This window comes from Pseudomonas sp. FeS53a, from assembly GCF_000931385.1.
Taxonomy (GTDB): Bacteria; Pseudomonadota; Gammaproteobacteria; order Pseudomonadales; family Pseudomonadaceae; genus Metapseudomonas; species Metapseudomonas otitidis.
Genome location: NZ_JYFT01000011.1, coordinates 1 through 113,713, shown reverse-complemented (window position 1 = coordinate 113,713; position 113,713 = coordinate 1). Strand labels below are relative to the sequence as shown.

Sequence of the window (113,713 nt, the reverse complement as noted above, 5' to 3'; positions counted from 1 at the left end):
ACGGTTGAGGTTATGCTGCAGCGCCTTGACCAAACCCGGCCACAGCGACGAACGCATGGCAGCCATGTCGTTCGAGATGGGGTTGGCCAGCATGAGCGGCTTGGCGCCAGGATTGAACAGCTCGAACCACTTGGGATCGATGAAGCTGTAGGTGATCGCTTCCTGATAGCCCCGGGCAACCAGCAGGCGACGCAAGGCCGGCAGCTCAACTGCAGATTCGGCACGAGCGCGAGGCGCAAGGCGCGCTTGCGGGTAGCGAACCGGCAGGCGGTTGTAGCCGTAGAGACGACCAAGCTCTTCGATCAGATCCACTTCCAGACTGATGTCGAAGCGGTGACTGGGCACTGCAACCTTCCACTGCCCCGGCGCAATAGAGGTGACGCCCAGACCCAGCGCGGTAAGCAAGCGCTCGACCTCGGCGGCGTCCATCTCCATGCCCAGCATCTGGGCAATACGCTCGGCACGCAGGATGACTGGGGCAACGCTCGGCAGATCCGCCTCACTTACAGCCTCGATGATCGGGCCAGCTTCCCCCCCCACGATCTCCAGCAGCAACGCAGTGGCGCGCTCCATGGCCTGGCGGGCAAGCTGCCAGTCCACGCCACGCTCGAAGCGATGCGAAGAGTCGGTGTGCAGGCCATAGGAGCGGGCCTTACCAGCAACGGCGATGGTGTCGAAGAAAGCTGCCTCGAGGAACAGGTCGCGGGTCTTGTCGCTGACGCCGCTGTGCTCGCCCCCCATTACCCCTGCGATAGCCAGGGCACGGCTGTGGTCGGCGATGACGAGGGTGTCTCCACGCAGGCTGACCTCCTGGCCATCGAGCAGGACGAGCTTCTCCCCCTCCTCCGCCATGCGCACGCGGATGCCGCCATTGATTTCGGCAAGGTCAAACGCGTGCATCGGTTGGCCGAGCTCAAGCATCACGTAGTTGGTGATATCGACGGCTGCATCAATGCTGCGCACGTCCGCCCGGCGAAGGCGCTCGACCATCCACAACGGAGTGGGCTTGGAGAGGTCGACATTACGCACCACCCGACCGAGATAGCGCGGGCAAGCCTTCGGTGCCAGCACGTCCACCGGGCGAACTTCGTCGTGAGTCGGTGCGACCGGGCTGATCACTACAGGGGTGACGGGTGCCGCATACAGGGCACCCACTTCACGGGCCAGGCCAGACATGTTGAGGCAATCGCCACGGTTGGGCGTGAGGCCCAGTTCGATGACGACGTCATCCAGGCCGAGGTAGGCCCGGATGTCCTGTCCGACTGGCGCATCGGCAGCCAGTTCCATCAGTCCGGCGTTCTCGTCGCTGATCTGCAGCTCACTGGCAGAGCAGAGCATGCCGAAGGACTCGACGCCGCGAAGCTTGGCTTTCTTGATCTTGAAGTCGCCGGGCAGCTCGGCACCGATCATGGCGAAGGGGATCTTCAGGCCGGGGCGCACGTTGGGCGCACCGCACACCACCTGGAAGGTCTCACTGCCATTGCTGACCTGGCATACACGCAGCTTGTCGGCATCGGGGTGCTGCTCGGTGCTGAGCACTTCGCCCACCACAACGCCACTGAACGCGCCGGCGACAGGCGTGACGCTGTCCACTTCCAGGCCGGCCATCGACAGACGAGCCACCAGCTCGTCGCGGGAAACCTGCGGGCTTACCCAGCTCCGCAGCCACTGTTCACTGAATTTCATCCTGCTCTCCTGAGGAATTCGTTACGTGGACTACGACCTAGCGGAATTGCGCGAGGAAGCGCAGGTCGTTGTCGAAGAACAGGCGCAAATCGTTGACGCCATAACGCAGCATGGCCAAACGCTCGACGCCCATGCCGAAGGCAAAGCCCTGGTACTTCTCGGGATCGATGCCGGACATGCGCAGAACATTGGGGTGGACCATGCCGCAACCCATCACTTCCAGCCAGCCGGTCTGCTTACAGACGCGGCAGCCCTTGCCGGAACACATGACGCACTGCATGTCGACTTCGGCGGACGGTTCGGTGAAGGGGAAGAACGAGGGGCGGAAACGCACGCCCAGATCCTTCTCGAAGAAGACGCGGAGGAACTCCTCGATGGTGCCTTTCAGGTCGGCGAAGCTGATGCCTTCGTCGACCAGCAGGCCTTCGACCTGGTGGAACATCGGCGAGTGTGTGATATCCGAGTCACAGCGATAAACACGGCCGGGGCAGACGATGCGGATCGGCGGCTGCTGGGACTCCATGGTGCGCACCTGGACCGGGGAGGTATGGGTGCGCAGCAACATGTTGGCGTTGAAATAGAAGGTATCGTGCATCGCACGGGCCGGGTGGTGGCCGGGGATGTTGAGCGCTTCGAAGTTGTGATAATCGTCTTCGACCTCCGGGCCTTCGGCGATGCCGTAGCCGATGCGGGTGAAGAACTGCTCGACGCGCTCGAGAGTACGGGTAACCGGATGCAGACCGCCAGATACCTGGCCGCGTCCCGGAAGGGTGACATCGATCCGCTCGGCCGCGAGCTTGGCTGCCAATGCAGCTTGCTCAAGCGAGTCCTTACGGGCGTTGAGGGCGTCCTGGACGCGCTCTTTGGCGGCATTGATCAGCGCACCGACCTTGGGCCGCTCGTCTGCAGGCAGGTCACCCAGGGTCTTCATCACCTGGGTCAGCTCGCCTTTCTTGCCGAGGTACTGAACGCGAATCTGTTCGAGAGCATTCACGTCTTCGGTTTGTTGCACGGCCTCAAGCGCTTGAGAGACCAGCGCATCCAGATTTTCCATTTACTGACTCCAGATACGAAATAGGGGAAGAGCCAAGGCCCTTCCCCTATTGGTGACGTTCAGCACCGGGATGGCCCGGTGATTGTCGGGGACTTAAGCCAGGACGGCCTTAGCTTTCTCGACAATCGCAGCAAACGCCGCTTTTTCGTTCACTGCCAGATCGGCCAGAACCTTGCGGTCGATCTCGATGGCCGCTTTTTTCAGGCCAGCGATCAGGCGGCTGTAGGACAGACCGTTCTGACGAGCACCAGCGTTGATACGAGCGATCCACAGAGCGCGGAACTGACGCTTGCGCTGACGGCGGTCACGGTAGGCGTATTGGCCTGCCTTGATTACCGCTTGCTTGGCAACGCGGAACACGCGAGAGCGAGCACCGTAGTAGCCTTTGGCGAGTTTCAGAATTTTTTTGTGACGAGCACGAGCGATAACGCCACGCTTAACACGAGCCATGAGTGTATTCCTCTAGTCTTGACCGATTAACGAACGCGCAGCATGCGCTCGACTTTTGCTTTGTCCGACGGATGCATCAGTTCGCTACCGCGAAGTTGACGCTTACGCTTGGTGGACATCTTGGTCAGGATGTGGCTCTTGAAAGCGTGCTTGTGCTTGTAGCCGGAAGCGGTCTTGAGGAAACGCTTGGCTGCACCGCTCTTGGTTTTCATCTTTGGCATGTTCGGATACTCCGCATTGAGTGATTACGCATAACCGCAAGGCCTGCCAGTGCCCTGGTGGTTACTTTTTCTTTTTGGGAGCGATGACCATCATCAGCTGGCGTCCTTCCAGCTTGGGATGCTGTTCGACGGTTCCGATTTCGGCGAGGTCGGTTTCGACCCGCTTCAGCAGTTCCATACCCAGCTCCTGGTGAGCCATCTCACGGCCGCGGAATCGAAGCGATACCTTGGCCTTGTCCCCATCATTAAGGAAACGTACCAGGTTGCGTAGTTTTACCTGGTAATCCCCTTCTTCCGTCCCTGGACGAAACTTGATCTCTTTGATCTGTTGCTGGTGCTGATTCTTCTTGGCTGCAGCAGCCTGCTTCTTCTTCTCGAAGAGGTGCTTGCCGTAGTCCATGATCCGGCAGACAGGCGGTACCGCGTCTGCCGAGATCTCTACGAGGTCCAGCTTTGCTTCATCAGCAGCGCGAAGCGCTTCATCGATCGAGACGACGCCAATTTGCTGGCCGTCTGCACCAATAAGTCGCACCTCTCGAGCCGTGATGTTCTCGTTGATCGGGGCCTTGGGTGCAGCTCGTTTATCTTGTCTCATTTCACGCTTAATAGTGATTACTCCGATTCTTGGCGACCACGCCGGGAAACCGTCTGCGCGAGCGTGGTGACGAATTGCTCGAGGGGCATGGAGCCCAGATCGACGCCTTCACGGGTGCGCACAGCAACGGATCGTGTCTCAACTTCCCTGTCTCCGATAACCAGGAGATAGGGAACCTTGAGCAAAGTATACTCGCGGATTTTAAAGCCGATTTTTTCGTTTCTCAAGTCGGACTTGGCACGGAACCCGCTTTGGTTGAGAGTCTTTTCGACCTCAAGGGCAAAATCCGCCTGTTTGTCGGTGATATTCATGATCACCGCCTGGGTCGGCGCCAGCCATGCCGGGAACGACCCTGCATAGTGCTCGATGAGCATGCCGATGAAGCGCTCGAAGGAACCGAGGATCGCACGGTGAAGCATGACCGGGCGCTTGCGGTTGTTATCTTCGGCGATGTAGCTGGCATCGAGCCGATCAGGCAGGTTCGGATCGTACTGCAGGGTACCGCACTGCCAGTTACGACCCAGGCAATCCTTGAGGGTGAATTCGATCTTCGGGCCGTAGAAAGCCCCCTCACCCGGCTGGTATTCCCAGGCCAGGCCCGATTCGTTCAGCGCGTCAGCCAGAGCCCCTTCAGCCCGATCCCACAACTCCTCGGACCCCACGCGCTTGGCCGGGCGAGTCGAGAGCTTCATGGAAATATCACTGAAGCCGAAGTCGGAATAGACCTGCAAGGTGAGCTTGATGAAGTCCGCAGCCTCCTTCTTCACCTGCTCTTCGGTGCAAAATATGTGGGCGTCGTCCTGGGTAAAGCCGCGCACGCGCATGATGCCATGCAGCGCGCCCGACGGCTCATTGCGATGGCAGGCACCGAACTCAGCCAGGCGCAGCGGGAGATCGCGGTAGGACTTCAACCCCTGGTTGAAGATCTGCACGTGGCACGGGCAGTTCATCGGCTTCACGGCATAGTCGCGACTCTCGGACGCGGTGGTGAACATGTTCTCGGCGTAGTTGGACCAGTGGCCGGAGCGCTCCCACAGGATGCGATCGACCACCTGGGGCGTCCGCACCTCGACATAGCCATGCTCACGCTGAACCTGACGCATGTACTGCTCGAGCACCTGATAGACGGTCCAGCCATTGGGGTGCCAGAACACCATGCCCGGCGCTTCTTCCTGGAGATGGAAGAGGTCCAGCTGCTTGCCGATACGGCGGTGATCCCGCTTCTCGGCCTCTTCGATGCGCTGGACATAGGCAGCCAGCTGCTTCTTGTCAGCCCAGGCAGTGCCATAGACACGCTGCAGCTGCTCGTTCTTGGAGTCGCCGCGCCAGTAGGCACCCGAAATCTTTGTGAGTTTGAAAGCCTTGAGGAAACGCGTGTTCGGCACGTGCGGGCCACGACACATGTCCACGTACTCCTCATGGAAGTACAGGCCCATGGCCTTCTCGTCCGGCATGTCGTCGACCAGGCGCAGCTTGTACTCCTCGCCTCGCGCCTTGAAGGTCTCGATCACCTCTGCACGCGGCGTCACCTTCTTGATGACGTCGTAATCCTTGTCGATCAGCTCGGCCATGCGCTTCTCGATGGCCGCCATGTCGTCCGGCGTGAAGGGACGCTCGAACGCGATGTCGTAATAGAAGCCCTCGTCAATCACCGGTCCAATGACCATCTTGGCACTGGGATAGAGCTGCTTGACCGCATGCCCGACTAGGTGGGCACAGGAGTGACGGATGATCTCCAGCCCCTCCTCGTCCTTCGGCGTGATGATTTGCAGGGTGGCGTCGGCTTCGATCAGGTCACAAGCATCGACCAATTTGCCGTTGACCCGACCCGCCAGCGTGGCCCTGGCCAGACCAGCACCGATGGACTGAGCCACCTCGAGCACGGAAACGGGTTTATCGAACGAACGCTGACTGCCGTCGGGAAGAGTAATGATGGGCATGGCGCCTCCTCTCCTAGTGGTGACCTCTACCAAAGGCCACATGGGTTGGGATGAGCCAGTAAATGATCCGGCGGTATACCTGCCACACGATGGCAGAGCCCTTTCAGGCCAACCTGACCGAACCAGGGTCACTGGAGGTATTTCGGGAAACGCGAATGCTTTCAGAAAGACAACGCAGTGACAAGCAGGAATTGGGCCTCACAGAGCATTTAGCCAGCGGCACCTCACCACCCCACCGCGCGCCCATAACTCACGCCGAAACGAGACACGTATCACACAAACCCAGCACCGCAACCTGACAGATCGCTCGCGCACCTATGCTCAAACGGGTAACCCGCCACCCTCGGGAGGGCGCGCAATGAAAGAGCAACGGAGATACCTCGCACTGCGTGCGCACATTGATGAACTGATCCAGAGCGGCGGCCGAATTCTCAGCCGAGAACCACTCACTATCAGGGCAAACGGCAGCCTCTACACGATTGCTCATGGCATGCTGATCGGCCATATCGCAGCCGCCTGAAGCGTGACCACGAAGCCAAAAACAAAAAGGGCGATCCTTTCGGATCGCCCTTTCTGCTAAGCCTTTCGGCTTGATTTGGTAGGCACAATTGGACTCGAACCAACGACCCCCACCATGTCAAGGTGGTGCTCTAACCAACTGAGCTATGTGCCTTCGATGGGTGCGCATTCTACGGGGTTAAATTTTGGTGTCAACAACTTTTTTCGCTAACTGACTGAAAAAGTGGAGCTTTTACTGTTCAGCCCCTCGTCAATTATCTTGCACGGAGGCTAGCCGGCTATTTTCAACTCGGGTAGCATCTCGCCATCCGTAAAAAATAAAAAACAGAGATTCAAGATGACGCACACTCCCTACCCTCAATCCTATTACGCCGCCTCCGCCAACCCGGTTCCGGCCCGTCCGGAACTGGAAGGCGAGACGCAGACCGACGTCTGCATCATCGGCGCGGGCTATACCGGCCTTTCCACCGCCCTCTTCCTGCTGGAGAACGGCTTCAAGGTCACCGTCGTGGAAGCGGCCAAGGTCGGCTTCGGCGCATCGGGACGCAACGGCGGCCAGATCGTCAACAGCTACAGCCGTGACATCGATGTCATCGAACGCACCGTCGGCCCCAAGCAGGCCCAACTGCTCGGCCAGATGGCGTTTGAAGGCGGACGCATCATCCGCGAGCGCATCGCCAAGTACGACATCAAGTGCGACCTGAAGGACGGTGGCGTATTCGCCGCCTTTACCTCCAAACAGATGGGCCACCTGGAATCCCAGAAGAAGCTCTGGGAGCGCTACGGCCACACCCAGCTGGAACTGCTGGATGGCAAGCGCATCCGCGAAGTGGTGGCGAGCGAGAACTACATTGGCGGCATGCTCGACATGAGCGGCGGCCACATCCACCCGCTGAACCTGGCCCTCGGCGAGGCGGCGGCAGTGGAGTCCTTGGGCGGCGTGATCCACGAGCAAAGCCCGGCCATCCGCGTCGAGCGTGGCGATAACCCGGTGGTCTACACCCCCAAAGGGTCGGTAAAGGCCAAGTTCGTCGTCGTCGCCGGCAACGCCTACCTGGGCAACCTGCTGCCGGAACTGATGGCCAAGTCGATGCCGTGCGGCACCCAGGTGATCACCACCGAGCCGCTGTCGGACGAGATGGCCCGCAGCCTGCTGCCGCAGGACTACTGCGTGGAAGACTGCAACTACCTGCTGGACTACTTCCGCCTGTCTGGCGACAACCGCCTGATCTACGGCGGTGGCGTGGTCTACGGTGCACGCGATCCGTCGAACATCGAGGCCATCATCCGCCCGAAGATGCTCAAGACCTTCCCGCAGCTGAAGAACGTGAAGATCGACTTCGCCTGGACCGGCAACTTCCTGCTGACCCTGTCCCGCCTGCCCCAGGTGGGTCGTCTTGGCGACAACATCTACTACTCCCAGGGCTGCAGCGGCCACGGTGTCACCTACACCCACCTCGCCGGCAAGGTGCTGGCAGAGGCACTGCGCGGCCAGGCCGAGCGTTTCGACGCCTTCGCCAGCCTGCCGCACTACCCGTTCCCGGGCGGCCACCTGTTCCAGGTACCGTTCAGCGCCCTCGGCGCCTGGTACTACAGCCTGCGCGACAAGCTGGGCTTCTGATGCTCCATCCTTGAATGAAAACGGCGCCACAGGGCGCCGTTTTCATTGGGACGATGCACATTCAGCGCACCTGCTTCCTCGCCATGTCCGCCGCATCCACCTGGCCCGCAGCCGCCAGCGCATCCGCCGCCGCCCGCCAGCGAGCCATATCGGCCGCCACCGGTAGCACATTGGGCGCCTGAAGCAGCACGGCCCACTGCCCAGCGGCGGCCCAGTCTGCCGCGAACTCGGCAAACCCGACCTGGGCCCGACGATCACCGGCCAACCGCAACAGCACCACCTCACGCTCCCGGTCGAATCCGACCAGCACCGCATAACGCCACGACGGCAGCCAGCCATAGCCCTGGCGCAGATGCACCAGTACCGGGTTGCCGGCCGCCACCTGGACCAGCAGGTCCTCCAGATGCTTATCGAGCGGGTACACCAACAGACCATGCTGGTGGGCGACGACAGGAATCCGCTGGGCAAGTGACGCCTCGGCCTCTGGCAACTGCAACGCCTTCTCCACCATTCCCGGCGTCACCGTTTCTCCCTGGAAGCCAAACAGCGCAGCCAGGGAAGCCGGCGCACTCTGATAAGTCTGCTGGGGGAAGAACGGCACGCTGCTCAGCTCCACCACCATCGGCAGTGCCCGCACGCGCGGATCATCGGCGGGATCGTGCCCCGCGCAGGCCACCAGCAGGAATGGAACGAGGCAGGCCGTCACGACCTGGCGGGAACAGGCAACAAATCGGGAACGGCGCAAGGAAACCACCTTGTAAGCAACCGGGAAGAGGCCCGCATGATAGCGCTCGGCCCCAACCGGAACCCCATGTTTTATGGGACCTCACCCCAGCGGCAGATGACAGAAATGCGACCTGTGCACACTCCACCATTCATCCTGGCGACAAATTGTTTCCAAAGCGCGACTCGCTGTGACTTATAGCGGGGAATCAGCCATCCATATCCACGACACCGCCCAGCCACATTGGCGGCGGCCAAGTCAACCCTTGGGCACAATATGGAGAGAATCCCCCAATGAACGCTCCGCTCCGCGTCAACGAAGCCTTGATCATCGCCGGCCGCGCCTTCCAACCCTACCAGTGCGTCGCCTGGGCTCCCCAGGATGGCAGCGGTGAACTCAGCATCAGCGTGATCGACCGCACCAGCACCCGCCTGCTGGGCCGCTCGAAACTCACCACCAGCACCTACACCGACCCGGCCCAACTGGCCAGCGTCCTCAAGCAGTCCCGCGAGGAGCTGTCGCGCCAGGGCTACCGCCTCGACCCGTGGAAGATGCCCGAGTAACCCTCTTCCGCGCTGTGCCCACTGCGCCGGCGAGCCGTCCACACGGCTCGCCGCTGACCTGATCCCCCTCCACCTCCTCCCCTCTTTCCCAAGCAGCGGATTGGCAAGATCCGTGGGCTTGTTGTCGTTGTCGCCAAGACCTCCGACCTCCACACTGATGGCGTCCCCCTTGAAGCGAACGCCATGGACACCCCACTGACCATCGCCTGCCTGGCTTTCCCCGATGTGATGAGCCTCGACGTGACCGGCCCTCTGCAGGTCTTCGCGTCCGCCAATGTCGAGCGAGAGCGCCAGGGCCTGCCCGCGCCCTACCGCATCCTCCTGCTCGGCCTGGAGGCTGGGCCGGTGCGCACCTCAGCCGGCTTTGCCCTGCTGGCGGAGCAGGCCTGCGGCAACTGCCCGGCGGAAACCCTCGACACCCTGCTCATCCCGGGCGGTTTCGGCGTTGAACCGCTGCGCAGCCATGCGCCCCTCCTTGGCTGGCTGCGTGATGCCGAACCCAAGGTCCGCCGCCTCGGCTCGATCTGCTCCGGCGCCCTCATTCTTGCGGCCGCCGGCCTGCTGGACGGCCGGACCGCCACCACCCACTGGTCCGACGTCGACACACTGCGCTGCCATGCCGCCGTGGACGTCCAGGGCGACCGCCTGCACACCTACGATGCCTGTGGCCGCGACGGCGATCCCCATGTCTTCACCTCGGCCGGGGTCACCGCCGGCATCGACCTGGCCCTCGCCCTGGTGGAGGCCGACCTCGGCCGCTCCATCGCACTGGCAGTCGCCCGGCGCCTGGTGCTCTTCCTGCGGCGCCCCGGCGGCCAGGCGCAGTTCAGCCCGCTGCTGGCGCCGGACCCGCACCGCACATCACGCCTCGCCGCCCTGCTGGAATGGATCCCCCTCCACCTAGGCGAAGACCTCAGCCTCGACACCCTCGCCAGCCAGGCGAACCTGTCGCCGCGCACCCTCTCCCGACTCTTCAGCCAGGAGCTGGGCATGGGGCCCGGCCAGTACGTCGAGCGGGTGCGCCTGGAGGCCGCGCGCAACCTGTTGCAGGACGCCCAGGCCTCCATCTCGACCGTCTCCCGCCTCACCGGCTTCGGTCACCCCGAGAACCTGCGCCGCACCTTCCACAAGCACCTGTCCATCAGTCCCCAGGAATACGCCGAGCGCTTCGGCCGCCCCTGACCCGGAGAACCGCGATGCTCGAACTGCGCCCCAACTGCGAGTGCTGCGACAAGGACCTGCCGCCAGCCGCCACCGACGCCATGATCTGCTCCTTCGAATGCACCTTCTGCCGTGACTGCGCCGAAGACCACCTGGACCGGCGCTGCCCCAACTGCGCCGGCACACTGGTGAGCCGCCCCATACGGCCCGACGCGAAGCTGGCGGCCAACCCACCGTCCACCCAACGCATCCACCACCCCAATGGCTGCCTGAAGCGCGCCTAAGCTGGAGTCACCATGCTCGAATTCGCCAAGAAGCTCCGGGGCGACGCCGCCGCCCTGCCCCCTCGTCCCGCTTCGCGCCAGGTGATCCTCGCCTGGTTCGGCGGCGTGCTGGCCATTGCCGGCATCGCCGGCCTGGGCGACGCACTCACCCTCAGCCTGCTGCTGGGCTCCTTCGGTGCCTCCTGCGTGCTGGTCTTCGGCTTCCCCGACGTCCCCTTCTCGCAGCCACGCAACGTGGTGCTCGGCCACGTCCTCAGCAGCCTGGTAGGCCTGGTATTCCTGGCCCTCTGCGGGCCCCACTGGTGGGCCATTGCCCTTGCCGTCGGCAGCGCCATCGCCCTGATGATGGTGACCCGCACCGTGCACCCACCGGCCGGCTCCAACCCGGTGATCATCTTTCTGCTGCAGCCCGGCTGGGACTTCCTGCTCTACCCCACCCTCAGCGGTGCGCTGCTCCTGGTCTTCGTCGCCCTGCTCTACAACAACGCGAGCCGCGAGGCCCGCTACCCCAAGTACTGGTAGGCCATCGCATGCCCCTTCTGCTGAGCAACCCCGGAATCCGCCTGCTGTTCGCCTGCCAAGCGCTGTACTGGAGCTGCTCGCTGATCGGCATCACCCTCACCGCGCTGATCGGCCTCCAACTCGCGCCGGCCAACGCCCTCGCCACGCTGCCGCTGGCACTGCTGGTGCTGGGCAACCTGCTCGCCGTGCAGCCGCTGTCGGTGTTCATGCAACGCCACGGCCGCCGCCCGGGCCTGATGCTCGGAGCGGCCGGGGGCATCCTCGGCGGCCTGACCAGCGCCCTGGGCGTCTGGCTCGGCGACTTCAGCCTGCTGTGCCTGGGCGCCCTGCCCATCGGGGCCTACCAGGCCTCGGCGATGTACTACCGCTTCGCCGCCCAGGAGGCGGTCCCGCCGGAGCAGAAGGGCCGTGCCACCGCCTACGTGATCGGCGGCGGCATCTGCGCCGCCCTGCTGGCACCCAGCCTGGCGCTGTGGTCGCGCAACGCCCTGCCGACACCCTTCGTCGGCGCCTACCTCGCCATCGCGGCACTGGCCGCGCTCGCCCTGCTGCTGCTTCATCGCCTGCGTGAAGGCGATGCACCCCCAGCCCCACGAACCGGCTGGGCCTCGACACGCGCACTGCTGGCCCGCCCCCTCGTGCGCGCAGCCATCGCCACCACCGCCATCGGGCACGGCTTGATGATCCTGGTGATGAACGCCACGCCCCTGGCCATGAGCCTGTGCGGGCTGTCGATCGAAGAAGGCTCGGAAGTGATCCGCTGGCACGTCCTGGGCATGTTCCTCCCGGCGTTCGCCGCCGGCCCGCTGGTGGACCGCTTCGGCAGCCGCCAGGTGGCACGGCTCGGCATCCTGCTGCTGGCCATCAGCGCGGCCACCGCCCTCGCAGGCCTGGCGCGCAGCCATTTCCTGGTCAGCTCGATGTGCCTCGGCCTGGGGTGGAACCTCATGCTGGTCGCCGGCACGACCCTGCTTGCGGAAGGCCACGACAGCGCCGAGCGAGGCCAGGCCCAGGCCCTGATGGAGCTGAGCAACAGCCTGGTGGCAGCCTGCGCGTCCTTCGCCTCCGGCGCCCTCATCACCGGCCTGGGCTGGGCCGCCGTGAACCTCGGCATGCTGCCGCTGCTGGTCATCGCCTTGCTGGCAGCCAGCGTTCGCCCACACAAGGCGCACTGAGCACCGCCGCCTTGCTCGCCGGCCGCCCTGCCAACGGCTAGAGTTGCCCACTACCGGCCCAACCCAACCACAAGGCCCAGCACAATGTCGAAGCCGATACCCGACCCGCACGATGCCTCCACCGCCGCAGAAGCATCGGCGCACGAACCCCCACTCCCGGGAATCGACCTGTCCAGCCCAACCTCGGGCCAGCCGGTCTGGGGGACGATCAACACGCCGGTCGCGATGCCATCGCCTGACGTCAAAGGCAGCGACACAAGCCGCAAGTACGGCGTCGAATACAACATAGACGTACACGCCCGCCAGACACTGATGCCCGAAGGCCTGCAGCGTGTCCTGGACATCATCGACCAGGCCATCGCCCCGCACCCCGTCTCACCCGCTGGCGACAACCACGCCGGGCCCGACGAGCCAGCAGCCTCGACGCCAACCGCCCCCACTTCCGAAAACGAAAAAGGCAGCCCGTAGGCTGCCTCTCTCTGCTTCGCGCAACGCCTCAGTAGTAGGCGTTCTCGCGGTTGCTGTGGTCGGTGACGTCACGCACGCCCTTGAGCTCGGGGATGCGCTCCATCAGGGTCTTCTCGACACCGTCCTTCAGCGTCATGTCGACCATGCCGCAGCCCTGGCAGCCGCCGCCGAAACGCAGCACGGCGATGCCTTCCTCGACCACATCCACCAGGCTCACCTGGCCGCCGTGGCTGGCCAGGCCGGGGTTGATCTCGGTCTGCAGGTAGTAGTCGATGCGCTCGTTGAGCGGGCTGTCCTCGTTGACCATCGGCACCTTGGCATTCGGCGCCTTGATGGTCAGCTGGCCGCCCATGCGGTCGGTCGCGTAGTCCACCACCGCGTCTTCGAGGAAGGGCTCACTGACGGCATCGATCCACGCCGTGAAGGACGCCAGAGCCAGGGGCGTGTCCTCGGGCTTCTGCTCGCTGGGCTTGCAGTAGGCGATGCACGTCTCGGCGTACTGGGTGCCGGGCTGGGTGATGAAGATGCGGATACCGATGCCGGGGGTGTTCTGCTTCGACAGCAGGTCAGCCAGGTAATCCTGGGCTGCCTGGGTAATGGTGATGGCGCTCATGGCAACTCCTCGCGAACATGGCGCGCAGTGTACGCCAATCCGGTCCGACGGATAAAGTCCCAGTAATTTAGTAGGAATTATTCCCGATTAGCTCAGCCCGGGCTCCAGACAGCGCTCTTCCCGGTGGAAAGAGCGCTGCAGCGCGCCTCAGAGGTTCTGGTAGCGGTTCATGTCCAGCACGCCCGCCTCCACCGGCTCGGTCTCGCGGATGTAGGCCGACAGGTCGTGGAAGTAGAACCAGAACTGCGGGTGACTACGGCGGATGCCCCAGCGCTCCACCATCTTGTCGAAGGCTGCCGTGTCCTTCACCCGCCCCAGGGCAGTGACGAAGTCCGGCACCTCGTCGGCGCGCAAAGCGAAGATGAAGTTCGGGTAGCTGGTGAGTACCCCCGGGTAGATGGTCAGGGTGTCCAGGCCGGGCTGGTAGCGGAGCTCCTCGCCCATCATGAAGGCCACGTTGCTGTGGGCGCGGTTGCGCAGCACGCTGTAGACCTCGCGCTTGCCATTGGGCAGCTCCACCCTCAGCAAGGTCGCCTCGGGCAACTGCTCGATCACCCGCAGCCCTGCCGCCGGGCGACTGACCAACTGGCTCAGCGCCTGCTCGGCGTCCTGCAACGCCGGGTCGATGCCCGGGCGGTAGCAATTCGCCGTGCAGCGGTTGATCGGATCCGGCCGGGCATTGAGCCCCTCGAAGCGCTTGACCAGCTCGGCGGCAAAAGCCCCCTTGGCCCCCTCCACCGGCAGGAACAGCCCGGTCGGGGTGTCGTTGTCGATGGCCTCGTAATCCAGCCACATCTTCAATTTGCCGCTGTTCTGGTACCAGTCATCCAGCAACCCATCCCGCGATGCCGCCGGCATCAGGCGCAGGAAATTCACCTCCGCGCCATTGCGGATCAGGTCGAAATAGAGCCGGGTCTGCGCCTGGTGGGACACGTTGCCGAACACGTCGAAATTCACCACCAGCTGGTAGTAGGTGCGCTCCAGCAACGGGTAGTCCAACAACCACATCGTCTGCGGCACCTGACCGATCAGCCCCTTGCGCACCGATGCGCTGTCGAACTGCCGGTAGATCGACAGCAGCGCATTGTCATTGCCCGCCCAGAGGGTGCTCCAGGTGGGCGCCGGAGCCGCCGCATAGGCTTCCTGGCGCAGCTTCTCGTAGGCGTTGCGCTTGTCCCGGTAGCTCAGCCACAGCCCCAGCAGGTTGCCGATGTCGTCGAACTGCCCCGGCATCGCCAGCAGCGGCGTGGCCTGGCCACGGTAGGCGGCATCGGTGACGTACAGGTCGTGCGCCGGATCCTGGAACATCGCCCAGAAGTTGTCGCGGATCACGTCCGTGGCGATCTGCCCGCGGCATACCGGCCCGCGGATGAAGGTGCGAACGAAGTACTCCGCGTTGTCCAGCATGAACTGGTAGCGGGCCCGGGCCGGGATGGCCTCGAAGGTCTCGAACGGATTGGCCCGGCGCTGAGCCCCGTAGCCCGGCACCTTGTCGGTGTTCCAGTTGCTGGAGAAGAACAGCTCGCGGACCCGCCTCATCTTCTCCGCGCTCAGCGGGTAGGTGATGTGGGTCTTGTGGACGATGGCCCCCTGGATCGGCCACATCCGGTAGTAGAAGGTGGTGCCCGGGTCATCGTTCGGCCGGCGGGTGGCGATGGGGTCGATGGGCTGGCCACTGGGCGTGCGCGAGCGCACCAACTGGAAGAAGTGGCCGCTGCGCCCACCGTCGAAGTACAGGTGCGCCAGGAACAGGTGCTCGAACAACCAGCGCCCCACCAGCACCTCACGGGCACCGGGCGCGTTGAGCAGCGCCTCCCACTGTGCCACCTGGGCCGCCTCGCTCGGCGTCGGCAGCGGTGCCTGCTCCTCCACCGGCGCCCCGGCACCCAGCCAGCGCTGGAGGGTCTGGTACTCCTGCGCGTCCAGCCCGGTCACCGCGAAGGGCATGCCGGCATGGGCGTAGCGCCGCGCGTAGTCATCGAACTCGGCAGGCGTCGGGCACTGGTTCTGCCGGTTGATGCCGATGTCCAGGTCCTCCGGCAGCTTCGCATTGGGCGTCGGCGGGTTGCTGTGGCCCAGCTCCAGCATGCGCGCCATCAGGGCAGCCTGGGGTCCCTGGCCGTTGAGCACCGAATAGAAATCCTTCTGCCGCCAGGCCGCCTCGCTGTGGGCATCGAAGTACAGCCGCGTGGTGGCCTGGGCCTGGGTCCGCGTGCCGTCATAGACCGGCTGCTTGGTGGCCCCACGGGCGGCACCCTCGGCACTGCCCAGGTTCAACTGGCAGGGCGAGTCATAGCAGGCATGGCAGGCCACGCACTTCTTCTCGAAGATCGGCTGCACATCACGGGTGTAGGACACCGATGCAGCCTGCACCCCAGAGCCTGCGCAGAGCAGGAACACGAACGACAACAGGCGATGGCGCATGACCTCATCCTTGAACGAAGCGAAACGGAAGGCGGGGATTCTACCGGCCCCGCCTCCGTCGCGCAGTGACAAAGGCCCGGTCAGACAGGTTGCAGCGCCAATGCCTCGAACTCCTGCTCCAGCAGCACACGGGTTTCCGCCACATCGAACTGATGAGCCAGGAGCGGGACAGCGAAACCATAAGCCCCTGCCTCCCGCTGCAGCACATAGGCCAGCAACAGGCGCGAAAGCGAACGCTGCAACTCGTCCGCCTCGACCCGAACACCGCGCCCACGGAAGCGTTCCACCAGGTCCGCCAGGCGAACCGCACCGTTGCAGGCAACCTGGTAGACCAGGATCCGGTCCAGCCGGCAGGCACGCTCGTCGTGGCTGAGCCGACCCCAGCCGGCCAAGGCGTCGCGCACGGCCTGGGAAGAGATCGCCGCCTGCAGGTGCCGGCGTTCGATGGCCCGCTCACCCGGCTGCAAGCCTTCCAGGCATTCCTGGCAGAGAATCGCCACCAGGTTGGCCCGGCGCCCACTGGCCTCCACCAGGTCCTCGATGAGCGAATCGTTGGCAAACCCCAGCCGTAGCAGCTCCAGCGGCACCCGAGCCAGTTCCCGGCACGCCTCCACTTCCAGCGCGCCCACCGTCAGCACCTCGCCGAAGTTGCGCAGGGGCGACTGGTAGTCCAGCACGGCCGTGGCGTAGAGGTCCCAGAAGCCGGCGAGCATGAACCAGCAGCGCCCCTCCTCGCTCAGCGCCCGCAGGGTGGAAAGCTGCCCATACCCGTGCTGGGCCTCGTCCCGGAAGAACAGGTCCGCCTCGTCGATCAGCAGGAACAGCCGCTTGCCCACGCACTGCGCAGCCAGGTGCTCCACCACCTGCTCCAGCGCCGTTTCGGCAGGCAAACCGAACTGCAGCGCCAGGCGCGGCGCCAGGCGGTGATCACGCAACGAAACGTAGTGGCAGGCCAGGTGAGGATGGTCCTGCAAGCGGCGCTGCACGGCCTTCAGCAGGCTGCTCTTGCCCAGCTGCCGGCCGCCCACCACCAGGTAATTGGACGGCTCCCGGTTAAGCACGCGGGCCAGCATCTGCGCCCGACCGAAGAACGAGCCCGGGCGCACCACGCCTCCACGGGTCTGGTAGGGCGAGATGCGCGTCACCCGCAGCTGGGCCGCCAGCAGGCGCAGCAGCCCCTCGATGGGCCGCGCCGCCAGCAACAGCTCGGTCTGGGCCGCCCCGTCCACCAGCACCAGCAGGTTGGCGGGATCGGCACAATGGTCCCGCAGGGCTTCGCCCGCCTCCTCGCGCACCACCAGCATCACGTCGAGCCCGGTCTGCTGGGCGCGCAGGTGCTGCAGCAGCAACTCGTCGGCCAGCCCCGGCTCCGGCAAGTAGACCAGGCAGCGGTCCATGGACACCGGCAACTCGCCCTTGAACAGCCACTCCCCCATCACCCCCGGGAGGCTCCAGCCGCTGCTCGGCCGGTACTCCGCCCCAAGGCGCAAGGCCAGGGCACCCAGGCGCTGCGAGGCCGTGCCCCGCGCATAGGTCAGGGCCTGGCGCCAGCGCCCGACATTGGTTCCGGCCGCCATCAAGGTCGACTCACGGCGCCCCAGCAGGCCCAGCAGGCGATCCAGCCGAACCAGTTGCCCCACCGGCAAACGCAGCAGGCGGGACGGCCGCATCTGCACCGGCATCAACAGCGGGTGGCGGAGCAGCAACAACAGCGTCGCGACAGCGAACAGCACACCGCAAGCGATCACCACCGCATGCAGGGTATCGATGATGGGGACGCGAGCCTTGTCCGCCTCCTGGCAGTTCAAGGGCAGATAGCCCTGGGGGAATGGCGGGCTGCCCGGTCGGCAACTGGACGTGTTCATCTGCCGGTCGAAGTCGAGGATCATCTGCGTGCCCGCCAGGGAGCCCATCTCGTCCTGGTCCACCACTGTCACCACCAGGCGATAGGGCGCAGGCGACTCGATGCGGACGCTGCTGCGATCCGCCGGGGGCAGGTAGGGCGTGATGTCCGCCGGCCAGCCCCCTTCGATCTGCTGGACGTCCATCAGCTTGAGGCGCAGATTCATCACATCGCCCCAGACCCGGTCCATGGCGGTGATCGCCAGCACACGGCCCCGGCTGAACGGGTTGAGGTGGGGCGTCAGCACCAGGCTGCCCACGAACAGCGTGGCGAAGGCCACCAGCAGCAACCGGGCAGCGCCCGGGCGGCGGATCAGCGACCGGAACATGCGTCGATCACCTTCAGCCCGGCCTCGCGAATCACGCTGGAGCGCCAGCACAGGCGAGCCCCTGCCTCGGTCTCCCGGGCCGTGATCAGGTTGCTCCAGAACAGCCGCCGCAACTCGGCATCCGTCAGGTAAGGATGGGCCCGCCCCAGGTCATCGGCCTGCAAACGCTCCTGCATGCGAGCCCTCGCCACGGCGTCCTCCACCAGCGGTACAAAGGCCTGCCAGAGCCGCTCGCTACCCAGCAGTTGCCGGTGCAGGGATTCAGGCGAGGGCTCCAGCGCCTGGTCGACCAGGGCCTGCAGCCCCTCCTCCACCAAGGCCGGGTGCCCGCCCGTCACCTGCAGCAGCACGCCCAGCGCCGCCGGATCGAAGGCGCGGCCCGGCCAACGCTGTTGCGCCAGCGCATCCAGGTCGCCGTGGCCCAGCTCCGGCCAGTGCACCACCTGGGCGATGTTGAGCAACGACAGGTCGCCGCTGCGGTACTTCAGGTCCGCCAGGGCCTCGCCACCGCAGAGCAGCAGGTGCAACTGGCCGCCATGCATCTCGCTGAGGCTGCGCAGGATGCCAGCGAGGGTCTCGCGCTGGGTCTCGGTGCCCTGCTCGAAACGGCTGACCAGGCAGAACAGCCGCTCGCCATCGAGCAGGCGGCGCTCCAGCGCGGCCTCGAATTCATAGTCGGAGCCCACATCGGCAAACCCGCACTGCCGGCCGATGGCTGCGAAATAGTCGGCGCTGGCGGTGCTGGTGCTGAATGGCGGCTGCACGTGCAACACCGCCGCCTCGCCGTACAGGGCCCGCGCCCGTGCCAGCAGGGCCTGGCGGAACGGCGGCTGCCCCCAGTGGGCCTGGGACAGGAGCATGAGGATGGGGAACGGCGCCAGGCGTCCCAGCCGCTCGAAAAGCCCCTCGATGAAACCGGCGAAGGGGCCGCCCCCCGCTGCCTCCTGCTGCAGGGGAAACTCCAGCTCGAAACCCGCCGCCTCGAACAGGCGGTTGGTCTCGGCCTCGGTCAGGCGCAGGTAGCGCGCACACGCCAGCAAGCGATCACGGAACTTCGGGTTGGGCAGGGACAACCCGTTGCGCCAGTTGTTGACCGCCTCGCGGCTGAGGCCGATTTCGGTGGCGACACCGGCCGCGCTGGCGCGGATGCGCCGCATGTAGAGGGTGAGCAGCTGGGAAAACAACGGGTTATGCATCGGTCAATCCAGGTGAAACGCCCCACAGGGCGGAGCAGGAAAAGGCCCGCCAAAGGGCGGGCCAGAGAAAGCCAAGGGGATGGCAGGGGGCGGACCCACCCCCTGCGCTCAGGCTCAGCTGTAGCTGACACCCAGGTTGAGGGCGATGTGCTCGAGAGCCGCCTTTTCCTGCTTGCTGATCTTGCTGCCGAAACCAAGGAAACCGCCGGAGGACGCGGCCACAGCCTTGCCCAGCGCCACCAGGGTCTCGCAGTAGATCCGCGCATCGTCAGCCGCGACGCGGGCCTGGAGGATCTCGCGGACGCGCACCAACTCCGCCGAGTAGTCCATCGACGTGCTCACCAGTTCCTGCAACAGGGTTGGGGCGTTGCCGACGACGTTGGTGGCCACCCGCGAGAACAGCGGGCTGCCCGAACCGGCCAGGGTCACCAGTTGCTTCATGAAGGCCTCCACCTCCTTCTTGTCGAACTTGCCGTCGGAGGCCGCCACCAGCAGGAACACCAGCACCGGTGAACGGCGCAGGGCATGGAATTCCTCGGCACTGAAGTCGGTATTTTCCTGTCCCGCAGACCCGGAGCTCTCGCCAGCCTGTTCGACGTAGTGGGCATTCCACAGCGCCCAGCCCTGTTCGTGACGCTCCATGCCGCTGAAGAACACCTGGCCCAGTGTCTTGATCTCATCTGCGGAAAAGCCCGCCTCCTCCAGGACCTTGGGTTTGTGCACGGCGAAGCCCGAGGCGTGGTTGGCATTGCGGTAAGGCAGCAACCACTGGAAGCGCCGCCCACGGTCGGAGGCGAAGCGCACATCGGCGATCAGGCAATCGGTCTTGCCCGTGGGCAGGGTCACCATGCCGTCGCGGATGAACACCGCGCCCAGGGTGTCGCCGTCCAACTCGCTGATACGGGCCTCGCCGGCCTGCATGGCCTCTGCCGAGCTGCCCATGGCCAGGCGCACCATCCGCGAGCTCTGGTCCACCCCGAGGTAACCGACGATGGGGATGAGCATCTCCCCGTCCGAAACGCTCTGCACTGCATGACCGGCGAAGAATCCAGCCATCTCCATCACTTTTCTTGCGTGTTCCATCCGTTGGCGTCCTTGTTCGAGTCGGCGGCCCCGTGGCCACCTGAGGGGGTCATTGCAGAGAGAAAGCACAGAGGCCGAGGGCCTCGGGCAGGATGTCCCGCACATCCTGCAGCACCTTGTCGTCCAGTGCATGAAGCAATAGCGAGGTGCCAGCATCAATCTGCAGTACCAGCGCCCGCCTTGTGAAGAGCAGGAAAAGGCTTTCGTGATCCATGTCGATAATCGAGCACGCCAGGCGCTCTTCGTCCGTCAGCGGCGGGTTGATGTAGCCCATGCCCAGGCTGGTGTAGGTCCGCACCAGGTTGTTCCAGACCAGCTTGGCCAACGCCGGATGGCCGGCCAGGCCGAAATACTCGGTGCCTTCGAAGGTCGGGTTGGCGAGGACGATCTCACCGCCATCGGCCAGCGCGGCGATCAGCTCCAGATCCTGCGCCACCCGCTCCTCGATCATCCGCACGATGCGGGTGCCACGGTAGCTGGCCGCCTCCGCTGCACCGGGGTTGCTGAGGTAGGCCCGCTGGTAGAAGTCCACCAGCATCGACACCTGGCCGTCGTCCGCGCGAGCCAGCCGGCAGGAGCTGAGGGTGCAATCCCGCCCCTTGCTGGCCAGGTCGGCGAAATCCACGGCGCACCAGGGCCGAAGCGAGGTGGGCAGGTCCTCGGCCTCGAGGCCGACCAGCTCCGCCTCGTGCAGGCGGCGGGACGGCATGCGGTCCGAAACGTAGTCGAAATCAGCGTTGACGATCACCAGCAATTGGCGGATCAGCTCGTTGCGCAGGTCCATGTGAGGCTCCCGTTTCCCTGGTTTGTTGGAAGAACGGGCCCAGTATTCCGCGCCAAGCGGAGCGAGGCAGTCCCGGAGTTGTCAGGCCCGCATGGCGCCGGTTGACACACCGTCAAGCGGCACCCCGCAGGCCGTCGCATCCGTGAACCGCGTCATTTTCCGTACACGGCGTCAGGCGTATCCTTCGCGCCACGCCGGACCATCAGGGACAGTCGGCGCAGCCACAGGGACGTCGACGGGCACCACGCCCGCTCGCCACCCGGCCGCACCCCGAGGGTCGCCACCCCATCGCATGCTCCACAGGAGATCGTCATGAAAGCCCTCGCCGGTGGCCTTGCCGCCCTGTTCCTCTGTGCCTGCACCCAGGCCGCCGATTGCGGTTTCGCGCCGCTCCCCCTCAGTGCCAGCGCCGCAGCGCCGAACGTCTTCGTCGGCAAGGGCCAGCACCTGGAGGTCAGCTTCACCAACGAGAACCCCGAGATCAAAGAGCCGGATGCCTTCCCCGAGCCCCCCGTGGTGCTGCGCGACACCGCCAGCGGCAAGGGCTGCAACATCGAGGACGGTGGCATCTGGGCCCGTGAACCCCTGTACCTGAGCCGTGACGAGAAGCGCCTGGTGACCTTCGAGTACAGCGGCTCAAACAGCGAGCTGGTGGCCTACGACACCGCCACCTGCAAGGCCGTCCACCGCCTGGACGTCTCCGGCAAGCGCGCCGCCGTGGTGGGCGAGCAGCTGGTGCTGGGCAGCCAGTGCGACGGCGACTCGCTCGGCAGCTGCAAGAAACAGGCGCGCCAACCCGTCCAACCGTTCTGCAAACCCTGATAGGGAACGTCAATGAGCCTCGATACCTGCATCGTCAACGCCTGCACGGCCGCCTGGGATGAAAGCTTCATCGCCGGCACCAAGAACAAGAACAACTGCTCCGGCTTCCTCCAGTCGGTTGCCGCCGCCCTCAACGTGCCGATCCCCGCCGGCAATGCCGACGCCATCATGTCCGGCCTGCCCCAGGCCAGCGGCTGGAAGGAACTGAAGAGCGGCGCGGAAGCCGCGCAGAAGGCCTCCCAGGGCTGGTTCGTGATCGCCGGCCTGAAAGGCAGCGACCACAACCCCGCGCGCAACAACGGCCACGTCGCCGTGGTCATCGGCGGCACCCTGTACCGCGGCACCTACCCGCGCTGCTGGTGCGGCAGCATCGCCGGCCCGGTGGGCCAGAGCCAGGGCGTGCGTTCGGTCGGCGAGGTGTGGAACCGCACCGACCGCGACCTGGTGAAGTACTTCGTGTACGAAACCGTCAGCTGCGCCAAGTAAGCCCGCCACGCCGTGGATGATCCCCCCTCATCCACGGCGCCCGCCTTCCGGGCCGTTTCCGGCCGTCCCCCGCTGTACCCCGCACACCTCGCCAGTCGCCCGTACACAGCCCGGCGCGAACATGAGCCACATTCATGTTCCAGGCAGCACAGGCCGTAAACCCTTCATCTTTGTTATGATCGGCGCCCTTTTTCCGCCCAGCCAGACAGGTCCCTCATGTCCAGCACGCTCACCGATCGTGGCGCACGCCTCAACGCCCTCCAGCAAGCCCTCAAGGAACGCATCCTGATCCTCGATGGCGGCATGGGCACCATGATCCAGAGCTACAAGCTGCAGGAGGAGGACTACCGCGGCGCGCGCTTCGCCGACTGGCCCAGCGACGTGAAGGGCAACAACGACCTGCTGCTGCTGAGCCAGCCGCAAGTGATCGCCGAGATCGAGCGCGCCTACCTGGATGCCGGCGCCGACATCCTGGAAACCAACACCTTCAACGCCACCCGCGTGTCCCAGGCCGACTACGGTATGGAAGCGCTGGTGTACGAGCTGAACGTCGCCGGCGCCCGCGTGGCCCGCCAGGTGGCCGATGCCAAGACCCTGGAAACCCCGGACCGCCCGCGCTTCGTCGCCGGCGTCCTCGGCCCCACCAGCCGCACATGCTCCATCTCCCCGGACGTGAACAACCCCGGCTACCGCAACGTCACCTTCGACGAGCTGGTGGAGAACTACACCGAGGCGACCCGTGGCCTGATCGAAGGCGGTGCCGACCTGATCCTGATCGAGACCATCTTCGACACCCTCAACGCCAAGGCGGCGATCTTCGCCGTGCAGCAGGTGTTCGAGGAGGACGGCGTCGAACTGCCGATCATGATCTCCGGCACCATCACCGACGCCTCCGGCCGCACCCTCTCCGGGCAGACCACCGAAGCGTTCTGGAACTCGGTGCGCCACGCCAGGCCGATCTCCGTGGGCCTGAACTGCGCCCTCGGCGCCAAGGAGCTGCGCCCCTACCTGGCGGAGCTGGCGGCCAAGGCCGAGACCCACGTCTCCGCCCACCCCAACGCCGGCCTGCCCAACGCCTTCGGCGAATACGACGAGACCCCGGCGGAAATGGCCGCCGTGGTGGAAGAGTTCGCCGCCAGTGGCCTGCTGAACATCGTCGGCGGCTGCTGCGGCACCACCCCGCCGCACATCCAGGCCATCGCCGAGGCCGTGGCCAAGCACAAGCCCCGCGCCCTGCCGGACATTCCCAAGGCCTGCCGCCTGTCGGGCCTGGAGCCCTTCACCATCGATCGCAACTCGCTGTTCGTGAACGTCGGCGAGCGCACCAACATCACCGGCAGCGCCAAGTTCGCCCGCCTGATCCGCGAGGAGAACTACACCGAAGCCCTCGAAGTCGCCCTGCAGCAGGTGGAAGCCGGCGCCCAGGTGATCGACATCAACATGGACGAGGGCATGCTCGACTCGAAGGCGGCCATGGTCACCTTCCTCAACCTGATCGCCGGCGAGCCCGATATCTCCCGCGTGCCGATCATGATCGACTCCTCCAAGTGGGAGGTGATCGAAGCCGGCCTCAAGTGCATCCAGGGCAAGGGCATCGTCAACTCCATCTCCATGAAGGAAGGCGTCGAGCAGTTCAAGCAGCACGCCCGCCTGTGCAAGCGCTACGGCGCCGCCGTGGTGGTGATGGCCTTCGACGAGGTCGGCCAGGCCGACACCGCCGCGCGCAAGAAGGAAATCTGCAAGCGCAGCTACGACATCCTGGTCAATGAAGTGGGCTTCCCGCCGGAAGACATCATCTTCGACCCGAACATCTTCGCCGTCGCCACCGGCATCGAAGAGCACAACAACTACGCCGTCGACTTCATCGAGGCCTGCGCCTACATCCGCGACGAGCTGCCCCATGCGCTCTCCTCCGGCGGCGTCTCCAACGTCTCGTTCTCGTTCCGCGGCAACAACCCGGTGCGCGAAGCCATCCACTCGGTCTTCCTCTACCACGCCATCCGCAACGGCCTGACCATGGGCATCGTCAACGCCGGCCAGCTGGAGATCTACGACGAGATCCCCGCCGAGCTGCGCGAGAAGGTCGAGGACGTGGTGCTCAACCGCCACGAAGGCAGCACCGAGGCGCTGCTGGCCATCGCCGAAAACTACCGGGGCGGCGGCGCCGTAAAGGAAGCCGAAGACGAGGAATGGCGCAGCTACCCGGTGACCAAGCGCCTGGAGCACGCCCTGGTCAAGGGCATCACCGCCTTCATCGTCGAAGACACCGAGGAGTGCCGCCAGCAGTGCGCGCGCCCCATCGAAGTCATCGAAGGCCCGCTGATGGCCGGCATGAACGTGGTCGGCGACCTGTTCGGCGCCGGCAAGATGTTCCTGCCCCAGGTGGTCAAGTCCGCCCGCGTGATGAAGCAGGCCGTGGCCCACCTGATCCCCTTCATCGAAGAGGAAAAGGGCGACAAGCCCGAGGCCAAGGGCAAGATCCTCATGGCCACGGTCAAGGGCGACGTCCACGACATCGGCAAGAACATCGTCGGCGTCGTGCTTGGCTGCAACGGCTATGACATCGTCGACCTCGGCGTGATGGTGCCGGCGGAGAAGATCCTCCAGGTCGCCCGCGAGGAGAAGTGCGACATCATCGGCCTCTCCGGGCTGATCACCCCCTCCCTGGACGAGATGGTCCACGTCGCCCGCGAGATGCAGCGCCAGGGCTTCCAGTTGCCGCTGATGATCGGCGGTGCCACCACCTCCAAGGCCCACACGGCGGTGAAGATCGAGCCGCAGTACAGCAACGACGCCGTGGTCTACGTCACCGACGCCTCCCGCGCCGTGGGCGTGGCCACCAGCCTGCTGTCCAAGGAACTCAAGCCCGAGTTCGTCGAGAAGACCCGCGTCGACTACGCCGAAGTCCGCGAACGCACCGCCAACCGCGCCGCCCGCACCGAGCGCCTGGCCTATGCCGACGCCATCGCCAACAAACCGGCCTTCGACTGGACCGGCTACCGCGCGCCCAAGCCCAGCTTCACCGGCGTGCGCGTGCTGGAAGACATCGACCTGGCGGTGCTGGCCGAGTACATCGACTGGACGCCCTTCTTCATCTCCTGGGACCTGGCCGGCAAGTACCCGCGCATCCTCACCGACGAAGTGGTGGGCGAAGCCGCCACCGCGCTGTTCGCCGACGCCCAGGCCATGCTGAAGTCGCTCATCGAGCAGAAACTGATCAAGGCCCGCGCGGTGTTCGGCTTCTGGCCCGCCAGCCAGGTCAACCACGACGACATCGAAGTGCGCGACGAGCAGGGCAAGCCGCTGGCCGTCCTGCACCACCTGCGCCAGCAGACCATCAAGCCCGATGGCAAGCCGAACCTCAGCCTGGCCGACTTCGTCGCACCGAAGGAAAGCGGCGTCACCGACTACGTCGGCGGCTTCATCACCACCGCCGGCATCGGCGCCGAGGAGCTGGCCAAGCAGTACGAAGCCAAGGGCGACGACTACAGCGCCATCATGGTCAAGGCCCTGGCCGACCGCCTGGCCGAGGCCTGCGCCGAATGGCTGCACGAGCGCGTGCGCAAGGAGTACTGGGGCTACGCAGCCGATGAGCAGCTGGACAACGAAGCCCTGATCAAGGAGCAGTACAAGGGCATCCGCCCCGCCCCCGGCTACCCGGCCTGCCCGGACCACACCGAGAAAGCCACCCTGTTCCGCCTGCTGGACCCGACCGCCGACTTCGGCAAGCCCGGCCAGAGCGGCGTGTTCCTCACCGAGCACTTCGCCATGTTCCCGGCTGCCGCCGTGTCCGGCTGGTACTTCGCCCACCCCGAGGCGCAGTACTTCGCCGTCGGCAAGGTCGAGCGCGACCAGATCGAGCAGTACAGCAAGCGCAAGGGCCAGGAGCAGACGGTCAGCGAGCGCTGGCTGGCGCCCAACCTGGGCTACGACAACTGAGCCATCGACAGGGCGCCCATGGGCGCCCTGTCTTCATTCCCCCTCCTCTCTCCTTCCCTCCTGCCTCGCCCCCTCGCGACCGTCCGTCCCTTCGGGCTGGAGCAGTTTCCGAAAACGCCGATAGCCAAAACAGGCGGGCCCGCTGGCCAGGCATTGCGCTTGCATGCTGATCTGTGCGGCCCGGGAGCCCCATGGCTCCCCTTCGAGACCGGGAAACGAGGAGTACCTGCATGTCGCTGCTGCCTGATCGTATTTCCACCCGCCTGACCCTGGGCGCCATCCTCCTGCTGTTGCTGACCGCCCTCGCGGTGTTCGCCGTGATGGTGCTGCGTGGCCAGCCCCGCGTCGTCGCCGAGAGCAACGCCCTGATCGAACAGACCGGCAGCGCCATCGTGCGCCAGCTCGGCCTGCAGCTCGCCGGCATCCAGGGGCTGGCGGTGAGCATGGCCCACCTGGCCCAGACCCTGCCCCATGACGAGGCGCTCTACCGCACCACCTACCCGCCGCTGATCGACAACAGCGGCGACGCCGCCATCGCCGGCGGTGGCATCTGGCCGGAACCCAATGCCTTCACCAGCGGCACCGAGCGCCGCAGCTTCTTCTGGGCACGCAACACCAGCGGCGCCCTGGATTACTCGGACGACTACAACAAGCCCGACGGCCCCGGCTACCACAACGACGCCTGGTACACCGGCGCCCGCAGCGCCGCCGGCAATGCCTGCGTCTGGTCAGAGGCCTACCAGGACCCGGTCAGCAAGGTGCCCATGGTCACCTGCAGCGTGCCCTACCAATTGCAGGGCCGCTTCGCCGGCGTCAGCACCATCGACCTGCGCCTGGACGACCTGGCCCGTTTCCTCAAGGAACAGGGCACGGTTACCGGCGGCTACGCCTTCGCCCTGGACCAGGCCGGCAACGTCCTGTTCTTCCCCCTCGGCCAGGACGTGACCATGCAGAAGTTCGACGACCTGGCCAGCCGCGAGGCCTGGCTCGCGCCCTTGCAGGAGGCCCGCCGCAAGGCCGCCGCCGACGGCCACTCCAGCGTGCAGCTGGACGCCGACGCCGTACTCGACACCACCGTCCAGGCCAACCTGTTCCGCATGCCGCAAACCGGCTGGGTGGTCGGGCTGGTCACCCCCCAGGCTCGCGTCACCGGCCTGGCTCGCGCGCTGACCTATGAGCTGCAGGCCTTCCTGCTGCCGGTGCTGGGCCTGCTGCTGCTGTTCGTCTGGCTGGCCGGGCGCAAACTGCTGGAGCAGATCGGCGAGACCACCGCGCAGATCCAGGCCCTCGGCAATGGCCAGTCCGGCCAGGGCGGCGCCCTCAGCGTGCTACGCGACGACGAGATCGGCCAGCTGCGCCAGGCGGTCAACCAGTACGCCGGGCGCCTGCAGGGCATGCTGCAGAGCATCGCCAGCGAATCCCAGCGCCTGCGTGACGAGGCCGGCAGCCTCGGCCGCCTGAGCAGCGCCCTGCTGCAACGGGCCGAGCAGCAGCGCCAGGAGAACACCCAGCTGGCCACCGCCATCACCCAGATGTCCTCCAGCGCCCAGGAAGTGGCACAGAACACCAACGACTGCGCCGACACCGCCCAGCGCTCCCAGAGCGTGGTGCGCCAGGGCCAGGACAAGGTGGCCGCCAACAGCCGCGCCATCCAGGCCCTGGCCGGCGAGATGGCCAGCGCCGCCGCCGTGATCACCCAGCTGGAGCAGGACAGCCAGCAGGTCGGCGCCGTGCTGGACGTGATCAAGGCCATCTCCGAACAGACCAACCTGCTGGCCCTCAACGCCGCCATCGAAGCGGCCCGGGCCGGCGAACAGGGCCGGGGCTTCGCCGTGGTGGCCGACGAAGTGCGCTCCCTGGCCGGCAAGACCCAGAGCTCGGCCAACGAGATCAGCGGCATGATCGCCAACCTCCAGCAGGCCTCACGCCAGGCGGTGCAGGCCATGCAGGCCGGGGAGGCGCGCACCCGCCACGCCGTGGAGGAAGCCGAAGGCGCCGCCAGCAGCCTGTCGGCTACGGTGCAGAGCTTCGACGACATCTCCCAGCGCGCCCAGCAGATCGCCGTCGCCGCCCAGCAGCAGAGCCACGTCACCCAGGAGATCAACGAACTGGCCGTGCGCATCCACTCCGCCAGCGAAGAGAACGCCCGCGACGCCGTGGACCTCGACGCCCTCGGCCACTCCGTGCAGGACGCCGCCAGCCGCCTGGCCGAGCTGAGCCGCGGTCGCTGAGACTGCGAACGGTGCCCACCGAAGCGAAGCGGAAGCTGCTAGGCTCCCGCTTTCTTCGCCGCCGAGACCCAACCATGCCCTTCCCCACAGGCCGCCTTGCAGGCCTCGCCCTGATCGCCGCCCTGCTCGGCGGATGTGGCTCCATCCTCGCCCGCAGCCAGGACGTCCACCTGGTGGATGCCGACTACTTCCGCAGCACCCAGGGCGACGTGCAGTTGCTCACCGGCCACCTGGACGAAGGCTCCTTCCCCATGAGCACCGTCTGCTGGATGTCGCTGATCTGCCCGGTCGCCACCGCGGTCTCGGTGCCGGTGGACCTGGTGGTGGATGTCGCCCTGCTGCCCCACGACATCGCCGCCGAGCGCTGAAGCCCCCGGCGCCCCTACTTAAGCGCCCAAGCCGGTGGTAGGATGCGCGCCCCATGCGTATCCACGACCTCGACCAACAGCTCGCCGCCCTTGGCGCCAAGCCCATCCACCGGGATCGGATGCTGCGTGCCTGGCTGCAGGGCAAACCCCTGGACAGCGGCCGCCCACGCCAGCAGGCCGACGACTTCCTGCCGCTGCGGGTGCGCGAAGCCCTGCCCGCCCTCACCGAAACCCTCGACAGCCTGGTGCGCCTGCGCTCCGAGCACCCCGGTGGCGACGGCTCGGCCCGCCTGCTGGTGGGCCTGGGCGACGGTCAGATGGTGGAGAGCGTGCTGCTCCCGCGCGACGGCCTGTGCGTCTCCAGCCAGGTGGGGTGCGCTGTCGGCTGCGTGTTCTGCATGACCGGCAAGAGCGGCCTGCTGCGCCAGGTCTCCAGCCTGGAGATCGTCGCCCAGGTGGTGCTCGCGCGGCGCTACCGCAAGGTCAGGAAGGTGGTGTTCATGGGCATGGGCGAGCCCGCCCACAACCTGGACAACGTACTGGAAGCCATCGACCTGCTCGGCACCCTCGGCGACATCGGCCACAAGAACCTGGTGTTCTCCACCGTCGGTGATCCCCGCGTGTTCGAGCGCCTGCCGCACCTGCGGGTCAAGCCCGCCCTCGCCTTGTCACTGCACAGCAGCAAGGCCGAGGTCCGCGAGCAACTGCTGCCGAAGGCCCCGCGCATCGCCCCGGACGAGCTGGTGGAACTGGGCGAGACCTACGCCCGCCAGGTCGGCTACCCCATCCAGTACCAGTGGACCCTGCTCGAAGGCATCAACGACAGCCTCGAAGAGGCCGAAGGCATCCTGCGCCTGCTCAAGGGCAAGTACGCGGTGATGAACCTGATCCCCTACAACAGCCTGGAAGTCGACGACTACAACCGCCCCAGCGGCGAGCGCATCGTCGAGCTGGTGCACTACCTGCACCGCAACGGCGTGCTGACCAAGGTGCGCAACTCCGCCGGCCAGGACGTGGAAGGTGGCTGCGGCCAACTGCGCGCCCGCGCCGTAGAGCGGGTCAACACCCGCCGGCTGCATTCCCCCGCCTCCTGACCCGGCAATTCCATGGAAAGCACCTACGCTTGCAGCAGGAGGTGCCCCATGGACGACCCACAGCAAGACCGCCCACTGACCTTTCGCGAAATGCTCCACAGCGTCGCCGCTGCGGCGTTCGGGGTGCAGAGCGGCAAGAACCGCGCCCGTGATTTCAGCCGGGGCAAGCCCAGCCACTTCATCCTGCTGGGCGTGCTGTTCACCCTGGTGTTCGCGCTGATGCTGTTCGGCGTGGTGAAGCTGGTGCTGCACCTGGCCGGCCTGTAGCCGCCTCAGTCCAGCAGCGGCGCCAGGGAGAAGCGGTAGCCGGAGAACCCGGGATTGCCCCGAGCGCCGAAATCGCGGAAGCGAACCCCGTAGCCCGGCTGGCGGATGTGCGCCAGCAGCCGGCGCGCCTGCTGCACATCCAGCCGGGTGAACAGCCGGGCATGCTGGTCGACGCCACCGTAGCGGGCGAAATCCAGCCCGGCGTCGTAATCCGCCAGCATCACCAGCGCCCAGCCCCCCAGGGTGAAGTGCCCGCCCACCAGCACGTCCACGCGCCCGTCGATGCGCGCCTGCAGCACCTCCGGTGAATTGTTCAACGCGGAAACATGCAGGCGCCCACACACCAGCGGGCCCAGCGCATCGGCGGCACGCATGGCGCCAAAGGCCATCTCATCGTTGGCGGCCCAGATCAGGCTGACCCGCGGATAACGCGGCAGCAGCTGGCTGGCCTGCTCGAAGGCGCGGCCCCGGTCCCACTCCGCGTACACCAGCTGGCGCAGTCGCACATCCGGGTTGGCGGCCAGTACCCGGCGCAGCCCGGCCTCGCGAAAGCGCGCAGCAGGCGTCTGCTTCACCCCGGAGAACGCCAGCATCTCGATGGTTCCCTGGGGCTGCAGGCGACGCTGCTGACGGATCAGCTCCTCGGCCATCAGCGCGCCAGCCTCCTCGTCATTGGGCACCAGGCTGCCGATCCAGTTGCTGTAGCGCTCGCGCGGGCCACCGGTCAGCTCACGCTGCTCGTCGGTGAGGGTGCTGTTGACGGTGAACAGGCGAACGCCGCTGCCCTGCCCCAGGCGGAGGATCTCCGGCGCGGCGTATTGCTCGTTGACGAACACCAGGTAGTCGGGGCGCTGGGCTTCCGGCCCCTGCAGGATCGCCCGGGCCTGGCGCAGCATGCGCGCGTTGTCGCGCTCGGCGAACTCGATGCGCAGGTCCATCCCCAAATCATCGGCGGCGGCCTGCATGAAATCGGCGTAGCTGCGCCAGAACGGCTCGTCGCTACGACCGGGGTTGAGGAACACGACGGAGGCGGCCTGCGCCAGGCCACAACAGAGCAGGCCCACGCACAGGGCCAGGGAACGCAGGAAGGGCATCAAGGAGAACCTGTTCGTCGAATGCGCCGCAGTATACCCGCGCCACGTCTGCCCTGCCCCGCCGCCTCGCTGGGTCCGTCTACTGGTGGCTCACCCAGAACACCGCCGTGGAGACGACGATCAGGATCAGGCAGAAGATGGCGATGGCGTCCGCGCGGCTGTCCCCGCCCGGGTGCTGAATAGGTTCGTTCATGGCAACCCCTTCTTGTGGTTATGGATGGGCACGCTCCAGCAGTTAAGACCAGGCCCGGCAGGCCCTCAAGGCAGGCCGTCGGGAGGAAAACTTGCGCCAGCCAGCAAACCCTGCGCGCGAGCAGGCGAGCGACCGGCCCGATGTTTTAACATCGGCGCCTCGCATTCCAAGGACAGGCCCTCCCCATGCTGCAGACACTGCTGGAAAAGCTCGGCATCACCGCCCCCACCACCCCCTTCGCCAAGCACGTCGCCGAAAGCCTCGAGGTGCTGGACATCCTGGCGCCGGGCCTGGCCGCCCGTGCCGCCGCCTTCGTCCTCAGCGGGCGGGAGGAACAGGTCCTCGCCGAGCTGTCCCGGCTCAATGGCGAAGAAGCCGCCGTGCTCCTCGACCAGCCCGCCACCCTCGGCTGGTGGTACCCCTCGGGCAACCTGCGCAACGACGCCCAGAAGCACAAGAAGCGCATCAACGCCGCGACCAATGCACGCACCCGCCTCTACGTGATCGGCGCCGAACCCGATGTCGTCGCCCTGACCCGTTTCGGCAAGGTGCTGGCCGCCGCCTGCCAGGGCGTCAACCTCACCCGTATCGCCCAGGTGCCCGACTGGTTCATCTACCTGGTGGTCGACGCCCTGCACACCACCCGCAAGGACTTCGGCAGCAAGATCAGCAGCGACCTGCGCCAGCACTGGACCCTCGACCTGCTCACGCGCCTGCTGGCAGTGGACGACCTGCCCGGCGACGACGCCCTGCTGCTGGTGCTGGACCGCCGCGACCTCGGCGACTACCACTGGCGCGACCTCAACGCCCTGCTGCGCCTGCCCGACCTGGCCGACCACCTGCTGCAGCACCCCGAGGCCACCCGCGCCCTGCCGGCCCGCCTCTCGGCCAGCGGCAACCTGTCCCTGGTGGGCCTGATCGGCCCCCACCCGCGCCTGGCCGCGGCCTACGCCGACATCCTCGTGCGCCTCGCGGTGAACAGCGCCAAGACCGTGCGCGCCGCCGCCGGCCCGCACGTGGAGACCCTGCCCCAGGACGTCAAGCTGGAACAGCTCGGCCTCCTGCTGGCGACCGGCAGCAGCAGCGAACGCACCCTGGCCGCCGACCTCCTCGCCCGCAGCGGCGAGGGCGCACGGGCGATTCTCCAGGCGCGCCTGGCCGAGGAAACCTCCAAGCCCGTGCAGCAGGCACTGGCCAGCGCCATGGCCCGCCTGGACAGCCAGTCCAGCGCCGAGGAACAGGTGCTGCCGGAGGCCGGCGACTACGAGCGCTGCCCCGACGTGGAACTGGGAGCCGCCACCCTCGACCTGCTGCGCCGCAACCTCACCGAACTGCTGGAGGAGAGCCGCCTCTCCGCCGAGGAAGAGATCCGCAGCAACCTGGAACACAAGCGCAAGTGGGACTGGCAGCAGAAGGCCTACAAGAAACTCAAGGCCCTGACCGACAAGGACCTGCAGGCCGCCCTCGACTTCCTCAACGGCAAGAGCCGCAAGCTCTCCGACGGCCTCGACGACGTGCTCGCCTACCGTGGCCGCCTGGCCGCCAGCGCCGACGTCAACCTGCTGCACGCCCTGCGGGTGACCCGCCGCCGCTACTTCAACGCCTACCAGCTCATGCAGTGGCTCAAGGGCGACGCCCTGCGCCGTCTCGACCTGCGCACCCTGGCCGACGCCCTGCGCCGCTGCGGCAGCGAAGAGCCTGAGCGCGAGACCGCCGGCCTGTGCTTCGGCTGGAACTCGCCGCTGGCCCAGCTCGACCCCGACCGCGTCTGGCCGTTCTTCGCCGAGCACCCGCAGTTCCTCGAAGAGGCCTTCGGCCTGCGCCCCAACCATGGCCGCACCGAGTTCGACGTGCCCACCGCCCTCAGCCTGCTGGAGCGCTTCCCGGTGCTGCCGAAACGGCTGATCCCGGTGCTGCTGGAACTGGCCCTGGGCGCCAGCAAGACCAACCGCAGCGAAGCCCAGCGCCTGCTGGAAACCCTGCCCGACATCGCCGAGCGCGCCATCGAGGCCCTGGGCTCCAGCAAGCAGGAGATCCGCACCCTCGCCGCCGAATGGCTGCAACGCCTGGGCCGCCCCGAAGCCGTCCCCGCGCTCAAGGCCGCCCTGGCCAAGGAAAAGCGCGAGACCGTGCGCGCCGCCCTGCTCACCGCCCTGGAAGCCCTGGGCGACGACATCAGCGGCCACCTCGCCCCCGCCGTACTGCTCGCCGAAGCGCGCAAGGGCCTGCAGGGCAAGGCCCCGGCCAGCCTGGCCTGGCTCGACCTGGACCGGCTGCCCGCCTGCCAGTGGCTGGACGGCAGCGCAGTGGAGCCGGAGATCGTGCGCTGGTGGGTGGTGCTCGCCTGCAAGCTCAAGGAGCCGGCCGGCAACGCCCTGCTCAACCGCTACCTGGAGCTGCTGGCCCCGGCCAGCCGGGCAGCGTTGGGCAAGGCCCTGCTGCTGGGCTTCATCGCCCAGGACACCCGCCACCCGAGCCAGGAGGAGGCCATCGCCCACGCCCAGACCAACCTCGCCCAGCGCATGCAGAGCTACCAGGCCTGGGCCAAGTGGTCCCCCGAGTACGCCGACATCACCCAGGAGCAGGCCTTCGAGATCCTCAAGCGCGAGCACCTGTCCATCTACCTGGGCAGCGCCATCGCCGACAAGGGCATCCTCGCCCTCACCTGGGCCATGGCCGGCCACGAGCTGGTCAGCCTGCTGCAGGCCTACATGCGCGACCACTACCAGCGCCGCGCCCAGGTCGAGGCCCTGCTCAGCGCCGCCGCCAACAGCAACGACCCGCTGGTGATCCAGCTGCTGCTGGCCGTCGCCCGCCGCCACCGCACCGCCTCGGTCCAGGCCCTGGCCCGCGTACTGGTGGAGCAGATCGCCCAGCGCAATGGCTGGAGCGCCGATGAACTGGCCGACCGCACCATCCCCAGCGCCGGCTTCGACGAACAGGGCGTGCTCAACCTGCAGTACGGCGAGCGCCTGTTCACCGCGCGCCTGGACGGCGCCCTCAAGCTGGAGCTGCGCAACCCCGACGACAAGGTGGTCAAGGCCCTGCCCGAGCCGCGCAAGAGCGACGACCCGGCGCTGATCAAGGAAGCCAAGACCCAGCTCTCCACCAGCAAGAAGGAGCTCAAGCAGGTCATCGAACTGCAGACCCAGCGCCTCTACGAAGCCATGTGCGCCGAGCGCCTGTGGCCTGCCGGCGAGTGGCGCGAGTACCTGCAGCGCCACCCGGTGGTCACCCACCTGGTGCAGCGCCTGGTCTGGGCCGAAGTGGCCGAGGATGGCGCCCTGCGCCTGTTCCGCCCCACCGAGGACGGCAGCCTGATCGACCTCGACGACGACGAGGTCGAGCTGGACGAAACCCGCCGCGTGCGCCTGGCCCACGCCGCCCTGGTGGACGCCGACACCGCCAAGGCCTGGACCGCCCACTTCAAGGACTACAAGGTCAAGCCGCTGTTCGCCCAGATGAGCCGCATGCTGCCCGAGCCCACCGCCAGCGGGGCGCCGGAGCAGGACGAAGGCAGCGGCGAACGCATCGCCGACCGCCTCGGCTGGCTCAGCGACACCTTCACCCTGCGCGGCACCCTCACCAAGCTCGGCTACCAGCGCGCCGCCGCCGAGGACGGGGGCTTCTTCGACCACTACTTCAAGGAGTTCTCCAGCCTGGGCCTGCGGGTGTGCATCGGCTTCACCGGCAACTGCCTGCCCGAAGAGAACGTCCCCGCCGCGCTCACCCACCTCAGCTACGAACGCATGGCCCAGCGCTGGTCGACCGGCGAGAGCCTGCCCCTGGCGGAGATCCCGCCCGTGCTGCTGGCCGAGACCTACGCCGACTACCGCGCCGCCGCCGACGCCTGCGTCGGCTTCGATCCCCAGTGGAAGAAGAAGACACCATGGTAAGCACCGCCCTGCGCCACAGCGCCGAACACCTGCATGCCGACGAACTGGCGCGCCTGAGCGAAGCCGACCAGCAGGCCGGCGCCGACCTGCCCCCGGGCTGGCTGCGCTCGCCGCGTTCGGTGCGCCGCTTCATCCTCGGTGACGACGCCCTGGGCATCAGCCGCAAGTTCTACGGCGACGACGCCCTGGTGGACCGCGCCATCGTCACCCTGCTCGGCCGCCAGGGGCTGATGCTGGTGGGCGAGCCGGGCACCGCCAAGTCGATGCTCTCCGAGCTGCTGGCCGCCGCCATCAGCGGTGACTCCACCCTCACCATCCAGGGCACCGCCGGCACCACCGAGGACCACATCAAGTACTCCTGGAACTACGCCCTGCTGCTGGCCGAGGGGCCGACCCCGCGCGCCCTGGTGCCCTCCCCGCTGCACCAGGGCATGCAGGCCGGCAAGCTGGTGCGCTTCGAGGAGATCACCCGTTGCCCGCCGGAGATCCAGGACGTGCTCGTCTCCCTGCTCTCCGAGAAGCAGATGATGATCCCCGAGCTGGGCGAAGGCGGCCGCCTGCTGGCCCGCCCCGGCTTCAACCTGATCGCCACCGCCAACCTGCGCGACCGCGGCGTGCACGAGATGTCCGCCGCCCTCAAGCGCCGCTTCAACTTCGAGACGGTGCGCCCCATCGCCGACAGCGAATTCGAAGTGGAGCTGGTGATGCGCCAGCTGCAGCGCGAACTGGGCGAGCAGGCCGGCAAGGTCGCCGTCGAGCGGGACGTCATCACCCTGCTGGTCACCGTGTTCCAGGAGCTGCGCCAGGGCAGCACCCGCGAAGGCACGGCGATCAAGGCCCCGGACGCGGTGATGTCCACCGCCGAGGCGGTCAGTGTCGCCTACGCCGCCGCCCTGGAGGCCCGCTACCTGGGCGACGGCCGCCTGACCGCCGCCGAGCTGGCGCGCCAGTTGCTCGGCGTGGTGTTCAAGGACAGCCAGGACGACGCCCGACGCCTGCGCCACTACCTGGACAGCGTGGTGCGCGAGCGCGCCCGCCGCGACGACCACTGGAAGCGCTTCTTCGACGCCAGCAAGGGCCTCTGGGACTGAGCCATGGCAGAGGCCTTCGCCAGCGACCCGCGCCTGCCCGAACGGCTGCAGGCCGCCGCCCGTGAGCGCGCGGCCCTGGCCCGGGCCGGCATACACCTGGTGCCGGTGCGCCACCACAGCCCGGCCTGCGCCTTCGCCCTGCGCCAGCAACTCCAGGCCCTGCAGCCGGCGGCCATCCTGATCGAGGGGCCGGCGGACTTCGACCGGCTCATCCCCGACCTGCTGGACTCCCGCAGCCGGCCGCCCCTGGCGATCCTCTCCCAGCACCGCCGGCCCGATGCCGAGGGCGAGCCGACGCTGCGCTCGGCCTTCTTCCCCTTCTGCGACTACTCGCCGGAATGGCAGGCCCTGCAGGACGGCCAGCGCCTGGGGGCGCAGCTGGCCTTCATCGACCTGCCCTGGGCCCGCCAGCATGACGAGGAGCAGGCCGCCGACCAGCAGCGCAGCCTCATGGCCGAGCGCTACCTGGCCCACAGCCGCTACCTCGCCGCCCTGGCCCGCGAGGCCCACTGCCGGGACCACGACGAACTCTGGGAGCACCTGTTCGAACTGCGCCCCCGCGCGGCACTGGCCGACTGGCAGCGGCTGTTCGACGACGCCTTCGCCTGGTGCGCCATGGCACGCCTGGACTACGAGGACGACGTGCTCGCCGCCGAAGGCTCCCTGGCCCGCGAAGCCCACATGCTCGGCTGCATCCGCGACTGGCGTGGCCGGGTGGACGGCCCGCTGGTGGTGGTCACCGGCGGCTTCCACACCCTGGCGCTGGTGGAGGCCCTGGCCGCCGGCACCCCGGCACCGGCCAGACCCGCCGCCCCGGAGGACAGCCAGGCCTGGCTGATCCGCTACAGCTTCGACCGCCTCGACGCCCTCAACGGCTATGCCTCCGGCATGCCCTCGCCGGCCTATTACCAGCAGGTCTKGGACGCGCTGCTGGGCGAGGAGGACGACACCCTCGCCCGCCAGCGCATCGCCACCCGCCTGCTCAGCGGCATCGCCGCCGAAACCCGCCAGCAGCGCCTGGCCGATGCCCTGACCTTCGCCAGCGTGAGCAACGCCGCCGAACAGGCCGCCGGCCTCGCCCGGCTGCGCCAGCACCCCGGCCCGGGGCGCTACGACCTGCTGGACGCGGTGCACGCCTGCTTCGTCAAGGGCAGCCTGGACGAAGGCCAGGACGGCCTGCTGCGGGCCGTGCAGCGCCACCTGGGCGGCAACCGCCTGGGCGACGTACCGCCCTCGACCCAGGCCCCGCCCCTGGTGGATGAAGCCCGGCGGCTGGCCCTCGCCCACCGCCTGGACCTCAGCGACAGCCTGGCCCGGCGTACCCGCCTGGACCTCTACCGCAAGCCCCGCCACCGCGCCCGCAGCCGCTTCCTGCACCTCATGGCCTACCTGGACAGCGGCCTGGCCCGGCACCAGGGCGGGCCGGACTTCGTCAACGGCAGCGGCCTCGACCTGCTCTTCGAGGAGTGGGAATACGCCTGGTCGCCGTTGGTGGAAGCCAACCTCATCGAACGGGCCGAACAAGGCAGCAACCTGCGCGACATCGCCCTGCGACGCCTGCTGGACGAGGAGCGTGCGCTGCTCGGCCAGGGCCAGGGCCGCAGCGCCGGCCGCGTGGCACAGCTGGTGGCCCGCGCCGGGCTGATCGGCCTGGGCGAGCAGCTGCCGAGGCTGTTCCAGCGCCTGGCCGAACACCTGGACGAAGACCCCGAGCTGGCCTCGGTGGTCGCCTGCGGCCAGCGCCTGCTGCACCTGTGGCGCGGCCGCGAACTGCTCGGGCTGGAGGAGCAACCGCAGCTGCCGGCGCTGCTGCAGCGCATCGTGCCGGCGGCGCTGTTCCTGGTGCCGGGCCTGGCCCTCTGCGCCCCCGAGCAGGAAAGCGCCGCCGTGGATGCCCTGCTGGCCCTGCGCGAGTTCATCCGCCTGGGCAGCGGCCTGGTGGGCCTGGATGGCCAGGACGAAGCCCTGCAGGGCGCCCTGGCCCGTCTCCGCGACGAGGCGCCGCCCACCCTGGCCGGCGCCCTGGACGCGCTGCGCTACCTGGACGATCTCGATGACGAGGCCCGCCTGGCCGAAGCCCTGGGCCGCCGCTTCGGCCCGGGCGCCGACAGCGAGGACGCCGTGCGCTACCTCGGCGGGCTGCTGCAGGCCGCGCCGGAGCTGATCCTGCGGGTCGAGCACCTGGGCCAGGCACTCAACGCCCTGGTGGCCGGCTGGGACGAGGCCACCTTCGTCCGCCACCTGCCCGACCTGCGCCTGACCTTCACCCGCCTCAAACCCCAGGAGACCGGGCGCCTGGCCAGCCAATTGGCCGCGCTGAACGGCCTGGGCGACAGCGCCCTGGACAGCGCCCACCACGAACTGGACAGCCACGACCTGCTCGCCGGCGCCGCCCTGCACCTGGCGCTCGGGCGCTCGCTGGCGCGCGACGGCCTGCTCGGCTGGGCCACGGAAGCCGACCATGACTGACCTGGAAACCGCCCGCCGCTGGCGCCTGATCCTCGGCCGCTACGCCGACCGCGCCCTCGACCAGGCCGCCCTGAACCCCACCGACGCACGGCTGGAGAAGACCCTCGACTACCTCTACAACCGCGAGTACCAGCGCCGTGGCCATGTCCAGGGCGGGCGCGGCGGCTCCCTCGACGACAGCCAACTGACCGCCCTCAACTGGCTGGAGCAGGCCCGCAACCTGTTCCCCCGCTCCACCTTCGAGCGCCTGCAGACCCAGGCCATCGAGCGCTACGCCATCAGCGCACTGCTCACCGACCCGGCCAGCCTCGCCAGCCTGGAACCCAGCCCGGCCCTGGCCAAGGCGCTGCTCAGCGTGCGCGGCCGCCTCAGCGCCGACACCCGCGACGCGGTGCGCCAGCTGATCGCCAAGGTGGTGGAAGATATCCTCCAGCGCCTGCGCAGCCGCTTCACCAACGCCCTCAACGGCCGGCGCAACCGCTTCCGCCGCTCGCCGATCCGCCACGCGCAGAACTTCGACTGGCGCGCCACCATCGCCGCCAACCTCAAGCACTACGACCCGGAGCGCAAACAGCTGCTGATCGAATCGCCGCGCTTCAACGCCCGGGTCCGCCGGCAGCTGCCCTGGGACGTGCTCCTCTGCGTCGACCAGAGCGGCTCGATGCTCGACTCGGTGATGTACAGCGCCATCTGCGCCAGCATCCTCGCCACCCTGCCCAGCGTGCGCGTGCGCCTGGTGCTGTTCGACACCCAGGTGGTGGACCTCAGCCACCTCGCCCACGACCCGGTGGAGGTGCTGCTGACCGTGCAGCTGGGCGGCGGCACCGACATCGGCAAGGCCCTGCGCTACTGCGAGCAACTGGTGGACACGCCCCAGCGCACCGTGCTGGCGCTGATCAGCGACTTCGAAGAAGGCGCCGCCATCGGCCCGCTGCTGGCCTGCGTCTCGCGGCTGAACGAGGCCCGCGTGCGCCTGCTGGGCCTGGCGGCCCTGGATGATGCCGCCCGGCCGGTCTACGACCCGTCCATGGGCCAGCGCCTGGCGGATCGGGGCATGCGGATCGCCGCGCTGACCCCGGAGCACTTCGCCGAATGGCTGGCGGAGGTGATGCAATGAGCGCCTGGCTGGCCCGCTACCGGGCCTACGACGACGCCGCACTGGAAACCCTGGCCAACGCCGGCCTGCTGCGCCGCGCCGGCAAGGACGTGGAGGCCGGCAAGCTGGCCTGGGGCGAGCGCACCGAGGCACACGGGCTGATCGAGACCGACGGCCAGACCGTGCGCCTGGACGCCGGCGGCGTGGAGGCGGCGCGCTGCACCTGCCCGGCCAGCGGCTGCTGCAAGCACATCCTCGCCGCCGTGCTGTGGCTGCGCAGCGAAGCGCCCGACGCGGCCACCGGCACGGAGCAGCCCGATCCCGATGCAGCCCAGGTGGAAGCCCTGGCGCTGGACCCGGCGCAGTTGCAGAAGCTCGCCGGCAAGGTGGCCACCCGCCGCGCCCGGCAATGGATCGAGACCCTCGGCACACCCCGGGTGAGCAACCACGGCCTGCGCCTGGCCATCGCCTTCGACGGCCTGGAGGGCGAAGTCAGCTACCTGGCGGGTGCCGGCTTCGACGGGATGCTCTCCGAGGCGCGGGACAGCGAACGCAAGGCCCTGCACCTGGCGGCCCTCGCCGGGCTCTTCCAGGCCCACGGCCMCCCCTGGGCCTGGACCGCCGAAAGCGCCCCTGCCGACACCACGCGGGACGGCCTGGGCGAGGCCGAGCGCGAGCTGCTGGCCTCGGTGCAGCAGCTGCTGCACGAGCTGCTGGGCCAGGGGCTGTCCCGCGTCAGCCGGGCCAGCGCCCTGCAGCTGCGCCTGCTCAACCTCGGCGCCCGCACCGAAGGCCTGCCGCGCCTGGCCGGCCACCTGCGCACCCTGGGCGGGCAGATCACCCGCCTGGCCGAGCGCGACGACCACAGCAGCGAGCGGGAGGCACTGGTGCAGATGGCCCGCGTCCACGCCCTCTGCCAGGCCCTGCTGCGCGCCGACGGCGAACGCCTGCCCCCGCTGCGCGGCCGCCTGCGGCGCGACTACCAGGCCGGTGAAACTCTCGACCTGCTGCCCCTGGGCGGCCACTGGTGGACCAGTGCCAGCGGCGCCCGCGGCCTGAGCCTGGCCTTCTGGGACCTCAGCGACGGCCAGGTGCTGGAAACCACCCTGGCCCGCCCCGATGGCAGCGACCCCGGCTTCCGCCGCGACGCGGTCTGGGCCCAGCAGGCGCTGTGGCGCAGCACGCCCGAGCTGCTGTGCCGCGCGCCGTTGCAGCTGGAAGGGCCGCGCCTGGCCGAGGATGGCCGGCTGGCCCCCGGCGGCGGCATTGCGCGCCCCCAGGACGGCTGGCCAGCGGATGACCCGCGCCTGCTCGACCTCGGCCTGGCGGACTGGGAACAGCTGGGCCTGGCCCTGGAAGACAGCGCCGCCCTCGCCAGCGAGCCGCCGACCCGGCTGCTGCTGCGCCCCGCCCGCTGCCACGAAGCGAGCCTGGACGAAGCCCGGCAGGTGCTGACCTGGCCGCTGGAGGACAGCAACGGCCGCACCCTGCTGCTGGAGCTGCCCTGCACCGCCGAGCGCCGCGAACGCCTGGACAACCTGGAGCGGGCGCAGAAGGCCCTGGACGACATCCGTGCCGTGCTGGTGCGACCCTGGCTGGACGGTCGCCGCCGCTGCCTGGAGCCCCTCGCGCTGCTGGTGGCCGATCACGGCCGGCTGCGCTGCCTGTCGCTGGACTTCGAATCCCTGGTGCGCGGCGGCTTGAGCCGCAACCGCCGGCTGTTCGACCGCATCCAGCGCCTGCTCAGCCGCACCGACCGCCCCGTGCCGGCGGTGGAGCCGCCGAGCCTCGCCGGACGGCTGGTGGAGCCGGCCCTGGACGTGCTGGAAAGCCTGGCCAGCAGCGGCCGCCAGCAGCCCTCTGCCCATCACCGGGAGGTGCTGCGGGCCCAGCAGGCGCTGGCCGATGCAGCGGGGGTGGCGGTGCTGGCGCAGGCGCTGGGGCAATTGGCGGAGTCGCCCAGGGTCTCCTCCGGGACCCTGCTGCGGGGGACGCACCTGATGAGCCGCCTGCTGGCCCTGGGCTGACGCCGGGCCAGTCGAGAAGCATTCTCGACGCCCGCCGGCCGGGCCCTCCAGCCCCGCGGGGAAGGTTATGCTCGCACCCCTGCTTATGCGATCAGGTTCTTTACATATACTCAAACATCACTTTTGCGCATAAACCTGAGCTGGTATCTTCCACCGGCTCCGCAGGGGGTGCGCGGCCGTGCGCGCAGAAAAGCTGTAAGCAGCCTGACAACAGGACCATTCATGTACGTATACGACGAGTACGATCAACGCATCGTAGAGGACCGCGTCAAGCAGTTCCGCGATCAGACCCGCCGCTACCTGGCCGGGGAACTCTCGGGCGAGGAGTTCCGTCCCCTGCGTCTGCAGAACGGCCTCTATATCCAGCGCTACGCCCCCATGCTGCGGGTCGCCGTGCCCTATGGCCTGCTGTCGTCCGCCCAGGTGCGCAAGCTGGCGCAGATCGCTCGCGACTACGACAAGGGCTACGCCCACATCAGCACCCGCCAGAACGTCCAGTTCAACTGGCCGGAGCTGGAGGACGTGCCGGAGATCCTCGCCGAGCTGGCCACCGTGCAGATGCACGCGATCCAGACCAGCGGCAACTGCATCCGCAATACCACCACCGACCAGTTCGCCGGCGTCGCCCGTGACGAGCTGGTGGACCCGCGCCCGTGGTGCGAGATCATCCGCCAGTGGTCCACCTTCCACCCCGAGTTCTCGCACCTGCCGCGCAAGTTCAAGATCGCCGTGAACGGCGCCGTGGGCGACCGTGCCGCCATTGAGGTGCACGACATCGGCCTGGAAGCGGTGAAGAACGAAGCCGGTGAGCTGGGCTTCCGCGTCTCCGTCGGCGGCGGCCTGGGCCGTACCCCGATCGTCGGCAGCTTCATCAACGAATTCCTGCCCTGGCAGCACCTGCTGAGCTACCTGGACGCCATCCTGCGCGTCTACAACCGCTACGGCCGCCGGGACAACAAGTACAAGGCGCGCATCAAGATCCTGGTGAAGGCGCTGACCCCCGAGGTGTTCGCCGAGCGCGTCAACGCCGAGTGGGCCCACCTGAAGGATGGCCCCACCACCCTGACCCAGGCGGAAGTCGATCGCGTCGCCAGGCATTTCGTCGACCCGGCCTACAAGGCCCTGGAGGACCAGGACGCCGCCCTCGCCGCCCTGGACGCCGAGCACCCGGGCTTCGCCCGCTGGCGCCAGCGCAACACCTTCGCCCACAAGAAGCCGGGCTACGTGGCCGTGACCCTGTCGCTGAAGCCCACCGGTGTGGCCCCGGGCGACGTGACCGACAAGCAGCTGGACGCCATCGCCGACCTGGCCGACCGCTACGCCTTCGGTGAAGTGCGCAACAGCCACAACCAGAACGTGATCCTGGCGGACGTGGAGCAGGCGCAGCTGTTCACCCTGTGGAACGAACTGCGCGAGCAGGGCTTCGCCACGCCGAACGTGGGCCTGCTCACCGACATCATCTGCTGCCCGGGCGGTGACTACTGCTCCCTGGCCAACGCCAAGTCGATCCCGGTGGCCGAGGCCATCCAGCGCCGCTTCGATGACCTGGACTACCTGTTCGACATCGGCAACCTGGACCTGAACATCTCCGGCTGCATGAACGCCTGCGGCCACCACCACGTCGGCCATATCGGCATCCTCGGCGTGGACAAGAAGGGCCAGGAGTTCTACCAGGTGTCCCTGGGTGGCAGCGCCGGCCGCGACGCCAGCCTGGCGCAGATCCTCGGCCCGTCCTTCGCTCAGGAGGAAATGGCCGACGTGATCGAGAAGATCATCAAGGTCTACGTCGAGCGCCGCACCGAGGAGGAGCCTTTCCTCGACACCTTCCGCCGCATCGGCATCGACCCGTTCAAGGAGCGCGTATATGCAGCGAATCATTAAGAACGGCCAGGTCATCGACGAGACCTGGCACCTGCTGCCGAAGGACGCGACCCTCGATGGCCTGTCCAACTGCGACGACCTGATCGTGCCGCTGGCCCTCTGGGTCGAGCACAGCCACGCCCTCAAGGCCCGCGATGGCGGCCTGGGCGTGTGGCTGGACGCCGGCGAGGAGATCGAGGAGATCGCCGAGGACCTCTCGCACTTCCAGGTCATTGCGCTGAACTTCCCGGCCTTCACCGATGGCCGCCACTCCTCCACCGCGTACCTGCTGCGCCAGCGCTACGGCTACCAGGGTGAGGTTCGCGCCATCGGCGACGTGCTGCGCGACCAGCTGTTCGCCCTCAAGCGCTGCGGTTTCGATGCCTTCGCCCTGCGCGAGGACAAGGACCCGTACGACGCGCTGAAGGCCTTCGAGGACTTCAGCGAGGTCTACCAGGCCTCCGCCGACCAGCCGCTGCCACTGTTCCGCCGCCGCGCCTGATTCCCCAGGCAACGGGCAAAAGAAAACCGGGACCTCTGCAGGTCCCGGTTTTTTTATGGCGCTTGGATGGGGCGTTGTCCGCAACGCCCCGTCGGTCAGCTGTTATTCAGCCAGGCGCCAGGTGGTGCCGCCTTTGCCATCCTCCAGCACCACGCCCATGGCGGTGAGCTGGTCGCGGATGCGGTCGGACTCGGCCCAGTTCTTCTCCGCACGCGCGGTCAGGCGCGCCTGGATCAGCCCTTCGACCTCGGCGGCGTCCACCTTGCCGGTGGCACCGGCCTGGAGGAACACATCCGGCTCCAGCTGCAGCAGGCCGAGCAGGCCACCCAGGGCCTTCATGCGTGCCGCCAGGGCGGCTGCGGTGCTCGGCTCGCTGTCACGCAGGCGGTTCACCTCGCGGGCCATCTCGAACAGGGTGGCGACGGCTTCGGGGCTGTTGAAGTCATCGTCCATGGCTGCGCCGAAGCGCTCGACGAAGGCTTCGCCACCTGCCGCCTCGACGACCGGCAGGCCGCGCAGGGCGGTGTAGAAGCGTTCCAGGGCGCCCTTGGCTTCCTTGAGGTTGTCCTCGGAGTAGTTGATCGGGCTGCGGTAGTGGCTGGACACCAGCAGGTAGCGCACCACCTCGGGGTGGTACTTCTCCAGCACCTCGCGAATGGTGAAGAAGTTGCCCAGGGACTTGGACATCTTCTCGCCATCCACACGGACCGCGCCGGCGTGCATCCAGGCCTTGGCGTAGAGCTTGCCGGTGGCGGCCTCGCTCTGGGCGATCTCGTTCTCGTGGTGGGGGAACACCAGGTCCGGGCCGCCGCCGTGGATGTCGAAGGTCTCGCCCAGGCAGCAGGTGGACATCACCGAGCACTCGATGTGCCAGCCGGGACGGCCAGCGCCCCAGGGGGATTCCCAGCTCGGCTCGCCGGGCTTGGCGCCCTTCCAGAGGACGAAGTCCAGCGGGTCTTCCTTGGATTCGTCGACCTCGATGCGCGCGCCGATCTTCAGCTCGTCGATGCGGCGGCGGGAGAGCTTGCCGTAGCCCTCGAACTTGCCGACGCGGTAGTAGACGTCGCCATTGCCGGGGGCGTAGGCGAAGCCCTTGTCGATGAGGGTCTGGATCATCTGGTGCATGCCGGCGATGTGGCCGGTGGCACGGGGCTCGATGTCCGGGCGCAGCACGGAGAGGCGCGCCTCGTCCTCGTGCATGGCGGCGATCATGCGGTCCACCAGCGCTTCGAACGGCTCGCCGTTCTCCTGGGCGCGCTTGATGATCTTGTCGTCGATGTCGGTGATGTTGCGCACGTAGGTCACGTCATAGCCGCGCTCGCGCAGCCAGCGGGTGACCACGTCGAAGGCGACCATCACCCGGGCATGGCCGATGTGGCAGTAGTCGTACACGGTCATGCCGCACACGTACATGCGCACGCTGTTGCCTTCCAGGGGCTGGAAGGCTTCCTTGGCCTTGGTGAGGGTGTTGTAGATCGTCAGCGCCATCACTGCCCCCAGGAGTCACGCAGGGTGACGGTGCGGTTGAACACCGGCTGGCCGGGCCTGGAGTCCTTGAGGTCGGCAACGAAGTAGCCTTCGCGCTCGAACTGGAAGCGCTCCTCGGGCTGGGCCTGGGCCAGGGACGGCTCGGCACGGCAACCTGTGAGCACCACCAGCGAGCCGGGGTTGATGTTGTCGAGGAAGCTGCCGCCCTCTTCCGACTTCTCGGGGTTGGCCGAGCGGAACAGGCGGTCGTACAGGCGCACTTCGCACTCCAGGCTGCCTTCCACCGGCACCCAGTGGATCACGCCCTTGACCTTGCGCCCTTCGGGGTTCTTGCCGAGGGTGTTCTCGTCGTAGGAGCAGCGCAGCTCGACGATCTTGCCGTCGGCGTCCTTGATGGCTTCGTCGGCACGGATCACGTAGCTGCCGCGCAGGCGCACTTCGCCACCGGGCACCAGGCGCTTGAAGCCGGCAGGCGGGACTTCCTCGAAGTCGCTGGCGTCGATGTAGATCTCGCGGGCGAAGGGCAGCGTGCGCACGCCCATGTCTTCCTTCGGGTGGCGCGGCAGTTCGAGCTGCTCGACCTGGCCTTCCGGGTAGTTGGTGATGACCACCTTGAGCGGCTTGAGCACGCACATGGCGCGGGCGGCGGTGGCGTCCAGGTGATCACGGATGCTGAATTCCAGCATGCCGATGTCCACCACGCCGCTGGCACGGTTGACGCCGATCATCTCGCAGAAGTTACGCAGCGACTCGGGGGTGTAGCCCCGGCGGCGGTAGCCGGACAGGGTGGACATGCGCGGGTCGTCCCAGCCGCTGACATGCCCTTCGTCCACCAGCTGCTTGAGCTTGCGCTTGCTGGTGATGGTGTAGTTCAGGTTCAGGCGCGAGAACTCGTACTGGCGCGGCTGCGCCGGCACCGGCAGGTTGGCCAGGAACCATTCGTAGAGCGGGCGATGGTCCTCGAACTCCAGGGTGCAGATGGAGTGGGTGATGCCCTCGATGGCATCCGACTGGCCGTGGGTGAAGTCGTAGCTGGGGTAGATGCACCACTTGTCGCCGGTCTGGTGGTGATGGGCGTGGCGGATGCGGTAGAGGATCGGGTCGCGCAGGTTGATGTTCGGCGAGGCCATGTCGATCTTGGCGCGCAGGGAACGGGCGCCGTCCGGGAACTCGCCGGCCTTCATGCGGGCGAACAGGTCCAGGTTCTCCTCGACGGAGCGGTCGCGGAACGGGCTGTTCTTGCCCGGCTCATGCAGGCTGCCACGGTACTCGCGCATCTCCTCGGGGGTGAGGTCGCAGACGAAGGCCTTGCCGGCCTTGATCAGCTCGACGGCCCAGGCGTGCAGCTGGTCGAAGTAGTCCGAGGCGTAGCGAACCTTGCCCGCCCACTGGAAGCCCAGCCACTTCACATCGCGCTCGATGGCGTCGATGTATTCCTGGTCTTCCTTGGCCGGGTTGGTGTCGTCGAAGCGCAGATGACAGTCGCCGCCGAATTCCTGGGCCAGGCCGAAGTTCAGGCAGATCGACTTGGCATGGCCGATGTGCAGGTAGCCGTTGGGTTCCGGGGGGAAGCGGGTGACGATCTTCGCGTGCTTGCCGGCGTCCAGGTCGGCCTGGACGATGGGGCGAAGGAAGTTCGTGGCGACGACGGGGGTCTCTGGCTTGCTCATGGTGTCCTTAAGATCATGCTTTGCGGCTCAGGGTAGGCCGGCCAAATCAAAGCGCTTATCATACCGAAGCTGTCAACCCCCTGACAGGCCTTCGGATTTCACGTTCAGAGCGAATTGCCCATGATCAAGCTGCACACCAACCACGGCGTCATCACCCTGGAACTCTTCGAGGACAAAGCGCCTGAAACCACCGCCAACTTCAAGGAATACGTAAAAGCCGGCCACTACGACGGCACCGTGTTCCACCGCGTCATCTCCAACTTCATGATCCAGGGTGGCGGCTTCGAGCCCGGCATGAAGCAGAAATCCACCCGCGCACCGATCAAGAACGAGGCCAACAACGGCCTGTCGAACAAGGTCGGCACCATCGCCATGGCACGCACCATGGACCCGCACTCCGCCTCCGCGCAGTTCTTCATCAACGTTTCCGACAACGACTTCCTCGACCACAGCGCCCCCACCACCCAGGGCTGGGGCTACGCGGTGTTCGGCCAGGTGACCGAAGGCATGGACGTGGTCAACGCGATCAAGGGCGTAGCCACCACCATGAAGGCCGGCCACCAGGACGTCCCGGTCGAAGACGTGATCATCGAGAAGGCCGAGATCGTCGAGTGATCCTGCTGATCTCCGACCTGCATCTCGAAGAGGAACGCCCGGACATCACCCGGGCGTTTCTTCGTTTCCTCGACACCCGCGCCCGCCAGGCCGAAGCGCTGTACATCCTCGGCGACTTCTTCGAAGCCTGGATCGGCGACGACGCCATGACCCCCTACCAACACGCCATCGCCCGTGCCCTGCGGCAGGTGGCTGACGGCGGTACGCGGCTGTTCCTGATGCACGGCAACCGCGACTTCCTCGTCGGCGAGCGGTTCTGCCGCGAGGCCGGCTGCACCCTGCTGGGCGACCCGGCCCAGGCCGAACTGGCCGGCCACCCGGTGCTGCTGATGCACGGCGACAGCCTGTGCACCCGCGACGAGGCGTACATGCGCCTGCGCCGCATCCTGCGCCACCCGCTGACCCTCTTCATCCTGCGCCACCTGCCCCTGCGCGTGCGTCACCGCCTGGCCCGCAAGCTGCGCAGCGAGAGCCGCGCCCAGACCCGACAGAAGGCCTACGACATCGTCGATGTCACCCCCGAGGAAGTCACCCGGGTGATGATCGACGCCAAGGTGCCCACGCTCATCCACGGCCACACCCATCGACCGGCGGTGCACACCCTGGAAATCGGCGGGCAGCCGGCACAGCGCATCGTGCTGGGTGACTGGGACCGCCAGGGCTGGGCGCTGGAAGTGGACGCCGACGGCTTCCGCCAGGCGCCATTCGCCCTCGACTGACTGCCGCAGCGAGAACCTGCCCGCAGCCCGAGTGAGTGCTGCTTGACGAGGCGGCATGCGGCCTCCAGCATTCCGCATCCCCACACCGTCAAGGAGCGACCATGCAGTTTGCGAACGCCCCCTACATCAAGTACCTGGTCGGCGGCGCTGCCGCTGCCGGCCTCGGTTTCGCCCTGTTCAACGGCGTTTTCTTCTATAACGAAGCCGGCTTCGCCACCCACGTGCGAACCATCTTCGGCGAGGAGAAGGTAGTGGACGATGTCGGCTACGCCACCAAGTGGTTCGGCCGCGCCACCCCTTGGAAGAAGGCCCTGAGCGTGCAGTCGGTGCTCACCGAAGCGCTCAACCAGATCGACGAGAACAGCGACAACGACTCCCTCGGCGCCACCATCGAAGCCTTCCCCATCGTGTTCCTCGGCAACGTCGACGCCAAGGTGGAGTCCTCCGCGCGCTTCCGCCTGCCGGGCGGCGACCAGTTCCTGAAGATCGCCCAGGAATACCGCAACCCCGAGAACTTCATCCGCACCGCCCTGGTTCCGGCCATCAAGGAAACCCTGCAGGCCACTGCCTCCCTGATGACCGCCGACGACTTCTATGCCGGCGCCCGCAGCGAGTTCGCCGCCGAGTTCGAGAACCAGCTCAACGACGGCCTCTACCTGATCAAGCGCAAGGAAGTGCGCGGCCCGCGCGGCGCCATGCCCCACCAGACCGCCATCCTCCAGGCCGGCACCGAGCAGGGCACCTTCGGCGACAACAATGCCAGCCAGTTCGTCACCGAGAAGGTCATCGACTCCAAGGGCATCCCGGTGCGCAAGCAGCAGCAGTTCCGCAAGTACGGCGTGGAAGTGGTGGAGGCGCGCATCACCAACGTCGACCCCAACCCGCAGTACAAGCAGCGCATGGTCAAGGTCCAGCAGGCCCTGGCCGAACTGGCCGTGGCGCGGCAGAACCGCCTGAAGGAAGAGGAAGAGAAGCTGCTGGTCACCGCCCGCGGTGAAAAGGAAGTGGAGGCCCGCCGCCAGGAGACCCTGCGCGACCAGATCGAGCGCACCACCCAGGCCGAGACCGAGAAGCAGCTGGCGCGCATCAACGCCGAGCGCGAGAAAGGCCGCGCCGAGATCGAGAAGCAGACCGCCGAACTGCTGCGTGACAAGGCGAGCATCACCGCCCAGGCCACCAAGATCACCGCCGACGCCGAGGCCTATGCCCGCGAAGCGGTGATCAAGGCGGACGGCGCATTGCAGCCCAAGCTCGATGCACTGATCGCCATCAACAAGGTCTGGGCCGAAGCCGCGGCCCAGGCACCGGTGCCCAGCGTGATGATGGGCGCCGGCCAGAACGGCGCCACCAGCCGCCAGGACGAGATCGGCCAGTTGATGGGGGTGCTCGCCACCAAGGCCGCCCGCGACCTGGCCCTGGACCTGAAAGTGAAGGACTGACCAGGCACCGCCCACAGAAAAGCGCCCCTCGGGGCGCTTTTTTGTGGGCCGGATTCAGGCCGGCACACCGCTGTGGAAGCGGAACTCCTCGTCAGAGCTCTCGATCAGCTCCTGTTCCACGCCACGCACCCGTTCGATCGTCGCGTCCACGTCCGCCGCCTCACCGTACTGGTAGGCCAGCTTCAGGTAGCCCTGGTAATGCCGCGACTCGCTCTTCAGCAGGCCGAAATAGAACGCGCCCAGGTCCTCGTCCAGGTGAGGCACCAGTGACTCGAAGCGCTCGCACGAACGGGCCTCGATGAAGGCGCCCACCACCAGCGTGTCCACCAGCTTGGCCGGCTCGTGGTTGCGCACCGCCTTGCGCAGGCCCGAGGCGTAGCGCGCTGCCGATACCGGCCGCAGGGGAATGTGGCGTTTCTTCATGATCCGCAGCACCTGCTCGTGGTGGACCAGCTCCTCCCGGGCCAGGCGCGACATGAAATTGATCAGGTCGAGGTGCGTGTTGTACTTGGCGATCAGTGCCATGGCGGTGGACGCCGCCTTGAACTCGTTGTTCTTGTGGTCGATCAGCAGGGTTTCCTGATCGGCCAGCGCCGCCTCCACCCAGGCCTGCGGGGTGCGGCAGGGGAGGAAATCGTGGATCTCCGGCAGGTTCATCGGGCGGGCACTCCAGTTCGGGCAGCAGACAGCCAGGGCACTCACGGCGAGGCCTCGGCAAAAAGGTGCGCATTATACGAATGCACCGGTCGCCGGCCAGCCATCCGCGATTGATATGCATCAAGCACGTTCGTGCAATCGCCGCTAGAGTGACTCCCAGCCATCTGTCTCACAGGGAGAGCATGACCATGCAAGCCATTCGCAGCATTCTGGTGGTAGTCGATCCGAGCCACCCCGAGAGCCTGGCGCTCAAGCGCGCCACGCTGATCGCCGGCGTGACCCAATCCCACCTGCACCTGCTGGTCTGCGATCGCAAGCAGGACCACAGCGCCTGGCTCGCCGACCTGGCCGGCACCCTGACCGGCGACGGCTACAGCGTCAGCACCCAGCAGGCCTGGCACGAGAACCTGCACCAGACGGTGATCACCGTGCAACAGGCCGAAGGCTGTGGCCTGGTGATCAAGCAGCACGTGCCGGAGAACCCGCTCAAGCGCGCCCTGCTCACGCCGGACGACTGGAAACTCCTGCGCTACTGCCCAGGCCCGGTGCTGATGGTGAAGACCGATACGCCCTGGACCGGTGGCGTGATCCTCGCGGCCGTGGACGTGGGCAACAACGACGGCCCGCACCGTACCTTGCACGCCAGCATCATCAGCCACGGCTACGACATCGCCAGTCTGGCGCGGGGCAGCCTGCACGTGGTCAGCGCCCACCCCTCCCCCATGCTCTCGGCTGCGGACCCGACCTTCCAGCTCAAGGAGAGCATCGAGGCGCGCTACCGCAATGCCTGCAAGGAATTCCAGGAGGAGTTCGACGTCAGTGATGACAACCTGCACATCGCCGAAGGCCCGGCGGACGTGATCATCCCCTATGCGGCGAAGACCCTGAAGGCTGCCGTCACGGTGATCGGCACCGTCGCCCGTACCGGCCTCTCCGGCGCGCTGATCGGCAACACCGCCGAGGTGGTCCTGGATGCGCTGGAAAGCGACGTGCTGGTGCTGAAGCCGGACGAGATCATCGCCCACCTGGAGGAACTGGTAGCCCAGCACTGAATCGAGCGATGAACGGAAAGCCGCCCGACGGGCGGCTTTCTTATGGGCGGGTCAAACGCGGAGTTCCATGCCCTCGCGCAGGAAGCGCGGGGCGATGTAGCGCTCGTAGTGCGCCTCGGAGAGCAGGAAAAACTCGCGGTCGATGGCCTCGCGCAGGTCCGGCAGCGGCCAGTCGCGGAACTCCGGCATCAACACCAACCCATAGGCCTCCAGGCGGTTGATCACCCGCGAGCCCCGCGCGATCAGCTGGTACGCCCAGCAATACACCGACTGCTCCGGTACGAAGCGGATCTGCCGCTGCTCCAGCTGGCCCCGCAGCAGCGCCGGATCGAAGACCTCCAGCTTGGCCTCCACCACCTGCACCAGCAATTGCTCCAGGCGGCGCCAGACCGCGCGCTTCTCCTCGTCGCTGTAGAGATTCCAGTTGATGATCTCGTGGTGGAAACGCTTGCAACCCCGGCACACGGTATCGCCGTAGACGGTGGAGCAGAGGCCGACGCAAGGCGTCTTGATGCGCTGGTTGGGCATGGCGGGGACATTGGGTAACGCAGGTACGGACGCGGCATCTTAGCCCTTTGTCTAAGCAGGGTCACCCCAAGATAGGCGGGGCTTTTGTCTTAACTTCGGTTCCGCTTTCCTTTAGAATCGTTCCGCCGTTTTAGGCGCCAAATCCGTTGGAAGCTGTTTTCAAAGCGTCACGAGCACAGTCGATCCGGCAGGAAATCTTGGCGCTGGGTTCTCCTCTCCCGATGAGACCCAACGCCAGCCCTCATCAGGCTCTTCCTTCCGGCGTAAAACTTTGAAAGCAGCTTCTGGATGGAACCATCGAAACACTGGCCAGGCGGCCCAAAAAGCCGCGCGGCGCATGTGTTCGGTGGAATCCTGGATGAGCGTCCCGAACCAAGACTAGGGACCACTGATGAGGGTAAAACTGTGCTTGAAGCCTATCGCAAACACGTAGAAGAGCGTGCCGCCCAGGGGGTCGTACCCCAGCCGCTGAACGCCGAACAGACCGCAGGCCTGGTCGAGCTGCTGAAGAACCCGCCCGCTGGCGAAGAAGAATTCCTCGTCGACCTGATCACCAATCGCGTTCCCCCGGGCGTTGACGAAGCCGCCTACGTCAAGGCCGGCTTCCTGTCCGCCGTCGCCAAGGGCGAAGCCACCTCCCCGCTGATCTCCAAGGCTCGCGCCGTCGAGCTGCTGGGCACCATGCAGGGCGGCTACAACATCGCCACCCTGGTGGAGCTGCTGGACAGCGCCGAGCTGGCCGAAGTCGCCGCCGCGCAGCTGAAGCACACCCTGCTGATGTTCGACGCCTTCCACGACGTCGCCGAACGCGCCAAAAAAGGTAACGCCGCCGCCAAGGCCGTGCTGCAGTCCTGGGCCGATGGCGAGTGGTTCAAGGCCCGCCCGGCCGTTGCCGAGAAGCTGACCCTGACCGTGTTCAAGGTCCCCGGCGAAACCAACACCGACGACCTGTCCCCCGCTCCGGACGCCTGGTCGCGCCCCGACATCCCGCTGCACGCCCTGGCCATGCTGAAAATGGCCCGCGACGGCATCGAGCCGGTACAACCCGGCTCCGTCGGCCCGCTGAAGCAGATCGAAGCCGTCAAGGCCAAGGGCTTCCCGGTTGCCTACGTCGGTGACGTGGTCGGTACCGGTTCCTCCCGCAAGTCCGCCACCAACTCGGTGCTGTGGTTCTTCGGCGACGACATCCCCTACGTACCGAACAAGCGCGCAGGCGGCTTCTGCTTCGGCACCAAGATCGCCCCGATCTTCTACAACACCATGGAAGACGCCGGCGCCCTGCCGATCGAATTCGACTGCACCAACCTGGCCATGGGCGACGTCATCGACGTGTACCCGTACGAAGGCAAGGTCGTGCGTCATGACAGCGGCGAAGTGGTCACCACCTTCGAACTGAAGACCCCGGTCCTGCTGGACGAAGTCCGCGCCGGCGGCCGTATCCCGCTGATCGTGGGCCGTGGCCTGACCGAGAAGGCACGCGCCGAACTGGGCCTGCCCGCATCCGACCTGTTCAAGAAGCCGGAAGCCCCCGCCGACAGCGGCAAGGGCTTCACCCTGGCGCAGAAGATGGTCGGTCGCGCCTGTGGCCTGCCGGAAGGCAAGGGCGTCCGTCCGGGCACCTACTGCGAACCGAAGATGACCACCGTCGGCTCCCAGGACACCACTGGCCCGATGACCCGTGACGAGCTGAAGGACCTGGCCTGCCTGGGCTTCTCCGCCGACCTGGTGATGCAGTCCTTCTGCCACACCGCGGCCTATCCGAAGCCCATCGACGTCAAGACCCACCACACCCTGCCGGACTTCATCATGACCCGCGGCGGTGTTTCCCTGCGTCCGGGCGACGGCATCATCCACAGCTGGCTGAACCGCATGCTGCTGCCTGACACCGTCGGCACCGGTGGCGACTCCCACACCCGCTTCCCGATCGGCATCTCCTTCCCGGCCGGTTCCGGCCTGGTGGCCTTCGCCGCCGCCACCGGCGTCATGCCGCTGGACATGCCCGAATCCGTGCTGGTGCGCTTCAAGGGCAAGATGCAGCCCGGTATCACCCTGCGTGACCTGGTGCATGCCATCCCCTACTACGCCATCCAGGCTGGTCTGCTGACCGTCGAGAAGAAAGGCAAGAAGAACATCTTCTCCGGCCGCATCCTCGAGATCGAAGGCCTGAACGACCTGACCGTCGAGCAAGCCTTCGAGCTGTCCGACGCCTCTGCCGAGCGTTCCGCTGCGGGCTGCACCATCAAGCTGCCGGAGAAAGCCATCGCCGAATACCTGCAGTCCAACATCACCCTGCTGCGCTGGATGATCGGCGAAGGCTACGGCGATGCCCGCACCCTGGAGCGTCGCGCCCAGGCGATGGAAGCCTGGCTGGCCAAGCCGGAGCTGCTGGAAGCCGACAAGGACGCCGAGTACGCCGCCGTCATCGAGATCGACCTGGCCGACGTCAAGGAGCCCGTGCTCTGCGCCCCGAACGACCCGGACGACGCTCGCCTGCTGTCCAGCGTCCAGGGCCGCAAGATCGATGAAGTGTTCATCGGTTCCTGCATGACCAACATCGGTCACTTCCGCGCCGCCGGCAAACTGCTGGACAAGGTCAAGGGTGGCATTCCGACCCGTCTGTGGCTGGCCCCGCCGACCAAGATGGACGCCCACCAGCTGACCGAAGAAGGCTACTACGGCATCTACGGCAAGGCTGGCGCGCGCATGGAAATGCCGGGCTGCTCGCTGTGCATGGGTAACCAGGCTCGCGTCCAGACCGGTTCGACCGTGGTCTCCACCTCGACCCGTAACTTCCCGAACCGTCTGGGCGATGCCACCGACGTGTTCCTGGCATCTGCCGAGCTGGCCGCTGTCGCTTCGATCATCGGCAAGCTGCCGACCGTCGAGGAGTACATGGCCTATGCGAAGGACATCGACAGCATGTCTGCCGATATCTACCGCTACCTGAGCTTCGACCAGATCGCCGAGTTCCGCGAAGCTGCAGCCAACGCCAAGATCCCGGTCATCCAGGCCTGATCCACGCGTTGTTGAAAGAGCCCCGCCCCGTGCGGGGCTTTTTCTTGGGCGCAGATTTTTCCTGAACTCCCCGGCGCAGGCGACGGCCCAAATGCCTGAACGCCCGCACTGGCCATCAGCCATGGCGAAGCGACAACCACCGGAACAGGAGAATCCCCATGAAACGCTGGCCCCTCATCCTCGTCTGCCTGCTGGGCCTGGCAGGCTGCTCCAGCGAGTACCTCGTCCAGACCACCGACGGGCAGATGCTCACCAGTGACGGCAAACCGGAGCTGGACGCCGACACCGGCATGCTCGAATTCGAAGACAGCGAAGGCCGTGAGCAGCGCATTCCCGAAAGCCAGGTGAAGCAGGTAATGCCCCGCTGATCAGGACGGCGAGGCAACTGTACGGGTCAGAACCCTCGCTGTTGCAGCGGCCTCGCCCTCCCCGCCCCCAGCTGTACAGCCATCTCGGGCTCGAGCTGTACCTGCTGCGAACCCGCACCTCGCGCTAAGGTGGCCCTCTTCCCACGCCGAGGCCGCCATGGACACCGAACGCCAACTCCTCGAAGACGCCGACCGCCGCGCCCTCGCCTACCTCGACGGCATCCCCGGGCGGCGCGTCTTCCCCACGCCCGACGCCATCGCCGCACTGGCCGGCTTCGAAGGCCCACTGCCGCAGCAGGGGCGTTCACCCGAAGGGGTGCTACGGCAGCTGGACGAGCTGGGCTCCCCCGCTACCACGGCCTCCAATGGTGGCCGCTACTTCGGCTTCGTCATCGGCGCCACCCTGCCGGCCGCCGCCGCTGCCGAGCGCCTGGTGCTGGCCTGGGACCAATGCGCGTCCTCCTTCGACAACTCCCCCGCCGCCGACCGCATCGAGAAGGCCGCCGCACGCTGGGTGCTGGAGAGCCTCGGCCTGCCGGCCGAGAGCGCCGTGGGCTTCGGTACTAGTGCCACCGCCTGCACCCTCGCCTGCCTCAGTGCCGCCCGCCGCACCCTGCTCGCACGCAAGGGCTGGGACTTCGACGGCGACGGCCTGATGGGCGCGCCCGAGGTGCGCGTGGTGGTCTCCGCCAGCGTGCACATCACCGTTAAGAAAGCCCTGCGCATCCTCGGCTTCGGCATCAACCGTCTGCTAGTGGCGCCCGTCGACGAGCTGGGCCGGATCGACCCGGCGCAACTGCCGCCGCTGGACGACATGACCGTCCTCTGCCTGCAGGCCGGCGAGGTCAACACCGGCGAATTCGACCCCTTCGCCGCGCTCATCCCCCGCGCCCGCGCCGCTGGCGCCTGGGTGCACGTCGACGGTGCCTTCGGCCTCTGGGCGCGGGCCAGCTCCGCCGCCGCGCTGGCCGAAGGCGTCGAGCAGGCCGACAGCTGGACCACCGACGGCCACAAGTGGCTGAACACCCCCTACGACGGCGCCATGGCCATCTGCCGGGATGCCGAGGCCCTGGCCACGGCGATGAACAGCGACGCCGCCTACGCCAGCGCCTCCCGCGATGCGCAGAAGAACCTCAACCTGGAATTCTCCCGCCGCGCCCGTGGCGTGCCCATCTGGGCAGCCCTGGCCAGCCTCGGCTGCGACGGCCTGCGCGCATTGATCGACCGCCACCTGCGCCAGGCCACATACCTCGCCGAACGCCTGCGCGACGCCGGCTACCAGGTACTCAACCGCGTGGTGCTGAACCAGGTGTTGGTGCGCGCCGACAGCGACGAGCAGACCCTGGCCATCCGCCTCGCCGCCCAGGCTACGGGCGAGGTGTGGTTCGGCCCCACGCTGTGGCAGGGGCGCCCGGCGTTCCGCCTCAGCGTCTCGTCCTGGCGCACCACAGACGCCGACATCGAACGGCTCGCCGACCTGCTGATCACTCTCAAGGCCCAGCACCCGGGTTGAGCGCGGCGTCACAGCCTGGGGCAGCGGCATCGCGCTGCAAACGAACCTTCTCCGCCCTCGCCGGGTCTGTGAAAGGCCTGCCCATCGGCAGGCCCACGAAGCCCAGGGAAGGCACGCGCGTCGAAGCAGGCGGTCTCGAGCGGGGTGCAGCCCAACGACGAGGATGCAAGGCATGCCCAGGTTCCAACCGCCCCACACCCATCTCCTGCACAACCGCCCTGCCCGCTGGCTCGGCCTGCTCGGCTGCCTGCTGCTCGGCGAAGCCCAGGCCGAGCTCTACAAGGGCGTCGCCCCGGGCGGCAACTTCGCCCTGGAGAACTGGAACATCACCGTGCCTCAGGACGCCGACGGCAACACCACCGGCAAAGCGATCACCATACGCCCGGACCAGTTGTCCGGCCCCTATGGCTACCAGTCCCGCTGGTTCCGCACCGACCCGCAGGACGGCTCGATGACCTTCTGGACACCCATCAACGGTGCTACGGCCGGCGGCTCAAGCAGCCCACGCGCCGAACTGCGCGAAATGCTCGACCCGACCAACCTGGGCGTGACCTGGAGCGGGGCTGGCGAATCGGTGCAGGACGCCCTGCTCAAGGTCATGCAAGTGCCCCGCGATGGCATCGTCATCGTCGGCCAGGTGCACGGCTACGGCAGCGCACCGCTGATCCTCCTCTACTACCGCTATGACTTCTCCAAGCAGACCGGCCGCGTCATCGCCAAGCTGCAGGGTCTGCCGGAACAGGGCCCGCCCTATACCAACCATGTGCTCGCCACGAACATCGCCCTGGGCGAGACCTTCAGCTACCAGATGAAGGTCAGCCACAACGTCGCCATGGCCTCGGCCAACGGCGGGCCGGTGGCGACCATGGCGATGGACCCGGCCTGGAACAGCGAGACCTTCTACTTCAAGGCCGGCGCCTACCTGCACATGCACGGCGACAGCGCCACCGAAGGCGCGCGGGTGAAGTTCTACCGCCTGGCCGCCAGCCACCCCAACGACGGTCTCCTGATCAACAGCCCCGCCGCCCTGCCCGAGGCCCGCGTCGGCCAGCCCTACCAGGCCCAGCTGTCCGCCACCGGCGGTCTCGGTGGCGCCACCTGGAAGCTGGTCAGCGGCCATCCACCGGCCGGCCTGACGCTGGCCGCCGACGGCCTGGTCAGCGGCACCCCGGAAGCCGGGACCGCTTCTGCTACCGCACACTGGTTCGTGGCCCAGGCGCGTGACGCCAATGGCAACACCCACCACAAAAAGTTCTCCATCCTCATCCCGCAGTAACCCTGCACGCCTAGCTCTAGCGGGGTGGACCGCGCTTCACCAGTCCACCCCACCGGCGCCCAGGTCAGCACCGCGGGTGGATACAAAGAGCGGCATCCGCCCTGCGGGAGCGGATTCATCCGCGATGCGCAACACCCTGTGGCACATACATTCGCCCCGAAGGGAAGCACCCCGCAGCGCCTCGGTTTTTTCTCGACAACGCCCCTCCGCTGCGCTTATCTTCGCCGCCAGGCCACCCATGTGGCCGACGTCGCTCGGACGGTTCCGGGCGCTTACGTATCCGAGGAAAGCATGGCTGACTCCCGTTCTCCGCGCCGTTTCGCGCGTATCGATCGTCTCCCCCCCTACGTCTTCAACATCACCGCCGAACTCAAGATGGCCGCGCGCCGTCGTGGCGAGGACATCATCGACCTGTCCATGGGCAACCCCGATGGGGCCACCCCGCCGCACATCGTCGAGAAGCTGGTGCAGGTCGCCCAGCGCGAAGACACCCACGGATACTCCACCTCCCGCGGTATTCCCCGCCTGCGCCGCGCCATCTCGCGCTGGTACAAGGACCGCTATGACGTGGAGATCGACCCCGAAAACGAAGCCATCGTCACCATCGGCTCCAAGGAAGGCCTCGCGCACCTGATGCTGGCCACCCTGGACCACGGCGACACGGTGCTGGTGCCCAACCCCAGCTACCCGATCCACATCTACGGCGCGGTGATCGCCGGCGCCCAGGTGCGCTCGGTGCCGCTGGTGCCCGGCGTGGACTTCTTCGCCGAGATGGAGCGCGCCATCCGCGAATCCATCCCCAAGCCGAAGATGATGATCATCGGCTTCCCCTCCAACCCCACTGCGCAGTGCGTGGAGCTGGACTTCTTCGAACGCGTGGTGGCCCTGGCCAAGCAGTACGACGTGCTGGTGATCCACGACCTGGCCTACGCCGACATCGTCTACGACGGCTGGAAGGCCCCGTCGATCATGCAGGTGCCCGGCGCCAAGGACATCGCGGTGGAGTTCTTCACCCTGTCCAAGAGCTACAACATGGCCGGCTGGCGCATCGGCTTCATGGTCGGCAACCCGGAGCTGGTCAGCGCCCTGGCACGGATCAAGAGCTACCACGACTACGGCACCTTCACCCCGCTGCAGGTGGCTGCCATCGCCGCGCTGGAAGGCGACCAGCAGTGCGTGCGCGACATCGCCGAGCAGTACCGCCAGCGCCGCAACATGCTGGTCAAGGGCCTGCACGAGGCCGGCTGGATGGTCGAGAACCCCAAGGCCTCGATGTACATCTGGGCGAAGATCCCCGAGCCCTACGCCCACCTCGGTTCCCTGGAATTCGCCAAGAAGCTGCTGGCCGAGGCCAAGGTGTGCGTCTCCCCCGGCATCGGCTTCGGCGAATACGGTGACGACCACGTACGCTTCGCCCTGATCGAGAACCAGGACCGCATCCGCCAGGCCATCCGTGGCATCAAGGCGATGTTCAGGGCCGATGGGTTGATCGAGGCGAAGCCTCGCAAAGCCTCCTCCTGATCGCCACACAGCGCCCCTTCGGGGCGCTGTTTCGTTGGGGCGCGGAAAAACGCAGGGATGTTCGGCGAACGGCGTATCAGGTGCACGACACTCCACTTCGGAAGCCAACCATGTCCATGACCCGCCTGCTTTGCTGCCTTGCCCTGCTGCTCGCCCTCCCCCTGCAACCCGCCTGTGCCGGCCTGCTGCAGGACCGCCGGGAAGCCCGCCAGCTGGAGCAGGCGGGAATCCGCGTCCTGCGGGATATCGCCTACGGCAACGATGAGCGGCAGCGCCTCGATGTCTACCTGCCCGCCAATCCGGGACGCGGGCCGGCGCCGGTGATCTTCATGGTCCACGGCGGAGCATGGGTCACCGGCGACAAGGACAACGGCAGCGTCGCCCTGAACAAGGCACTGCGCTGGGTGCCCCAGGGTGTGGTGCTGGTCTCGGCCAACTACCGCATGCTGCCCGACACCCCGCCCCTGGCCCAGGCCGACGACGTGGCTCGCGCCCTGGCGCATGCCCAGCAACTGGCGAGCGGATGGCAGGCGGACCCGTCGCGCTTCGTCCTGATGGGGCATTCGGCAGGGGCGCATCTGGTCGCCCTGCTGGATGCCGCGCCGGAAATCGCCACCCAGCAAGGCGCGCGTCCCTGGATCGGGACCGTTGCCCTGGACAGCGCGGCCTTCGATGTCGAAAGCATCATGCAGGCGCCCCACATGAAGCTGTACGACAAGGCGTTCGGGACCGATCCCGCCACCTGGCAGGCGGCCTCCCCGACCTTGCGACTGGAGCAACCAGGCACGCCGCTGCTGGCGGTCTGCTCCACCCGGCGCGACGACGCCTGCCCGCAAGCGCGCGGTTTCGCCACCAAGGGCCGCAGCCTGGGCAAGCGCGTCGAGGTGATGGGGGTGGACATGTCGCACCGGCAGATCAACCACGAGCTCGGCCAGGACAACGGCTACACCCGGGATGTCGAGCGCTTCCTGCGCAGTCTCGGCGTGCTGCGCCTCTGAGCAGCCGCAGTTCGTCGCAAAACCTGAACCTTGCTGAACTTCAGGCGTCACGCCGGTCCGATCTGGGGTTCCCATCCCGCATTAAGGACCGCGTGTGATCGATCTCAGCACCTGGCAACTGGACATTCCCACCCACACCTCCGCCACCGAAATCAGCACCCAGCGCCTGAACAATGGCTATGAGAGCCAGTACTTCCGACGCAACAGGGACGGCAGCGTCACCTTCTGGGTGCCCGTGACCGGGAGCCGTAGCGAAGACGCCCGGTATCCGCGCAGCGAACTGAGGGAAACCCAGGCAGATGGCACGCTGAGCTACTGGTATTACGCAAGCGCAGACAACTACCTCAGCGCCGTCCTGACCGTGCAACAGGTCCCCAGCCGCAACAAGGTGGTCATCGGGCAGATCCACAGCAAGGACGAAGCCGGCAGCGAGAACGATCCACTGCTGAAGCTGCAGTACCACTTCAAGGACGGGAATGGCCGGATCGAGGCCCTGCTGCGCAAGCGACCCGGTGATGCGGAGGTGGAGAACATCGTCCTGGCCGAACATGTCGATCTCGGCGAACGCTTCGGCTACGACCTGCGGCTTACACCGACGGGGCGCCTGGGCATCACGGTCAGCAGCAAAGGCGATGACGGCGGACTGTACCGACAACTGAGCGGCTACTGGAGCAAGCAGCAGCTGTACTTCAAGGCCGGTGCCTACATCCAGGACAACTACGGCCCGAGCAACGAAGGCGGCCGGGTCACGTTCCACTGGCTGAACAGCCTGCATCGCTGAGTCATTCACCTGGCGAATGACCAGGCGGGCCCAAGCCAGGGGCAGGTAGAATCCGCGCCTGCCCTATCCCTGAGATTTCAACGATGGCCCGCCTGACGCTGAGCTTTCCAGACGACCAGTTCTGCTACTCCACCCACCTCACCGTACGCGTCACCGACATCAACGGCGCGAACCACCTGGGCAACGACTCGATGATCTCGATGATTTCCGAGGCCCGCGCCCGCTTCCTGTACGACTACGGGATCACCGAGACGGGCGCCGACCGCGTCGGCATCATCGTCACCGACCTCGCCACCACCTACCGAGCCGAAGCCCACGCGCGGGACCAGCTGTGCTTCGAGGTGGGGGTGATGGACTTCAACCGCTACGGCGGCGACATCATCTTCCGCATCACCCGCCCCGCCGATGGAAAACTGGTGGCTATGGCCAAGTCCGGCTTCGTCTTCTTCGACTACGCGCACTCACGGGTGGTGGAAATGCCGGAGTCCTTCCGCGCAACCTTTCCGCAGGCCAACTGGCTGGACTGACGACGCACCCTTTCAGATCACTGCGCACCTTTCAAGTGCAACAACATGCCCACCTGGGAAGCACTGGCCTCTCAAAAGCCCGCAGGGCGTGCTGATACGCGAGCTGGCACGGAGCGTGCTTAAAGCTCCATACAATCTACAAGAAGCGCCCATCCTCCGAGGTGGCACTTGCCTCAAGAGGGGCAGCTTGCGTGAAGGCGTTCTGCCCAGGCGGAACGCCTTTTTTATTTGGCGCAGTTTTCCCCAGGCAAAGAAAAACCCGGCCTAGGCCGGGTTTTCCTGAAGCTCAGACCAATTACTTGGCTTGGGCTTCTACTTCAGCTTCTACGCGACGGTTAACAGCGCGGCCAGCTTCGGTGGCGTTGTCGGCAACCGGGCGGGACTCACCATAACCAACGGCGTTGACGCGGTCAGCACCTACACCGTACTGGTTGACCAGCACTTCACGAACGGCGTTGGCACGGCGCTCGGACAGCTTCTGGTTGTAGGCGTCGGTACCAACGGAGTCGGTGTGGCCTTCAACGGTGGTGGTGGTGGCCGGGTACTGCTTCATGAAGTCAGCCAGGTTCTTGATGTCGCCGTAGCTTTCTTCCTTGACCTTGGACTTGTCGAAGTCGAACTTCACGTCCAGCTCAACACGGACCACTTCGGCAACGGCCGGGCAGCCATCGGCGTCAACGGTGACGTTGGCCGGGGTGTTCGGGCACTTGTCGACGTTGTCGCAGACGCCATCGTTGTCGCTGTCGGAGCAGACTTCGGCAACCGGAGCCGGAGCCGGCTGTGCAGCAGGCTTGGAGCCACCACCGAAGTTCACGCCAACACCTACGCCGGCAGCCCATTCGGCTTCGTTGGCGTCGATGTTGTACATGCCGTCCAGACCAGCCTTGGCGTAGAAGTTCTCGGTGAAGTAGTACTTCACGCCGGTGCCGATGTTGGCGAAGGTGCTGTGGTCACGACCGGTACGAGCCGGAACGTTGCTGATGTTCTGGTGGGCGAGACCAGCGGACACGTACGGGCGCAGACCTACACCGGGAGTGCCGAAGTGGTAGATCGCATCCAGACCAGCCTGGTTGCCTTTGATGTTCTTGTTACCAGTGTCGTTTTCCGAACGAATGTCGTGAAACTCGCCGTAGGACAGAGCCAGTTCGACGTCGTCGGTCAGGTAGTAACCAACCGAGCCGCCCAGCAGGTTGCCGTTGGACAGATCACGCGAGCTATCGGTGAAGTAGCGCTTGCCGAAAGCCTCCACCTCGACAGCGCCTTGGCCTTGCGCCAGCGCGTTCAGAGAAAATGCGGCAACGAGAGAGCCAACGGCTACGCCTAAGGTGTTTTTCAGTTTCATCCGTAAATCCCCATCTTGGTTGTCAGTAAGTTGTCGAACAATCTCAATGGACAACTTGGTCCGCAAGTTTACCAGAACTCGCTGCTCTTAGAGATTGATTTTGCCCAACTAAGTTTCGGCCGATCCTGAAAATTTTTCGCGCAAGCGATCCAGAGCGCGCTTGTACCTCATCTTGGTCGCGCTCAGGCCCATATGCATGATGTCGGCGATTTCCTGGAACTCCAGTTCCGCAACAAAACGCAATACGAGGATTTCACGATCGATCGGGTTCACATGCACCAGCCAGCGCTCGAGCCCGCCACGCTCCTCGATCTTCGGGGCCTTCTCATCGGAGGCCTCCTCGAGCGGATCGAGACTCAGGGCATCGAGCAAGCGACGCTTGCGTCGCTCTTTGCGGTACTGGGTAATGCATTCGTTGTACGTGATGCTGTAGAGCCAGGTCTTGAACTTGGATTTACCCTCGAAGTTCTTGAGGCCATATAGCACTTTGAGCATCACCTCCTGACAGACATCGTCAGCGTCTCGTTCGTTCCCCAAATATCTCGCGCACACATTGAAGAGGGTCCGCTGGTAGCGGCGCATCAGCTCCTCGTAGGCGCGAGTGACATGGAACAGCTCGACATGCGCACGCTCCACCAGCTCTTCGTCGGAGAGTTCGTGAGGGTCATAGCGCAGGGACAGCGATTGGGGTTTGTTCAAAACAGGTCGGGCCGGCAATGATCGGGAGCCGCCGGAGTGCGTGGGCGCTGATCCGGCGGCCAATATTAGCAGGGATGGCGCTTCGTGTTAGCGGCTCGTTACCCGCTGGTCGAGAAGCGTCCGGTTGGCCACCGATACCAGATCCCCCTCATCGGTGAGCAGGATGGTCTTCACGGTGCCGATCTCCTCGATCTGCCCTTCGATGTCCCCGACCTTGACCTCCTGGCCGACCTGGTAGAGCTCGCGCACATAAATCCCGGCGATGATCTGCGCGGCGATGTCACGGCTGCCGAGACCCAGGGCCAGAGCGGCCGCCAGGCCAATGGAGATCAACGCGATGGCGATGACGTTGTTCAGCAGGTCGGTCTTGACCTCCAGCTGGCCGATGGCCACGGAGATGCTGATGAGGATGACCAGGCCTTGGGCGATGCGCCCCAGGCCATGGGCGTAGTCCAGGCCCACGCCTTCCGCCGCGCCACGGACGATCCCGCTGAGCAGTTGCGCCAGCAGCACGCCGGCCAGCAGCACCAGGGCAGCGCCCAGCACCTTGGGCAGGTAGAGCGCGAGCATGTCCAGGGTCGCCGAGACGCGATCAAGGCCCAGGGACTCGGCAGCGGACACCAGGAAGATGAGCAGGACGAACCAGTAGACGATCTTGCCGATCAGCGACGAAACCGGCACCTGGATGCCGACGCGGCCGAGCATCTTGGTCAGGCCGGTCCCGGCCATCAGGCGATCCAATCCCAGCTTGGCCAGTAGCTTGGAGAGCAGGGTATCCAGCAGCTTGGCGACGACGAAGCCAACCAGAACCACCACCAGCGCGCCGAAGAAGCGCGGAATGAAGCCGGCGACCGGTGTCCACACCGTGGTCATGGCGTTAACGATACCTTGGGTCCAGGGGTCGAATTCCATCTTCATTCAGCCTTGTCAGCAGAGCGTTTCGAGGAGGGGCGGCGAGATACGGGCGCCACATGCGCCGAGCCGTTGTTCAGGGCGATCATCAGGGCTTCGGCCCAGTGGCCGAGCAGGCAGAAGAGGTCGCCCACGCCAACTTGCCGGTTCGCGGTCTTGAGGACGCGACCGAGCGCCGCGCTGTCGTCATGGTCGGACGGCGCGTTGCGGAGCATGTCCCGCAGGGATTCTTCGAAGGGATCGTGCATTCGCACCTCTCGTGGGTATGTCGGCTAGACGCGGCAGGCTGGGGATGGGTCACATTCAAAGCCAGCGCAGCCGACGGAAGAGCCACCACTGGAAGGCGGCCACCCCGAGGAGGAGCAGGCACACGATGGGGAAGCCGTAGGACGCGTCGGCGCCCGGCAGCCCACCCACGTTGATGCCCAGGAGCCCGGTGATGAAGCTCATGGGCAGGAAGAAGCCGGTGATGATGCCCAGCAGGTACATGGTGCGCGTCATCCGCTCGCTCATCCGGCGGTTCTCGGACTCCAGCACCAGGGCGACCCGTTCGCGGATCATCTCCAGCTCTTCGAGGTAGCGGGTCAGGCGGTTGTTCAGCTCGTTCCAGTAGTCCGCATCGTCGGACGCGAACCAGCCGAGGCGATTGCGCACCAGCTGGCCATAGATGTCCCGCTGCGGGGAGAGGAAGCGGCGCAAGGCCGCCGCCCGCCGGCGGATCTGCAGCATCAGGTCATGATCGGGGTTGTAGCGCTCGTTGGCGTCGAGCTGCTCCTCCTGCTCATCGACCGCATCCCCCAGGTGGGCGATCAGCGCATCCACCTTGCTGGTCAGGTGCTCGGCAAGGTAGAGCAACACCTCGGATGCACTGCGCGGCCCGGTACCGGCGCGCCACTGCTGGATCAGCTCATCGGTGGCGTGGAGGGGACGCAAGCGCAGGGAAATCACGCGACGCGCATCGGCAAAGATGCGCACCGCCACCATGTCTTCCGGCTGGGCTCCAGGATTGAGGTTGACTCCGCGAAGGAACAGCAGCAATTGCTCATCCGGCAGGGTTACCAGGCGCGGACGGGTGCTCTCTTCCAGCAACAGGTCACAGGCGAACTCCCCCAGCCCACTGCGCTCGCGCAGCCACAGGCGGGCCAGGGGATGCCCCCGGTCCCAGTGCAGCCAGAGGCTTTCATGCGCGCCGAGCTGGAGCCCATCCAGCTCGGCGCGACTGATGGCGCGTGCGCCACCCTGCCCGTCGAGCACGAATGCATGGACCAGGCCCGCGCCGGGGTTCTGCTCACCTGTCATCCTCGCGCCACCTGCCCGGTTACTCGGGCATCTTCAGCGGTTCGGGGGACACGATGATGCCGTTGTTGTCGGCATACAGGTACTGCCCCGGGCGGAAGGTCACGCCACCAAAGGTGACCGCCACATTCAGGTCGCCGACGCCGCGCTTGTCGGTCTTCATCGGGTGGCTGGCCAGCGCCTGGACACCCAGGTCGGTCTGGGCGATCACGTCTACATCACGGATGCAGCCGTACACCACGATGCCTTCCCAGCCATTCTTCGCGGCCTTCTCGGCGAGCATGTCGCCCAGCAGCGCGCGGCGCAGGGAGCCACCACCGTCCACTACCAGGACCTTGCCCTGGCCGGGCTGGTCGACCTGCTCCTTGACCACCGAGTTGTCCTCGAAGCACTTGATGGTGACGATTTCGCCGCCGAAGGAATCGCGACCGCCGAAGTTGCTGAACATCGGCTCGACGACCTGTACCAGGTCAGGGTAGGCATCGCACAGATCAGGGGTGACGTATTGCATGGCGTGGCTCCTTGCGGGTCTAGAGATCGGGGCCGTCACGTTCACCGTCCTGGCAGCGGAAAGCGGTGCGCAGCGCATGCACCAGCGCATTCCAGGTCGAAGGCGATCCCGTGGCGGGAACAGCGCAGCACCCTACCGACGAGGCGAGCGCCGCGCAAGGGCGCAGCACCGCCGTTACGGCGTCTTTCCGGGGCGTTGGCCAGCGGTTCAGCGACAATCAATTGCAATCGGTTTCATATAGCCGAAGAAATTCCACGCTCAGGCGGGCACAGCCTGACCTGGCAGCGCTGGCAGGCTGCGATGCAAGAGCCAGTGCTCGACGAGCGGCCAGACCTCCTGCTGCGCCGACTTGCTCACCAGCATCTCCACATGGCCGTAGTCCTCGGCGAAGCCGGCCTCGCGGGACAGGCAAAGGAACTCACGGACCTCGCTGCCAAACTGGTCGAGCAGCTTCCGGCAGGCCCACGCCGGGTCCTGGTGGTCCCCGGCCGAGCCCACGGCCAGCACCGGGATGCGGACATCCGCCAGCCCCTTCCACCAATCCCGCTCGGCATCACCGAAGCGGCCGAACAGGCCGTGCCAGCGGAGATTCTCCAGCCCGACGCCGATGGGCTCATCCTCGGGCCCGCGCTTGAGACCGGAACCGGAGAGCACCTCGAAGCGCTTGAGCAGGAAACGCCCCAGCCACTCCACCGGCGGAACCTTGAGGGGCCAGTAGACCCGGCTGATCTGGCTGCCGAACAGGGCAGCGGACGCCGCAGTCTCCTCGTCGAGGTAGCCACCTCCCAGCGCAGCAGCCAGGGTCACTCCGCCCAGGGAATGGCCCACCCAATGGGCGGGCGATCCGGACTGCTCGCGCACGAAGGCGCCAATGGCCGGCAAGTCGTAGCGAGCGTAGTCGGCCACCCGGTTGTGTCGGTAGGCCTGGTTGCGAGGGGAAAGACCGTGGCCGCGCATCTCGACGATCCACACATCGAAACCCGCCCTGGCCAGGAAAGGCCCAAGACCCAGGCCACGCGGTGAATACCAGAAGCGACGATTGGAGAAGCTGCCGTGCACCAGCACCACGGGGGCTCCGCGCTGCCCTTCACGCCCGTACAGGCCCAGGCGCGTGACCACCAGCTCGACGCTGGGATCAGGGCTGTTGCCGGGCTTGAGGCGATAGAGATCTTCCGTGAGGTCCCCACGGAGTTCGGCGCCTACCAGGGCCACCGGAAAAAGAAGACTGCTGCTTTGCATGAAAACTACTTGCACGAAAAAGGGCGGGTGATGACCCGCCCTCTTTCCGGTTGCCGTTCGGGATCAGGCTTGGCCTTCGGCCAGGAAGAACCAGGTGTCGAGCACGGAGTCGGGGTTGAGGGAGACGCTCTCGATGCCCTGCTCCATCAGCCACTTGGCCAGGTCCGGGTGGTCCGACGGGCCCTGACCACAGATGCCGATGTACTTGCCCGCCTTGTTGCACGCGGCGATGGCGTTGGACAGGAGCTTCTTCACCGCCGGGTTACGTTCGTCGAACAGGTGGGCAATGATGCCGGAATCGCGGTCCAGGCCCAGGGTCAGCTGGGTCATGTCGTTGGAGCCGATGGAGAAGCCATCGAAGAACTCCAGGAACTCCTCGGCCAGCAGGGCATTGGACGGCAGTTCGCACATCATGATGATGCGCAGGCCGTTCTCACCGCGCTTGAGGCCGTAGTGGGCCAGCAGGTCGATCACCTGGCTCGCCTCGCCCAGGGTACGGACGAAGGGCACCATGATCTCGACGTTGGTCAGGCCCATCTCGTTGCGCACCTTCTTCAGCGCGCGGCATTCCAGCTCGAAGCAATCACGGAACGACTCGCTGATGTAGCGGGAGGCGCCACGGAAGCCCAGCATGGGGTTCTCTTCCTCGGGCTCGTACAGCTTGCCGCCGATCAGGTTGGCGTATTCGTTGGACTTGAAGTCCGACAGGCGGACGATGACCTTCTTCGGCCAGAAGGCCGCAGCCAGGGTGCTGATGCCTTCGACCAGTTTCTCGACGTAGAAGCCGACCGGATCGTCGTAGCCGGCGATGCGCTTCTCGACGCTTTCCTTGATCTCCGGCGGCAGGCCGGCGAAGTTCAGCAGCGCCTTGGGGTGCACGCCGATCATGCGGTTGATGATGAACTCCAGGCGGGCCAGGCCCACGCCCTCGTTCGGCAACTGCGCGAAGTCGAAGGCGCGGTCGGGGTTGCCGACGTTCATCATGATCTTGAACGGCAGCTCCGGCATGGCATCGACGGAGTTCTTGCGCACGTCGAAGCCCAGCTGGCCTTCGAAGATGAAGCCAGTGTCGCCCTCGGCGCAGGAAACGGTCACGCCCTGGCCATCCTTGAGCACCTGGGTGGCGTTGCCGCAGCCCACGACAGCCGGGATGCCCAGCTCACGGGCGATGATCGCGGCGTGGCAGGTACGGCCGCCACGGTTGGTGACGATGGCGCTGGCGCGCTTCATCACCGGCTCCCAGTCCGGGTCGGTCATGTCGGAGACCAGCACGTCGCCCGGCTGGACCTTGTCCATCTCGGAAACGTCGTGGATCACCTTCACCGGGCCGGCGCCGATGCGCTGGCCGATGGCGCGGCCTTCCACCAGGACGGTGCCCTTCTCCTTCAGCAGGTAGCGCTCCATCACGGTGGCGCTGGCACGGCTCTTAACGGTCTCGGGGCGGGCCTGCACGATGTACAGCTTGCCGTCGTCACCGTCCTTGGCCCATTCGATGTCCATCGGACGGCCGTAGTGCTTCTCGATGATCATGGCCTGCTTGGCCAGCTCGGTGACTTCGGCATCGGTGATGCAGAAGCGGGCACGGTCGGCGCGGTCCACGTCGACGGTCTTCACCGACTTGCCGGCCTTGGCTTCGTCGCCGTAGACCATCTTGATCGCCTTGCTGCCCAGGTTGCGACGCAGGATCGCGGGGCGGCCGGCTTCCAGGGTGTGCTTGTGCACGTAGAACTCGTCGGGGTTCACCGCGCCCTGCACCACGGTCTCGCCGAGACCGTAGGCGCCGGTGATGAACACCACGTCACGGAAGCCGGACTCGGTGTCCAGGGTGAACATCACCCCGGCAGTGCCGGTTTCCGAACGCACCATGCGCTGCACACCGGCGGACAGGGCGACCAGCTTGTGGTCGAAGCCCTGGTGCACGCGGTAGGCGATGGCACGGTCATTGAAGAGGGAGGCGAAGACTTCCTTGGCGGCACGGATCACGTTGTCCACGCCACGGATGTTGAGGAAGGTCTCCTGCTGGCCGGCAAAGGAGGCGTCCGGCAGGTCTTCGGCGGTGGCGGAGGAGCGCACGGCGACGGCCATGTTCTCGTTGCCAGCGGCCATTTCCGCGAACGCCGCACGGATTTCGGCGTCCAGGCGCGCCGGGAACTCGGCATCCATGACCCACTGGCGAATCTCGGCACCGGTCTTGGCCAGCGCGTTGACGTCGTCCACGTCGAGCTTGTCCAGCGCATCGTGGATGCGATCGTTCAGGCCGCTCTGCTCGAGGAAGTCACGGTAGGCCTGGGCAGTCGTGGCGAAACCACCGGGAACGGAAACCCCAGCGCCCGCCAGATTGCTGATCATCTCGCCCAGGGATGCGTTCTTGCCCCCCACATGCTCAACATCGTGGACGCCGAGCTTATCGAGGGAAACTACGTACTCTACCAAGGTGATCTCTCCACTATCTGTTGGAATAGCTGGGCGGAGCGGTTCCGCCGCGTTCTGGCATGGTGCCGGAAAAATGAGTCACAATGCAGGCCGGCTTCAGGCCAGCAAAACGGACCTATGATAGCCAAGAATCGTTCCCGACTTAAGGCCTTTGGCGCATGAAACGAACCGCTTTTTTCATCTCCGACGGTACCGGCATTACCGCTGAAACCCTCGGACAGAGCCTGCTGGCGCAGTTCGAAACCATCACGTTCGCAAAGCTCACGCGGCCCTACATCGACAGCGTGGAAAAAGCGCGCGCCATGGTACAGCAAATCAACAAGGCTGCCGAGGCAGACGGGGCGCGACCGATTATCTTCGACACCATTGTGAACAAGGAGATCCGGGAAATTCTCGCGACCTCCAACGGCTTCATGATCGACATCTTCTCGACCTTCCTCGCGCCGCTGGAACAGGAGCTCACCTCCCATTCCTCGTACTCCGTGGGCAAGTCCCACTCCATCGCCCACAACTCCAACTACATGGAGCGCATCGAGGCGGTGAACTTCGCGCTGGACAACGACGACGGTGCCCGCACCCACTACTACGACAAGGCGGACCTGATCCTGGTCGGCGTGTCGCGCTGCGGCAAAACGCCCACCTGCCTGTACATGGCGATGCAGTACGGCATCCGCGCGGCCAACTACCCGCTGACCGAAGAGGACATGGAGCGCCTGCAGCTGCCCAATGCCCTGCGCCCCTATAAGCACAAGCTGTTCGGCCTGACCATCGACCCCGACCGCCTCACCGCCATCCGCAACGAGCGCAAGCCCAACAGCCGCTACGCAAGCTTCGCCCAGTGCGAGTTCGAGGTGCGCGAGGTGGAAAACCTGTTCCGCCGGGAAAACATCGCCTACATCAACTCCACCCATTTCTCGGTGGAAGAGATTTCCGCCAAGATCCTGGTGGAAAAAGGCGTTGAGCGCCGTCTCAAATAATCTGTCACGAGCCCGTCATGACCCTCAACGATGCCCTGCTGTTCGCCCCGATCGCGCTGCTGATCGCGATCACGCCGGGCCCCAACAACTTCTGCGCGATGAACAACGGCATCCGCCACGGCATGGCGACCGCCGTACTGGCCACCACCGGGCGAGTGATTGCGTTCGCCTTCTTCCTGCTCATTTCGGCGGTCGGCCTCGGCGCCATGCTGATGGCCTCCGAACAGCTGTTCAGCGCGGTCAAGTGGGTCGGCGCTGCCTACCTGCTCTACCTGGGCGTCAGCGCCTGGCGTAGCCGCGCCTTCGCCCTGGACGAACAGCAAAGCCCGACGCAATCAAGACGCACCTTGTGGCTGGCGATGCGCCAGGAGTTTCTCATCGGCATCAGCAACCCCAAGGCCATCCTGCTGTTCGCAGCGATCTTCCCGCAATTCATCCGCCCCGATCAGCCGGCCGCCGAACAGTTTCTCTACCTGGGCACGACCTATCTGCTGGCCGAATATGCGGCTTCGCTGCTCTATGCACTGTTCGGCCTGCAGATTCGCCGCCTGATTCGTAGCGCCCGCGGCGTGCGCAACCTCAACCGCACCACCGGCGCCTTCTTTGTCGGCGCCGGCGGCCTGTTGCTGGGTACCAGCCAGCACTGAGCGACTCAGAAACTGTCGCCCGGCACCCGTACCCAGCCTTCCATCAATATCCGCGCGCTGCGGCTCATGATCGCCTTGGTCACCTGCCACTGGCCGTCCACCTGCCGGGCTTCGGCGCCCACGCGCAGGGTGCCCGAAGGGTGTCCGAAACGCACCGCCGTGCGCTCGCCACCACCGGCCGCCAGGTTCACCAGGGTGCCGGGGATGGCCGCCGCAGTGCCGATGGCGACCGCCGCCGTGCCCATCATCGCGTGATGCAACTTGCCCATAGACAGCGCCCGCACCAGCAGGTCGATCTCGTCGGCCTTCACCGTCTTGCCGCTGGAGGCCTGGTAGTCCCTGGGCGGGGCAACGAACGCCACCTTCGGCGTGTGCTGGCGGGTCAGCGCCTCTTCGGGGGACTTGATCAGCCCCATGCGCAGTGCGCCGGCGACGCGGATCTTCTCGAAGCGCACCAGCGCCTCGGGGTCGCCGTTGATGGCCTCGCGCAGCTCGGTGCCGGTGTAGCCGATGTCCTCGGCGTTGACGAACACCGTGGGAATGCCGGCGGTGATCAGGGTCGCCTTGAAGGTGCCGACGTCCGGCACGTCCAGCTCATCCACCAGGTTGCCGGTGGGGAACATGGAACCGCCCTCCTCCCCGTCATCCGACGGATCGAGGAATTCCAGCACGATCTCCGCCGCCGGGAAGGTCACCCCGTCCAGCTCGAAATCGCCGGTTTCCTGCACCTGGCCATCGGTGACCGGCACGTGGGCGATGATGGTTTTCTGGATGTTGGCCTGCCAGATGCGCACCACGCAGGTGCCGTTGGCCGGAATGCGTGACGGGTCCACCAGCCCGGCATGAATGGCGAAGGCGCCCGCCGCGGTGGACAAATTGCCGCAGTTGCCGCTCCAGTCGACGAAGGCCTTGTCGATGGAGACCTGCCCGTAGAGGTAGTCGACATCGTGCCCAGGCTGGCTGCTCTTCGACAGGATCACGCACTTGCTGGTGCTGGAGGTCGCCCCACCCATGCCGTCGATGTGCGCGGCGTAGGGATCGGGGCTGCCGATCACCCGCATGAACAGCCGGTCACGGGCCTCGCCCGGCACCTGGCAGGCCTCGGGCAGGTCCTGCAGGCGGAAGAACACACCCTTGCTGGTGCCGCCACGGATGTAGGTGGCGGGGATTTTCACTTGCGGCAGATGAGCCATGAGTGCAGTCCTGAAAATGGCCCGGATGTCATCCGGGCTAAGCCTTCAATGAGCCGTAGGGTGGAGGGAAAAAGCGCCCTCCACCCTGCGCAGTCAGGCGACCTCGCCCTTGAGGAAGTCCTTGGCGAAGCGCTGCAGCACGCCACCGGCCTTGTACACGCTGACGTCGGCAGCGGTGTCCAGGCGGCAGGTCACCGGCACCCGCACCACCTCGCCGTTACGGCGATTGACCACCAGGGTCAGGTCGCAGCGCGGCGAAATGTCGCCTTCGACGTCGTAGGTCTCGGTGCCGTCCAGGCCCAGGGTCAGGCGCGTGGTGCCCGGCTTGAACTCCACCGGCAGCACGCCCATGCCCACCAGATTGGTGCGGTGGATGCGCTCGAAGCCCTCGGCCACGATCACTTCCACACCCGCCAGGCGCACGCCCTTGGCCGCCCAGTCGCGGGACGAGCCCTGCCCGTAGTCGGCACCGGCGACGATGATCAGGTTCTGCTTGCGGTTCATGTAGGTCTCGATGGCTTCCCACATGCGCATCACCTGGCCCTCCGGCTCCACGCGGGCCAGCGAGCCCTTCTTCACCTGCCCGTCGACCACGGCCATCTCGTTGACCAACTGCGGGTTGGCGAAGGTGGCGCGCTGGGCCGTCAGGTGGTCGCCACGGTGGGTGGCGTAGGAGTTGAAGTCCTCCTCCGGCAGGCCCATTTTCGCCAGGTACTCGCCGGCGGCCGAGTCCGCCAGGATGGCGTTGGACGGCGACAGGTGGTCGGTGGTGATGTTGTCCGGCAGGATCGCCAGCGGCCGCATGCCCTTGAGCGTGCGCTCGCCGGCCAGCGCGCCTTCCCAGTACGGGGGACGGCGGATGTAGGTGGACATCGGGCGCCAGTCGTACAGCGGGCTTTCCGCCTCCTGCACGCTGCCCAGGTCGAACATCGGGATGTAGATCTGCTTGAACTGCTCGGGCTTCACCGAGGCGGCGACGATGGCGTCGATCTCCTCATCGCTCGGCCACAGGTCCTTCAGCGTGACGGGGTTGCCCTGGGCATCGGTGCCCAGCGGGTCCTGCTCGATGTCGAAGCGCACGGTGCCGGCGATGGCATAGGCCACCACCAGCGGCGGCGAGGCGAGGAAGGCCTGCTTGGCGTAGGGGTGGATGCGCCCGTCGAAGTTGCGGTTGCCCGAGAGCACGGCGGTGGCGTACAGGTCGCGGTCGATGATCTCCTTCTGGATCACCGGGTCCAGCGCGCCGGACATGCCGTTACAGGTGGTGCAGGCGTAGGCGACGATGCCGAAGCCGAGCTTCTCCAGCTCCGGCAGCAGCCCGGCTTCCTCCAGGTACAGCCTGGCGACCTTGGAGCCCGGCGCGAAGGAGGTCTTCACCCAGGGCTTGCGCACCAGGCCAAGGGCATTGGCCTTCTTCGCCACCAGGCCGGCAGCGATCACGTTGCGCGGGTTGGAGGTGTTGGTGCAACTGGTGATGGCGGCGATGATCACCGCGCCATCGGGCATCAGGCCCTTCGCCTCTTCGTCACGACCGGCCTGCAGCTTGGCCTCGTCGGCGATGCCGCGCTCGGCCAGCGCCGAGGTGGGCAGGCGACGGTGCGGGTTGGACGGGCCGGCCATGTTGCGCACCACGCTGCCCAGGTCGAAGCTCAGCACGCGCTCGTACTCGGCGGTCTTCAGTGCACTGCCCCACAGCCCCAGGGTCTTGGCGTAGTTTTCCACCAGCGCCACCTGCTCGGGCTCGCGCCCGGTGAGCTTGAGGTAGTCGATGGTCTGCTCGTCGATGTAGAACATCGCGGCGGTGGCGCCGTATTCCGGGCACATGTTGGAGATGGTCGCGCGGTCGCCGATGGACAGGCTGTCCGCCCCCTCGCCGAAGAACTCGACGTAGGCCCCCACCACACGCTCCTTGCGCAGGAACTCGGTCAAGGCCAGGACGATGTCGGTGGCGGTGATGCCGGGCTGACGCTTGCCGGTCAGCTCGACACCGACGATGTCGGGCAGGCGCATCATCGACGGGTGGCCGAGCATCACGGTCTCGGCTTCCAGGCCGCCGACACCGATGGCGATCACGCCCAGGGCATCCACGTGCGGCGTATGCGAGTCGGTGCCGACGCAGGTGTCGGGGAAGGCGATGCCGCCGCGCGCCTGGATCACCGGGCTCATCTTCTCCAGGTTGATCTGGTGCATGATCCCGTTCCCGGCAGGGATCACGTCGACGTTCTTGAACGCGGTCTTGGTCCACTCGATGAAGTGGAAGCGGTCCTCGTTGCGACGGTCCTCGATGGCGCGGTTCTTCTCGAAGGCGTCCGGGTCGAAGCCCGGGGCCTCGACGGCCAGGGAGTGGTCGACGATCAACTGGGTCGGCACCACCGGGTTGACCTTGGACGGGTCCCCGCCCTGCTCGGCGATGGCATCACGCAGGCCGGCCAGGTCCACCAGCGCGGTCTGCCCGAGGATGTCGTGGCAGACCACCCGCGCCGGGTACCAGGGGAAATCCAGGTCGCGCTTGCGGTAGACCAGCTGCTCCAGCGATGCGGTCAGGTCGGCGGGCTCGCAGCGTCGCACCAGCTGCTCGGCCAGCACGCGGGAGGTGTAGGGGAGCTTGTCCCAGGCGCCGGCCTGGATCGCCTCGACCGCCTCGCAGGCATCGAAGTAATCCAGCGCGGTGCCGGGCAAGCGCTTGCGGTATTGGCTGTTCACGGTCGTGGTCATTGTTATTTACGGTCCTTGAGCGGCACGAACTTCAAGTCTTCGGGGCCTGTGTAGTTGGCGCTCGGGCGGATGATCTTGCCGTCGATGCGCTGTTCGATGACGTGGCTAGACCAACCCGAGGTGCGGGCGATCACGAACAGCGGGGTGAACATGGCGGTGGGCACGCCCATCATGTGGTAGCTGACGGCGCTGAACCAATCGAGGTTGGGGAACATCTTCTTGATTTCCCACATGGTGCTTTCCAGGCGCTCGGCGATGTCGAACATCTTGGTGTTGCCCTGCTCCACGGAGAGCTCGCGGGCCACTTCCTTGATCACCTTGTTGCGCGGGTCGGAGACGGTGTAGACCGGGTGGCCGAAGCCGATGATCACTTCCTTCTTCTCGACACGGGCGCGGATGTCGGCCTCGGCCTCATCCGGGCTGTCGTAGCGCTTCTGCACTTCGAAGGCCACCTCGTTGGCGCCGCCATGCTTGGGCCCGCGCAGGGCGCCGATGGCGCCGGCGATGCAGGAGTACATGTCCGAGCCGGTGCCGGCGATCACCCGCGAGGTGAAGGTGGAGGCGTTGAACTCGTGCTCGGCGTACAGGTTCAGCGAGGTGTGCATGGCGCGCACCCAGGATTCGCGGGGCTTCTCGCCATGCAGCAGGTGCAGGAAGTGGCCGCCGATGGAGTCGTCGTCGGTCTCCACCTCGATGCGCTTGCCGTTGTGGCTGTAGTGGTACCAGTACAGCAGCGCGGAACCCAGGGAGGCCATCAGCTTGTCGGCGATGTCGCGGGCGCCGGGGTGGTTGTGGTCGTCCTTCTCCGGCGACAGGCAGCCCAGCACGGAGACGGCGGTGCGCATCACGTCCATCGGGTGGGCGGAAGGCGGCAGCTGCTCCAGCGCGACCTTGACGCCAGCGGGCAGGCCACGCAGGGCCTTCAGCTTGGCCTTGTAGCCGGCCAGTTCGGCGACGTTGGGCAGCTTGCCGTGGACCAGCAGGTGGGCGATCTCTTCGAATTCGCAGCGGTTGGCGAAATCCAGCACGTCGTAGCCCCGGTAGTGCAGGTCGTTGCCGGTACGGCCAACGGTGCACAGGGCGGTGTTGCCGGCGGCGGTGCCGGAAAGGGCCACGGATTTCTTCGGCTTGAAGCCCGGAGTGGTGGTTTCGGTGGTGCTCATCGGTATCTCCTCGAGTCTTTTTGTTCTGTTGCGCGCTGAGCAGGGTGGGCCGGGCGGCGATCGGTTTCAGCCCACCAACAGCGCTGACACGGTGGGCTGAAGCCCACCCTACCTTGCTGGCTCTACTTCTTGCCGGCGGCGAACAGCGCGTCGAGCTTCTGCTCGAAGGCGTGGTAGCCGATGCGGTCGTAGAGCTCCGCACGGGTCTGCATCAGCTCGATCACATCCTTCTGATGGCCGCTCTGGCGAATGGCGGTGTACACGGTTTCCGCCGCCTTGTTCGCCGCGCGGAAGGCCGACAGCGGGTAGAGCTGGATGGCCACGCCAACCGAGGCCAGCTCGTCACGGGTGAACAGCGGGGTGGCGCCGAACTCGGTGATGTTGGCCAGCACCGGCACGTTCAGTTCCTTGACGAAACGTGCGTAGGTGGGCAGGTCGTAGGCGGCCTCGGCGAAGATGCCGTCGGCGCCGGCCTCCACATAGCGCTTGCAGCGCTCGATGGCGGCGTCCACGCCCTCGGCCTGGATGGCATCGGTGCGGGCGATGAGGAAGAAGTCCGGATCAGTCCGGGCGTCAGCGGCGGCGCGCACGCGGTCGACCATCTCCTCGCAGGAGACGATTTCCTTGCCCGGGCGGTGGCCGCAGCGCTTGGCGCCCACCTGGTCCTCGATGTGCGCCGCGGCAGCGCCGGCCTTGATCAGGCTCTTCACCGTGCGCTCGATGTTGAAGGCGCTCGGGCCGAAGCCGGTGTCGATGTCCACCAGCAGCGGCAGGTCGCAGACATCGGTGATGCGGCGCACGTCGGTGAGCACGTCGTCCAGGGTGTTGATGCCCAGGTCAGGCAGGCCCAGGGAGCCGGCCGCCACGCCACCGCCGGAGAGGTAGATGGCACGGAAACCGGCGCGCTTGGCCAGCAGCGCATGGTTGGCGTTGATCGCACCGATCACCTGCAGCGGGCTTTCTTCGGCAAGGGCCTGGCGGAAACGCTGGCCGGCGGAGAGCTGGGTCATGAATCACCTCGGGTGTGGGAGGGGTTGGCGAGCGCGTCCTGCCCATTCTGGGAGCCATAGTGGCGCTCGATGTTTCGCTTGGAGGCGCCGATGTGACGGCGCATCAGCAGCTCGGCCAGCTCGCCGTCTCGGTCGGCGATGGCGTCGAGAATGCGGTGGTGTTCGGCAAATGCCTGGCGCGGGCGGTTCGGCGTGGCGGAGAACTGGATGCGGTACATGCGCACCAGTTGGTACAGCTCGCCGCAGAGCATGCGGGTCAGGGTCTGGTTGCCGCTGCCCTGGATGATCCGGTAGTGGAAGTCGAAGTCGCCTTCCTGCTGGTAGTAGCCACGCCCGGCCTGGAAGGCCTCGTCGCGCTCATGGGTATCCAGCACCCGGCGCAGCTCGTCGATCTCCGCCTGGGTCATGCGCTCGGCTGCCAGGCGGCAGGCCATGCCTTCGAGGGACTCGCGGATCTCGTACAGTTCGATCAGCTCGGTGGGGCTCAGCGACACCACCCGCGCGCCGACATGGGGCACGCGCACCAGCAGCTTCTGCCCTTCCAGACGATGGATGGCCTCGCGCAGCGGGCCGCGGCTGATGCCGTAGGTACGCGCCAGCTCCGGCTCGGAGATCTTGCTGCCCGGCGCAATCTCGCCCCGGATGATGGCGGCCTGGATACGACGGAAGACGTGCTCGGAGAGGGTTTCCGAGTCTTCGGTCACAGCCAGGGGAGTTTCCAGGGTGGCAGCCATGATTGTCGACACATTCAATTTCAGATGGGCCGAAAAGTACGCCCAAGGCCATTTACTGTCAAACCAAAGACCCACATTGTCGACAATGGTCGAGTGTCGCGAAAAATTCATATAAAGGCGCCACCGCCTTCACAAAGCGCGTGGGCCGTCTGTCGCCGCAGAAAACCCACATGCTAGAATGCGCGCCTCATGCGCCTGGCGAGGCGCCACCGTTTTGCTTGCTAGACTCTTTCGCCAGACGCCGGGGCCATGGTCCTTGCGCCGGGCATCAGGATCCCGAACCGCATCCAAGGACCCATGACTTACAAGCCACTAGCCCTGCTCCTGTGCCTGGCGAGCCTGCCGGGCCTCAGCCTCGCCAACGGCAAGACCGTCTACGGTCTGAACGAATACGCCCGCCTTTCCGACCTTGACCTGGTGATCGCCGCCAAGCTGGACACCGGAGCCAAGACCGCCTCCCTCAGCGCCCGCGACATCAAGCGTTTCAAGAAGAACGGAGAGTCGTGGGTACGCTTCTACCTGGCCATCGACGACGCCCACGCCCACCCGATCGAGCGCCCCCTGGCGCGCATCAGCAAGATCAAGCGGCGTGCCGGCGACTACGACCCCGAGGAAGACGACAACCGTTACACCGCACGCCCGGTCATCGAGCTGGACGTGTGCATGGGCGGCGCCCTGCGGCGGATCGAAGTGAACCTCACCGACCGAAGCGCTTTCCAATACCCGCTCCTGATCGGTTCCGAGGCACTCAAGCGCTTCGATGCACTGGTCGACCCGAGCCTTAAATACGCTGCCGGCCAACCCGGCTGTGCCACTGACGCAAACGCTGCCGAGTAACTCACATGCGCTCTCTTACCCTGCATCTGAAAGTCCTCATCACCCTGCTGGTGACCTTGGGCGTTCTGATAACGGCCTACCAGATCTTCATTCAGGGCATCCCGATCACCGAGGATGAGACCGACGACCTCTGGAACATCGACGCCAAGGTCGAATTCCAGGCCAGCCCGCGCGACCCGATCAAGGTGCAGATGTTCGTGCCGCCGCTGAACCGGGACTACGTCAGCCTCAACGAGAGCTTCATCTCCAACAACTACGGCGTGAGCATCAACCGCGTGGACGGCAACCGCAAGGTGACCTGGTCCGCCCGCCGTGCCAGTGGCAACCAGACCCTCTACTACCGCCTGGTGCTGACCAAGCGCTACAGCGGAGAGAAGCCCAAGGACAAGGGGCCGATCTTCCGCGACAGCATCCCGGTGGAAGGCGCCGAGAAGATCGCCGCCGAAGCCCTGCTGGCGCCCATCCGCCAGCACTCGGCGGACGTCGAGACCTTCATCAGCGAGACCATCAAGCGCGTCAACAACGTCAACGATGACAACGTCAAGCTGCTGCTCGGCGGCGACGCCGGCACGCCGAACAAGGCCAAGGTCATCGAACTGCTGCTGTCCATCGCCCACGTCCCGATGGAGCGCGTGCACACCATCCGCCTGGCCGCCGACCAGCCGCAGAGCCCCGAGCTCTGGCTGCGCAGCTTCAACGGCGAGAGCTGGCTCTACTTCAACCCCGAGACCGGCCAGCAGGGCCTGCCGGGTGACCGTCTGGTGTGGTGGACCGGCGACGAGCCGCTGATCACCGTCGACGGCGGCAAGAAGGCCCAGGTGACCTTCAGCCTGAACAACAGCGAGATGAACGCCATCCGCCTGGCCAAGCTGACTGACGAGAACACCGACGCCGACTTCCTCGAATACTCCCTGTACGGCCTGCCGCTGCAGACCCAGCAGACCTACCAGATCATGATCATGATCCCGATCGGCGTGCTGGTGATCCTCATCCTGCGCAACCTAGGTGGCCTGCAGACCCTCGGCACCTTCACCCCGGTGCTGATCGCCCTGGCCTTCCGCGAGACCCAGTTGGGCTTCGGCATCGCCCTGTTCACCATCATCACGGCGCTGGGCCTGTCGCTGCGCTCCTACCTGGAGCACCTCAAGCTGCAGATGCTGCCGCGCCTGTCGGTGGTGCTGACGTTCGTGGTGATCCTCATCGCGGTGATCAGCCTGCTCAGCCACAAGCTCGGCCTGGAGCGCGGCCTGTCCGTCGCCCTGTTCCCGATGGTGATCCTGACCATGACCATCGAGCGCCTGTCCATCACCTGGGAAGAGCGCGGCGGCGGCCATGCCTTCAAGGTCGCCATCGGTACGCTGTTCGCCGCCACCCTGGCGCACCTGCTGATGACCGTGCCGGAGCTGACCTACTTCATCTTCACCTTCCCGGCGGTGCTGCTGATCCTGGTGGGCTTCATGCTGGCGATGGGTCGCTACCGCGGCTACCGCCTGACCGAACTGTTCCGCTTCAAAGCCTTCGTGAAGGACTGAGCCCATGTTCGGCCTGATCAAGACGTGGAAAGCCCTTGAAGCCAAAGGGATCATGGGCATCAACCGACGCAACGCGGACTACGTGCTGAAGTACAACAAACGGCACCTGTACCCGATCGTCGACGACAAGATCATCACCAAGCAGCGCGCCATCGAGGCGGGGATCCACGTACCCGAGATGTACGGGATCATTTCCACCGAGAAGGAGATCGACAAGCTCGACGAGATCATCGGCGAGCGCAACGACTTCGTGATCAAGCCGGCGCAGGGCGCCGGCGGCGACGGCATCCTGGTGATCGCCGACCGCTTCGAAGGCCGCTACAAGACCGTCTCCGGCAAGATCATCAGCCACGAGGAGATCGAGCATCAGATCTCCTCGATCCTCACCGGCCTCTACTCCCTCGGCGGGCACCGCGACCGCGCGCTGATCGAGTACCGCGTGACCCCGGACCCGATCTTCAAGAGCATCAGCTACGAAGGCGTGCCGGACATCCGCATCATCGTGCTGATGGGCTACCCGGTGATGGCCATGCTGCGCCTGCCCACCCGCCAGTCCAGCGGCAAGGCCAACCTGCACCAGGGCGCCATCGGCGTGGGCGTCGACCTCGCCACCGGCATCACCCTGCGCGGCACCTGGCTGAACAACAAGATCGCCAAGCACCCGGACACCACCAACGCGGTGGACGGCGTGCAGCTGCCCAACTGGGACGGCTTCATGAAGCTGGCGGCCGGTTGCTACGAGCTGTGCGGCCTGGGGTACATCGGCGTGGACATGGTGCTGGACGTGGACAAGGGCCCGCTGATCCTGGAACTGAACGCCCGCCCGGGCCTGAACATCCAGATCGCCAACGACTGCGGCCTGACCCACCGCGCCCACGCCGTCGAGGCCCGCCTCGAAGAGCTGAAGGCCAAGGGCATCCAGGAGTCCCCGGAAGAGCGTGTGCGCTTTTCCCAGGCGCTGTTCGGCAACGTACGGCCGACGGAAGTCTGACCCGCCCCGCCCCCATGAAAAAGCCCGGCTCGATGCCGGGCTTTTTCATGGGCGGCCGCGACTCGGCCACCGAGCGGCAAGCACTACCGCACGATGGCCAGCTCGAACGCCCCCTCATCCGAGTGCTCATGCACCTGCATGCCGGTCTCGTTCAGGGAGAGGTCCTGCAGCGGGCGCTTGTAGGGCTTGTTGTCCAGGGTCTTCACCGCGCGGTCTTCGTCGGTGGTGAGCAACAGCGCATAGCGCTCGCCCTGGTTGGCGCGGACCTGCACGGTGCCTTCGATGTAGGCGTAGCGGTACCAGGTCTCGCCGTGGAGCTGGTACACCGCGTCGCTCACCAGTCGGGTCGGCCGCTTGGCCTCGTCGAGGAAGAGGATCGACGGGTAGACCACCTGGCGATTGGCGAAGCTGCGGATGCGCAAGCCGTACTCCCGCCCCGAGCGCGGCAGGCGCACGGCGGCGTAGTAGCTGCGCCCCATGGGGAAGGTGAAGCTCGGCGAGAAGCGGTTCAGCTCCTCGTAGCGCGGTTCCTCGGTGGACAGCTCGGTGAAGGCCGAATCGGACAACTGGCCGCAGCACTGGTCCACCAGCTCCTGGTAGAGCACGCGGCTGCGCTCCTCGCTGCCTTCCAGCAGGGCCTTCATGGCTTCGTTGGGTTGCCCGTCCAGGGCGGGGAGGATCGGCGCCTTGCGCTCGAACATCACCTCACGGCTTTCGGTGTAGGCCACTGGCTGGCCGACGCTGGCCACCGCCCTGGTGCCATCCTTCGGCGGCACCGGCGAGTTGTGGGTGCGTCCCTGGTCGTCCACCCAGGTGTAGTAACCGGTGCCGTTCTCCGGGCGGGAGTAGCCGCGCCCTTCCAGCACGTCGGCATCGATGTACTCGCCTGCGCGGTGCCCGCTGGGCAGCAGGTAGTCACGCTGGCCCGCCGGCACCTGGCCGGCGGCGTAGAAGCTGTTCTGCAGGTTGCCGCTGGCATCCACCCAGGTGAAGTAGCGACGCTTCTGCTCGCCTCCCGCCGCGCCCCAGCCGGCCGCGCCCTGCTCCTTCAGCCGCTCCAGGTCGCTGCGGCTGACGCGCCGGGCTGCCTCCTGCTGCTGCTGGCTGTAGCGGTCGTCGACGAAGCTGTTGTGCACGCGGCCGCTGTCGTCGATCCAGGTCAGGTAGCGCCCGCCGCTGGCCTGGGCCGTCGGCAGGATGGAGAAGGCGAGCAGGACGGGGATGAGCGTCTTCATCAGAAGGTCGTCGTGTAGGTGAATGCCATGATCAGCGCCTTGACCGAAGTCTCCACGTTCATCCCGGCGTAGGGGTTGTAGACCATCTTGTCCAGGCCGTCGCAGTTCATGTTGCAGCTCTCCCCGGCCATGGTCTTCTGCGAAGTGACGAAGTAATTCACGCCCAGATCGATGCTGGTGTCCTTGTCCCAGCGGTAGCCCAGGCCGAGCCCGTAGAGGTGGGCATCGCCGATGGGGGCCAGCACGTCGGCCTTGTCGTCCGGAATGGCCGAGGGGCGGAACTCGTAGCCGGCGCGCAGGGCCAGGCGGTCGGTCACGTCGTACTGCGCCCCCACCGCCCAGCTCCAGGTGTCGCGGTAGCCGCGGTCCAGGGTGATGCTGGTGGCGGTGGCCTTGCCGCCCCCGAAGGTCTTGGCGATGCGCAGCATGTCCAGTTCGCGGTCGAACTCGATCTCGAACTCGTTCCAGTCGCTGTAGCCGGACCACTTCAGGTCGAAGTTGAACTGCCAGCGCTCGAACGGCTTGATCTTGATCCCGGTGGAGAAATTGTCCGGGTAGGTCATGGTCAGCGTGGCGTTGCCGCTCTCCTCGTCGGTACGCCCATACGGGAACAGCGGGCTGAGGATCTGGCCGAACACCGCCGACTGGAAGCCGCTCCAGAACCCTTGCCACTCCCTGGAGTAGTCCACCCGGTACTTGCCCTGCAGGTGCATGCGGGCCTCGCTCTGGTAGGTGGCGCCCCAGGCGAACCAGTCGGTGGGCTCCCAGAGCACGCCGATGTTCCAGGTGGGCGACAGCGACTCCTGCATGTCCAGGTCCAGGTTGGCGAGCGAGTCGAAGGGGCCGATGCGTCCGCCGCAGACGTTCAGGATCGGACCGATGATCGTGCCCATCCCTGGGCAGATGGTGTCGTGAGCCAGGGCAGCCAAGCCGGTGAGCATCCCCGGTGCGCGGAAGTCCTCGTTGAGCGCCATGGCCTGGTGGGAGAACCCCACCGACAGCCCCAGGGCCAGCTCGTCGTTCACCTGGTAGCCCACCGATGGCGAGAAGTAGGTAATGCGCTGGATCGCCACCTGGCGCCCCTGGAAGCGCGCCGGGTCGCTGTCCGAGTCCCGTGAGTAGCCCAGCGCCATGGGCGCGTAGACGTTGGTGGCGAAGGTGAACTTGGAGCCCGGCGGGTTGATCGACAGCCCCGCCAGCGGGGCTGCCAGCAGCGGCATGTCGGTCATGCCGCCCATGCCGGGCAGGTACATGGCCGGTGTGAGGGTGCGGCTGCTGGCGCCGGCCACGCTGTCGTTCTTGTAGCCGAAGAAGCCGTAGTCGGCGGGCGCATCGAACTTGGCGCGGATATCCATCACCCCGGCGATCACCTTCACCGTGGTCTGCCGGCCCTTGAGCTTGACCAGGGCCGCCGGGTTGTAGTGCACCGCATCGATCCCGGTGGAGTCGGCCGTCACGGCATTGGCCATGGCCATGGCCTTGGGGTTGCCGATGGTCAGGTCGTTGGCCAACTGCGCCTGTACGCCACTCGCCCAACCGAGCCCTACCCCCGCCAGCGCCAAGGCCAGCGGCGAAATACGCATCGTCATGTCGTCGCCTCGCCGGTTACTGGGCCTTCAGGCCTTTGATGTCCAGGGGAACGGAGAACCCGAGCATCACGTCCGGGGAGTCCTCGGTCATGCCGAAGCCGGCGTTGATGTTGACGATGTAGTCCGGCGAGGTCCGCAGGCCGAGCGAGAAGTTCATGACCGCGCTGGTCTGCTCGCTGCCTTCGGCCTTGTTGCCGTCGGAGAAGGTGTAGGTAGGGCTCGTGTTGTAGGCCATCTGGTAGGAGGTGGCCAGGGAGACGTCATAGGACAGCGCGTAGGCGAACCCCATGCTCATGGACAGGGTGCCGCCCGGATCCACGTCCACCAGTTCTCGTCCGCCGACGTTCTGGTGGATGTTGTGCACCGGCATGTTGTAGGTGTAGCCGACCGAGCCGAACAGCACGACCGGGTCGATCACATAGGAGGTGTTGGCCCCCACGCCCAGGCTGTAGTAGCCGTTGCCGGTGGAGAGGTCCGACTCGCGGTTGATGTCGTAGGGGCTCTCGCCGGTGGGCAGGCCGAGGGTGGCGAACAGCGTGGTGACCGGCTTGCCACGGGTGGCCGACCAGGGCTGCCAGCGCAGGCTGGCGGACACATCGCCCAGGCTGTAGACGTTCACGTCACGCTCGGTGTCGTACTTGGCGATGAAAGGCAACCGCACGCTGAAGGTGAGGTTGTCCCAGACGCCGTAGTCGAAGGTGAAGGAGTTGGTGAAGGTGTGCTGGGCCTCGCTGCGCGGGATCACGCTGTACACGTTGTTCCCGGTGCGCACCTGCTCGATCTGCACATCCCGGGTCAGCGAGTAGTCGAAGCCGTAGGTGAGCGTGCGCTCGCCCTTCTTCAGCAGCGTGTAGCTCTTCTCCGATGCCTGGAACACCTGCTCCAGCGCCTTGGCGCTGTCGGCGTCACCGTCCTTCTTGCTCAGCGCCTCACGCGCATCGTCCACCGAGCTCTCCTCGGCCCACAGCGGCCCGCAGGCGCCCAGCGCCAGCATGGCCAGCCATGCATAACCCCTCACTCCCATGGCACGGTCCCCTGGTTATTTTTCTAACTTATGCGGGTTCTTCTTTTTACTGGCCGGGACGGCCTGCCGACGGCACGCTCACTTGCGTCGGTAGTAACGGATATCGCCTCCCGAGCCCAACTCGTCCAACTGGTTTTCGGTGAACTTGGTGATCTGCGGAAACTGCTGGAACGCCAGGAGGCTGATGGTCCTGTCATCCACCAGGCGCAGGTCGCGCTCGGTCAGGGCCATCGCGTTACGCGGTTCCGCACCGGTCGGGTAGATCACGAACAGCACGTTCTGGTCCCACACTTCTTCGAATCGGGTGCGGGTGAAGCTGATGTTCCCCAGGGCAGGGTCAGCGATGAACACGTGATCGTTGTAGACGTCGCGCACCACCACGAAATGCTTGAAGCCGCCGTAGTGGATCGGGACCAGCGCCGGGTGCTCCAGCTTGTCGAGGTCCTCGAATTCGGCGCGGAAACCGCCGCTCTTGTAGCCCAGGGCGGTGACGAAGCGCTTCATGTCCAGCAGGGAGAACCCCCTCCGCTCGACGATCTTGTCCGCCTCGCCATAGCGCAGCAGCCCCTCCATCACCTGGCGCTCCTGCAGGTTACGCCCCAGGTAGTAGTCCAGCAGGCTGGTCAATGCGGCCGAGCCACAGCTGTAGTCGTAGGCCTGGCGGATCACATTGCGGAACTGCAACTGGCTCATCGGCTCGATATTCACGGTCTCCCGGTAAGGACCGTTGGGCGCGAGCGACTGCGTCAGGTTCACGGAACCCTGGGGCTGCGGCTTGGTGTCCACGGCCTGGGTGAAGCCGAACAGGCCCAGCAGGCTGCCAACCAGTATCTCGATCATTGCCGTTCCGAATCAGGACTTGCGACAAGGAAGGCCCCGCCGACGGGGCTCGACGGGACCTTCCGGACTACAGGTCGTGCGCGCGGATCAGTGACCCCAGACCTTGATGGTGGTGCCGGCCAGGTTCATGTCGTTGACGGCCAGGGAGCCGATGCTGGCAGCAGTGGCATCACCCATGCGGATGGCGCCGACGCTGAGCTGACCGGTGATGGTCGGCAGGGTGATCTGCAGCTTGTCGTTGCCGCCGGCACCGCCGTCGATCACGTCGACCAGGATCGGAGCGCTGTCGGAGATGTTGAAGCCGGTGAAGGCGATGGTGTCCAGGCGCAGGCTGCCGGAAGCGGAGCCTTCCTTGTCGGTGTAGACGACGCTGCCGATGGTGCCGTTGAAGTTACCGGAGATGCTGATGCCATCCTGACCGGTGACGCCCGAGAGGGCGGAGTCATCCATGGCTTTCAAATCAGCCTGGGCCATGAACGGAGCAGCGAGCACAGCAGCGGCGAGAGCCAGTTGTTTGAAGCTTTTCATTGTTTTTATCTCCAAGATTCTCACAGGTGGGTTGCCCCGGGGGCCTGCCGCCTACCTCCTCATCGGCGACAGTTGGATCGGCCTGGCCGATCTCCATAGCAGGCGCTGCTTCCCTATGCGCTCCCGCTTTGGACTCGGAGCACACAGAGTGCCCCGACCTGATTCCACGTTACCGAGCGCCTGCCCGGCTGCCAGCCCATCCAAGGGATGGAGGATGGCGAGTCGCTACCGCATTGATCTCATCAGGCCTCGCTGAGCAGGCCCAGGCTCTTGCCCTTGAGCACCGCCTGGGTGCGGCTGCGCACGCCCAACTTGGCGAACAGGTTGTGCAAATGCCACTTGATGGTGGCTTCGGAGAGGTGAACCGCCTGGGCGATGTCACGGTTCGACAAGCCGGCCGCCACGAAACGGAGGATCTCCCGCTCCCGGTGGCTGATGTCCTGGTTGTCGTCGAAGGTCTCCGGATCGACGTTGAGGCGGCGGCACTGCTCGCGCAGGTTGTCGGCCAACCCCTGCCAGACCCCGGCCCGCTTGGGCTCGGCAGCACGCCAGGCCTCCCACAACGGCAGCAACCAGAGCGCGTCGTCCTGGAACAGGCGCCGGTAGCCCCGGTTCCAGGCCTCTTCCAGCACGGGCTGGAACAGGGCGAATGCCTTGTCGCTGTTACCCTTGCGCCAGTACGCCACGGAAAGTAACAGCGACAGGCGCAGGCGGCGGTCACGCTGGTGTTCCGCGCCCTGCCGCGCCAGGCAGGCCTCCAGCACGGACTGGGCCTTCTCCGGCCGGCGCTCACTGAGGGCGAGCCGTGCCTGGGAGAGCGCCAGCACCGTATGGGCGTCGGCATAACGGGCCTGGGACAACGGCGCCAGGTGGCGTTCCAGCTGCAGGCAGACCCGCTCGGCCTCGTTGGGCCGGCGCAACCAGAGCAGGAACTGCACCTTGCAACTCATGCCGTGGGCGAAGACCCGCTCGTAGCCAGGGCCCTGAAGCCCAGCGAGCCAGTCGTCCAGTTGATTGAGAGCCAGCTCCGACTCACCGGCGAAGAACCGCGCCCGCGCCATCACCAACTGACCACGGCTGATCAGCTCCACCGGCGTAGCCACGTCGCGCCAGGTGGTGGCCAGGGGCAGTTCGGCCAGCACGGCGGCGTGGCGGTCCTGTTCGTAGAGCAGGTCGGCGTAGGCCAGCACCAGTGGCCCGCCGACCCGGCTGCGGCGGCCGAACACGCGCTCGACACGGCCCCGGGCGACTTCGGCGATGGAGCGCCCACGCTCCAGTTCGCCACTCTCCTTGCAGATCAGCGACTCGATCAGGCTGGTCATGACGTGCAGGTACTCGCTGTCCACCAGGCGCAGGCACTCCCGCGCTGCGGCAATGGAGCCGGCGGCATCACCGAATTCCCCCAGCAACGCATAGGCCGCCGCCTGCACGCAGGCGAGGCTGGCGCGGAACACCGGCTGGTTGTCCGGCACCATGGCCAGCCACTGTCGGGCCACCTTGAGGCAGGCTTCCAGCTTGTCCTGGTAGAGCAGCACCAGGGCCTTGAGCACCTGGGACGCGGCCAGCAGCTCGCCGAGCCCGAAGTGGATGACCTTGCCGCGCCCTTGCAGCAGGCGCGTGCTGACTTCCTCGATCAGCGCCTCGGACTCGGCGAACTTCTGCTCGAAGGCCAGCTGCCAGGCGTAGAAGATCTGGAACACCGGGTGCTCGCGGATCACCTCCGCCGGCACGTCCTTGAGCATGGAGAGGATGCCGTAGACCCGGTTGCCGGCGATGAGCCGTGCGCCCTGGCGCTCCAGCAACTCGGCAGCAAAGGCGAAATCCCGGCCTCTCAGGGCGTACTTGATGGCCCGGTCGGGCAGGTCATGGCTTTCGCACCAGCGGGCGGCGGCGTGCAGCAAGGTCGCGCTGTCGCCGTGTCGCGCCAAGCGCCCCTGGAGGAACTCGGCGAACAGGTGGTGGTAGCGGAACCACTCGCCCTGCTCGTCCAGGGCGATGACGAAGAGCTGCTCGCGCTGCAGGCGCATCAGCATGTCCAGGCCGTCACGCCGGCCGGTCAGGGCGTTGCACAGGTCGGCACAGAACTCGTCCAGCACCGAGGTCTGGTCGAGGAACTGCTGCAAGGTCACCGGCAGGCTGTTGACCACGTCCTCGGCCAGGTAGTCGGCGATGTTGCGCTCAGTGCCGCTGAGGCTGGCGAGGAAGGCCGCGCGATCGGGATGCCGCGCCAGCGCCAGGCTGGCCAGGTGCAGGGCGGTGATCCAGCCCTCGGTGCGTGCGTGCAGCTGCTTGAGCTCGCTGCGGCTGAGTTCCAGCGGGCGCACATCGCGGAAGTAGGCTTCGGTCTCCTCCAGGGACAGGCGCAGGTCCTCGGCCTGGAGCATGAAGGCTTCGTTCTCGACGAACAGGCTGCGCGGGGTGAAGCGGGTGCTGCTGATCAGGTGCACGTTGCGGGGCAGGCGCTCCACCAGGTGGCGGGCACCCTGCTCCAGGCTGGCGTGGCGAATGCGGTGGAAGTCGTCGAGCATCAGGTACAGCTCGCCCTCCAGGCGCTGCAGGTCGCTGACGAAGGCGTCGATGATGGCCTCCACCGGCCAGTTCACTTCCCCGCAGAGCAGGCCGGCGGTGTTGGCGCCGAAACCGGGGATCACCGCCTCGACGGCAGCCACCAGGTACTGCAGCAGGCGCTGCGGCTCGCTGTCCGACTCGTCGCAGGAGAGCCAGGCGACCCGCGCGCCCTCGCGCTGCAGGGCCTCGCGGAACAGACTGAGCACGGTGCTCTTGCCGAAGCCGGCCGGCGCGCTGAGCACCAGCACGCGGCGCTCGCGCGCCTCCCACAGGCGGTCGATCAGCGCCTGGCGCGGCAGGCGCGGCTGCCCGCCGACTTCCGGCGGGTAGAGCTTGGTGCGCAGCAGGTGGAACGGCTGGCTGACGCTGCTCACTGCAGCAGCCCCAGTTCCCGGGCCCGACGGATGGCCTGGGTGCGATTGCGCACCTTGAGCTTCTCGTAGATGTTGTGCAGGTGCCATTTGACGGTCCCCAGGGCCAGCGAGAGCTGCTGGCCGATCTCCTCATTGGAAAGCCCTTCGGCGGCCAGCAGCACGACCTCGCGCTCACGCTCGGTCAGCCCCTCCTCCAGCACGTCCTGGGCCTTGCGTACGTCCTGCCCCGGCCAGATGGCCAGCAATTCGCGGATGAAGCCCTGCAGGGAGGGCTGGCGCTCGGCTGCCTCCAGCTGTTGCAGCAGCAGTCGGATAGCGTCGCCCTCTTCGACGAACAGGCTGCGGATGCCTTCGCGCTCGGCACTCAGCAGGCATTGCACCAGCAGGCTGTGGGCGCGCTCCTGGTAGCCGAGGCGCTGGTAGCTCAGCGCTGCCAGCAGGTCGAGCCGCAAGCGCTGCAGGCCGTGCCAGCCGGGCAGCAGTTGGGCGCGCAACTGGTTGATCTCGTGCAGTGCCTCACTGTAGTGCCCCCGCGCCTGCTGCAGGCGCACCCGCAGCAGGCCCTGGGTCCAGAGCACCGGGTTGAAGCCGCGGCGGGCGTAGTCGGCGGCGAGCTTGTCCCAGTCCACGGTCTTGAGGCGCTGCTCGGCGCGCTTGATGCGGTCGGTGGCCGGCTCCTGGAGGATCAGCGTCACCTCGTCGGCCACCGCCTGGGCATAGAAGCGCCAGGACTGGTTGCGTGCGGCGAGGTTCTGCATCAGCACCAGGGTGGCCTGGGCCTCCTTGGAGCGGTCCTGCATACGCTGGACACGGGCGAGGAACAGCATGCCCTGGGCGTAGATGTCGATCGGCTTGATCACGTCGACATGCCCGAGGGCCCAGCGCAGGCGCTCCTCCAGGCCGTCCAGGCGGCCCTGGTGGTAGGCGATCAGCGCTTCGATGATGGCGGGTAGGGCCAGGGCACGGGAGCGCTCGTCGAACAGCGGCACCAGGCGCGCGCGCATCTGCTCGTGGAGCAGCTGTGCCTGCTTGACCTGACCCTGCTCCAGGGCGAGCAACACCTCGACGTTGCCCAGTTGCATGTCGAGGTAGCGCCCTTCGAGGAAGTGGTTGCGTTGCTGCGCCAGGGCCAGCAAGCGGCGGGCCTGGTCGGGCTGGGCGAGGATCGACAGCGCCAGGGCGCCGATGACCAGCATGGCCACTTCGAGGAAGGCCTCGTTCTGGCCCAGGTGGCCTTCGACCTTGCGCGCCAGGGTCACGCACAGGTCGAGATCGTCCTTCTGCAAGGCGATGGCGGCCTTGACCGCCAGGGCTGCCAGGTATTTGTCGCTGAGGGGAGCCTGGCCGCCCTCCCCGCCCCAGCGGGCGAGCAGGTCGTCGAGCATCTGGTTGGCTTCGGGCAGCGCCAGTTCGGTGGCGCGGTTCCACACATCGGCCAGCACCAGGGTGGGGTAGCGCGCGGCGATGTCGTCCGGCACCTGCTGGCGCCAGCGGTAGATCTGATTGAGCTGACCGCGGTTGATCAGCTCCAGGCCGCAACCATCCACCAGGGCCGCGAGCATCTCGGGGTCCTCGGCCAGGCAGGCGTGCTCGATGGCGAGGTTCTGCATGTGGTGGTTGGTGAACCACAGGCTGGCGTTGAAGTGCAGCTGCTGGAAGCGATCCGGGTCGCGGGCGCGCAGCCGGCCCCGGAGGAAGTCGGCGAACAGGTGGTGGAAGCGGTACCACTGGCGCTCGCGGTCCAGGGGCAGGAGGAACAGCTGCATGGTCTCCAGCCGCTCCAGCAGGGCCTGGCCATCGCTGCGCCCGGTGAGGGCATTGGCCAGGTCGCCACTGAGCTGGCTGGCGATGCCCAGGGCCAGCAGGGCTTCCTGCAGGTCGGCGGGCAGCTGCTCGAACACGGAGGTGAGCAGGTAGTCACCCACGGCGGCCTGATCGGCACCCAGGGTCTGCACCTGCTCGGCGGCCTGGGGCTGGTGGCGCAGCCAGAGGCTGGCCAGGTGCACGCCGATCATCCAGCCCTCGGTGCGCTGGTGCAGTGCGGCCAGGGTGGCGTCGTCCAACACGACGCCACTGCGCTCCAGGTAGGCACGAGTCTCGTCCTCGGTGAGGCGCAATTCGTCCAGCCCCACTTCCAGCAGCCAGCCCTTGGCCCGCAGGGTGGCCAGGTTCATCGGCGGCAGGGAGCGACTGCCGACAGCCAGGCTGAAACCCGGTGGCGCCAGCTTCACCAATCGGCTCAGGGCATTGAAGATTTCGGCATCGGTGACCAGGTGCAGGTCGTCCAGCACCAGCAGCAACGGCTGGTCGAGGGCGGAAAGCCCCACCAGCAGACTCTCCAGCACCGCCGCGACGGGCACTTGCATGGTGTTCTGCAGGAAGGCGCGGGCAGGATCGGCCAGGCCGGGCACAGCCTCGTCCAGCGCATGACTGAGCTTCAGGAAGAAACGCGCGGGATCGTCGTCCTCGCTGCCCAGCGAGAGCCAGGCCACGAGGCTGCCGGCCTGCCGACGTTGTTCGGCAAGCGAAGCCAGGGCGGTGCTCTTGCCGAAACCGGCCGGAGCCGAGAACAGCAGCAGTCGAGCTTGAGGGTATGCCGCCATGGCCGCCTGGATCTGCGGTCGTGGCAAATGGCCGGCAGACGCCTGGGGCGTCATCGTTTGCGAGCGCAAGAAGCTGCCGGCTGCGGGGTCGAGAACTGCATCCACGGCCTGTATCCCTGTGTCTTTATCATTGTGGGACGGGGAGTTCCCCCCGCGGGACCTGTCCATAATTATCAGAATGCAATTCCTGCGTAAACTTGGGAAATCGCTCTAGCATCGACTCTACAGCCGTACCTGAGGCGGTCTTGAAAATGTCCGTTTCACCCTGGCAAGCATGCCGCGTCCGGGGCGGCTACAAGGCAAAATTGGAACTTTTTCAGAGTTTCCCTAGAATCCGCTGTCGCCCTGCTTGCCTTGCCCTATGCCCAACTGCCTCGTACACCCCCTGCCCTATCACGAAGACCCGGGAATGCGCTTCTCACGCATCCGCCATGCACCCGGGGCGGTGCTGCTGGACGCGGGGCGACCCGGCGCCAGCCGTGGACGCTATGACCTATTCAGCGCCTGGCCATTGGCAGAACTTGCGCCGGGCGACGACGAATCGGCCAACGACTTCGCTGATCGCCTCCGCACGGCGCTACGCCAGTTGGGGCGCTGCGAAGCGCCGGACGGCGTAGAGCTGCCATTCACGGGCGGATTGATCGGCTATTTCGCCTATGACTTCGGCCGCCGCCTGGAGTGCCTGCCTGCACAGGCCCAGGACGACCTGGCGCTGCCCGACGCCCGACTGGGCCTGTATGCCTGGGCACTGGTGAGCGACCATGAGCGGCGCACCAGCCAACTGGTCTTCCACCCTGCACTCGCCGATGACGAACGCACTCGGCTTATCCAATTGCTGAGCGAGCCGACAGCGCAGCCAGCAGGCACCTTCCGCCTCAAGGCACCCTTCGCGGGCTGCATCAGCGAGGCGGATTACCGTCGGGGCATCGAACGCATCCTGGACTACATCCGCGCCGGGGACTGCTACCAGGTGAACTTCACCCAACGCTTCCAGGCTCCCTGCGACGGCGACCCCTGGGGCGCCTACCTGGCGCTGCGCGGCGCCTGTCCGACGCCCTTCTCGGGCTACCTGGCGCTGGAAGCCGGTGCAATCGTCAGCCTGTCCCCCGAACGCTTCATCCGCTTGAGCCAGGGCCAGGTGGAGACCCGCCCGATCAAGGGCACGCGCCCGCGCGGCCTGACCCCGGACGAGGACCTGGCACAGGCCGACGACCTGCTTGGCAGCCCGAAGGACCGCGCGGAGAACCTGATGATCGTCGACCTCCTGCGCAACGACCTCGGGCGCAGCTGCCGCATCGGCAGCGTGAGGGTGCCGGAGCTGTTCGCGCTGGAGAGCTACCCCAACGTCCATCACCTGGTCAGCGCCGTTCGCGGCGAGCTGGCCGAAGGCAAGGACGCGCTGGACCTGCTGGCGGGCAGCTTCCCCGGCGGCTCCATCACCGGGGCGCCGAAGATCCGCGCGATGGAGATCATCGACGAGCTGGAGCCGACGCGCCGCTCGATCTACTGCGGCTCGCTGCTGTACCTGGACGTGCGGGGGGAGATGGACAGCTCCATCGCCATCCGCACCCTGCTGGTGAAGGACGGCCAGGCGAGCTGCTGGGGCGGCGGCGGCATCGTGGCCGACTCGGACTGGCAGGCGGAGTACCGCGAGTCGATCACCAAGGTCCAGGTCCTGCTGCGTACCCTGGAAGCGCTGTAGGCCGGGGCCAGAGACAGAAAAGCCCGCTTGCGCGGGCTTTTTCATGGCTGGGCTCAGAGGCTCAGCGGGCGGTTGGACGCCTTGAGGAACTCGCGCTTGAGGTCCTCGTAGGTGTGCACCGCCGGGAACTGCGGGAACTCGCGGATGACGTTCTCCGGTGCGTGGAAGAGGATGCCGGCATGGGCCTCGGAGAGCATGGTGGTGTCGTTGTACGAGTCGCCGGCGGCGATCACGCGGTAGTAGAGGCTCTTGAAGGCGATCACGGACTGACGCTTCGGGTCCTTCTGGCGCAGCTGGTAGCCGACGACGCGGTCGGTCTCGTCGGTGATCAGGCGGTGGCACAGCAGGGTCGGGAAGCCCAGCTGGCGCATCAGCGGCTGGGAGAACTCGTAGAAGGTGTCGGAAAGGATGACCACCTGGAAGCGCTCACGCAGCCAGTCGACGAACTCCACCGCGCCGTCCAGCGGCTTGAGGGTGGCGATCACTTCCTGGATGTCAGACAGCTTCAGGCCGTGCTCGTCAAGGATGCGCAGGCGCTGCTTCATCAGCACGTCGTAGTCGGGGATGTCGCGGGTGGTGGCCTTGAGCGCTTCGATTCCGGTTTTTTCGGCGAAGGCGATCCAGATTTCAGGAACCAGCACACCTTCAAGGTCGAGACAGGCGATTTCCACGAGCATTTCCCCGTTATTGGCTTGTAAAGGAGGCGGCACTCTAGCCTTTCCCTCGCTGGGCACGCAACGCGGGGTCTTATACCCGAAATAGGCAGTCCACCTTCCGTATGGTTATTTAGGCGCATAAATGGCTTTTGCTACCATCCGCCGCCACAGAGCGCGTAGCGCCGTAGCCAGTAGGAAGTCCGCCTGATGAGCCATCCCTTCGACGTCACCGACATTGCTGCGTCCTACGCCAGCAAATCCCCCCAGGAAATCCTCAAGTTCGCCTTCGAGCAGTTTGGCGACGACCTGTGGATCTCGTTCAGCGGCGCCGAGGACGTGGTCCTGGTGGACATGGCCTGGAAGCTGAACAAGAACGTGAAGGTGTTCAGCCTGGATACCGGCCGCCTGCACCCGGAGACCTACCGCTTCATCGACAAGGTCCGCGAGCACTACGGCATCGCCATCGAGGTGCTCTCCCCCGACGCCGCCAAGCTGGAGCCCTTCGTCCGTGAGAAGGGTCTGTTCAGCTTCTATAAGGACGGCCACGAGGAATGCTGCGGCATCCGCAAGATCGCGCCGCTGCGACGCAAGCTCTCGGGCGTCAGCGCCTGGGCCACCGGCCAGCGCCGCGACCAGAGCCCCGGCACCCGCAGCAAGGTGGCTGCCGTGGAAGTGGACGGTACCTTCTCCACGCCGGAGAAGCCTCTCTACAAGTTCAACCCCTTGGCGCAGATGAGCAGCGAAGAGGTCTGGGCCTACATCCGCATGCTGGAGATCCCCTACAACCCGCTGCACGAGCGCGGTTTCATCAGCATCGGCTGCGAGCCCTGCACTCGCCCGGTGCTGCCCAACCAGCATGAGCGCGAAGGCCGCTGGTGGTGGGAGGAAGCCACCCAGAAGGAATGCGGGCTGCACGCGGGCAACCTGATCGCCCGGGAGTGACAGAATGCGCATCACCCTGGTGACCAAGGTCCTGGCCGATGGAACGGCCTGTGCCAAGTGCAAGGATGTGATGCGGCTGCTGGAACGGGGCAACCACCTGTCGCGCATCGACCGCACCCTGGTGGCGGACGAGCGCGACCCTGCCGGCCCGGGCTGGATCGCGGCGCAGCTCTACGGCGTGGACAGCGCCCCCTTCTTCGTGGTGCGAACGGACGACGGCCACGAGCGGGTCTACACCGTCTTCCACGAATTCCTCCACGAGGTCCTGGAGGCAGGCTGAAACGAACAAGCCCGGCGATTGCCGGGCTTGTTCGTTGATGGGGACGAATCAGTAGGTGGGCAGCTCGACGTCCTGGAACAGTTCGTCCAGCTCCACCTTGTTGTGGCACTGCACGGCCTTGGCGAGCATCTCGCGGGTCAGGTGGGGAGCGAACTTCTCGATGAAGTCGCACATGAAGCCGCGCAGGAAGGTGCCACGGCGGAAACCGATCTTGGTCACGCTGGACTCGAACAGTTCGCTGGCGTCCAGCACCACAAGGTCGCTGTCCAGCTTCGCATCGACCGCCATCTTCGCCACGATGCCGACGCCCAGGCCCAGGCGCACGTAAGTCTTGATCACGTCCGCGTCAGCCGCGGTGAACACCACCTTGGGCGTGAGGCCGCGGTGGCTGAAGGCTTCGTCCAGCTTGGAGCGCCCGGTGAACCCGAATACGTAGGTGACGATGGGATGCTCCGCCAGGGCTTCCAGGGTCAGCTTCGGCAGCTTGGCCAGGGGGTGGCCCTGGGGCACGATCACGCAGCGGTTCCAGCGGTAGCAGGGCATCATCACCAGGTCGCCGAACAGCTCCAGGGCTTCGGTGGCAATGGCGAAGTCGACAGTACCATCGGCGGCCATCTCGGCGATCTGCATCGGGGTGCCCTGGTGCATGTGCAGAGACACATCGGGGTACTGGCGGATGAAGCTGCTGATCACCGGCGGCAGCGCATAGCGCGCCTGGGTGTGGGTGGTGGCGATGGAGAGGGTGCCCTTCTTCTCGTTGGAGAACTCCTGGGCGATCTGCTTGATGCTTTCGACCTTGCGGAGGATCTCGCCGGCCGTGTTGATGATCCGCTCCCCGGCGGGTGTCACGCGGGTCAGGTGCTTGCCGCTGCGGGCGAAGACCTCGACACCCAGCTCGTCTTCGAGCAGGCGGATCTGCTTGCTGATACCCGGCTGCGAGGTATAGAGGCTCTGCGCGGTGGCTGAGACGTTCAGGTCGTGGTGCGCCACCTCCCAGATGTAGCGCAGTTGCTGAAGCTTCATAGATGTCCCTCAGAGCAGATGGCGACGCGTAGGTGGTCGGTGACCTTTTATAACCATATTAATGGTTTGAGGGTTAAAACTAGACGTTTTTTTATTTCCTGCACGCTCTTTCGTCGGCGTATCAGAACTCGCCGCGCCCGCGGTGCTGGAGCATCGGAACCAGGTAGACCGGCACCTCGGAGAGCTGCACCAGACGGGAGGCGGTACGACCGAGGGGCGTCTCGAGCGCAGCGCCGTGACTGTGACTGCCTACGACCAGCAGATCGACGCCAAGTTTCTGGGCCTCCTCGAGAATCATCTGCGGCGGGTCCCCCTGCACCACCCGGACGGCCTTGATCAGGCTCAGCTCATTCTCCGCATCGCCGATCTCGTCACGAAAACCCTCGAGAACCCGCTGCTCGATGCTGGCCATCACCGTGCCCAGGCCCTGGGCACGCAACTCCTTTAGCAAGGTCTCGTCCAGGTATGTCTGCAGGACGGATTCGGCGAACAGCCCGAGGGGCTCCACCGCGTGCACCACGTAGAGTTCGGCCCTGTGGGCCTTGGCGAGGGAAAGGGCATGTTGAAGGACATAGGGCGAGTACAACCCGAGGTCGGTCGCATAGAGGATCGAGCGAATCATGAGGCCTCCTACTGCCTGCTTGGCGGGCCTCGCATCAGCTTAGTCAGATCTTCGGCTCGTTGCTCACGCCATGCGGTACATGCCCGGTGGCGACCACTTCGCGGGCTTTCTCGCAATGGCCGGCCTGGTCGTCGAAGAATACATCGGCGCCAAAGGCATCGAGAATAGCGGACTTCTCGAGCCCGCCCAGGAAGAACGACTCGTCCAGGCGGATGTCCCAGTCGCGCAGGGTGCGGATCACCCGCTCATGGGCCGGAGCGGAGCGCGCGGTGACCAGCGCGGTACGAATCGGGCAGCCATCCACGGGCAATTCGCGCTGCAACTGGTTGAGCGCCGAGAGGAAGGGTTTGAACGGCCCACCGTCCAGCGGCCTCAATGCTGCCTCACGCTCGTGGGCCTGGAATGCAGCCAGCCCGCCGGACTGGTAGACGCGCTCAGCGTCATCGGCGAACAGCACGGCGTCGCCATCGAAGGCAATGCGCAACTCGCTGCTGGATGCCCTGCGTGGCGCGCCGGGGAGAATGGTCGCCGCGGCAAAACCTGCCTGCAACGCCACCCGGACGTCCTCCACATGGGTGGAGAGGAACAGGTGGCAGCCAAAGGCCTTCAGGTAAGGCCCGGGGCTGCGCCCACCGGAGAACGCCGCCCGGGAAATCGCCAGGCCGTGCTTCTGGATCGAATTGAACGCCCGCAGGCCGGTGTCGGCGCTATTGCGCGAGACCAGGATCACCTCTACCCGCGCCTGGCCGAGCTGCTCATTGAGGGCCAGCAACTTGTGCACCAGGGGAAAGGCATCACCCGGCTCCAGCAGCTCGTCTTCATGTTCGATCTGGTACTGGCGATAGGCTTCGATCCCTTCCGACTCGTAGACGCGATGGCTCTCATCGAGGTCGAACAGTGCCCGGGAGGAAATCGCCAGCACCAGCTTGTCGTTCAGCGCGCTCATCCTGGCGACTCACTCGGTGCGGTTGCGGGCATCGATGAAACGCAGCGCCTGGTAAAGCGCCCGGATTCGCGGGAGGTGACACCCTGCTGCTTCCGCAGCAGCCAGGGGGGCCGCATAGATGGCCTCGAGTTCAAGAGGCCGCCGCTGCACGTGGTCGTGGTACATGCTGGGCAGGTAGTCGGGCATGCGGTCCGTCGAGGCCAGCAACTTGCCAGCAAAGCCCTCCGGCAGGGTATGCCCGCAGGCCACGGCGCCCTCCACCACTTCCTGCATCAACGCCTGGATCAGCGCGCGGCTGTCCGGGTTGCCCATCAACGCGGTAGTGCCCGCATTGAGCACAACGGAAAGGCCGTTGTAGGGAACGTTCCACACCAACTTCTGCCAGCGCGCCTGTTCAAGGCTGGGCATGGCGGTGGAGTCCAGTCCGGCAGCCCTGAAGAAGGCCACCCCCTCCTCGAGAAGGGCCATGCGCTCGGCGGCGTCGGTCGCGGGCCCGCTGTGGTAGCCGAGGTTCACGGCCCCCAGAGACTGGTGTACCACGTGCCCCGGGGCCTCGCGGTGGACGCAGATGTAACAGAGCCCGCCCAGCAGGTTGAGGTGCGCGGGCAGCAGGGGGCGCAATGCCTCCTCCACCCCAAGGCCGTTCTGCAACAGCACCACCCGGGCGCCCGGCGCAGCGACCTGGCTGATCAACGGTGCCAGCTCGGCATTGCTGGTGGTCTTCGCCCCCACCAGCAGCCAGTCGCACGGGGGCATCGCCGCCGCATCCCGGTAGGCGTTCACCGGGTGCAGCGCCAGCTCGCCATGAACGGCACTGGACAGGCGCAGCCCCTGGCGGCTCACGGTCTCGTATTCACTGCGAAGGAGGAAATGCACATCGAATCCGGCGCGGGCAAGCAGCAGCCCGTAGAAACCGCCAATGGCGCCGGTGCCGATGATGCCGATGCGGGGGGATGGGGTCGAACTCATCAGGGCAGCTCCTCAGCCTGGCGCTGGTGGGCAGTCGCCAGATTCTCGTTCAGGTCAGCGTCCCGCAACGTACTGTGCAGGGCGCCAAGAAATTGGCCATCCCGCACCAGGAACAGAGCGGGAAGGTGGAATACCTCGTAGCGCTGGACCAGGCCACCATTATCGGCGGCGTCTATCCAGCACAATCGGTCGACGGCCAGGTCGAAGCTGGGCAAATGGCGGCGCGCCCACCGGCAACTGGCACAGCCTATGCTGGTGAATATCAGCAGGGAGGTTCCGGGCAGACTGAGCAGACGCTGATCAGCGTCGAAGTCGCTCAACTCGATTTCATGCAAGCCGCATCCTCCAACCGGGCCAGACCACTGGCACAAGGGAGTACTCATATGCGCCGATTCCTGCGTCACCCCAGCGACCTACCGGTCGAACTGGTTCTGCGCAAGCACAACTTCCTGCCGCGACAGCGGCTGCACAATATCAGCCTCGGCGGGGTGGCGTGCAACTCCACGAGGGGCTTCCGCAAGGGCACGGCAATCGAGCTGCGAATCCCCCTGCTGGGTGAGCAGGCCAACTGCCCAGGGGTCGTGGCCTGGTGCCGCAAGCAGCCGGACGACTACCTCGTCGGCATCTGCTTCACCGACGAGGAGTCCCTGTTCCGCGCCCGCATGGTGGAGCAGGTCTGCCAGATCGAGGCCTACCGCAAGCAGCGCGAGGCGGAGTCGGGCGAAACGCAGCCCATCGAGCAGATCGCCGAAGAGTGGATTACCCAGCATGCCACCGAGTTCTCGGCCGCCAGCCTGAACTGACCGCTTCCGTCCAATTGCGACCTTGGCGCCATTGTCTAGCCACTGCCTAAAGCGTTAAGGTTCCGCGTCCCTGCCACGCCTTCAATGCCGTGCTCCGCCGCTCGGGGGATGGTGGCGGTCAAGCACCCGTGACCCGACGACTGAATTCCAATGACTAGCACCATGGCTGATTTACCGCTCGACGACCTGAACGTTGCCTCCAACGAGACCCTGATCACCCCGGCGCAGCTGAAACGCGAAATCCCCCTGACGGACGCCGCCCTGCAGACCGTCGCCCATGGCCGCCAGGTGGTCCGTGACATCCTCGACGGCAAGGACCACCGCCTGTTCGTGGTCGTGGGGCCCTGCTCCATCCACGACATCAAGGCTGCCCACGAATACGCCGACCGCCTCAAGGGCCTGGCTGCCGAGGTCTCCGACACGCTGTTCCTGGTCATGCGCGTGTACTTCGAGAAGCCCCGCACCACCGTCGGCTGGAAAGGCCTGATCAACGACCCCTACCTGGATGACTCCTTCAAGATCCAGGACGGCCTGCACATCGGTCGCCAGCTCCTGCGTGACCTGGCCGAGAAAGGGCTGCCGACCGCCACCGAAGCCCTGGACCCAATCTCCCCGCAGTACCTGCAGGATCTGATCAGCTGGTCGGCCATCGGCGCCCGCACCACCGAATCCCAGACCCACCGCGAGATGGCTTCCGGCCTGTCTTCGGCCGTGGGCTTCAAGAACGGCACCGACGGCAGCCTGACCGTGGCCATCAACGCCCTGCAGTCGGTGTCGAGCCCGCATCGCTTCCTTGGCATCAACCAGGAAGGCGGCGTCTCCATCGTCACCACCAAAGGCAACGCCTATGGCCACGTGGTGCTGCGTGGCGGCAACGGCAAGCCGAACTATGACTCGGTCAGCGTCGCCGTCTGCGAGCAAGCCCTGACCAAGGCCAGCATCAAGCCGAACATCATGGTCGACTGCAGCCATGCCAACTCCAACAAGGACCCATCGCTGCAACCGCTGGTGATGGACAACGTTGCCAACCAGATCCTCGAGGGCAACAACTCCATCGTCGGCCTGATGGTGGAAAGCCACCTGGGCTGGGGTGCCCAATCCATTCCCAAGGACCTCAACCAGTTGCAGTACGGCGTCTCCATCACCGATGCCTGCATCGACTGGGATACCACCGAGAAGACCCTGCGCTCCATGCACGCCAAGCTCAAGGACGTGCTGCCCAAGCGCAAGCGCAGCTGAAAGGGCTGCTGCTGAAACAAAAACGCCGGGCATTGCCCGGCGTTTTTGTTTCAGCGTCTTCACTCCTTCGGAGCGTGGCGCTGGCGGCGTTCGATATAGCGCTCCACATAGGAGCATGAAGGAATCACGGTGTAACCCTGGTCTTCGGCAAAGCTCAGCGCCTTCTCGGTCAGCGCCGCAGCAATGCCACGTCCGCGCAGCGCGTTCGGCACGAAGGTCCTGTAGATATCCAGGGTCTGCTTGCCGAGATCCATATAGGCCAGGTAAGCACGGTGACCATCCACGGTGGTCTCGAACTGATGACCTGCCTGGTCATGATGGATGGACAACGCCTCGCTCATCGCAACTCCTCTGCGGGTTTAGAACATCACCCGTACCTTATCTATCTTTTCGAGCCGAAGGAACATTTCAGCCGAGCCGGACCCAAATTGGACACTGAGAAACGCCTTACCGTTCTCCACCTTGTGTAATACACCTTGGTAATAGGCGCCATCGTAGGTGATGAATTGCAGGCGTTTACCCTTGTATCCCGCCAGATCAGAGACTTGGACGAACTCGTAGCGCGGCGAGGCACCGGCGTTTTCATCTTTTTCGACTTCGGCGGACACCCGCTCGTTGCCCTTCATCTCCGGCCGCTTGGTGGTATCGACCCAGGAGAAGGCGATCGGCTGGACAGCCTGCTGGTTGACCAGCACCACCGGGCGCAGCATGCCGATCACATCCTTCGGCTCGAAGAACTCCAGGCCTTCCCAGGCCATGCCCTCGCTCGGGCTCAGCTCCAGGCGCAGTGCCTGGGGATCGCTCAGGTAACGACCGTAGGCCTCCAGCACGGCAGGCTCAAGTGCGACGCGTTGGGCGCGCAGGTTGCGGTCGAACTGCTCCACCGCCGTCTTGAGGTAGGCCTCGCGTGACTGGCCCAGCTTGCCGGCACAGAAGTCCTGCACCTTGCGCTGGTACTGGTTGTCGTTCAGCTCGAACACCACGCTGGAGACGCGCGGCGGGTTGACCCGCAGGTCACCCGGGTTGTCCGGCATGTTGATCAGGGAAAGGCTGAGACGGGTATCCCCCATGTCGCGGGTATCGGCCTTGAGGTTGAAGGTCAGGCGCTTGGCACCCTCCTCCAGCTGGTACGAGAACTGGGCATCGGTCTCGAACGTCCGGTAGCCCATGTCCAGCAACTCGTTGGTGCCGATGTGGCTCACCTTGCCGCATGCAACCTCACTCATTGCAGTGAAGATGCTGCGCTCGGCCGGCGCGTCATAGAGCTGCTGCATGAACGGGCCATGGACTGCCAGTTGCAGCCCCTTTAGCTCGACGGACATCTGCTTGGGCAGCTTGCCCTCCTCCAGACGCTCCTTGAAACTCAGCAGCTCACGGAGCCCGTTGAAGCGCAGCTGCGCGTGCTGCACCTGCAGGCTGTCCCCCAGGGCAGGAACGCGGATCGTGACGTTCTCCAGCCCGACACGGCCGTCGAACGACGACGTGATGCCGCCGTAGCTGATGTCCATCACCGGCGAGAGCTTGGTGACCGCCTCGTTCATGATGGAACGCACGGAGAGCCACAAAGAACCCTTGATCAGCACGGCCAGCGCAAGAACACCCAGCACCGCCCACTTGAGAAGTTTTGCCATGACGCCATCCTTGAGGCGGTAAAAAATGCGACGAGCTTATCAGTGCGCCCAAGGTGCCACCATCCGCCACACGATGGCGGTACAAACACTTTTCCATTACGTGAAGAAGTTCACTGAAGAGTGCGGGTGACGGCAACTTGCTGTCCGGCGCTGACAGGTCAATTCAACTTATCGATAACCCATTGCAGCCCACTCAACAGCTCAATGCCGCATACAGCAGCTAGAATTTGAACTTCGCTTGTGGTGAACAGCGGCTTTCTGGTCGTTTTTTGCTCAAGCGCCCGTGGCCAGTGGGGTAAAAAGGCAGCCAAGGTGAAAAAAAAGTGTCCGCCTTGCGCCCCGTCAGTTTACTTACTACAAGTTATGGGTAGTATGTACGCCGGCTAATTTCCCACGCTCGGGGAATTGCTTTTAATGGAAATGTCCACCTTAAAGGGGAACACGATGAACAACGTTCTGAAATTCTCTGCTCTGGCTCTGGCTGCTGTTCTGGCCACCGGTTGCAGCAGCGCCTCCAAAGAAACCGAAGCTCGTCTGACCGCTACCGAAGACGCAGCTGCTCGTGCTCAAGCCCGTGCTGACGAAGCCTACCGCAAGGCTGACGAAGCTCTGGCCGCCGCTCAGAAAGCCCAGCAGACCGCTGACGAGGCTAACGAGCGCGCTCTGCGCATGCTGGAAAAAGCCAGCCGCAAGTAATAGCCCACAAGGCTTTTACCTGAAACCGACCCAGGCAACTGGGTCGGTTTTTTATTGCCTGCACAAAGTCGCCGGCAATAAAAAACCCGCCACCCGAATGGGAGGCGGGTCTTCTGGATGCGATCAGAGTGCGGGCGTAGCGCTGGCAGCAACCGACGTCGAAGGCTCGGCGATCTCCACCGGCAGGCCGTCTTCGGCCGCCACCACCTCACGCACCACGTCCCAGTCCAAGCGGATGGTGTTGACCAGGTCCTCGCGCTTGAGCAGCGCATTGATCACCGCAGTGTGCTTGTCGACCACCGACGGATCGCCATGGTCGTCCAGCGGAGCGTGGGCCTCCAGGTAGATCTTGCCGCCGCTGACACCGAACTTGTACGGCTCGTTGATCACACGCACCGGCGTGCCCACCGGCGCCATCTTGGCCAGCTCCAGCACGTTGTTGTTGAGCATGCGGAAGCAGCCGTGGCTGACACGCATCCCGATGCCGAACTTCTTGTTGGAGCCGTGGATCAGGTAACCCGGCAGGCCCAGGGTGAACTTGAACGGACCGAGGGGGTTGTTCGGCCCCGCCGGTACCACGGTCGGAAGCGGGTCGCCATCGGCAGCGTGCTCTTCACGGATCGACTTGGGCGGGTACCAGGCCGGATTCGGCGTCTTGGCCGTGATCTTGGTGGTGCTGATCGGCGAGCCCCAGCCTTCCCGGCCAATGCCCAGCGGATAGGTGTGCACCACGTTCTGCCCTTTCGGGAAGTAGTACATCCGGTACTCGGCGAGGTTGATCACGATCCCCTCGCGCGGCCCCGGCGGCAGGATGAAGCGGGTCGGCAGGATGATCTCGGCGCCTTCGCCCGGCAGCCAGGGATCAACGCCGGGGTTGGCCGCGACCATCTCCAGGTAGCCCAGGTCATTGGCCACGCCGATGTCGGCGAAGGTGTCCTCGTACTTGGCCTTGATCACCTGGACCTGGCCAACGATATCCTCCCCGGGGGGCGGCAGGGGCAGCTCCAGTGCTGCGGCGTTACCGGCCAGCACAGCGGCGGCCAGAGACAGGGTACGGGCGACGGCGGGAACGCGCGACAACATCCGGGAATCCTTGGCTGAGGGTTGAAAAATGAGTGGCGGATTGTACACCGGCCCGCCAGCAGCCGGGAGGCTAGCTGTCAGGCCACTCCGGCCGCTTGCCATCGCGCTGCGCCTCGAGTTCCTGCTTGCAGAACGGGCACAACCGGCGGTCCTGCAGAAGGCTGCGGCCCACCTCGCACCAACGGGGCATGGCCGGCAGCAGACCGCCGCACAACGTACGGTCGGCGTAGCCCCCCAACTCGAGCTGGCGCGCCACCAGATGCAGGCGGACCTCACGGCAGGCGAACAGGTCGAGCTGCTCGTCTGGCTCGATCAGCTTATAGGCGTGCAGGGACCAGGCGGGGCGAGGCATGGGGGACTCCGGAGCGGGTGCGCAACATTAGCCGAAAGCCCCGCCTCGGAAAAGCCTCAAAGCAGCGGCTGGAGCGACGGCCAGACGTTTTCCAGCAGCTTTGGCTGGGCACCGGCAGCCGGATGGATACCGTCGGCCTGCATCATGCCCTCCACGCCTCCGACGCCCTCGAGAAAGAACGGCACCAGCGGCACCTGCTGTTCCTTGGCCACATCACTGAACACACGAGCGAACGCGTCGGTGTAGCGCTTGCCATAGTTGGGCGGCAGGCGCATCCCCAGCACCAGCACCTTGGCGCCCACCTGCCGGGACTGCTCAACCATCGAGGCAAGATTCTGTTGCAATTGCGCAGGGGGCTGGCCACGCAAGCCATCGTTGCCACCCAGCTCGATGATCACCACTTCCGGCTTGTGCTCGCCCAGCAGCGCAGGCAGCCGCGCAGCCCCGCCAGCACTGGTGTCGCCGCTGATGGACGCGTTCACCACACGGTGATCGAGACGCTCGGAATCGAGCTTTTTCTGCAGCAGGGAGACCCAGCCCTGGCTGGTTTCCAGCCCCAAAGCGGCGCTGATACTATCCCCGACGACCAGCACGGTCCCCGCCGCAGCCTCCTGCGCCAGCAGCAACAGCCCCAGGCAGCAGCCCATCCACCCAGCACGCATCGGATTCTCCATGAGCCCAAGCATTCTCAATGCGCGGCACCTTAGCAAAGTGGTCCCCAGCGCGGAAGGTGAACTGACCATCCTCCAGGGGCTCGACCTGGACCTCGCGCAAGGCGACAGCCTGGCCATCGTCGGCAGCTCCGGCTCGGGCAAATCCACCCTCCTCGGCCTGCTGGCTGGGCTCGACCTGCCCAGCTCCGGCGAAGTCACCCTGGCCGGTCACCACCTCTCGCGGCTGGACGAAGACGAGCGCGCCCGCGTGCGGGCCGAGCATGTCGGCTTCGTGTTCCAGTCCTTCCAGTTGCTGGACAGCCTCAACGCCCTCGAGAACGTCATGCTGCCCCTCGAACTGGAAGGCCACCGCGATGCCCGTCAGCGCGCCCGCAGCCTGCTCGAACGGGTCGGCCTCGGCCAGCGGCTGACGCATTACCCCCGCCAACTGTCCGGCGGTGAGCAGCAGCGCGTTGCCCTGGCCCGCGCCTTCGCCGCCGAGCCGGACGTGCTCTTCGCCGACGAGCCCACCGGCAACCTCGACAGCCACACCGGCGAGCGCATCACCGACCTGCTCTTCGAAATGAACCAGGAGCGCGGCACCACCCTGGTGCTGGTCACCCACGACGAACGCCTGGCCCATCGCTGCCAGCGCCTGATCCGCCTGGAAGCCGGCCACCTGATCGACCGGGTGGAACCCTGATGGCGATGAAGGGAAGCCTGCCACTCTCGCGCCTGTTCGCACTGGCCCTGCGCCAACTGCTGCGGGACGCCCGCGCCGGCGAACTGCGCGTGCTGTTCTTCGCCCTGCTGGTCGCCGTGGCCGCCAGCAGCGCCATCGGCTACTTCGGCGCCCGCCTCAACGGCGCGATGTTGCTGCGCGCCACCGAATTCCTCGGTGCCGACCTGCTGCTCAGCGGCTCCTCCCCCGCCGACGCCGAACAGGTGGAGGTCGGCACCCGCTTCGGCCTGCGCCATGCAAGCGCCGTCGAGTTCTCCAGCGTGATCGCCGGCGACAACGGCATCCAGCTCGCCAGCGTCAAGGCCGTGAACGGCAGCTACCCCTTGCGCGGCGAACTGCGCAGCGCCGCCCAACCCTACGGTGAAGAGCAGGCCGGTGCCGGCCCCGCGCCGGGTGAAGCCTGGGCCGAATCACGCCTGTTCACCGCCCTCGACATCAAGCCTGGCGACAGCGTCGACGTCGGCCAGAAGACCCTGCGCCTGACCCGCGTACTCACCTACGAACCCGACCGCGCCGGCGACTTCTACAGCCTCACCCCGCGCCTGATGATGAACCTGGCCGACCTTGATGCCACCGGCGTGGTACAGCCCGGCAGCCGCGTCCGCTACAGCGAACTGTGGAGCGGCCCGGCCGAAGCTCTGGCACGCTACCGTGCCGCCCTGGAGCCCACCCTCGCCGCCAACCAGCGCATCGAAGATGCACGCGACGGCAACCGCCAGGTCGGCGGCGCCCTCTCCCGCGCCGAGCGCTACCTCAACCTCGCCAGCCTCGCCGCCGTGCTGCTCGCGGGTGTAGCGGTCGCCCTCTCCGCCGCCCGTTTCGCCGCCCGGCGTTTCGACGCCAGCGCCTTGCTGCGCTGCCTCGGCCTGTCCCGCCGCGAAGCACTCACCCTGTATGCCCTGCAGCTGGCCATCCTGGGCCTGGCAGCCAGCCTCGTGGGCGCCCTGCTCGGCTGGCTTGCCCAACTGGGCTTGTTCCACCTGCTGCGGGAACTGCTGCCCGCGGAAGTCCCATCCGGCGGTTTCATTCCAGCCCTAGCGGGGATCACCACCGGCCTGGTGGCCCTCGCCGGCTTCGCCCTGCCGCCCCTGGCCGCACTCGGCCGCGTACCGCCGCTGCGGGTGCTGCGCCGGGACCTGCTCCCCGTACCGCCCAGCGCCTGGCTGGTCTACGGCGCCGCCATCCTCGCCCTCGGGCTGATCATGTGGCGCCTGAGCCTGGACCTGAAACTGACCCTCGCCCTGCTCGGCGGCGGGCTGCTCGCCACCCTGCTGCTGGGTGGCCTCATGCTGCTGGGGCTCAATGCCCTGCGCCGGGTCCTCGCCCGCGCCGCCCTGCCCTGGCGCCTCGGGCTGGGCCAGCTGCTGCGCCACCCGCTGGCCGCCGCCGGCCAGTCGCTCGCCTTCGGCCTGATCCTGCTGGCCATGGCCCTGGTCGCCCTGCTGCGTGGCGAACTGCTGGACACCTGGCAGGACCAGCTGCCGGAAAACGCCCCGAACTACTTCGTCCTCAACGTCCTGCCTGCCGACAAGGACGCCTTCGACCAGCGCATCCAGGCCCTCTCCCCCCATGCCGCGCCGCTCTACCCGGTGATCCCGGGGCGCCTGACCCGCATCAACGGCCAGCCCGCCAGCGAGCACGCCACCGAGGACTCCCAGGGCGAGCGCGCCTTGCAGCGCGACCTCAGCCTCACCTGGTCCGCCGAGCTGCCGCCGGGCAACAGCCTCAGCGCCGGCCAGTGGTGGGACGAGGCAGCGCCCGACGAACTGCCCGGCGTCTCGGTGGAGGCCAAGCTCGCCACCAACCTCGGCCTCAAGCTGGGCGATCGGCTCGGCTTCGTGGTCGGCGGCATGGAACGGGAAGTACGCATCACCAGCCTGCGCACCGTCGACTGGGACAACTTCCAGCCCAACTTCTTCATGATCTTCGCGCCCGGCTCCCTGGCCGACCTGCCCACCACCTACCTCACCAGCTTCTACCTGCCGCGGGGTCACGACCGCGAACTGGTGCAGCTGGCGCGGGACTTCCCGGCCGTCACCCTGCTGGAGGTGGAAGCCATCCTCAAGCAGCTGCGCAGCATCCTCGCCCAGGTGACGGTGGCGGTGGAGTTCGTCCTGCTGTTCGTGCTCGCCGCAGGCCTGGCGGTGCTCTTCGCCGGCCTGCAGTCCACCCTCGACGAGCGCCTGCGCCAGGGCGCACTGCTGCGGGCCCTGGGGGCCGAGCGGCGCCTGCTGCAACAGGCCCGACGCCGCGAGTTCGCCCTGCTCGGCGCCTGCAGCGGCCTGCTGGCGGCACTGGGCTGCGAACTGGTCAGCGCCCTCCTTTATACCTACGCCTTCAACCTGGACTGGAAGCCACACCCCTGGCTGCTGCTCCTGCCGGTCATCGGCGCCCTGCTGGTCGGCAGCGCAGGCCTGCTGGGCACGCGCCGCGCGCTGACGGCCAGCCCGCTCCAGGTCCTGCGCGAAGGCTGACCCTGCCGTGGCCGCCGAGCCCTTGCTAGACTCGGCGGCCCGTTCCCGGAGACACCCCTGCCCCATGAGCCGCTACCGCCCCCCTCGTACCGCCGGCACCCCGCTGATCACCCCCGAAGGCGAAGCCCGCCTGCGCGCCGAACTGCACGAGCTCTGGCACGTGCGCCGGCCCAAGGTGACCCAGGCCGTCAGCGAAGCCGCCGCCCAGGGCGACCGCTCCGAGAACGCCGAATACACCTACGGCAAGAAGATGCTGCGGGAGATCGACAGCCGCGTGCGCTTCCTCACCAAGCGCCTGGAGAACCTCAAGGTGGTTCGCGAGCGCCCGGCGGACCCGGGCAAGGTGTACTTCGGTGCCTGGGTCACCCTGGAAGACGAGGACGGCGAACAGGCCCGCTACCGCATCGTCGGGCCGGACGAGCTGGACCTGAAGCAGAACCTCATCAGCATCGATTCGCCGCTGGCCCGCGCCCTGGTGGGCAAGCCGCTGGACGCCGAGGTCCGGGTCAACACGCCCACCGGCGAGAAGACCTGGTACCTGGTGGAGATCGAGTACCCCTGAATCAGCGGCGGGTGATCAGCCCCTGGCGGGCGACCCGGACCAGCTCGTGCACCAGTTCCTCAAGGTCCTCCGCGCAAGGCGCCTGGACCACCGCCATGTCGAAACTGTCCCGGGCGTAGCGCTGCATGGCCTGGGCATCGAGGGCGAACTGGATGAGCAGGTTGCGCGACCCGTTCCAGCGCTTCGGCCAGCCGTCGAGGTAACGCAGCAACTTGGGTTGGTTGGCACCGCTGAGCAGGATGCGCGGATTGCGCGGCGCGGGGCCGGTGGTGATGGGGGTCAGGCGGATCTGGGGTTGCGGACAGGTCATGTTGTCGTGTCTCTGCCTCGTTGTTGCCGCTGGGCAGCGGTGGAGGCGACACCGAACCAGCGCTTTAGCAGTATTTTTCGAGGGGAATCCCCTGCCGCGCCCTGCAAGTAGCTGTCTTAAATCGGCGCATGGGGCGAAATCCTAGAGAAGGCGCCTCGGCACTGTCAAGACAACTCTCGTCACCCTTTGGGAAGATTCCGAACGCCACCCTCCCCCCTTCAATTCCACCCAGGATCGCCATGCCAACACCGCCCCTGCGCCTGTTCTTCGCCCTGCCACTGCCCGACCCCATCGCCTCGACCATGGCCAGCTGGCGCGACAGCCTCGATTGCGGCGGCCAGCCGGTGGCGGTCGCCAACCTGCACCTCACCCTCGCCTTCCTGGGCAGCCAACCCAGCGAACGCCTCGATGAGCTCCTCGCCCTGGCGGACGGCATCCAGGCCGATGCCTTCCCCCTCCACCTGGACCGACTGGACCTCTGGCAGCAGGGGCTGCTGCACCTGGCGCCCAGCCAGCCGCCCGCCGCCCTGCTGAACCTGGCTTCAACCCTCGCCGAGCGCCTCAACGCCGCCGGCTTCCCCGAGGAGCGCCGCGCCTACCGCCCTCACGTCACCCTGGCCCGGCGGGCTCGCCAGCGCCCCGAGGGCGCACCCCAAACCTTCGATTGGGTCGCCGACCGCTTCACCCTGTTTTCTTCGGAAAACCACGGAGACCGCCTCCACTACCGCGCCGTGCACAGTTGGCCGTTACGGGCAGACGACTCAAACGCACGTTTCACTCAGTAACAGGGAAACGGCCCGCATCGTTGGGTGAACGGCTGTAAACAACGGCGAAACGCCCGCCCTAGAAGGCACGGGCACCTGCGGCCCGCACTGGCATGGAATCTGCCACGGGCTCCACGCCGATGTGCGCCCCCAGGACGGGGCGCGAAGTAGCAGGGACGCACTCCACACTGCCTGTTCCACCACCCACGAGAGCACCCGATGAACAACAACAAGATCCTGCTCGCGCTCGCCCTGGGAGTCGGCCTGGCCGCCTCCGGAGAATCACTGGCCGCCACCGGCTACACCCAGACCCGTTATCCCATCGTGCTGGCCCACGGCATGCTGGGCTTCGACAGCATCCTCGGCGTCGACTACTGGTACGGCATCCCCTCCGCCCTGCGACGTGACGGCGCCAGCGTGTACGTCACCGAGGTGAGCCAGCTGAACACCTCCGAGGCACGCGGCGAAGAGCTGCTGGAACAGGTGGAAGAGATCGTCGCCATCAGCGGCAAGCCCAAGGTCAACCTCATCGGCCACAGCCACGGCGGCCCGACCATCCGCTACGTCGCCGGCGTACGCCCCGACCTGATCGCCTCCGCCACCAGCGTCGGCGGCCCGCACAAGGGCTCCGCCACCGCCGACTTCCTGCGCCAGATCCCTCCGGGCTCTGCCGGTGAAGCCGTCCTGGCCGGCATCGTCAACGGCCTCGGCAGCCTCATCAACTTCCTCTCCGGCAGCCGCAGCACCCAGCCGCAGAACGCACTCGGTTCCCTGGAGTCGCTCAACAGCCAGGGCGCGGCCCGCTTCAACGCCAAGTTCCCCCAGGGCATCCCCACCACCGCCTGCGGCGAAGGCGCCTACCAGGTCAATGGCGTGCGCTACTACTCCTGGAGCGGCACCAGCCCGATGACCAACCTGCTGGACGTCAGCGACGGCCTGCTGGCCGCCACCGCCCTGACCTTCAAGGGCGAAGCCACCGACGGCCTCGTCGGCCGCTGCAGCTCCCACCTGGGCAAGGTGGTGCGTGACAACTACCGCATGAACCACCTGGACGAAGTCAACCAGACCTTCGGCCTCGTCAGCCTGTTCGAGACCGACCCCGTCACCGTCTACCGGCAACATGCCAACCGCCTGAAGAACGACGGACTGTGACCCAACGGGCGGGGCCTTCGGGCCCCGCCCCCTGTTCGAGGTGCCCGTGAAGAAACTCCTGCTGTCCCTGCCCCTGCTGTTCGCCGGCTGCCTCGCCGCCCTGCTCTACATCGACACCGGCCAGGCCCGCCGTGCCGCGCCTGTCGTCACCGCACCGGCCCCGGAGGCCAGCGACCCGGCCCTCTCCCCCGAACCGGCCGCCAG

Annotated in this window: 100 protein-coding genes, 1 tRNA gene and 1 pseudogene (1 of these 102 cut by a window edge); 51 read left to right on the top strand and 51 right to left on the bottom strand. The window is 66.3% G+C overall.

Annotated elements, in window-relative coordinates; all coding sequences use genetic code 11:
- From pheT to thrS, 6 genes are all read right to left on the bottom strand, one after another.
- Positions 1–1,686, bottom strand: the 5' portion of a protein-coding gene (gene pheT, locus SZ55_RS04170; protein ID WP_044401784.1) for a phenylalanine--tRNA ligase subunit beta. The gene continues 693 nt to the left of window position 1, outside the view; 1,686 of the gene's 2,379 nt are visible here — the first part of the coding sequence; its start codon is at positions 1,684–1,686; the stop codon falls past the left edge of the window.
- Between the two features lie 37 nt (positions 1,687–1,723).
- Positions 1,724–2,740 (bottom strand): phenylalanine--tRNA ligase subunit alpha, encoded by a 1,017-nt coding sequence (gene pheS, locus SZ55_RS04165; RefSeq protein ID WP_044401781.1) that lies wholly within the window; start codon positions 2,738–2,740, stop codon positions 1,724–1,726.
- A gap of 93 nt (positions 2,741–2,833) precedes the next feature.
- Complete coding sequence (gene rplT, locus SZ55_RS27265; protein ID WP_044874620.1) at positions 2,834–3,190, bottom strand: 50S ribosomal protein L20; 357 nt, start codon at positions 3,188–3,190, stop codon at positions 2,834–2,836.
- A gap of 26 nt (positions 3,191–3,216) precedes the next feature.
- Positions 3,217–3,411 carry a 50S ribosomal protein L35 gene (gene rpmI / locus SZ55_RS04155; RefSeq protein WP_044401775.1) on the bottom strand — a complete coding sequence of 65 codons (195 nt, stop codon included), beginning with the start codon at positions 3,409–3,411 and terminating at the stop codon, positions 3,217–3,219.
- A 61-nt stretch (positions 3,412–3,472) separates the two neighbouring features.
- A complete protein-coding gene (gene infC, locus SZ55_RS04150; protein ID WP_170832300.1) occupies positions 3,473–4,024 on the bottom strand; it encodes a translation initiation factor IF-3 in 552 nt (183 codons plus the stop codon).
- A complete protein-coding gene (gene thrS / locus SZ55_RS04145) occupies positions 4,024–5,946 on the bottom strand; it encodes a threonine--tRNA ligase (RefSeq protein WP_044401768.1) in 1,923 nt (640 codons plus the stop codon). The genes infC and thrS overlap by 1 nt, the downstream gene beginning before the upstream one ends.
- A 358-nt stretch (positions 5,947–6,304) precedes the next feature.
- Here thrS and SZ55_RS28430 point away from each other — a divergent pair, with 358 nt between their 5' ends.
- A complete protein-coding gene (locus SZ55_RS28430) occupies positions 6,305–6,466 on the top strand; it encodes a hypothetical protein (RefSeq protein WP_177329723.1) in 162 nt (53 codons plus the stop codon).
- A gap of 76 nt (positions 6,467–6,542) precedes the next feature.
- On the opposite strand, the gene SZ55_RS04140 is transcribed toward SZ55_RS28430, so the two are convergent.
- Positions 6,543–6,619 (bottom strand) — tRNA-Val (locus SZ55_RS04140).
- A 183-nt stretch (positions 6,620–6,802) separates the two neighbouring features.
- On the opposite strand from SZ55_RS04140, the gene SZ55_RS04135 reads away from it, so the two are divergent.
- Positions 6,803–8,086, top strand: coding sequence for an NAD(P)/FAD-dependent oxidoreductase (locus SZ55_RS04135; RefSeq protein ID WP_044401765.1), 1,284 nt, complete (start codon positions 6,803–6,805; stop codon positions 8,084–8,086).
- 61 nt (positions 8,087–8,147) lie between these two features.
- Here SZ55_RS04135 and SZ55_RS04130 read toward each other — a convergent pair whose 3' ends face one another.
- Entirely contained in the window at positions 8,148–8,831 is a 684-nt protein-coding gene (locus SZ55_RS04130) for a PA2778 family cysteine peptidase (protein WP_236692386.1), read from the bottom strand.
- A 272-nt stretch (positions 8,832–9,103) separates the two neighbouring features.
- Here SZ55_RS04130 and SZ55_RS04125 point away from each other — a divergent pair, with 272 nt between their 5' ends.
- The 6 genes from SZ55_RS04125 (at position 9,104) to SZ55_RS27870 (ending at position 12,983) form a co-directional block, all read left to right on the top strand.
- Complete coding sequence (locus SZ55_RS04125; RefSeq protein WP_044401762.1) at positions 9,104–9,373, top strand: hypothetical protein; 270 nt, start codon at positions 9,104–9,106, stop codon at positions 9,371–9,373.
- A gap of 183 nt (positions 9,374–9,556) precedes the next feature.
- Complete coding sequence (locus SZ55_RS04120) at positions 9,557–10,555, top strand: GlxA family transcriptional regulator (protein WP_044401760.1); 999 nt, start codon at positions 9,557–9,559, stop codon at positions 10,553–10,555.
- A gap of 14 nt (positions 10,556–10,569) precedes the next feature.
- A complete protein-coding gene (locus tag SZ55_RS04115; RefSeq protein WP_044401757.1) occupies positions 10,570–10,818 on the top strand; it encodes a DUF1272 domain-containing protein in 249 nt (82 codons plus the stop codon).
- Between the two features lie 12 nt (positions 10,819–10,830).
- Positions 10,831–11,340: an HPP family protein gene (locus SZ55_RS04110; protein ID WP_044401754.1), complete on the top strand. Its 510-nt coding sequence runs from the start codon at positions 10,831–10,833 to the stop codon at positions 11,338–11,340.
- 8 nt (positions 11,341–11,348) lie between these two features.
- Entirely contained in the window at positions 11,349–12,515 is a 1,167-nt protein-coding gene (locus tag SZ55_RS04105; protein ID WP_044401751.1) for an MFS transporter, read from the top strand.
- Positions 12,516–12,599: 84 nt separating this feature from the next.
- Positions 12,600–12,983, top strand: a complete 384-nt coding sequence (locus SZ55_RS27870) for a DUF2589 domain-containing protein (protein WP_152644436.1) — start codon at positions 12,600–12,602, stop codon at positions 12,981–12,983.
- A gap of 28 nt (positions 12,984–13,011) precedes the next feature.
- Here the strand turns inward: SZ55_RS27870 and nfuA are convergent, their stop codons facing one another.
- The 6 genes from nfuA to SZ55_RS04070 all read right to left on the bottom strand — a co-directional run bounded on the left by nfuA (position 13,012) and on the right by SZ55_RS04070 (position 21,314).
- On the bottom strand, positions 13,012–13,596 hold the full coding sequence (nfuA, locus tag SZ55_RS04095) for a Fe-S biogenesis protein NfuA (RefSeq protein WP_044401745.1): 585 nt from the start codon (positions 13,594–13,596) through the stop codon (positions 13,012–13,014).
- A 147-nt stretch (positions 13,597–13,743) separates the two neighbouring features.
- Positions 13,744–16,020 carry a fatty acid cis/trans isomerase gene (locus SZ55_RS04090; RefSeq protein WP_044401742.1) on the bottom strand — a complete coding sequence of 759 codons (2,277 nt, stop codon included), beginning with the start codon at positions 16,018–16,020 and terminating at the stop codon, positions 13,744–13,746.
- Between the two features lie 80 nt (positions 16,021–16,100).
- Positions 16,101–18,251 (bottom strand): AAA family ATPase, encoded by a 2,151-nt coding sequence (locus SZ55_RS04085; RefSeq protein ID WP_044401740.1) that lies wholly within the window; start codon positions 18,249–18,251, stop codon positions 16,101–16,103.
- On the bottom strand, positions 18,236–19,447 hold the full coding sequence (locus SZ55_RS04080; RefSeq protein ID WP_044401738.1) for a hypothetical protein: 1,212 nt from the start codon (positions 19,445–19,447) through the stop codon (positions 18,236–18,238). Before SZ55_RS04080 ends, SZ55_RS04085 begins: the two co-directional genes overlap by 16 nt.
- A gap of 114 nt (positions 19,448–19,561) precedes the next feature.
- A complete protein-coding gene (locus SZ55_RS04075) occupies positions 19,562–20,530 on the bottom strand; it encodes a hypothetical protein (RefSeq protein ID WP_152644435.1) in 969 nt (322 codons plus the stop codon).
- Positions 20,531–20,579: 49 nt separating this feature from the next.
- Positions 20,580–21,314 (bottom strand): hypothetical protein, encoded by a 735-nt coding sequence (locus tag SZ55_RS04070; RefSeq protein WP_044401734.1) that lies wholly within the window; start codon positions 21,312–21,314, stop codon positions 20,580–20,582.
- A 312-nt stretch (positions 21,315–21,626) separates the two neighbouring features.
- On the opposite strand from SZ55_RS04070, the gene SZ55_RS04065 reads away from it, so the two are divergent.
- The 8 genes and pseudogenes from SZ55_RS04065 (at position 21,627) to SZ55_RS04035 (ending at position 30,521) form a co-directional block, all read left to right on the top strand.
- Complete coding sequence (locus tag SZ55_RS04065; protein WP_044401731.1) at positions 21,627–22,136, top strand: hypothetical protein; 510 nt, start codon at positions 21,627–21,629, stop codon at positions 22,134–22,136.
- Positions 22,137–22,148: 12 nt separating this feature from the next.
- Positions 22,149–22,622: a hypothetical protein gene (locus SZ55_RS04060; protein ID WP_044401729.1), complete on the top strand. Its 474-nt coding sequence runs from the start codon at positions 22,149–22,151 to the stop codon at positions 22,620–22,622.
- A 216-nt stretch (positions 22,623–22,838) separates the two neighbouring features.
- Positions 22,839–26,561, top strand: coding sequence for a methionine synthase (gene metH / locus SZ55_RS04055; RefSeq protein ID WP_044401726.1), 3,723 nt, complete (start codon positions 22,839–22,841; stop codon positions 26,559–26,561).
- A gap of 191 nt (positions 26,562–26,752) precedes the next feature.
- Positions 26,753–27,568 (top strand): annotated as a pseudogene (locus SZ55_RS28985) (cache domain-containing protein); the annotation flags it as partial.
- Between the two features lie 90 nt (positions 27,569–27,658).
- Complete coding sequence (locus SZ55_RS28980; protein ID WP_442963689.1) at positions 27,659–28,792, top strand: methyl-accepting chemotaxis protein; 1,134 nt, start codon at positions 27,659–27,661, stop codon at positions 28,790–28,792.
- A 74-nt stretch (positions 28,793–28,866) separates the two neighbouring features.
- Positions 28,867–29,160 carry a YceK/YidQ family lipoprotein gene (locus SZ55_RS04045; RefSeq protein WP_044401720.1) on the top strand — a complete coding sequence of 98 codons (294 nt, stop codon included), beginning with the start codon at positions 28,867–28,869 and terminating at the stop codon, positions 29,158–29,160.
- Between the two features lie 53 nt (positions 29,161–29,213).
- A complete protein-coding gene (locus tag SZ55_RS04040) occupies positions 29,214–30,254 on the top strand; it encodes an RNA methyltransferase (RefSeq protein ID WP_044401717.1) in 1,041 nt (346 codons plus the stop codon).
- 48 nt (positions 30,255–30,302) lie between these two features.
- Positions 30,303–30,521, top strand: coding sequence for a DUF2970 domain-containing protein (locus SZ55_RS04035; RefSeq protein WP_044401713.1), 219 nt, complete (start codon positions 30,303–30,305; stop codon positions 30,519–30,521).
- Positions 30,522–30,526: 5 nt separating this feature from the next.
- On the opposite strand, the gene SZ55_RS04030 is transcribed toward SZ55_RS04035, so the two are convergent.
- A complete protein-coding gene (locus SZ55_RS04030; protein ID WP_052807517.1) occupies positions 30,527–31,618 on the bottom strand; it encodes an ABC transporter substrate-binding protein in 1,092 nt (363 codons plus the stop codon).
- A 375-nt stretch (positions 31,619–31,993) separates the two neighbouring features.
- On the opposite strand from SZ55_RS04030, the gene SZ55_RS04025 reads away from it, so the two are divergent.
- From SZ55_RS04025 to SZ55_RS03995, 7 genes are all read left to right on the top strand, one after another.
- On the top strand, positions 31,994–35,704 hold the full coding sequence (locus SZ55_RS04025; RefSeq protein ID WP_044401707.1) for a DUF4132 domain-containing protein: 3,711 nt from the start codon (positions 31,994–31,996) through the stop codon (positions 35,702–35,704).
- Positions 35,698–36,795, top strand: a complete 1,098-nt coding sequence (locus SZ55_RS04020) for an ATP-binding protein (protein WP_044401704.1) — start codon at positions 35,698–35,700, stop codon at positions 36,793–36,795. The genes SZ55_RS04025 and SZ55_RS04020 overlap by 7 nt, the downstream gene beginning before the upstream one ends.
- A gap of 3 nt (positions 36,796–36,798) precedes the next feature.
- Complete coding sequence (locus SZ55_RS04015; RefSeq protein ID WP_082078139.1) at positions 36,799–39,264, top strand: DUF5682 family protein; 2,466 nt, start codon at positions 36,799–36,801, stop codon at positions 39,262–39,264.
- Positions 39,257–40,381 carry a VWA domain-containing protein gene (locus SZ55_RS04010; protein ID WP_044401701.1) on the top strand — a complete coding sequence of 375 codons (1,125 nt, stop codon included), beginning with the start codon at positions 39,257–39,259 and terminating at the stop codon, positions 40,379–40,381. The genes SZ55_RS04015 and SZ55_RS04010 overlap by 8 nt, the downstream gene beginning before the upstream one ends.
- Positions 40,378–42,387, top strand: coding sequence for an SWIM zinc finger family protein (locus SZ55_RS04005; RefSeq protein WP_052807516.1), 2,010 nt, complete (start codon positions 40,378–40,380; stop codon positions 42,385–42,387). The genes SZ55_RS04010 and SZ55_RS04005 overlap by 4 nt, the downstream gene beginning before the upstream one ends.
- A 222-nt stretch (positions 42,388–42,609) precedes the next feature.
- Complete coding sequence (locus SZ55_RS04000; protein WP_044401698.1) at positions 42,610–44,268, top strand: nitrite/sulfite reductase; 1,659 nt, start codon at positions 42,610–42,612, stop codon at positions 44,266–44,268.
- Complete coding sequence (locus tag SZ55_RS03995) at positions 44,252–44,749, top strand: DUF934 domain-containing protein (RefSeq protein ID WP_044401695.1); 498 nt, start codon at positions 44,252–44,254, stop codon at positions 44,747–44,749. Before SZ55_RS04000 ends, SZ55_RS03995 begins: the two co-directional genes overlap by 17 nt.
- 102 nt (positions 44,750–44,851) lie before the next feature.
- Here the strand turns inward: SZ55_RS03995 and cysS are convergent, their stop codons facing one another.
- Both cysS and SZ55_RS03985 read right to left on the bottom strand, forming a co-directional pair.
- Positions 44,852–46,237: a cysteine--tRNA ligase gene (gene cysS, locus SZ55_RS03990; RefSeq protein ID WP_044401692.1), complete on the bottom strand. Its 1,386-nt coding sequence runs from the start codon at positions 46,235–46,237 to the stop codon at positions 44,852–44,854.
- Positions 46,237–47,907, bottom strand: coding sequence for a glutamine--tRNA ligase/YqeY domain fusion protein (locus SZ55_RS03985; protein WP_044401689.1), 1,671 nt, complete (start codon positions 47,905–47,907; stop codon positions 46,237–46,239). The genes cysS and SZ55_RS03985 overlap by 1 nt, the downstream gene beginning before the upstream one ends.
- Positions 47,908–48,027: 120 nt before the next feature.
- Here SZ55_RS03985 and SZ55_RS03980 point away from each other — a divergent pair, with 120 nt between their 5' ends.
- The 3 genes from SZ55_RS03980 (at position 48,028) to SZ55_RS03970 (ending at position 50,680) form a co-directional block, all read left to right on the top strand.
- Positions 48,028–48,522 carry a peptidylprolyl isomerase gene (locus SZ55_RS03980; protein ID WP_044401686.1) on the top strand — a complete coding sequence of 165 codons (495 nt, stop codon included), beginning with the start codon at positions 48,028–48,030 and terminating at the stop codon, positions 48,520–48,522.
- A complete protein-coding gene (gene lpxH / locus SZ55_RS03975; protein WP_044401683.1) occupies positions 48,519–49,241 on the top strand; it encodes a UDP-2,3-diacylglucosamine diphosphatase in 723 nt (240 codons plus the stop codon). Before SZ55_RS03980 ends, lpxH begins: the two co-directional genes overlap by 4 nt.
- A 101-nt stretch (positions 49,242–49,342) precedes the next feature.
- Positions 49,343–50,680 carry an SPFH domain-containing protein gene (locus SZ55_RS03970; RefSeq protein ID WP_044401680.1) on the top strand — a complete coding sequence of 446 codons (1,338 nt, stop codon included), beginning with the start codon at positions 49,343–49,345 and terminating at the stop codon, positions 50,678–50,680.
- A gap of 54 nt (positions 50,681–50,734) precedes the next feature.
- Here the strand turns inward: SZ55_RS03970 and SZ55_RS03965 are convergent, their stop codons facing one another.
- The gene (locus tag SZ55_RS03965; protein WP_044401677.1) at positions 50,735–51,337 is read right to left on the bottom strand and encodes a tRNA-(ms[2]io[6]A)-hydroxylase; all 603 of its coding nucleotides are present in this window, start codon (positions 51,335–51,337) and stop codon (positions 50,735–50,737) included.
- Between the two features lie 188 nt (positions 51,338–51,525).
- On the opposite strand from SZ55_RS03965, the gene SZ55_RS03960 reads away from it, so the two are divergent.
- Positions 51,526–52,389, top strand: coding sequence for a universal stress protein (locus tag SZ55_RS03960; protein ID WP_044402064.1), 864 nt, complete (start codon positions 51,526–51,528; stop codon positions 52,387–52,389).
- 51 nt (positions 52,390–52,440) lie between these two features.
- Here the strand turns inward: SZ55_RS03960 and SZ55_RS03955 are convergent, their stop codons facing one another.
- On the bottom strand, positions 52,441–52,917 hold the full coding sequence (locus SZ55_RS03955; protein WP_044401674.1) for a DUF1289 domain-containing protein: 477 nt from the start codon (positions 52,915–52,917) through the stop codon (positions 52,441–52,443).
- Positions 52,918–53,322: 405 nt separating this feature from the next.
- On the opposite strand from SZ55_RS03955, the gene acnB reads away from it, so the two are divergent.
- The 8 genes from acnB to SZ55_RS03915 all read left to right on the top strand — a co-directional run bounded on the left by acnB (position 53,323) and on the right by SZ55_RS03915 (position 62,916).
- On the top strand, positions 53,323–55,932 hold the full coding sequence (gene acnB / locus SZ55_RS03950) for a bifunctional aconitate hydratase 2/2-methylisocitrate dehydratase (RefSeq protein ID WP_044401671.1): 2,610 nt from the start codon (positions 53,323–53,325) through the stop codon (positions 55,930–55,932).
- A gap of 158 nt (positions 55,933–56,090) precedes the next feature.
- A complete protein-coding gene (locus SZ55_RS03945) occupies positions 56,091–56,300 on the top strand; it encodes a YgdI/YgdR family lipoprotein (protein ID WP_044401668.1) in 210 nt (69 codons plus the stop codon).
- Between the two features lie 157 nt (positions 56,301–56,457).
- A complete protein-coding gene (locus tag SZ55_RS03940) occupies positions 56,458–57,813 on the top strand; it encodes a pyridoxal phosphate-dependent decarboxylase family protein (RefSeq protein WP_044401665.1) in 1,356 nt (451 codons plus the stop codon).
- Positions 57,814–57,985: 172 nt separating this feature from the next.
- A complete protein-coding gene (locus tag SZ55_RS03935; protein WP_052807515.1) occupies positions 57,986–59,089 on the top strand; it encodes a polysaccharide lyase family 7 protein in 1,104 nt (367 codons plus the stop codon).
- 291 nt (positions 59,090–59,380) lie between these two features.
- Positions 59,381–60,610: an alanine transaminase gene (alaC, locus tag SZ55_RS03930; RefSeq protein ID WP_044401662.1), complete on the top strand. Its 1,230-nt coding sequence runs from the start codon at positions 59,381–59,383 to the stop codon at positions 60,608–60,610.
- A gap of 110 nt (positions 60,611–60,720) precedes the next feature.
- Positions 60,721–61,608 (top strand): alpha/beta hydrolase fold domain-containing protein, encoded by an 888-nt coding sequence (locus SZ55_RS03925; protein WP_044401659.1) that lies wholly within the window; start codon positions 60,721–60,723, stop codon positions 61,606–61,608.
- A 94-nt stretch (positions 61,609–61,702) separates the two neighbouring features.
- Entirely contained in the window at positions 61,703–62,389 is a 687-nt protein-coding gene (locus SZ55_RS03920; protein WP_044401656.1) for a polysaccharide lyase family 7 protein, read from the top strand.
- Between the two features lie 83 nt (positions 62,390–62,472).
- A complete protein-coding gene (locus SZ55_RS03915) occupies positions 62,473–62,916 on the top strand; it encodes a thioesterase family protein (RefSeq protein WP_044401653.1) in 444 nt (147 codons plus the stop codon).
- Positions 62,917–63,211: 295 nt separating this feature from the next.
- Here the strand turns inward: SZ55_RS03915 and SZ55_RS03910 are convergent, their stop codons facing one another.
- From SZ55_RS03910 to ppsA, 8 genes are all read right to left on the bottom strand, one after another.
- Complete coding sequence (locus SZ55_RS03910; protein WP_044401650.1) at positions 63,212–64,258, bottom strand: OmpA family protein; 1,047 nt, start codon at positions 64,256–64,258, stop codon at positions 63,212–63,214.
- A 108-nt stretch (positions 64,259–64,366) separates the two neighbouring features.
- Positions 64,367–64,957, bottom strand: coding sequence for an RNA polymerase sigma factor SigX (gene sigX, locus SZ55_RS03905; RefSeq protein ID WP_044401647.1), 591 nt, complete (start codon positions 64,955–64,957; stop codon positions 64,367–64,369).
- A gap of 87 nt (positions 64,958–65,044) precedes the next feature.
- Positions 65,045–65,869, bottom strand: coding sequence for a mechanosensitive ion channel family protein (locus SZ55_RS03900; protein ID WP_044401644.1), 825 nt, complete (start codon positions 65,867–65,869; stop codon positions 65,045–65,047).
- A 2-nt stretch (positions 65,870–65,871) separates the two neighbouring features.
- On the bottom strand, positions 65,872–66,117 hold the full coding sequence (locus SZ55_RS03895) for a hypothetical protein (protein ID WP_044401640.1): 246 nt from the start codon (positions 66,115–66,117) through the stop codon (positions 65,872–65,874).
- 55 nt (positions 66,118–66,172) lie between these two features.
- Complete coding sequence (locus SZ55_RS03890; RefSeq protein ID WP_044401637.1) at positions 66,173–67,168, bottom strand: zinc transporter ZntB; 996 nt, start codon at positions 67,166–67,168, stop codon at positions 66,173–66,175.
- A 19-nt stretch (positions 67,169–67,187) separates the two neighbouring features.
- Positions 67,188–67,676 carry a ribonuclease E activity regulator RraA gene (rraA, locus tag SZ55_RS03885; RefSeq protein ID WP_044401634.1) on the bottom strand — a complete coding sequence of 163 codons (489 nt, stop codon included), beginning with the start codon at positions 67,674–67,676 and terminating at the stop codon, positions 67,188–67,190.
- 258 nt (positions 67,677–67,934) lie between these two features.
- On the bottom strand, positions 67,935–68,915 hold the full coding sequence (locus SZ55_RS03880; protein ID WP_044401631.1) for an alpha/beta fold hydrolase: 981 nt from the start codon (positions 68,913–68,915) through the stop codon (positions 67,935–67,937).
- A gap of 63 nt (positions 68,916–68,978) precedes the next feature.
- Complete coding sequence (gene ppsA, locus SZ55_RS03875) at positions 68,979–71,348, bottom strand: phosphoenolpyruvate synthase (RefSeq protein WP_044401628.1); 2,370 nt, start codon at positions 71,346–71,348, stop codon at positions 68,979–68,981.
- A gap of 158 nt (positions 71,349–71,506) precedes the next feature.
- On the opposite strand from ppsA, the gene ppsR reads away from it, so the two are divergent.
- Both ppsR and SZ55_RS03865 read left to right on the top strand, forming a co-directional pair.
- Positions 71,507–72,325: a posphoenolpyruvate synthetase regulatory kinase/phosphorylase PpsR gene (gene ppsR, locus SZ55_RS03870; protein WP_044401624.1), complete on the top strand. Its 819-nt coding sequence runs from the start codon at positions 71,507–71,509 to the stop codon at positions 72,323–72,325.
- Between the two features lie 17 nt (positions 72,326–72,342).
- The gene (locus SZ55_RS03865) at positions 72,343–72,972 is read left to right on the top strand and encodes a LysE family translocator (RefSeq protein ID WP_044401621.1); all 630 of its coding nucleotides are present in this window, start codon (positions 72,343–72,345) and stop codon (positions 72,970–72,972) included.
- Between the two features lie 5 nt (positions 72,973–72,977).
- On the opposite strand, the gene prpF is transcribed toward SZ55_RS03865, so the two are convergent.
- The 5 genes from prpF to SZ55_RS03840 form a co-directional block, all read right to left on the bottom strand.
- A complete protein-coding gene (gene prpF, locus SZ55_RS03860) occupies positions 72,978–74,165 on the bottom strand; it encodes a 2-methylaconitate cis-trans isomerase PrpF (protein ID WP_044401618.1) in 1,188 nt (395 codons plus the stop codon).
- A 93-nt stretch (positions 74,166–74,258) separates the two neighbouring features.
- Positions 74,259–76,868 (bottom strand): Fe/S-dependent 2-methylisocitrate dehydratase AcnD, encoded by a 2,610-nt coding sequence (gene acnD, locus SZ55_RS03855; protein ID WP_162484931.1) that lies wholly within the window; start codon positions 76,866–76,868, stop codon positions 74,259–74,261.
- A gap of 14 nt (positions 76,869–76,882) precedes the next feature.
- The gene (prpC, locus tag SZ55_RS03850) at positions 76,883–78,043 is read right to left on the bottom strand and encodes a bifunctional 2-methylcitrate synthase/citrate synthase (RefSeq protein ID WP_044401612.1); all 1,161 of its coding nucleotides are present in this window, start codon (positions 78,041–78,043) and stop codon (positions 76,883–76,885) included.
- 122 nt (positions 78,044–78,165) lie between these two features.
- On the bottom strand, positions 78,166–79,053 hold the full coding sequence (gene prpB / locus SZ55_RS03845) for a methylisocitrate lyase (protein WP_044401609.1): 888 nt from the start codon (positions 79,051–79,053) through the stop codon (positions 78,166–78,168).
- The gene (locus SZ55_RS03840; protein WP_044401606.1) at positions 79,050–79,787 is read right to left on the bottom strand and encodes a GntR family transcriptional regulator; all 738 of its coding nucleotides are present in this window, start codon (positions 79,785–79,787) and stop codon (positions 79,050–79,052) included. The genes prpB and SZ55_RS03840 overlap by 4 nt, the downstream gene beginning before the upstream one ends.
- A 297-nt stretch (positions 79,788–80,084) precedes the next feature.
- Between SZ55_RS03840 and rloA the strand changes: the two genes are divergently transcribed.
- From rloA to SZ55_RS03825, 3 genes are read left to right on the top strand one after another with little or no spacing between them, the layout of a single operon-like run.
- Positions 80,085–80,624 (top strand): retropepsin-like aspartic peptidase RloA, encoded by a 540-nt coding sequence (rloA, locus tag SZ55_RS03835; RefSeq protein ID WP_044401603.1) that lies wholly within the window; start codon positions 80,085–80,087, stop codon positions 80,622–80,624.
- A 5-nt stretch (positions 80,625–80,629) separates the two neighbouring features.
- Positions 80,630–82,156 (top strand): osmotic stress tolerance membrane protein RloB, encoded by a 1,527-nt coding sequence (rloB, locus tag SZ55_RS03830; RefSeq protein WP_044401600.1) that lies wholly within the window; start codon positions 80,630–80,632, stop codon positions 82,154–82,156.
- Between the two features lie 4 nt (positions 82,157–82,160).
- Positions 82,161–83,147 (top strand): alpha-L-glutamate ligase-like protein, encoded by a 987-nt coding sequence (locus SZ55_RS03825; RefSeq protein WP_044401597.1) that lies wholly within the window; start codon positions 82,161–82,163, stop codon positions 83,145–83,147.
- An 83-nt stretch (positions 83,148–83,230) separates the two neighbouring features.
- Here SZ55_RS03825 and SZ55_RS03820 read toward each other — a convergent pair whose 3' ends face one another.
- From SZ55_RS03820 to SZ55_RS03790, 7 genes are all read right to left on the bottom strand, one after another.
- Positions 83,231–84,382: a MalM family protein gene (locus SZ55_RS03820; RefSeq protein WP_044401594.1), complete on the bottom strand. Its 1,152-nt coding sequence runs from the start codon at positions 84,380–84,382 to the stop codon at positions 83,231–83,233.
- Positions 84,382–85,971, bottom strand: coding sequence for an outer membrane protein transport protein (locus SZ55_RS03815; RefSeq protein ID WP_177329722.1), 1,590 nt, complete (start codon positions 85,969–85,971; stop codon positions 84,382–84,384). The genes SZ55_RS03820 and SZ55_RS03815 overlap by 1 nt, the downstream gene beginning before the upstream one ends.
- A 16-nt stretch (positions 85,972–85,987) precedes the next feature.
- On the bottom strand, positions 85,988–86,995 hold the full coding sequence (locus SZ55_RS03810) for a flagellar protein FilC (protein WP_044401589.1): 1,008 nt from the start codon (positions 86,993–86,995) through the stop codon (positions 85,988–85,990).
- A 78-nt stretch (positions 86,996–87,073) separates the two neighbouring features.
- The gene (locus SZ55_RS03805) at positions 87,074–87,835 is read right to left on the bottom strand and encodes a C39 family peptidase (protein WP_044401586.1); all 762 of its coding nucleotides are present in this window, start codon (positions 87,833–87,835) and stop codon (positions 87,074–87,076) included.
- Positions 87,836–87,922: 87 nt separating this feature from the next.
- Positions 87,923–88,363, bottom strand: a complete 441-nt coding sequence (locus SZ55_RS03800; RefSeq protein ID WP_044401583.1) for a DUF6160 family protein — start codon at positions 88,361–88,363, stop codon at positions 87,923–87,925.
- A gap of 242 nt (positions 88,364–88,605) precedes the next feature.
- Positions 88,606–91,305 carry a helix-turn-helix transcriptional regulator gene (locus tag SZ55_RS03795; RefSeq protein ID WP_044401580.1) on the bottom strand — a complete coding sequence of 900 codons (2,700 nt, stop codon included), beginning with the start codon at positions 91,303–91,305 and terminating at the stop codon, positions 88,606–88,608.
- A complete protein-coding gene (locus tag SZ55_RS03790; RefSeq protein ID WP_236692385.1) occupies positions 91,302–94,013 on the bottom strand; it encodes a LuxR C-terminal-related transcriptional regulator in 2,712 nt (903 codons plus the stop codon). The genes SZ55_RS03795 and SZ55_RS03790 overlap by 4 nt, the downstream gene beginning before the upstream one ends.
- Before the next feature lie 256 nt (positions 94,014–94,269).
- On the opposite strand from SZ55_RS03790, the gene pabB reads away from it, so the two are divergent.
- Complete coding sequence (gene pabB, locus SZ55_RS03785; protein ID WP_044401577.1) at positions 94,270–95,610, top strand: aminodeoxychorismate synthase component I; 1,341 nt, start codon at positions 94,270–94,272, stop codon at positions 95,608–95,610.
- A 53-nt stretch (positions 95,611–95,663) separates the two neighbouring features.
- On the opposite strand, the gene thrH is transcribed toward pabB, so the two are convergent.
- A complete protein-coding gene (thrH, locus tag SZ55_RS03780; protein WP_044402055.1) occupies positions 95,664–96,281 on the bottom strand; it encodes a bifunctional phosphoserine phosphatase/homoserine phosphotransferase ThrH in 618 nt (205 codons plus the stop codon).
- Between the two features lie 192 nt (positions 96,282–96,473).
- Between thrH and SZ55_RS03775 the strand changes: the two genes are divergently transcribed.
- Both SZ55_RS03775 and SZ55_RS03770 read left to right on the top strand, forming a co-directional pair.
- Positions 96,474–97,208 (top strand): phosphoadenylyl-sulfate reductase, encoded by a 735-nt coding sequence (locus SZ55_RS03775; protein WP_044401574.1) that lies wholly within the window; start codon positions 96,474–96,476, stop codon positions 97,206–97,208.
- 4 nt (positions 97,209–97,212) lie between these two features.
- A complete protein-coding gene (locus tag SZ55_RS03770; RefSeq protein WP_044401571.1) occupies positions 97,213–97,488 on the top strand; it encodes a hypothetical protein in 276 nt (91 codons plus the stop codon).
- A 48-nt stretch (positions 97,489–97,536) separates the two neighbouring features.
- Here SZ55_RS03770 and cysB read toward each other — a convergent pair whose 3' ends face one another.
- From cysB to SZ55_RS03745, 5 genes are all read right to left on the bottom strand, one after another.
- A complete protein-coding gene (gene cysB, locus SZ55_RS03765) occupies positions 97,537–98,511 on the bottom strand; it encodes an HTH-type transcriptional regulator CysB (protein ID WP_044401568.1) in 975 nt (324 codons plus the stop codon).
- 121 nt (positions 98,512–98,632) lie between these two features.
- On the bottom strand, positions 98,633–99,133 hold the full coding sequence (locus tag SZ55_RS03760) for a universal stress protein (RefSeq protein ID WP_044401565.1): 501 nt from the start codon (positions 99,131–99,133) through the stop codon (positions 98,633–98,635).
- Positions 99,134–99,176: 43 nt separating this feature from the next.
- A complete protein-coding gene (locus tag SZ55_RS03755) occupies positions 99,177–100,079 on the bottom strand; it encodes a 5'-nucleotidase (RefSeq protein WP_044401563.1) in 903 nt (300 codons plus the stop codon).
- A gap of 9 nt (positions 100,080–100,088) precedes the next feature.
- Positions 100,089–101,048, bottom strand: a complete 960-nt coding sequence (locus SZ55_RS03750) for a putative 2-dehydropantoate 2-reductase (RefSeq protein WP_044401560.1) — start codon at positions 101,046–101,048, stop codon at positions 100,089–100,091.
- The gene (locus tag SZ55_RS03745; RefSeq protein ID WP_044401557.1) at positions 101,048–101,431 is read right to left on the bottom strand and encodes a thioredoxin; all 384 of its coding nucleotides are present in this window, start codon (positions 101,429–101,431) and stop codon (positions 101,048–101,050) included. The genes SZ55_RS03750 and SZ55_RS03745 overlap by 1 nt, the downstream gene beginning before the upstream one ends.
- On the opposite strand from SZ55_RS03745, the gene SZ55_RS03740 reads away from it, so the two are divergent.
- Positions 101,432–101,851 (top strand): PilZ domain-containing protein, encoded by a 420-nt coding sequence (locus SZ55_RS03740; RefSeq protein ID WP_044401554.1) that lies wholly within the window; start codon positions 101,432–101,434, stop codon positions 101,849–101,851.
- 162 nt (positions 101,852–102,013) lie between these two features.
- Entirely contained in the window at positions 102,014–103,090 is a 1,077-nt protein-coding gene (locus tag SZ55_RS03735; protein WP_044401551.1) for a 3-deoxy-7-phosphoheptulonate synthase, read from the top strand.
- 59 nt (positions 103,091–103,149) lie between these two features.
- Here the strand turns inward: SZ55_RS03735 and SZ55_RS03730 are convergent, their stop codons facing one another.
- Together SZ55_RS03730 and SZ55_RS03725 are read right to left on the bottom strand one after the other, a co-directional pair.
- Positions 103,150–103,431 carry a GNAT family N-acetyltransferase gene (locus tag SZ55_RS03730; RefSeq protein WP_044401548.1) on the bottom strand — a complete coding sequence of 94 codons (282 nt, stop codon included), beginning with the start codon at positions 103,429–103,431 and terminating at the stop codon, positions 103,150–103,152.
- 18 nt (positions 103,432–103,449) lie between these two features.
- Positions 103,450–104,721: a hypothetical protein gene (locus SZ55_RS03725; RefSeq protein WP_044401534.1), complete on the bottom strand. Its 1,272-nt coding sequence runs from the start codon at positions 104,719–104,721 to the stop codon at positions 103,450–103,452.
- Positions 104,722–105,165: 444 nt separating this feature from the next.
- Between SZ55_RS03725 and oprI the strand changes: the two genes are divergently transcribed.
- The gene (gene oprI, locus SZ55_RS03720; RefSeq protein WP_011335311.1) at positions 105,166–105,417 is read left to right on the top strand and encodes an outer membrane lipoprotei OprI; all 252 of its coding nucleotides are present in this window, start codon (positions 105,166–105,168) and stop codon (positions 105,415–105,417) included.
- A 123-nt stretch (positions 105,418–105,540) separates the two neighbouring features.
- On the opposite strand, the gene SZ55_RS03715 is transcribed toward oprI, so the two are convergent.
- The 3 genes from SZ55_RS03715 to SZ55_RS03705 all read right to left on the bottom strand — a co-directional run bounded on the left by SZ55_RS03715 (position 105,541) and on the right by SZ55_RS03705 (position 107,514).
- The gene (locus tag SZ55_RS03715) at positions 105,541–106,500 is read right to left on the bottom strand and encodes a L,D-transpeptidase family protein (RefSeq protein WP_044401524.1); all 960 of its coding nucleotides are present in this window, start codon (positions 106,498–106,500) and stop codon (positions 105,541–105,543) included.
- Positions 106,501–106,570: 70 nt separating this feature from the next.
- Complete coding sequence (locus SZ55_RS03710; protein ID WP_044401521.1) at positions 106,571–106,852, bottom strand: hypothetical protein; 282 nt, start codon at positions 106,850–106,852, stop codon at positions 106,571–106,573.
- 56 nt (positions 106,853–106,908) lie between these two features.
- Complete coding sequence (locus SZ55_RS03705; RefSeq protein ID WP_044401518.1) at positions 106,909–107,514, bottom strand: arylesterase; 606 nt, start codon at positions 107,512–107,514, stop codon at positions 106,909–106,911.
- A 10-nt stretch (positions 107,515–107,524) separates the two neighbouring features.
- On the opposite strand from SZ55_RS03705, the gene SZ55_RS03700 reads away from it, so the two are divergent.
- The 3 genes from SZ55_RS03700 to greB all read left to right on the top strand — a co-directional run bounded on the left by SZ55_RS03700 (position 107,525) and on the right by greB (position 111,283).
- On the top strand, positions 107,525–108,208 hold the full coding sequence (locus tag SZ55_RS03700; RefSeq protein ID WP_044401515.1) for an ABC transporter ATP-binding protein: 684 nt from the start codon (positions 107,525–107,527) through the stop codon (positions 108,206–108,208).
- Between the two features lie 5 nt (positions 108,209–108,213).
- Complete coding sequence (locus SZ55_RS03695) at positions 108,214–110,721, top strand: ABC transporter permease (RefSeq protein WP_044402047.1); 2,508 nt, start codon at positions 108,214–108,216, stop codon at positions 110,719–110,721.
- 64 nt (positions 110,722–110,785) lie between these two features.
- Positions 110,786–111,283: a transcription elongation factor GreB gene (gene greB / locus SZ55_RS03690; protein WP_044401512.1), complete on the top strand. Its 498-nt coding sequence runs from the start codon at positions 110,786–110,788 to the stop codon at positions 111,281–111,283.
- 1 nt (position 111,284) lies between these two features.
- Here greB and SZ55_RS03685 read toward each other — a convergent pair whose 3' ends face one another.
- Complete coding sequence (locus SZ55_RS03685) at positions 111,285–111,593, bottom strand: hypothetical protein (protein WP_044401509.1); 309 nt, start codon at positions 111,591–111,593, stop codon at positions 111,285–111,287.
- Positions 111,594–111,832: 239 nt separating this feature from the next.
- Here SZ55_RS03685 and thpR point away from each other — a divergent pair, with 239 nt between their 5' ends.
- Together thpR and SZ55_RS03675 are read left to right on the top strand one after the other, a co-directional pair.
- The gene (thpR, locus tag SZ55_RS03680; protein WP_044401506.1) at positions 111,833–112,378 is read left to right on the top strand and encodes an RNA 2',3'-cyclic phosphodiesterase; all 546 of its coding nucleotides are present in this window, start codon (positions 111,833–111,835) and stop codon (positions 112,376–112,378) included.
- Between the two features lie 198 nt (positions 112,379–112,576).
- The gene (locus SZ55_RS03675; RefSeq protein WP_044401503.1) at positions 112,577–113,509 is read left to right on the top strand and encodes a triacylglycerol lipase; all 933 of its coding nucleotides are present in this window, start codon (positions 112,577–112,579) and stop codon (positions 113,507–113,509) included.
- Positions 113,510–113,713: the final 204 nt, after the last annotated feature.

Excerpts from the sequence above, each read along its gene's own strand:
- SZ55_RS03700 (WP_044401515.1), top strand. The coding sequence starts at position 107,525 with ATGAGCCCAAGCATTCTCAATGCGCGGCACCTTAGCAAAGTGGTCCCC.
- SZ55_RS03800 (WP_044401583.1), bottom strand. The coding sequence starts at position 88,363 with ATGAAAAGCTTCAAACAACTGGCTCTCGCCGCTGCTGTGCTCGCTGCT.
- SZ55_RS03965 (WP_044401677.1), bottom strand. The coding sequence starts at position 51,337 with ATGAACCTGCCGGAGATCCACGATTTCCTCCCCTGCCGCACCCCGCAG.
- SZ55_RS03980 (WP_044401686.1), top strand. The coding sequence starts at position 48,028 with ATGATCAAGCTGCACACCAACCACGGCGTCATCACCCTGGAACTCTTC.
- SZ55_RS27870 (WP_152644436.1), top strand. The coding sequence starts at position 12,600 with ATGTCGAAGCCGATACCCGACCCGCACGATGCCTCCACCGCCGCAGAA.
- SZ55_RS03810 (WP_044401589.1), bottom strand. The coding sequence starts at position 86,995 with ATGGGAGTGAGGGGTTATGCATGGCTGGCCATGCTGGCGCTGGGCGCC.
- cysB (WP_044401568.1), bottom strand. The coding sequence starts at position 98,511 with ATGAAGCTTCAGCAACTGCGCTACATCTGGGAGGTGGCGCACCACGAC.
- SZ55_RS28980 (WP_442963689.1), top strand. The coding sequence starts at position 27,659 with ATGCCGCAAACCGGCTGGGTGGTCGGGCTGGTCACCCCCCAGGCTCGC.
- SZ55_RS03890 (WP_044401637.1), bottom strand. The coding sequence starts at position 67,168 with ATGACAGGTGAGCAGAACCCCGGCGCGGGCCTGGTCCATGCATTCGTG.
- SZ55_RS03970 (WP_044401680.1), top strand. The coding sequence starts at position 49,343 with ATGCAGTTTGCGAACGCCCCCTACATCAAGTACCTGGTCGGCGGCGCT.
- SZ55_RS03940 (WP_044401665.1), top strand. The coding sequence starts at position 56,458 with ATGGACACCGAACGCCAACTCCTCGAAGACGCCGACCGCCGCGCCCTC.
- SZ55_RS04080 (WP_044401738.1), bottom strand. The coding sequence starts at position 19,447 with ATGCATAACCCGTTGTTTTCCCAGCTGCTCACCCTCTACATGCGGCGC.
- SZ55_RS03740 (WP_044401554.1), top strand. The coding sequence starts at position 101,432 with ATGCGCCGATTCCTGCGTCACCCCAGCGACCTACCGGTCGAACTGGTT.
- SZ55_RS03705 (WP_044401518.1), bottom strand. The coding sequence starts at position 107,514 with ATGCGTGCTGGGTGGATGGGCTGCTGCCTGGGGCTGTTGCTGCTGGCG.
- SZ55_RS03685 (WP_044401509.1), bottom strand. The coding sequence starts at position 111,593 with ATGACCTGTCCGCAACCCCAGATCCGCCTGACCCCCATCACCACCGGC.
- SZ55_RS04045 (WP_044401720.1), top strand. The coding sequence starts at position 28,867 with ATGCCCTTCCCCACAGGCCGCCTTGCAGGCCTCGCCCTGATCGCCGCC.
- SZ55_RS03960 (WP_044402064.1), top strand. The coding sequence starts at position 51,526 with ATGCAAGCCATTCGCAGCATTCTGGTGGTAGTCGATCCGAGCCACCCC.
- SZ55_RS03935 (WP_052807515.1), top strand. The coding sequence starts at position 57,986 with ATGCCCAGGTTCCAACCGCCCCACACCCATCTCCTGCACAACCGCCCT.
- SZ55_RS03710 (WP_044401521.1), bottom strand. The coding sequence starts at position 106,852 with ATGCCTCGCCCCGCCTGGTCCCTGCACGCCTATAAGCTGATCGAGCCA.
- oprI (WP_011335311.1), top strand. The coding sequence starts at position 105,166 with ATGAACAACGTTCTGAAATTCTCTGCTCTGGCTCTGGCTGCTGTTCTG.
- SZ55_RS04125 (WP_044401762.1), top strand. The coding sequence starts at position 9,104 with ATGAACGCTCCGCTCCGCGTCAACGAAGCCTTGATCATCGCCGGCCGC.
- SZ55_RS03945 (WP_044401668.1), top strand. The coding sequence starts at position 56,091 with ATGAAACGCTGGCCCCTCATCCTCGTCTGCCTGCTGGGCCTGGCAGGC.
- SZ55_RS03755 (WP_044401563.1), bottom strand. The coding sequence starts at position 100,079 with ATGAGCGCGCTGAACGACAAGCTGGTGCTGGCGATTTCCTCCCGGGCA.
- prpF (WP_044401618.1), bottom strand. The coding sequence starts at position 74,165 with ATGGCTCATCTGCCGCAAGTGAAAATCCCCGCCACCTACATCCGTGGC.
- rloA (WP_044401603.1), top strand. The coding sequence starts at position 80,085 with ATGACTTACAAGCCACTAGCCCTGCTCCTGTGCCTGGCGAGCCTGCCG.
- SZ55_RS04075 (WP_152644435.1), bottom strand. The coding sequence starts at position 20,530 with ATGGAACACGCAAGAAAAGTGATGGAGATGGCTGGATTCTTCGCCGGT.
- SZ55_RS04120 (WP_044401760.1), top strand. The coding sequence starts at position 9,557 with ATGGACACCCCACTGACCATCGCCTGCCTGGCTTTCCCCGATGTGATG.
- SZ55_RS04135 (WP_044401765.1), top strand. The coding sequence starts at position 6,803 with ATGACGCACACTCCCTACCCTCAATCCTATTACGCCGCCTCCGCCAAC.
- SZ55_RS03730 (WP_044401548.1), bottom strand. The coding sequence starts at position 103,431 with ATGAGCGAGGCGTTGTCCATCCATCATGACCAGGCAGGTCATCAGTTC.
- prpC (WP_044401612.1), bottom strand. The coding sequence starts at position 78,043 with ATGAGCACCACCGAAACCACCACTCCGGGCTTCAAGCCGAAGAAATCC.
- SZ55_RS28430 (WP_177329723.1), top strand. The coding sequence starts at position 6,305 with ATGAAAGAGCAACGGAGATACCTCGCACTGCGTGCGCACATTGATGAA.
- thpR (WP_044401506.1), top strand. The coding sequence starts at position 111,833 with ATGCCAACACCGCCCCTGCGCCTGTTCTTCGCCCTGCCACTGCCCGAC.
- SZ55_RS03725 (WP_044401534.1), bottom strand. The coding sequence starts at position 104,721 with ATGGCAAAACTTCTCAAGTGGGCGGTGCTGGGTGTTCTTGCGCTGGCC.
- SZ55_RS04040 (WP_044401717.1), top strand. The coding sequence starts at position 29,214 with ATGCGTATCCACGACCTCGACCAACAGCTCGCCGCCCTTGGCGCCAAG.
- SZ55_RS03955 (WP_044401674.1), bottom strand. The coding sequence starts at position 52,917 with ATGCCCAACCAGCGCATCAAGACGCCTTGCGTCGGCCTCTGCTCCACC.
- SZ55_RS04035 (WP_044401713.1), top strand. The coding sequence starts at position 30,303 with ATGGACGACCCACAGCAAGACCGCCCACTGACCTTTCGCGAAATGCTC.
- SZ55_RS04000 (WP_044401698.1), top strand. The coding sequence starts at position 42,610 with ATGTACGTATACGACGAGTACGATCAACGCATCGTAGAGGACCGCGTC.
- pabB (WP_044401577.1), top strand. The coding sequence starts at position 94,270 with ATGCCCAACTGCCTCGTACACCCCCTGCCCTATCACGAAGACCCGGGA.
- SZ55_RS03895 (WP_044401640.1), bottom strand. The coding sequence starts at position 66,117 with ATGCACGATCCCTTCGAAGAATCCCTGCGGGACATGCTCCGCAACGCG.
- rplT (WP_044874620.1), bottom strand. The coding sequence starts at position 3,190 with ATGGCTCGTGTTAAGCGTGGCGTTATCGCTCGTGCTCGTCACAAAAAA.
- SZ55_RS04065 (WP_044401731.1), top strand. The coding sequence starts at position 21,627 with ATGAAAGCCCTCGCCGGTGGCCTTGCCGCCCTGTTCCTCTGTGCCTGC.
- SZ55_RS04105 (WP_044401751.1), top strand. The coding sequence starts at position 11,349 with ATGCCCCTTCTGCTGAGCAACCCCGGAATCCGCCTGCTGTTCGCCTGC.
- SZ55_RS04025 (WP_044401707.1), top strand. The coding sequence starts at position 31,994 with ATGCTGCAGACACTGCTGGAAAAGCTCGGCATCACCGCCCCCACCACC.
- nfuA (WP_044401745.1), bottom strand. The coding sequence starts at position 13,596 with ATGAGCGCCATCACCATTACCCAGGCAGCCCAGGATTACCTGGCTGAC.
- SZ55_RS03995 (WP_044401695.1), top strand. The coding sequence starts at position 44,252 with ATGCAGCGAATCATTAAGAACGGCCAGGTCATCGACGAGACCTGGCAC.
- thrS (WP_044401768.1), bottom strand. The coding sequence starts at position 5,946 with ATGCCCATCATTACTCTTCCCGACGGCAGTCAGCGTTCGTTCGATAAA.
- SZ55_RS03880 (WP_044401631.1), bottom strand. The coding sequence starts at position 68,915 with ATGCAAAGCAGCAGTCTTCTTTTTCCGGTGGCCCTGGTAGGCGCCGAA.
- ppsR (WP_044401624.1), top strand. The coding sequence starts at position 71,507 with ATGAAACGAACCGCTTTTTTCATCTCCGACGGTACCGGCATTACCGCT.
- SZ55_RS03985 (WP_044401689.1), bottom strand. The coding sequence starts at position 47,907 with ATGAGCAAGCCAGAGACCCCCGTCGTCGCCACGAACTTCCTTCGCCCC.
- SZ55_RS03910 (WP_044401650.1), bottom strand. The coding sequence starts at position 64,258 with ATGAAACTGAAAAACACCTTAGGCGTAGCCGTTGGCTCTCTCGTTGCC.
- pheS (WP_044401781.1), bottom strand. The coding sequence starts at position 2,740 with ATGGAAAATCTGGATGCGCTGGTCTCTCAAGCGCTTGAGGCCGTGCAA.
- SZ55_RS03735 (WP_044401551.1), top strand. The coding sequence starts at position 102,014 with ATGGCTGATTTACCGCTCGACGACCTGAACGTTGCCTCCAACGAGACC.
- SZ55_RS04110 (WP_044401754.1), top strand. The coding sequence starts at position 10,831 with ATGCTCGAATTCGCCAAGAAGCTCCGGGGCGACGCCGCCGCCCTGCCC.
- rloB (WP_044401600.1), top strand. The coding sequence starts at position 80,630 with ATGCGCTCTCTTACCCTGCATCTGAAAGTCCTCATCACCCTGCTGGTG.
- SZ55_RS03915 (WP_044401653.1), top strand. The coding sequence starts at position 62,473 with ATGGCCCGCCTGACGCTGAGCTTTCCAGACGACCAGTTCTGCTACTCC.
- SZ55_RS03760 (WP_044401565.1), bottom strand. The coding sequence starts at position 99,133 with ATGATTCGCTCGATCCTCTATGCGACCGACCTCGGGTTGTACTCGCCC.
- SZ55_RS03925 (WP_044401659.1), top strand. The coding sequence starts at position 60,721 with ATGTCCATGACCCGCCTGCTTTGCTGCCTTGCCCTGCTGCTCGCCCTC.
- rraA (WP_044401634.1), bottom strand. The coding sequence starts at position 67,676 with ATGCAATACGTCACCCCTGATCTGTGCGATGCCTACCCTGACCTGGTA.
- SZ55_RS04085 (WP_044401740.1), bottom strand. The coding sequence starts at position 18,251 with ATGTTCCGGTCGCTGATCCGCCGCCCGGGCGCTGCCCGGTTGCTGCTG.
- SZ55_RS03675 (WP_044401503.1), top strand. The coding sequence starts at position 112,577 with ATGAACAACAACAAGATCCTGCTCGCGCTCGCCCTGGGAGTCGGCCTG.
- SZ55_RS03715 (WP_044401524.1), bottom strand. The coding sequence starts at position 106,500 with ATGTTGTCGCGCGTTCCCGCCGTCGCCCGTACCCTGTCTCTGGCCGCC.
- SZ55_RS03820 (WP_044401594.1), bottom strand. The coding sequence starts at position 84,382 with ATGAAGACGCTCATCCCCGTCCTGCTCGCCTTCTCCATCCTGCCGACG.
- prpB (WP_044401609.1), bottom strand. The coding sequence starts at position 79,053 with ATGACCCAGCTCTCCGCCGGCCAGCGTTTCCGCCAGGCCCTTGCCGAA.
- metH (WP_044401726.1), top strand. The coding sequence starts at position 22,839 with ATGTCCAGCACGCTCACCGATCGTGGCGCACGCCTCAACGCCCTCCAG.
- SZ55_RS03865 (WP_044401621.1), top strand. The coding sequence starts at position 72,343 with ATGACCCTCAACGATGCCCTGCTGTTCGCCCCGATCGCGCTGCTGATC.
- SZ55_RS04060 (WP_044401729.1), top strand. The coding sequence starts at position 22,149 with ATGAGCCTCGATACCTGCATCGTCAACGCCTGCACGGCCGCCTGGGAT.
- SZ55_RS03770 (WP_044401571.1), top strand. The coding sequence starts at position 97,213 with ATGCGCATCACCCTGGTGACCAAGGTCCTGGCCGATGGAACGGCCTGT.
- SZ55_RS04010 (WP_044401701.1), top strand. The coding sequence starts at position 39,257 with ATGACTGACCTGGAAACCGCCCGCCGCTGGCGCCTGATCCTCGGCCGC.
- SZ55_RS03815 (WP_177329722.1), bottom strand. The coding sequence starts at position 85,971 with ATGACGATGCGTATTTCGCCGCTGGCCTTGGCGCTGGCGGGGGTAGGG.
- SZ55_RS03805 (WP_044401586.1), bottom strand. The coding sequence starts at position 87,835 with ATGATCGAGATACTGGTTGGCAGCCTGCTGGGCCTGTTCGGCTTCACC.
- SZ55_RS03900 (WP_044401644.1), bottom strand. The coding sequence starts at position 65,869 with ATGGAATTCGACCCCTGGACCCAAGGTATCGTTAACGCCATGACCACG.
- alaC (WP_044401662.1), top strand. The coding sequence starts at position 59,381 with ATGGCTGACTCCCGTTCTCCGCGCCGTTTCGCGCGTATCGATCGTCTC.
- SZ55_RS03840 (WP_044401606.1), bottom strand. The coding sequence starts at position 79,787 with ATGGCTGCCACCCTGGAAACTCCCCTGGCTGTGACCGAAGACTCGGAA.
- greB (WP_044401512.1), top strand. The coding sequence starts at position 110,786 with ATGAGCCGCTACCGCCCCCCTCGTACCGCCGGCACCCCGCTGATCACC.
- SZ55_RS03695 (WP_044402047.1), top strand. The coding sequence starts at position 108,214 with ATGAAGGGAAGCCTGCCACTCTCGCGCCTGTTCGCACTGGCCCTGCGC.
- SZ55_RS04115 (WP_044401757.1), top strand. The coding sequence starts at position 10,570 with ATGCTCGAACTGCGCCCCAACTGCGAGTGCTGCGACAAGGACCTGCCG.
- SZ55_RS03825 (WP_044401597.1), top strand. The coding sequence starts at position 82,161 with ATGTTCGGCCTGATCAAGACGTGGAAAGCCCTTGAAGCCAAAGGGATC.
- SZ55_RS03775 (WP_044401574.1), top strand. The coding sequence starts at position 96,474 with ATGAGCCATCCCTTCGACGTCACCGACATTGCTGCGTCCTACGCCAGC.
- SZ55_RS04020 (WP_044401704.1), top strand. The coding sequence starts at position 35,698 with ATGGTAAGCACCGCCCTGCGCCACAGCGCCGAACACCTGCATGCCGAC.
- SZ55_RS04070 (WP_044401734.1), bottom strand. The coding sequence starts at position 21,314 with ATGGACCTGCGCAACGAGCTGATCCGCCAATTGCTGGTGATCGTCAAC.
- SZ55_RS04090 (WP_044401742.1), bottom strand. The coding sequence starts at position 16,020 with ATGCGCCATCGCCTGTTGTCGTTCGTGTTCCTGCTCTGCGCAGGCTCT.
- rpmI (WP_044401775.1), bottom strand. The coding sequence starts at position 3,411 with ATGCCAAAGATGAAAACCAAGAGCGGTGCAGCCAAGCGTTTCCTCAAG.
- SZ55_RS03750 (WP_044401560.1), bottom strand. The coding sequence starts at position 101,048 with ATGAGTTCGACCCCATCCCCCCGCATCGGCATCATCGGCACCGGCGCC.
- cysS (WP_044401692.1), bottom strand. The coding sequence starts at position 46,237 with ATGGCGCTGACGATCTACAACACCCTCACCAAGGCCAAGGAAGCCTTC.
- SZ55_RS03745 (WP_044401557.1), bottom strand. The coding sequence starts at position 101,431 with ATGAGTACTCCCTTGTGCCAGTGGTCTGGCCCGGTTGGAGGATGCGGC.